109 protein-coding genes, 4 pseudogenes and 3 riboswitches (1 of these 116 only partly in view) are annotated in these 115,343 nt (G+C 36.3%); of the genes and pseudogenes, 70 read left to right on the top strand and 43 right to left on the bottom strand.

What is annotated here, in order from left to right; translation table 11 throughout:
* Nucleotides 1-870, top strand: the 3' portion of a protein-coding gene (locus AC625_RS19420) for a nickel pincer cofactor-dependent isomerase, group 22 (protein WP_049682789.1). 381 nt of this gene lie to the left of the window's left edge; only the last 870 of its 1,251 coding nucleotides appear in the window; its start codon lies beyond the left edge, outside the window; it ends in the stop codon at nt 868-870.
* Between the two features lie 432 nt (nt 871-1,302).
* Here the strand turns inward: AC625_RS19420 and AC625_RS19415 are convergent, their stop codons facing one another.
* Together AC625_RS19415 and AC625_RS19410 are read right to left on the bottom strand one after the other, a co-directional pair.
* Nucleotides 1,303-1,497, bottom strand: coding sequence for a hypothetical protein (locus AC625_RS19415; protein ID WP_049682788.1), 195 nt, complete (start codon nt 1,495-1,497; stop codon nt 1,303-1,305).
* 671 nt (nt 1,498-2,168) lie between these two features.
* Complete coding sequence (locus AC625_RS19410; protein WP_049682787.1) at nt 2,169-2,657, bottom strand: DUF5342 family protein; 489 nt, start codon at nt 2,655-2,657, stop codon at nt 2,169-2,171.
* 500 nt (nt 2,658-3,157) lie between these two features.
* Here AC625_RS19410 and AC625_RS19405 point away from each other — a divergent pair, with 500 nt between their 5' ends.
* Nucleotides 3,158-3,613, top strand: coding sequence for an SRPBCC family protein (locus AC625_RS19405; protein ID WP_049682786.1), 456 nt, complete (start codon nt 3,158-3,160; stop codon nt 3,611-3,613).
* A gap of 320 nt (nt 3,614-3,933) precedes the next feature.
* Here AC625_RS19405 and AC625_RS19400 read toward each other — a convergent pair whose 3' ends face one another.
* A complete protein-coding gene (locus AC625_RS19400; protein WP_049682785.1) occupies nt 3,934-4,650 on the bottom strand; it encodes a 3-ketoacyl-ACP reductase in 717 nt (238 codons plus the stop codon).
* 265 nt (nt 4,651-4,915) lie between these two features.
* Here AC625_RS19400 and AC625_RS19395 point away from each other — a divergent pair, with 265 nt between their 5' ends.
* The 3 genes from AC625_RS19395 (at nt 4,916) to AC625_RS19385 (ending at nt 7,155) form a co-directional block, all read left to right on the top strand.
* The gene (locus AC625_RS19395; protein WP_049682784.1) at nt 4,916-5,296 is read left to right on the top strand and encodes a winged helix-turn-helix transcriptional regulator; all 381 of its coding nucleotides are present in this window, start codon (nt 4,916-4,918) and stop codon (nt 5,294-5,296) included.
* Between the two features lie 480 nt (nt 5,297-5,776).
* Nucleotides 5,777-6,352 (top strand): LysE family translocator, encoded by a 576-nt coding sequence (locus AC625_RS19390; protein ID WP_049682783.1) that lies wholly within the window; start codon nt 5,777-5,779, stop codon nt 6,350-6,352.
* A 26-nt stretch (nt 6,353-6,378) separates the two neighbouring features.
* Nucleotides 6,379-7,155: an AraC family transcriptional regulator gene (locus AC625_RS19385; RefSeq protein WP_049682782.1), complete on the top strand. Its 777-nt coding sequence runs from the start codon at nt 6,379-6,381 to the stop codon at nt 7,153-7,155.
* Between the two features lie 396 nt (nt 7,156-7,551).
* Here AC625_RS19385 and AC625_RS19380 read toward each other — a convergent pair whose 3' ends face one another.
* A complete protein-coding gene (locus AC625_RS19380) occupies nt 7,552-8,184 on the bottom strand; it encodes a LysE family translocator (RefSeq protein WP_049683832.1) in 633 nt (210 codons plus the stop codon).
* Nucleotides 8,185-8,659: 475 nt separating this feature from the next.
* Here AC625_RS19380 and mprF point away from each other — a divergent pair, with 475 nt between their 5' ends.
* Nucleotides 8,660-11,203, top strand: a complete 2,544-nt coding sequence (gene mprF / locus AC625_RS19375) for a bifunctional lysylphosphatidylglycerol flippase/synthetase MprF (protein ID WP_049682781.1) — start codon at nt 8,660-8,662, stop codon at nt 11,201-11,203.
* A gap of 227 nt (nt 11,204-11,430) precedes the next feature.
* Here the strand turns inward: mprF and AC625_RS19370 are convergent, their stop codons facing one another.
* A complete protein-coding gene (locus AC625_RS19370) occupies nt 11,431-12,012 on the bottom strand; it encodes an undecaprenyl-diphosphatase (protein WP_049682780.1) in 582 nt (193 codons plus the stop codon).
* 249 nt (nt 12,013-12,261) lie between these two features.
* Nucleotides 12,262-13,002, bottom strand: a complete 741-nt coding sequence (gene tatC / locus AC625_RS19365; RefSeq protein ID WP_049682779.1) for a twin-arginine translocase subunit TatC — start codon at nt 13,000-13,002, stop codon at nt 12,262-12,264.
* A 497-nt stretch (nt 13,003-13,499) separates the two neighbouring features.
* Here tatC and AC625_RS19360 point away from each other — a divergent pair, with 497 nt between their 5' ends.
* Together AC625_RS19360 and rodA are read left to right on the top strand one after the other, a co-directional pair.
* Entirely contained in the window at nt 13,500-14,639 is a 1,140-nt protein-coding gene (locus tag AC625_RS19360) for a metallophosphoesterase (RefSeq protein WP_245645049.1), read from the top strand.
* A 259-nt stretch (nt 14,640-14,898) separates the two neighbouring features.
* A riboswitch (M-box (ykoK) riboswitch) is annotated at nt 14,899-15,062 on the top strand.
* A 167-nt stretch (nt 15,063-15,229) separates the two neighbouring features.
* Nucleotides 15,230-16,390, top strand: coding sequence for a rod shape-determining protein RodA (rodA, locus tag AC625_RS19355; RefSeq protein ID WP_049682778.1), 1,161 nt, complete (start codon nt 15,230-15,232; stop codon nt 16,388-16,390).
* Between the two features lie 384 nt (nt 16,391-16,774).
* On the opposite strand, the gene AC625_RS19350 is transcribed toward rodA, so the two are convergent.
* A complete protein-coding gene (locus AC625_RS19350; protein WP_049682777.1) occupies nt 16,775-17,437 on the bottom strand; it encodes a DUF1232 domain-containing protein in 663 nt (220 codons plus the stop codon).
* A gap of 240 nt (nt 17,438-17,677) precedes the next feature.
* Here AC625_RS19350 and ytaF point away from each other — a divergent pair, with 240 nt between their 5' ends.
* The 4 genes from ytaF to asnB all read left to right on the top strand — a co-directional run bounded on the left by ytaF (nt 17,678) and on the right by asnB (nt 23,320).
* Nucleotides 17,678-18,310: a sporulation membrane protein YtaF gene (gene ytaF, locus AC625_RS19345; RefSeq protein ID WP_049682776.1), complete on the top strand. Its 633-nt coding sequence runs from the start codon at nt 17,678-17,680 to the stop codon at nt 18,308-18,310.
* A 672-nt stretch (nt 18,311-18,982) separates the two neighbouring features.
* Nucleotides 18,983-19,636, top strand: a complete 654-nt coding sequence (locus AC625_RS19340) for a helix-turn-helix domain-containing protein (protein WP_049682775.1) — start codon at nt 18,983-18,985, stop codon at nt 19,634-19,636.
* 74 nt (nt 19,637-19,710) lie between these two features.
* Entirely contained in the window at nt 19,711-20,655 is a 945-nt protein-coding gene (locus AC625_RS19335) for an LCP family protein (RefSeq protein ID WP_049682774.1), read from the top strand.
* A gap of 769 nt (nt 20,656-21,424) precedes the next feature.
* Complete coding sequence (gene asnB / locus AC625_RS19330) at nt 21,425-23,320, top strand: asparagine synthase (glutamine-hydrolyzing) (RefSeq protein WP_049682773.1); 1,896 nt, start codon at nt 21,425-21,427, stop codon at nt 23,318-23,320.
* 283 nt (nt 23,321-23,603) lie between these two features.
* On the opposite strand, the gene AC625_RS19325 is transcribed toward asnB, so the two are convergent.
* From AC625_RS19325 to AC625_RS19310, 4 genes and pseudogenes are all read right to left on the bottom strand, one after another.
* Nucleotides 23,604-24,074 carry an MltG/YceG/YrrL family protein gene (locus tag AC625_RS19325; protein ID WP_049682772.1) on the bottom strand — a complete coding sequence of 157 codons (471 nt, stop codon included), beginning with the start codon at nt 24,072-24,074 and terminating at the stop codon, nt 23,604-23,606.
* Nucleotides 24,052-24,438 (bottom strand): hypothetical protein, encoded by a 387-nt coding sequence (locus tag AC625_RS19320; RefSeq protein WP_245645048.1) that lies wholly within the window; start codon nt 24,436-24,438, stop codon nt 24,052-24,054. Before AC625_RS19320 ends, AC625_RS19325 begins: the two co-directional genes overlap by 23 nt.
* A gap of 620 nt (nt 24,439-25,058) precedes the next feature.
* Nucleotides 25,059-25,449, bottom strand: a pseudogene (locus tag AC625_RS19315) (GNAT family N-acetyltransferase).
* 138 nt (nt 25,450-25,587) lie between these two features.
* Nucleotides 25,588-26,025 (bottom strand): GNAT family N-acetyltransferase, encoded by a 438-nt coding sequence (locus tag AC625_RS19310; protein WP_049682771.1) that lies wholly within the window; start codon nt 26,023-26,025, stop codon nt 25,588-25,590.
* Between the two features lie 865 nt (nt 26,026-26,890).
* On the opposite strand from AC625_RS19310, the gene AC625_RS27935 reads away from it, so the two are divergent.
* Complete coding sequence (locus tag AC625_RS27935) at nt 26,891-26,968, top strand: alcohol dehydrogenase catalytic domain-containing protein (RefSeq protein ID WP_082191288.1); 78 nt, start codon at nt 26,891-26,893, stop codon at nt 26,966-26,968.
* Nucleotides 26,969-27,338: 370 nt separating this feature from the next.
* Here AC625_RS27935 and AC625_RS19305 read toward each other — a convergent pair whose 3' ends face one another.
* Both AC625_RS19305 and AC625_RS19300 read right to left on the bottom strand, forming a co-directional pair.
* Nucleotides 27,339-28,007 carry a DUF5342 family protein gene (locus tag AC625_RS19305; RefSeq protein ID WP_049682770.1) on the bottom strand — a complete coding sequence of 223 codons (669 nt, stop codon included), beginning with the start codon at nt 28,005-28,007 and terminating at the stop codon, nt 27,339-27,341.
* A gap of 93 nt (nt 28,008-28,100) precedes the next feature.
* Nucleotides 28,101-28,427 carry a PepSY domain-containing protein gene (locus AC625_RS19300; RefSeq protein ID WP_049682769.1) on the bottom strand — a complete coding sequence of 109 codons (327 nt, stop codon included), beginning with the start codon at nt 28,425-28,427 and terminating at the stop codon, nt 28,101-28,103.
* A 763-nt stretch (nt 28,428-29,190) separates the two neighbouring features.
* Here AC625_RS19300 and AC625_RS19290 point away from each other — a divergent pair.
* Nucleotides 29,191-29,677, top strand: a pseudogene (locus tag AC625_RS19290) (N-acetyltransferase family protein).
* Between the two features lie 61 nt (nt 29,678-29,738).
* Here the strand turns inward: AC625_RS19290 and AC625_RS19285 are convergent.
* Nucleotides 29,739-30,293, bottom strand: coding sequence for a helix-turn-helix domain-containing protein (locus AC625_RS19285; RefSeq protein WP_049682767.1), 555 nt, complete (start codon nt 30,291-30,293; stop codon nt 29,739-29,741).
* Between the two features lie 112 nt (nt 30,294-30,405).
* Between AC625_RS19285 and AC625_RS19280 the strand changes: the two genes are divergently transcribed.
* Nucleotides 30,406-30,990: a LysE family transporter gene (locus AC625_RS19280; RefSeq protein WP_049682766.1), complete on the top strand. Its 585-nt coding sequence runs from the start codon at nt 30,406-30,408 to the stop codon at nt 30,988-30,990.
* A 324-nt stretch (nt 30,991-31,314) separates the two neighbouring features.
* Here AC625_RS19280 and AC625_RS19275 read toward each other — a convergent pair whose 3' ends face one another.
* On the bottom strand, nt 31,315-32,520 hold the full coding sequence (locus tag AC625_RS19275; protein WP_049682765.1) for an MFS transporter: 1,206 nt from the start codon (nt 32,518-32,520) through the stop codon (nt 31,315-31,317).
* A gap of 535 nt (nt 32,521-33,055) precedes the next feature.
* Nucleotides 33,056-34,882, bottom strand: a complete 1,827-nt coding sequence (locus tag AC625_RS19265) for an APC family permease (RefSeq protein ID WP_049682763.1) — start codon at nt 34,880-34,882, stop codon at nt 33,056-33,058.
* A gap of 150 nt (nt 34,883-35,032) precedes the next feature.
* Nucleotides 35,033-35,179, bottom strand: a riboswitch (cyclic di-AMP (ydaO/yuaA leader).
* 156 nt (nt 35,180-35,335) lie between these two features.
* On the opposite strand from AC625_RS19265, the gene AC625_RS26960 reads away from it, so the two are divergent.
* The 3 genes from AC625_RS26960 (at nt 35,336) to AC625_RS19255 (ending at nt 38,184) form a co-directional block, all read left to right on the top strand.
* Entirely contained in the window at nt 35,336-35,482 is a 147-nt protein-coding gene (locus AC625_RS26960) for a hypothetical protein (RefSeq protein ID WP_156187587.1), read from the top strand.
* A 442-nt stretch (nt 35,483-35,924) separates the two neighbouring features.
* Nucleotides 35,925-37,262: an amino acid permease gene (locus AC625_RS19260; protein WP_049683829.1), complete on the top strand. Its 1,338-nt coding sequence runs from the start codon at nt 35,925-35,927 to the stop codon at nt 37,260-37,262.
* 541 nt (nt 37,263-37,803) lie between these two features.
* Nucleotides 37,804-38,184 (top strand): VOC family protein, encoded by a 381-nt coding sequence (locus AC625_RS19255; protein WP_049682762.1) that lies wholly within the window; start codon nt 37,804-37,806, stop codon nt 38,182-38,184.
* A gap of 412 nt (nt 38,185-38,596) precedes the next feature.
* On the opposite strand, the gene AC625_RS19250 is transcribed toward AC625_RS19255, so the two are convergent.
* Complete coding sequence (locus tag AC625_RS19250; RefSeq protein ID WP_049683828.1) at nt 38,597-39,826, bottom strand: helix-turn-helix domain-containing protein; 1,230 nt, start codon at nt 39,824-39,826, stop codon at nt 38,597-38,599.
* Nucleotides 39,827-40,032: 206 nt separating this feature from the next.
* On the opposite strand from AC625_RS19250, the gene AC625_RS19245 reads away from it, so the two are divergent.
* Nucleotides 40,033-42,339, top strand: a complete 2,307-nt coding sequence (locus tag AC625_RS19245) for a glycoside hydrolase family 2 protein (RefSeq protein WP_049682761.1) — start codon at nt 40,033-40,035, stop codon at nt 42,337-42,339.
* 129 nt (nt 42,340-42,468) lie between these two features.
* Here the strand turns inward: AC625_RS19245 and AC625_RS19240 are convergent, their stop codons facing one another.
* Nucleotides 42,469-43,263, bottom strand: a complete 795-nt coding sequence (locus tag AC625_RS19240) for a histidinol-phosphatase HisJ family protein (protein WP_049682760.1) — start codon at nt 43,261-43,263, stop codon at nt 42,469-42,471.
* A gap of 797 nt (nt 43,264-44,060) precedes the next feature.
* Here AC625_RS19240 and AC625_RS27925 point away from each other — a divergent pair.
* The 6 genes from AC625_RS27925 to AC625_RS19225 all read left to right on the top strand — a co-directional run bounded on the left by AC625_RS27925 (nt 44,061) and on the right by AC625_RS19225 (nt 45,861).
* Nucleotides 44,061-44,246 carry an SRPBCC family protein gene (locus AC625_RS27925; protein ID WP_245645047.1) on the top strand — a complete coding sequence of 62 codons (186 nt, stop codon included), beginning with the start codon at nt 44,061-44,063 and terminating at the stop codon, nt 44,244-44,246.
* Between the two features lie 291 nt (nt 44,247-44,537).
* Nucleotides 44,538-44,729: a hypothetical protein gene (locus AC625_RS27920; RefSeq protein WP_245645046.1), complete on the top strand. Its 192-nt coding sequence runs from the start codon at nt 44,538-44,540 to the stop codon at nt 44,727-44,729.
* Between the two features lie 13 nt (nt 44,730-44,742).
* On the top strand, nt 44,743-44,847 hold the full coding sequence (locus tag AC625_RS27915; RefSeq protein ID WP_245645045.1) for a helix-turn-helix domain-containing protein: 105 nt from the start codon (nt 44,743-44,745) through the stop codon (nt 44,845-44,847).
* Nucleotides 44,844-45,188, top strand: a complete 345-nt coding sequence (locus AC625_RS27910) for a hypothetical protein (RefSeq protein WP_245645044.1) — start codon at nt 44,844-44,846, stop codon at nt 45,186-45,188. Before AC625_RS27915 ends, AC625_RS27910 begins: the two co-directional genes overlap by 4 nt.
* A gap of 68 nt (nt 45,189-45,256) precedes the next feature.
* On the top strand, nt 45,257-45,466 hold the full coding sequence (locus AC625_RS27905) for a hypothetical protein (RefSeq protein ID WP_245645043.1): 210 nt from the start codon (nt 45,257-45,259) through the stop codon (nt 45,464-45,466).
* Between the two features lie 14 nt (nt 45,467-45,480).
* The gene (locus AC625_RS19225; RefSeq protein ID WP_049682759.1) at nt 45,481-45,861 is read left to right on the top strand and encodes a DUF1761 domain-containing protein; all 381 of its coding nucleotides are present in this window, start codon (nt 45,481-45,483) and stop codon (nt 45,859-45,861) included.
* Between the two features lie 416 nt (nt 45,862-46,277).
* Here AC625_RS19225 and AC625_RS19220 read toward each other — a convergent pair whose 3' ends face one another.
* Complete coding sequence (locus AC625_RS19220; protein ID WP_049682758.1) at nt 46,278-47,111, bottom strand: TetR/AcrR family transcriptional regulator; 834 nt, start codon at nt 47,109-47,111, stop codon at nt 46,278-46,280.
* A gap of 98 nt (nt 47,112-47,209) precedes the next feature.
* Between AC625_RS19220 and AC625_RS19215 the strand changes: the two genes are divergently transcribed.
* The gene (locus AC625_RS19215) at nt 47,210-50,293 is read left to right on the top strand and encodes an efflux RND transporter permease subunit (RefSeq protein WP_049682757.1); all 3,084 of its coding nucleotides are present in this window, start codon (nt 47,210-47,212) and stop codon (nt 50,291-50,293) included.
* Nucleotides 50,294-50,595: 302 nt separating this feature from the next.
* Nucleotides 50,596-50,805: a hypothetical protein gene (locus tag AC625_RS19210; RefSeq protein ID WP_049682756.1), complete on the top strand. Its 210-nt coding sequence runs from the start codon at nt 50,596-50,598 to the stop codon at nt 50,803-50,805.
* Nucleotides 50,806-50,918: 113 nt separating this feature from the next.
* Here AC625_RS19210 and AC625_RS19205 read toward each other — a convergent pair whose 3' ends face one another.
* The 6 genes from AC625_RS19205 to AC625_RS19185 form a co-directional block, all read right to left on the bottom strand.
* Nucleotides 50,919-51,137 (bottom strand): DUF2922 domain-containing protein, encoded by a 219-nt coding sequence (locus AC625_RS19205; RefSeq protein WP_049682755.1) that lies wholly within the window; start codon nt 51,135-51,137, stop codon nt 50,919-50,921.
* Nucleotides 51,138-51,166: 29 nt separating this feature from the next.
* Nucleotides 51,167-51,385, bottom strand: coding sequence for a DUF1659 domain-containing protein (locus AC625_RS19200; protein WP_049682754.1), 219 nt, complete (start codon nt 51,383-51,385; stop codon nt 51,167-51,169).
* Between the two features lie 420 nt (nt 51,386-51,805).
* The gene (locus tag AC625_RS19195) at nt 51,806-52,201 is read right to left on the bottom strand and encodes a cupin domain-containing protein (protein WP_049682753.1); all 396 of its coding nucleotides are present in this window, start codon (nt 52,199-52,201) and stop codon (nt 51,806-51,808) included.
* Between the two features lie 92 nt (nt 52,202-52,293).
* Nucleotides 52,294-52,689, bottom strand: a complete 396-nt coding sequence (locus AC625_RS27455; RefSeq protein WP_218971226.1) for a dihydrofolate reductase family protein — start codon at nt 52,687-52,689, stop codon at nt 52,294-52,296.
* A 176-nt stretch (nt 52,690-52,865) separates the two neighbouring features.
* Nucleotides 52,866-53,033, bottom strand: a complete 168-nt coding sequence (locus AC625_RS27450) for a hypothetical protein (protein ID WP_218971225.1) — start codon at nt 53,031-53,033, stop codon at nt 52,866-52,868.
* 27 nt (nt 53,034-53,060) lie between these two features.
* On the bottom strand, nt 53,061-53,807 hold the full coding sequence (locus AC625_RS19185; protein ID WP_082191172.1) for an SDR family oxidoreductase: 747 nt from the start codon (nt 53,805-53,807) through the stop codon (nt 53,061-53,063).
* Between the two features lie 236 nt (nt 53,808-54,043).
* Between AC625_RS19185 and AC625_RS19180 the strand changes: the two genes are divergently transcribed.
* From AC625_RS19180 to AC625_RS19155, 6 genes are all read left to right on the top strand, one after another.
* The gene (locus tag AC625_RS19180; protein WP_049682751.1) at nt 54,044-54,583 is read left to right on the top strand and encodes a TetR/AcrR family transcriptional regulator; all 540 of its coding nucleotides are present in this window, start codon (nt 54,044-54,046) and stop codon (nt 54,581-54,583) included.
* 325 nt (nt 54,584-54,908) lie between these two features.
* A complete protein-coding gene (locus AC625_RS19175) occupies nt 54,909-55,790 on the top strand; it encodes a LysR family transcriptional regulator (protein WP_049682750.1) in 882 nt (293 codons plus the stop codon).
* A 438-nt stretch (nt 55,791-56,228) separates the two neighbouring features.
* Nucleotides 56,229-56,846: a PTS transporter subunit EIIB gene (locus AC625_RS27900; protein WP_049682749.1), complete on the top strand. Its 618-nt coding sequence runs from the start codon at nt 56,229-56,231 to the stop codon at nt 56,844-56,846.
* Nucleotides 56,822-58,093 carry a glucose PTS transporter subunit IIA gene (locus AC625_RS19165; protein ID WP_049682748.1) on the top strand — a complete coding sequence of 424 codons (1,272 nt, stop codon included), beginning with the start codon at nt 56,822-56,824 and terminating at the stop codon, nt 58,091-58,093. The genes AC625_RS27900 and AC625_RS19165 overlap by 25 nt, the downstream gene beginning before the upstream one ends.
* 28 nt (nt 58,094-58,121) lie before the next feature.
* Nucleotides 58,122-59,549, top strand: a complete 1,428-nt coding sequence (locus tag AC625_RS19160; protein WP_049682747.1) for a 6-phospho-beta-glucosidase — start codon at nt 58,122-58,124, stop codon at nt 59,547-59,549.
* Nucleotides 59,550-59,831: 282 nt separating this feature from the next.
* Nucleotides 59,832-61,013, top strand: coding sequence for an MFS transporter (locus AC625_RS19155; RefSeq protein ID WP_049682746.1), 1,182 nt, complete (start codon nt 59,832-59,834; stop codon nt 61,011-61,013).
* A gap of 177 nt (nt 61,014-61,190) precedes the next feature.
* Here AC625_RS19155 and AC625_RS19150 read toward each other — a convergent pair whose 3' ends face one another.
* From AC625_RS19150 to AC625_RS19140, 3 genes are all read right to left on the bottom strand, one after another.
* Nucleotides 61,191-61,466 (bottom strand): DUF2798 domain-containing protein, encoded by a 276-nt coding sequence (locus AC625_RS19150; protein WP_049682745.1) that lies wholly within the window; start codon nt 61,464-61,466, stop codon nt 61,191-61,193.
* A 69-nt stretch (nt 61,467-61,535) separates the two neighbouring features.
* Nucleotides 61,536-61,862 (bottom strand): antibiotic biosynthesis monooxygenase, encoded by a 327-nt coding sequence (locus AC625_RS19145; RefSeq protein ID WP_049682744.1) that lies wholly within the window; start codon nt 61,860-61,862, stop codon nt 61,536-61,538.
* Nucleotides 61,863-62,038: 176 nt separating this feature from the next.
* The gene (locus AC625_RS19140) at nt 62,039-62,479 is read right to left on the bottom strand and encodes a MarR family winged helix-turn-helix transcriptional regulator (RefSeq protein WP_049682743.1); all 441 of its coding nucleotides are present in this window, start codon (nt 62,477-62,479) and stop codon (nt 62,039-62,041) included.
* 724 nt (nt 62,480-63,203) lie between these two features.
* On the opposite strand from AC625_RS19140, the gene AC625_RS19135 reads away from it, so the two are divergent.
* On the top strand, nt 63,204-64,082 hold the full coding sequence (locus AC625_RS19135) for a radical SAM/SPASM domain-containing protein (RefSeq protein WP_049683827.1): 879 nt from the start codon (nt 63,204-63,206) through the stop codon (nt 64,080-64,082).
* Nucleotides 64,083-64,262: 180 nt separating this feature from the next.
* Here AC625_RS19135 and AC625_RS19130 read toward each other — a convergent pair whose 3' ends face one another.
* Together AC625_RS19130 and AC625_RS19125 are read right to left on the bottom strand one after the other, a co-directional pair.
* Complete coding sequence (locus AC625_RS19130) at nt 64,263-64,487, bottom strand: DUF2922 domain-containing protein (RefSeq protein WP_049682742.1); 225 nt, start codon at nt 64,485-64,487, stop codon at nt 64,263-64,265.
* Between the two features lie 29 nt (nt 64,488-64,516).
* On the bottom strand, nt 64,517-64,735 hold the full coding sequence (locus tag AC625_RS19125) for a DUF1659 domain-containing protein (protein WP_049682741.1): 219 nt from the start codon (nt 64,733-64,735) through the stop codon (nt 64,517-64,519).
* Nucleotides 64,736-65,064: 329 nt separating this feature from the next.
* Here AC625_RS19125 and AC625_RS19120 point away from each other — a divergent pair, with 329 nt between their 5' ends.
* The 4 genes and pseudogenes from AC625_RS19120 to AC625_RS28250 form a co-directional block, all read left to right on the top strand.
* Nucleotides 65,065-65,976, top strand: a complete 912-nt coding sequence (locus tag AC625_RS19120; protein ID WP_049682740.1) for an EamA family transporter — start codon at nt 65,065-65,067, stop codon at nt 65,974-65,976.
* 875 nt (nt 65,977-66,851) lie between these two features.
* Nucleotides 66,852-67,427 (top strand): competence protein ComK, encoded by a 576-nt coding sequence (locus AC625_RS19115; RefSeq protein WP_049682739.1) that lies wholly within the window; start codon nt 66,852-66,854, stop codon nt 67,425-67,427.
* 200 nt (nt 67,428-67,627) lie between these two features.
* Nucleotides 67,628-68,080, top strand: a complete 453-nt coding sequence (locus AC625_RS28255; RefSeq protein WP_281177259.1) for a DUF8090 domain-containing protein — start codon at nt 67,628-67,630, stop codon at nt 68,078-68,080.
* A gap of 52 nt (nt 68,081-68,132) precedes the next feature.
* Nucleotides 68,133-68,480: pseudogene (locus AC625_RS28250) on the top strand (DUF3427 domain-containing protein); the annotation flags it as partial.
* Nucleotides 68,481-68,485: 5 nt separating this feature from the next.
* Here the strand turns inward: AC625_RS28250 and AC625_RS19100 are convergent.
* Complete coding sequence (locus AC625_RS19100) at nt 68,486-68,896, bottom strand: (deoxy)nucleoside triphosphate pyrophosphohydrolase (RefSeq protein ID WP_049682736.1); 411 nt, start codon at nt 68,894-68,896, stop codon at nt 68,486-68,488.
* A gap of 457 nt (nt 68,897-69,353) precedes the next feature.
* Here AC625_RS19100 and AC625_RS19095 point away from each other — a divergent pair, with 457 nt between their 5' ends.
* The 8 genes from AC625_RS19095 to AC625_RS26950 all read left to right on the top strand — a co-directional run bounded on the left by AC625_RS19095 (nt 69,354) and on the right by AC625_RS26950 (nt 78,051).
* Nucleotides 69,354-70,361, top strand: coding sequence for a LacI family DNA-binding transcriptional regulator (locus AC625_RS19095; RefSeq protein WP_049682735.1), 1,008 nt, complete (start codon nt 69,354-69,356; stop codon nt 70,359-70,361).
* A 73-nt stretch (nt 70,362-70,434) separates the two neighbouring features.
* Nucleotides 70,435-71,664 carry an ABC transporter substrate-binding protein gene (locus tag AC625_RS19090; RefSeq protein WP_049682734.1) on the top strand — a complete coding sequence of 410 codons (1,230 nt, stop codon included), beginning with the start codon at nt 70,435-70,437 and terminating at the stop codon, nt 71,662-71,664.
* Between the two features lie 86 nt (nt 71,665-71,750).
* A complete protein-coding gene (locus AC625_RS19085) occupies nt 71,751-72,611 on the top strand; it encodes a carbohydrate ABC transporter permease (protein WP_049682733.1) in 861 nt (286 codons plus the stop codon).
* Nucleotides 72,611-73,432 (top strand): carbohydrate ABC transporter permease, encoded by an 822-nt coding sequence (locus AC625_RS19080; RefSeq protein ID WP_049682732.1) that lies wholly within the window; start codon nt 72,611-72,613, stop codon nt 73,430-73,432. Before AC625_RS19085 ends, AC625_RS19080 begins: the two co-directional genes overlap by 1 nt.
* Nucleotides 73,433-73,462: 30 nt before the next feature.
* Entirely contained in the window at nt 73,463-75,148 is a 1,686-nt protein-coding gene (locus AC625_RS19075; protein ID WP_049682731.1) for a glycoside hydrolase family 13 protein, read from the top strand.
* Nucleotides 75,149-75,158: 10 nt separating this feature from the next.
* On the top strand, nt 75,159-76,793 hold the full coding sequence (locus AC625_RS19070) for a glycoside hydrolase family 13 protein (RefSeq protein WP_049682730.1): 1,635 nt from the start codon (nt 75,159-75,161) through the stop codon (nt 76,791-76,793).
* A 483-nt stretch (nt 76,794-77,276) separates the two neighbouring features.
* Entirely contained in the window at nt 77,277-77,735 is a 459-nt protein-coding gene (locus AC625_RS19065) for a DinB family protein (protein ID WP_049682729.1), read from the top strand.
* 139 nt (nt 77,736-77,874) lie between these two features.
* The gene (locus AC625_RS26950) at nt 77,875-78,051 is read left to right on the top strand and encodes a hypothetical protein (protein ID WP_156187585.1); all 177 of its coding nucleotides are present in this window, start codon (nt 77,875-77,877) and stop codon (nt 78,049-78,051) included.
* Nucleotides 78,052-78,192: 141 nt separating this feature from the next.
* Here the strand turns inward: AC625_RS26950 and bioA are convergent, their stop codons facing one another.
* From bioA to AC625_RS19050, 3 genes are read right to left on the bottom strand one after another with little or no spacing between them, the layout of a single operon-like run.
* Nucleotides 78,193-79,554, bottom strand: a complete 1,362-nt coding sequence (gene bioA, locus AC625_RS19060) for an adenosylmethionine--8-amino-7-oxononanoate transaminase (protein ID WP_049682728.1) — start codon at nt 79,552-79,554, stop codon at nt 78,193-78,195.
* Entirely contained in the window at nt 79,541-80,254 is a 714-nt protein-coding gene (bioD, locus tag AC625_RS19055) for a dethiobiotin synthase (RefSeq protein WP_049682727.1), read from the bottom strand. The genes bioA and bioD overlap by 14 nt, the downstream gene beginning before the upstream one ends.
* A 3-nt stretch (nt 80,255-80,257) precedes the next feature.
* On the bottom strand, nt 80,258-80,818 hold the full coding sequence (locus AC625_RS19050; protein ID WP_049682726.1) for a biotin transporter BioY: 561 nt from the start codon (nt 80,816-80,818) through the stop codon (nt 80,258-80,260).
* Between the two features lie 125 nt (nt 80,819-80,943).
* Here AC625_RS19050 and bioB point away from each other — a divergent pair, with 125 nt between their 5' ends.
* The 4 genes and pseudogenes from bioB to AC625_RS26075 all read left to right on the top strand — a co-directional run.
* Nucleotides 80,944-81,933, top strand: coding sequence for a biotin synthase BioB (bioB, locus tag AC625_RS19045; RefSeq protein ID WP_425415459.1), 990 nt, complete (start codon nt 80,944-80,946; stop codon nt 81,931-81,933).
* A gap of 112 nt (nt 81,934-82,045) precedes the next feature.
* A riboswitch (purine riboswitch) is annotated at nt 82,046-82,147 on the top strand.
* Between the two features lie 276 nt (nt 82,148-82,423).
* Nucleotides 82,424-83,617, top strand: a complete 1,194-nt coding sequence (locus AC625_RS19040) for a nucleoside transporter C-terminal domain-containing protein (RefSeq protein WP_049682725.1) — start codon at nt 82,424-82,426, stop codon at nt 83,615-83,617.
* A gap of 592 nt (nt 83,618-84,209) precedes the next feature.
* Nucleotides 84,210-84,830, top strand: a complete 621-nt coding sequence (locus AC625_RS19035) for an acetate uptake transporter (protein WP_425415491.1) — start codon at nt 84,210-84,212, stop codon at nt 84,828-84,830.
* Between the two features lie 76 nt (nt 84,831-84,906).
* A pseudogene (locus AC625_RS26075) lies at nt 84,907-85,174 on the top strand (nucleoside transporter C-terminal domain-containing protein); the annotation flags it as partial.
* Between the two features lie 120 nt (nt 85,175-85,294).
* On the opposite strand, the gene AC625_RS19030 reads toward AC625_RS26075, so the two are convergent.
* The 4 genes from AC625_RS19030 to AC625_RS19015 all read right to left on the bottom strand — a co-directional run bounded on the left by AC625_RS19030 (nt 85,295) and on the right by AC625_RS19015 (nt 89,198).
* On the bottom strand, nt 85,295-85,969 hold the full coding sequence (locus AC625_RS19030) for an ABC transporter ATP-binding protein (RefSeq protein WP_082191171.1): 675 nt from the start codon (nt 85,967-85,969) through the stop codon (nt 85,295-85,297).
* Nucleotides 85,969-87,069: an ABC transporter permease gene (locus AC625_RS19025; RefSeq protein ID WP_049682722.1), complete on the bottom strand. Its 1,101-nt coding sequence runs from the start codon at nt 87,067-87,069 to the stop codon at nt 85,969-85,971. Before AC625_RS19025 ends, AC625_RS19030 begins: the two co-directional genes overlap by 1 nt.
* Nucleotides 87,070-87,141: 72 nt before the next feature.
* Complete coding sequence (locus AC625_RS19020; RefSeq protein ID WP_049682721.1) at nt 87,142-88,524, bottom strand: sensor histidine kinase; 1,383 nt, start codon at nt 88,522-88,524, stop codon at nt 87,142-87,144.
* Nucleotides 88,521-89,198, bottom strand: a complete 678-nt coding sequence (locus tag AC625_RS19015; RefSeq protein ID WP_049682720.1) for a response regulator transcription factor — start codon at nt 89,196-89,198, stop codon at nt 88,521-88,523. The genes AC625_RS19020 and AC625_RS19015 overlap by 4 nt, the downstream gene beginning before the upstream one ends.
* Nucleotides 89,199-89,803: 605 nt before the next feature.
* Between AC625_RS19015 and AC625_RS25180 the strand changes: the two genes are divergently transcribed.
* Nucleotides 89,804-91,258 (top strand): MBL fold metallo-hydrolase, encoded by a 1,455-nt coding sequence (locus AC625_RS25180; RefSeq protein WP_053178145.1) that lies wholly within the window; start codon nt 89,804-89,806, stop codon nt 91,256-91,258.
* 13 nt (nt 91,259-91,271) lie between these two features.
* Nucleotides 91,272-91,484: a DUF3006 domain-containing protein gene (locus AC625_RS19005; protein ID WP_049682719.1), complete on the top strand. Its 213-nt coding sequence runs from the start codon at nt 91,272-91,274 to the stop codon at nt 91,482-91,484.
* Between the two features lie 409 nt (nt 91,485-91,893).
* Here AC625_RS19005 and AC625_RS19000 read toward each other — a convergent pair whose 3' ends face one another.
* Nucleotides 91,894-92,586: an LrgB family protein gene (locus AC625_RS19000; RefSeq protein ID WP_049682718.1), complete on the bottom strand. Its 693-nt coding sequence runs from the start codon at nt 92,584-92,586 to the stop codon at nt 91,894-91,896.
* A complete protein-coding gene (locus tag AC625_RS18995; protein WP_049682717.1) occupies nt 92,556-92,960 on the bottom strand; it encodes a CidA/LrgA family protein in 405 nt (134 codons plus the stop codon). The genes AC625_RS19000 and AC625_RS18995 overlap by 31 nt, the downstream gene beginning before the upstream one ends.
* 358 nt (nt 92,961-93,318) lie before the next feature.
* On the opposite strand from AC625_RS18995, the gene AC625_RS25175 reads away from it, so the two are divergent.
* From AC625_RS25175 to AC625_RS18975, 4 genes are all read left to right on the top strand, one after another.
* Nucleotides 93,319-93,684 (top strand): PepSY domain-containing protein, encoded by a 366-nt coding sequence (locus AC625_RS25175; RefSeq protein ID WP_053178144.1) that lies wholly within the window; start codon nt 93,319-93,321, stop codon nt 93,682-93,684.
* 172 nt (nt 93,685-93,856) lie between these two features.
* Nucleotides 93,857-94,531: a response regulator transcription factor gene (locus AC625_RS18985; protein ID WP_049682716.1), complete on the top strand. Its 675-nt coding sequence runs from the start codon at nt 93,857-93,859 to the stop codon at nt 94,529-94,531.
* Nucleotides 94,532-94,544: 13 nt separating this feature from the next.
* On the top strand, nt 94,545-95,942 hold the full coding sequence (locus AC625_RS18980) for a HAMP domain-containing sensor histidine kinase (RefSeq protein WP_049682715.1): 1,398 nt from the start codon (nt 94,545-94,547) through the stop codon (nt 95,940-95,942).
* Between the two features lie 129 nt (nt 95,943-96,071).
* Nucleotides 96,072-96,734: a phosphatase PAP2 family protein gene (locus AC625_RS18975; protein ID WP_049682714.1), complete on the top strand. Its 663-nt coding sequence runs from the start codon at nt 96,072-96,074 to the stop codon at nt 96,732-96,734.
* A gap of 140 nt (nt 96,735-96,874) precedes the next feature.
* Here the strand turns inward: AC625_RS18975 and AC625_RS18970 are convergent, their stop codons facing one another.
* Nucleotides 96,875-97,537: a lysozyme family protein gene (locus tag AC625_RS18970; protein WP_245645042.1), complete on the bottom strand. Its 663-nt coding sequence runs from the start codon at nt 97,535-97,537 to the stop codon at nt 96,875-96,877.
* A gap of 333 nt (nt 97,538-97,870) precedes the next feature.
* On the opposite strand from AC625_RS18970, the gene AC625_RS18965 reads away from it, so the two are divergent.
* Genes AC625_RS18965 through AC625_RS18945 form a run of 5 tightly spaced genes read left to right on the top strand, consistent with a single transcriptional unit; the run spans nt 97,871 to nt 101,241 of the window.
* The gene (locus AC625_RS18965) at nt 97,871-98,527 is read left to right on the top strand and encodes a TetR/AcrR family transcriptional regulator (protein WP_245645041.1); all 657 of its coding nucleotides are present in this window, start codon (nt 97,871-97,873) and stop codon (nt 98,525-98,527) included.
* 22 nt (nt 98,528-98,549) lie between these two features.
* Nucleotides 98,550-99,365: a transporter substrate-binding domain-containing protein gene (locus tag AC625_RS18960; protein WP_049682712.1), complete on the top strand. Its 816-nt coding sequence runs from the start codon at nt 98,550-98,552 to the stop codon at nt 99,363-99,365.
* A 22-nt stretch (nt 99,366-99,387) separates the two neighbouring features.
* Nucleotides 99,388-100,032, top strand: a complete 645-nt coding sequence (locus AC625_RS18955; RefSeq protein ID WP_049682711.1) for an amino acid ABC transporter permease — start codon at nt 99,388-99,390, stop codon at nt 100,030-100,032.
* A gap of 14 nt (nt 100,033-100,046) precedes the next feature.
* On the top strand, nt 100,047-100,793 hold the full coding sequence (locus AC625_RS18950) for an amino acid ABC transporter ATP-binding protein (RefSeq protein WP_049682710.1): 747 nt from the start codon (nt 100,047-100,049) through the stop codon (nt 100,791-100,793).
* A 16-nt stretch (nt 100,794-100,809) separates the two neighbouring features.
* Complete coding sequence (locus AC625_RS18945; RefSeq protein WP_049682709.1) at nt 100,810-101,241, top strand: OsmC family protein; 432 nt, start codon at nt 100,810-100,812, stop codon at nt 101,239-101,241.
* 638 nt (nt 101,242-101,879) lie between these two features.
* On the opposite strand, the gene AC625_RS18940 is transcribed toward AC625_RS18945, so the two are convergent.
* Complete coding sequence (locus tag AC625_RS18940) at nt 101,880-103,259, bottom strand: catalase (RefSeq protein ID WP_049682708.1); 1,380 nt, start codon at nt 103,257-103,259, stop codon at nt 101,880-101,882.
* 615 nt (nt 103,260-103,874) lie between these two features.
* Between AC625_RS18940 and AC625_RS18935 the strand changes: the two genes are divergently transcribed.
* The 7 genes from AC625_RS18935 to AC625_RS18905 all read left to right on the top strand — a co-directional run bounded on the left by AC625_RS18935 (nt 103,875) and on the right by AC625_RS18905 (nt 111,195).
* Nucleotides 103,875-104,423: a TetR/AcrR family transcriptional regulator gene (locus AC625_RS18935; protein ID WP_082191169.1), complete on the top strand. Its 549-nt coding sequence runs from the start codon at nt 103,875-103,877 to the stop codon at nt 104,421-104,423.
* Nucleotides 104,420-105,667: a beta-ketoacyl-ACP synthase II gene (fabF, locus tag AC625_RS18930; RefSeq protein ID WP_049682707.1), complete on the top strand. Its 1,248-nt coding sequence runs from the start codon at nt 104,420-104,422 to the stop codon at nt 105,665-105,667. The genes AC625_RS18935 and fabF overlap by 4 nt, the downstream gene beginning before the upstream one ends.
* 355 nt (nt 105,668-106,022) lie before the next feature.
* The gene (locus tag AC625_RS18925) at nt 106,023-107,459 is read left to right on the top strand and encodes a stalk domain-containing protein (protein ID WP_049682706.1); all 1,437 of its coding nucleotides are present in this window, start codon (nt 106,023-106,025) and stop codon (nt 107,457-107,459) included.
* Between the two features lie 20 nt (nt 107,460-107,479).
* Complete coding sequence (locus AC625_RS18920; RefSeq protein ID WP_049683821.1) at nt 107,480-108,346, top strand: phosphate ABC transporter substrate-binding protein; 867 nt, start codon at nt 107,480-107,482, stop codon at nt 108,344-108,346.
* A gap of 206 nt (nt 108,347-108,552) precedes the next feature.
* The gene (gene pstC, locus AC625_RS18915) at nt 108,553-109,422 is read left to right on the top strand and encodes a phosphate ABC transporter permease subunit PstC (protein ID WP_049683820.1); all 870 of its coding nucleotides are present in this window, start codon (nt 108,553-108,555) and stop codon (nt 109,420-109,422) included.
* 4 nt (nt 109,423-109,426) lie between these two features.
* Entirely contained in the window at nt 109,427-110,320 is an 894-nt protein-coding gene (gene pstA / locus AC625_RS18910; protein ID WP_049682705.1) for a phosphate ABC transporter permease PstA, read from the top strand.
* A gap of 371 nt (nt 110,321-110,691) precedes the next feature.
* Nucleotides 110,692-111,195, top strand: a complete 504-nt coding sequence (locus AC625_RS18905; RefSeq protein ID WP_049682704.1) for a GNAT family N-acetyltransferase — start codon at nt 110,692-110,694, stop codon at nt 111,193-111,195.
* Nucleotides 111,196-111,386: 191 nt separating this feature from the next.
* Here AC625_RS18905 and AC625_RS18900 read toward each other — a convergent pair whose 3' ends face one another.
* Nucleotides 111,387-112,016: a nitroreductase family protein gene (locus tag AC625_RS18900; protein ID WP_049682703.1), complete on the bottom strand. Its 630-nt coding sequence runs from the start codon at nt 112,014-112,016 to the stop codon at nt 111,387-111,389.
* 137 nt (nt 112,017-112,153) lie between these two features.
* Here AC625_RS18900 and AC625_RS18895 point away from each other — a divergent pair, with 137 nt between their 5' ends.
* Both AC625_RS18895 and AC625_RS18890 read left to right on the top strand, forming a co-directional pair.
* Entirely contained in the window at nt 112,154-112,510 is a 357-nt protein-coding gene (locus AC625_RS18895; protein WP_245645039.1) for a winged helix-turn-helix transcriptional regulator, read from the top strand.
* A gap of 884 nt (nt 112,511-113,394) precedes the next feature.
* Nucleotides 113,395-114,798, top strand: coding sequence for an amino acid permease (locus AC625_RS18890; protein ID WP_049682702.1), 1,404 nt, complete (start codon nt 113,395-113,397; stop codon nt 114,796-114,798).
* The last annotated feature ends 545 nt before the right edge of the window (nt 114,799-115,343 follow it).

Below are 115,343 nucleotides of genomic sequence, written 5' to 3'. Positions count from 1 at the left end.
TATCTTGATAAACATGCTTATCATGCAGATGGAATTATCATCATGGGCCGTGTTAAGCCGCATACTGATTTTAAGAAGGAAATCGAAAGCGGTGTCTTGAAAATGGCATCCATTGGAATCGGGAAGCACAAACAAGCACTTGCATTACACACATACGGTATTGAAGGAATCCGTGATATGATGCCTGAAGTTGGAAAAGTAGTGTTTAAACAACCAAATACATTGTTTGGAGTAGCCATTGTTGAAAACGCACATGAGGAAACTGCAATCATTGAAGCTATCAAGCCAGATCGAGTTGAGGAACGTGAAAAGGAATTATTGGTGGAAGCCTTTAAATTAATGCCTAGCTTACCAGTAGATGAAATGGATATTTTAGTAGTGGATGAAATCGGGAAAAATTACAGTGGTACGGGTATGGATACGAATATTATTGGCCGTATTCGTGTATTAGGAGTAAAAGAGCCGGCAAAACCTAATATAAAATATGTTATCGCATCGAATTTAAGTGAAGCTTGCCATGGTAATGCGCTTGGGATTGGCTTATCTGATTTAACAACTAAGCGTCTCTTTGAAAAAATTGATTATAAAGCAATGAATGAAAATGTTGTCACAAGTACATTTTTAGATCGAGCTAAAATTCCGATTGTTCTTGATAATGACCAAGAAGCACTAAAAGCAGCTCTACGCGCTAACTGGGGTGTTGCGTCAGTTGAGGCAAGAATTGTAAGAATCCCAAATACGCTTCATATTGGAGAGTTATTTGTATCTGAAGTCATTTTTAATGAGTTGAAAGATAAAGAAAATATCGAAGTCTTAGAGGATCTGCATGAAATGAAATTTGATGATGACGGTTATTTCTTGCCGATGTAACAGGCATCTTTTGTGAGGATGTAGGCTTTAAGAGATAGCAAACATCAAAAAACGGCTTTCCAGTTGGAAGCCGTTTTTTGTGCGAAGGAAATGGGGACAGGGCTTCGCAACCATCTAATATAGCCAATCTACTTAGCGAGTATACTTATTTTGGTTCTATACTAAATGTTATGTAAGCTCTAAAACGTTTAGGATAATCTATTCGTTTTAGGGCTTTTTAATTATTGGCGGACAATATGCCTTCATTTAAATGGTTTACTTAATTTGTCTGTCCATATCTTGCGAAAGCTGCCACCTATTAACTATGTGTCTTGGGTGATAAGATATTTGAGGTGATAAGAGGAAAGGGAGAACAGAAATGCCGTAATCGGATAATACATGTTCCCAAAAAAGAACCTCACTAGTAAGTAAGGTCGAATGGTAAACAAGAGATTATAACAAGGTGGATAGAAGAGATACTTTTTTATATAACGTTAAAACCTCTTTATTGTACGGTTCCCCAGCCTCATTGATTTGCCCTTCCATATCGGTCAGTAAATCAGCTAATTTTAGTGCTTTTTGTCTGTCCGAAATATAACTGTTGCGAATAATCGATTCGTACTTTTCATTGTATTCAGCTAGTGTCATTTTATAAGTCCTCCTTAAAGTGCAAAGTGATTTAAGTCGTCTTTTATTTCTTCATCCGTTTCTCCGGTGTATGTTAACGTTACCTGTATAGCTAGGAATCAGACATTCAGTGCCCTCTAATGTCCTTATATAAGTGTTTCATTCATCATAGATAGTCGCTCATTGAATCTCATATTTCTTTTCTAATGCTCTTTAATATCGCTGATCTCTAACACAATCGCATAATCCGGAACATTTTAATCGTCAGTTCATATCCACGAATTTTTCTAATGAATGGATTGGCTACACGTCTATCATGGTTTCTTTTTTACTATGCTTACCTGTTATGATAGTACTTGTCTTCAGACTAGTGAAATCAACGGGTTGAACGAACCTTATTTAACCTAAGTATAGCATGATTCCTCAGTATGTTCAGTAATTAGGAAAAATGAATGGAATGATTTATACACATTCATATAATTGAAAAATCCCATTAGTTATTACATGAACGATGGATATAGAGTAACAGAAAAATATCTCTAGTATTTTGACAATAATAGGTCTCGGAAACAAATAAGAGGGGGGAAAAGCAAAGGGCCAGACCCCGCAACAACTAATACAGTATAAGATAAGTGTATGAAACACTACCTACTGATTTAGAGTGCGAGGTCAGACCCTTTTTACAAATTTTTTCAATATGTGATCTGCTGCTGACTTTCATGAAGCTGATCTTCAAAAAATGGTTTTACTTTAAAGTCTTGATAGATGTGGTTCTGCATCAATTTATACACTTTAGATTCCAAATCTTGAAGGTCTTCTTCTTCAAGATTATGTTTAGGTTGAGGATGAAACCACTGAATTTCTTCATCGTGGAAAATCCCATGATAATGTTCGCCTTCAAAGCTTAGTGTAAACTGCTGACGTTCATGAACTTGATCTTCAAACAACGGCTTTACTTTAAATTTTTGATGGATGTAGTTTTGCATCAATTCATACACTTTAGATTCCAAAGCTTTAATGTCTCTATCCTCAAACTTAGTATGAGGTTGAGGATAAAACCACTGAATGTCTTCATTGTGGAAAATTCCTTGGTAAGTAGCCCCTTCAAAGCTAAGTGTAAATTGCTGACGTTCATGAATTTGATCTTTAAACAATGTTTTCACTTTAAAATTTTGAATCATAATAAAACCTCCTAAAAAGTTTACTCCATGATGTTTCGTTAGCTTAATTGGAACCATTCATATTTCGTTTGACACGATACAATGTGGGTAGGAGAAAAAGGTAAGTTTTGTTACTAAACCGCCTTTTTTTGTGTTTAAGGCAATCGTCTTTGCTTTTGATTCATTAATGGTTTGTAATGGTTCATTTGTTTATTCAATTTCTGGTTGGTTATCAATCATTGAATGAGCTCCTAGAGCACCTGCGAGTACAGCGCTTGATAATAGAATTGTTATAATGTTCAAGCGTGATAACCTCCTCGTTTTGTCTATAGTTGAATCATACCGGCTTGAGCTTAAAGAAATAGAAGAGTTATCTTAAAGTTTCCTTAGAATCGTAGAAGAAAGTGAAACGTCCAATCATGTGATCTATCTCACATTAACGGTTAGTAAGACTCCCGTTGATAGAAGTTTCACTTTATAATAATGGTAGTGTTAGAGAATATGTAAAAGGAGAAGGAGATATGCCGGTTATTGGGTATCAACAATTGATTAAAGCACCAATCGAAGTATGTTTTGACTTAGCGAGGAACGTGGATATTCATACCGAAACAACATCGAAAACAAAGGAGAGAGCAGTTGGTGGTGTGACCGAAGGGTTATTAGAGGAGGGAGATATCGTTACTTGGGAAGCCATTCACCTTGGTATTAAACAAAGATTGACAGCGAAAGTGACAGTAATGGAAAAACCAAATAAGTTTGTAGATATTATGGTGAAGGGCGCTTTCCATTCCTTTGTTCACACCCATCAGTTCGTCGAAGAATCGGGTGGAACTTTAATGATCGATACATTTCAATATAAATCTCCATTCGGTCCAATGGGTGTACTAGCCGATACGTTGTTTTTGGAAAAGTATATGAGATCATTTATCATATCTCGTGCAAAGGCACTGAAAAAGATTGCCGAGAATATGACTTAACTAACTTTCACTAACAGTGAACTTTACTGTGGATTTAAAACAAAGCTTGACTGTTTGTAATCAAGTTTTCCGTTTTGAAAAATTTATATGTGGATGTTTGCTTATTAAGCAAACGGGCCATTTTATTGAGTAATAAGCTGCAAAACACCCACTTTTTTTATAATTTTCTTCTTACTACACAAATGTCATTAATACCAATGCTCCTCGTGATGCCGTTCATGTGATAAACGGGTTGGCAGTACCCCTATTAGAGCTTCTTATTCTAAAAAGACGCCATCCAAAATACATCGGATAGCGTCTTGATATTTCGAATAGCTCTATTAAGGATTCGTCGACCAAAGTCCAGCATGTTTTAATACAACACGCGGATGAAGTTTTAGCTGTGCAACCATTAAGTCTGCTAAATCTTCTGCTTGCATCACTTTTTCTGGATTGCCGTCTGTTAAGTTTAGCTCAACAGCCATATCTGTTGCAACCGTACTTGGCGTTAACGTTGTCACACGAATATTTTTCTTACGCACTTCAAGCATTAATGACTCACTTAGTCCGATCACTGCAGCTTTTGAAGCCGAGTATGCACTTGTAATTGGTGCACCTTTTTGACCAGCTGTTGATGAGATATTAATGATGTCGCCTGTGTTACGCTCGATCATTTCCGGTAATACCGCACGTGTTGTGTAGTACACACCTTTTACGTTGACATCGATAATATTTGTCCATTCTTCAGGTGTTAAGTCCATGAAGTTACCGAATTTTGAAATGCCGGCATTGTTTACTAAAATATCGATTGCACCCAGTTCGCCACGAATGGATTCAACTGCTGTGGTGATCGAGTCTAAATCCGCTACATTTGCGCAAGCGTATGCTACCTTTACATCATACTGTTTAAGTTCCTCTGCTACTTGTTGTAAATTTTCAAGTGTACGCCCAACTAGGCCTACATGTATTCCTTCTTTGGCAAAAGCTATCGCTGTTGCACGTCCAATTCCACGCCCTGCTCCTGTAATTAACGCCACTTTTCCTGCGATTGTTTGCATGTTTTTCGCTCCTTTAGATGAGATAGTTTTATTTTAGACGAAATAAAGTGTATTAAACTAAAACGTTTTAATAATTAAGTAAGGTGAGTTTGATAAAATTGTTTTGGTGATATAATTAATAACGCTGTTTTCCTCCTTAAATAGATAAAGATTTGTCTTTAAGACTAACTTCATTCTACTTCCGGTTTTCTACATTGTGAAGAATGCACTTTTTGGTGCGGAGGTTACCAAACGGTTACTATTATAAGAAAAGGAGTTAGCTCCCATGGCAGATACATTAAGAAAAGAGATTAAAGAGAGAATATTAATTCATGATTATCATTGTGAAAAAGAACTTACCTTATCGATTATTAGTGGAAAATGGAAAGTTGTTATTTTGTGGCATTTAGGTGTAGAAGGGCCACATCGCTTTAGCGAACTCCAAAGACTTTTCCCAAAAATATCCCATAAGATGTTAACAAACCAATTACGTGAACTGATAGAGGATGGAATTGTTCATAGAGAAGTGTTTCCAGAAATTCCTCCGAAAGTCGAATATTCAATGACTGAACTTGGGATGACGTTATTACCAATCGTTGAGATGATGTATGAATGGGGAAAAAAACGAATAGATCAAATTAAACAAGAAAACAATTATTTTGAATAAGAAAAAAACGAGATTATTTCCAGTTGTATGAATTTCTTTAAATGTTAGAAAGAGTAATATTGAATATAAAAAAAGATGTTTTGTTGTATAAAAAGTCTCGGACTTCTTCTTTACTTATGTTAAAAAGGCAGAAAGAGAAATAAGGTTTATCTTGTTCTATAATCGCGTGCGCTTCTTTAATAAGAAAAGCTTCCTTCTTTATGAATAGGGCCAGATGGTTGAAGATCGAAGTTAAAGGTGATAGTGAGATTTTTGTTTAAATGTGAAGCATTACACATAAACTAACGGTCATAGTATTACACAAAAACTAATAAAACCCTTCTTTTATTTTGTGTTACAGAATGAAATGTAACGTATCAGCACCCTAAATTTGTAGAGTTAACTTTCCAGAAGCTCTATATATTCCTGCAATAATATACTATAGCCATTTAATTATAAGATGTATATTTTGATGAGAATATCTTGAAAGGAGTTTTCATCATGAGTATTACATCTTTTTTAATATACTGTATTATTGCTACTTTTACACCGGGACCTACAAATATCGTCATATTATCTACAGTGCATAATTGGGGGACAAAAAAGGCCATGCAATATACATATGGAGCGTCTGTTGCCTTTGGTTTATTACTTGTTATTTTTGCTACGTTGAATACGATGTTTGTAACGATCATACCAAAAATTATAATCATTATGCAGATCATCGGAAGCTTGTATATGCTCTATCTCGCTTTTCAAATATTCAAAACAGATACATCAAAACCAACTGTAAACCAAACAGGTACCTTTATGTCAGGCTTCCTTATGCAGTTTTTAAATCCAAAAGTGGTCCTATTTACAATGACTGTCATTCCTAGCTTTATTATGCCCTATTATACTTCAATGCCTGCGGTGTTAATAAGTGTTGTAGTTATAACTCTTATTGGATTTTTAGCATTTATTACATGGGTCCTTTTCGGTACTATCTTCAAGGAGTTTTTACAGAAGCATAAAAGAATAGTTAATGTAGTAATGGCATTATTATTAGCTTATTCTGGAATAATGATATGGTTGTAGGGAAGCTAAATAAGAGGTGAATTTATATGGATAAATTTATCTATAAAAAATCGGCAGGTATTACTGCGTTGTCCGCAAGTATTACTGATTTCACATATAAAAATCATGCTCATAAGGAGTATGCAATAGGTGTAACATTGCGTGGTATTCAACATTATAACTTGGATGGCAATTTACAATTATCCTATCAAAATGGTGTTATGCATTTTAATCCAGAACAGGTACATGACGGAATGGCACATGATGAGGCAGGCCTTGATTATGTGATGCTATATATTGAGCCACAATTGCTTTTAGAGGCTACTCGGAAAAAGGATATCGTACGTTTTTCAACCCCTATTGTGTATGATTATAGACTTGAACAAAGAATATTAAGTCTTTCTAATGCCATATTAAGCGAAAAAGATGAGGCTTTGTGCAGTGAATTATTCTTATCCCTCACAGATAGCCTTATTCAAACGAATCTTTCTACAGACTATAAGAAAGATAACGCTCTAATTAGAAAAGCAAAGGATATGCTTCATGCCAACTTAGGAAATGTACTTAAGCTTGACGAGATATGTAAAGAGCTTGATTTATCAAAATTTCAGTTTATCAGATTGTACAAGGCTCATACTGGAATTACACCATACCAATATTTTCTTAACTGCAAGATAGAACGTGCAAAGCAGTTAATAGAAAAAAATGGAGATATTTATTCAGCAGTAGCTGAATGTGGTTTTGTTGATTTAACCCATTTAAATAAACACTTTAAAAGCGTATATGGAACAACAGCATTTGAATATATATCACATTTAAATTAAAGAATATAATCGATCTTCAGCAATTGGGCGCGTTTGTAGAGAAACACAGGTAGAAAATGCTCAAACTTTTTATAAAACCAAAACGTAAATCTGTTGGATAAGAATCCACTTTGATCAATCTTTTTTCAAAATGGATTCTTTTTATGTATCGTAAAATACTGGTTTGTAAGATATTTTTAATCAAACTTTATTTAAAGCTACCAGCTTCAAGTGTGGGTCAGTATTGTATAGAATAAGGAACTTTCATGAACTAATTCCAATTAAGATGTTTCATTCCAAAGAACGTAGAAAGAAATAGTATGATCAAATTATAAAAAATAAGAAGACCAGTGATATTATTTCATCAAAGATGAACCCTTTAATGGAATAACATCATTGGTCTTTTATCAACATGATTTATAGTACTCCTTTAATTGTGATAATAAATTCATATAAGAAGTACCCCGCAAAGCCTATTAAAATAAATCCAGCGATGATGGATACCCATTTTATCATTGTTTGATTCATCACTTTCCTTGTTATCGCAACAATCGAAAGTAGACCAACATCATGGACTAGGATACCAGTTAATATACCTGCTCCAACGATTAAAAATTTATTAGGGTGTGTCATATCATAGGAATCGGAAAGTACAGCTCCAAAAACGGAAATCCAAAACACGAGATTACCTGGTGAAATAGCTACGAGTAAACCATTACGATAGGAGTTCATAAAGGATTTGTTTGGCTTATCGCCAGCTAGTGTAATATCTTGATTCGAGTTTTTGATTGAATCATACCCTAAAAAGGCTAAGAAACAGGCACCAATAAGCCACATCGGTAATTGAATGTATGGGATTGAAAGGATAGAAGCCAATCCCATATATAAGGCAATAATTAATAAGAGATCGACTGTCATTCCACCTAAACCTACAGCCCATCCATGTAAAAAACCTTTTTTTAGACCTTGCTTCGTCATTTCAACAGTCATGGCTCCTACAGGCATGGCAATGGCAAGACCTGCTAGAAGATACGTAAAAAATAAACTCAAAAAAAACACATCTTTCAAATTTGATCCCTTCATACGTCCGTTTATATATGTATAGTAGCATAAAAATATAAATAATTATCCAGGAATAAGCAATTTTATTCAATCTAATGAACACATTATCTTGTTCCGTTAAGGGGCATTATGTGGAACAAGGCTTTTAAAGTAAAATGGATGACTCTGTCAATTAGTTTCTGGTATACTTCCTAACCTATTAGCTAATAACTTATAAATAGGCACTTTGTAACGGCTATTTATTAGACTAAATATTAGTTACATAACCGTCGTTCTTATATTGGGATTTTGGTCTCCGTAATAGAACAAGTCTATTCCTACACGAATATTTGTGCACGCATCGATACAAAGTGTAGCTTATATTACTATTTTTACATCTGAAAATAGTAGCATTTCTTTTACGTACATAAGATGCAGCTATCCATAGAAGGCAAGCAAGGAGAAATATATGAGGTGAATAAGTATGAAACGTTTTAATAAAGCAAAGATATTTAGGATTGTAAAAATTATTTTTCCATTGATTTTATTAGTCCTGGCCGTCTTTGAAATGAAAAAGTTCACAGGAAACGTAGACGTTCAATTACTTCGTCATGAAGTAAGTCAGTTGCATTTTGCTAAGACGCTCTTTGTTCTTTTACTTACCTTTTGCTCCATATTTCCTATGGTTTTTTATGATGTATTTTTAGTGAAAATATTAGGGATTAGAGTTTCTTTAAAAGAGTTGGTAAAAAAGTCTCTTGTTGCAAATACCTTTTCAAACTTAATTGGTTTTGGAGGTCTTGTTGGAGTTGCGTTGAGAACCTATTTCTATAATGAATATGAAGATGACAGGAAAAGACTGGTGAAGAAAATTGCTTTTGTTTCACTTTTTACACTTACAGGTATCTCTTTGCTTTCCTGGATTGTACTTGTCGCTTATAGGAATTCCCCTCTTATTCAAGATACAAGATGGCTTTTTTGGGCCGTTGTAGCCGTAGGTATGTATTGGCCGATTTTTATCATTGTTCATATTATCCAACGCAAAAAAGCAACTGGTTCAGTTATTGATTTAGGAATTGTGATAAAACTACTCATGGTTTCTTTGCTTGAATGGATAGGCGCATTCTTTGTTATTTGGTTATTAAGTTTTATGTTGAATCTCCCCATTTATTTTAACGATCTTGTCCCTATTTTTATCGTTGCTTCATGTGCTGGTATTATCAGTATGATTCCTGGGGGCTTTGGATCCTTTGACTTAGTCTTTATTTGGGGAACCCATGCATTGGGTGTTCCGGATGAGAAGGTGCTAGTCCTACTGCTATTTTATCGTATAGGCTATTTTATCCTGCCGTTTTTCGTAGGAGTTTTTCTCTTTATCAAAGATTTTTGGAACAAGTGGAATAAATCATGGAACAATGTTCCCAATGTGGTCATAGTGAGAATAAGCCATGTAATATTAACCTGTTTGGTCTTTTTTTCAGGCATTATTTTACTTCTTTCAGCAGCGGTACCGGGAATTATTGGAAGGTTACAAATTGCCCAGGAATTTTTATCCTTGCCGATCATGAATATATCGCATCAGCTCTCCGTTGCAACAGGTTTTATCCTGCTCGGTTTATCCCGAAGTATTCAGTACAAGGTGAAACGGTCGTATCCGCTAACTATGGGTGTATTATTTTTGGCTGCCTTATTTTCTTTCTTTAAAGGACTTGATTATGAAGAGGCATTGTATCTTCTGATTGTTATCGTACTCCTGAGAATGTCCAAAAAACGTTTTTACAGAGAAAATTTTATATTAAGCTGGGGCAAAACGATTTTCGATATAGCGGTGTTCGTCATGATTACCTTCATGTATGTTTTAATTGGATATCTAAATTTACCTTCCTCGAAATTGAAAGTGAACTCAAAATTATCGCCTTTTGTGATTCAAGATTATCATGATTTATTTAATAGCGCTTTAATTGGCTTGCTTATTGCTTTGTCTCTATTTATTGTGGGTTATTTGTTAAGTCGGGATAAAAAATGGAGTATGGAAGCATCCCTTGTTCAGGAAGGGAAAATTATGGAGCATTTAGATAAATTTAATGGAACGGTTCTAACGCATTTAATTTTTTTACATGATAAATATATTTATTGGAATAAAAAGAACAACGTCATGTTTTCTTATCAGATATATTCTGACAAGCTTGTGGTCCTTGGAGATCCTATTGGTGAACGTGATGAAATGCTTCTCGCAATAGAAGAATTCCGAGAGACGTCTGATCTTTATGGATTTACACCTGTTTTTTATGAGGTTAGCAACACGATGCTTCCTTATCTTCATGAAAACGGGTATGACTTTTTTAAGCTCGGCGAGGAAGCTTACGTTGATTTAGACAGTTTTTCATATAGTGGGAAAAAAATGAAAGGAGCCAGGGCAGTAAAAAACAAGTTTGAACGAGAGAATTATCATTTTGGGATTGTAGCTCCTCCTTTTGATGAAGATATAATGAAGGAACTTAGGGGAATATCCAATGAATGGCTTCAAGGAAGAACGGAAAAAGGTTTTTCCCTCGGTTTTTTTGATGAGGATTACCTTAATAAAGCTGAGATTGCTGTTGTTAAAGATGAAGGAAAGAGGATTCTTGGATTTGTAAACATTATGCCGGTTTATGATAAAAAACAAACAATCTCTTTGGACTTGATGCGATTTGGTAAGGATGCGCCATCTGGAACGATGGACTTTGTTTTTCTAACATTATTTGAATGGGCAAAAGAACAAGGATATAAATCCTTTAATATCGGGATGGCACCTTTATCGAATGTTGGGCTTTCAAAGTATTCATTTTTAAGTGAAAAAATAGCTTCCCAAATATTTATGCATGGGCAATTTCTCTATTCTTTTCACGGTTTAAGAAAATTTAAAGAAAAATATGCTGATACATGGCAACCTAAATATTTAGCGTACCGCAAAAAAACGTCATTGCCTTTTACTATGACACAAATCACCTTATTGATTGGAAAGAAAAGGAAAAAATTGAGACATTAGTCATGCTTCTTTAATTTCCGTGAAAGTGAGAAAATATCTAAAATCATACTATCAATTAACAAAAAACTTACTTGTTCCGCTCAATCGTAAAGTTAGCATTAATGAGTAAGTCTTTATTAAGGTGCTAGATATTCGAAAAAGGCTATCCGGTTTTAACTATCAATATTCCTTAAATTAAAAAAAGAAGGAAACGGCTTGTTACATCGTTTCCTTCTTTTTTTAAAGTTTTAAGTTCGAGAAGATTTATTAGATCTGTTTTTTTTGCCAAAAATCGAGTCATAGGTAGAAATAATCCAGTTGATAAGTGGATCGAATAATCTTGATAATTTTACAATCACATAAGATACGACAACTGCGACAATTAAACTGCCTACTACGTCAAACGGATAATGAAGTCCCGCCCAGATGCGAGAAAAACCTGTTAATAGGGCTAAAATAAACATTGGGATACCGATGTTTTTACAACGAAACCACATGGCGATTGCAATCGTAAAAGCGCCTGTCGAATGATCACTAGGAAATGAAGAATCCGCAACATGAGGAATCAAGGTTTGGACGTGATGGGTGACAAATGGACGTGGCTCATAGTAAATTTGAGCAATAAGAACATTTACGACTAACGCAATAAGTCCTGTTCCTCCGGCATATAATACAGCACGTTTTATGGTTTTACCACCAAATATCCAAAGAATTAAAAGTGCCAACGCAAACATGTAAATAGCATTATTCGTAATAAATACCATAAAGTTATCTAATACCTGACTATGGCCAGATAGATTATGGATGCTTTTAAATAATTCGTAATTCATACAATCATCCTTTGCTTCAATTTCCTTGAATAGATCTACACAATGATTAAATTATTATTACAGTTGTGAAAAACGGGAAATTTGTTATTCTGTGGTCATGGCATCAAAAACCACAAAATTGGAAAAAAATCCAGAAATTGTTCTGAATATAATAAAAAACCACCTAGTTGATGTTTTTTCAATATATCTAAAATCATATCTACAATCAACTCAATGTTTATTTTGTGGACTTATTATAAGCTTATATTATTAGTCAATGCTTTTGCATTTGTCAACTTTATACCTTTTTTGCTTTTGTTTATAAACGAACTTAGATAGGAAAACACTTATTTCATATATAAGAATTAATGGAACAGCTACTGAAATATGGGAAATAAATTCAGGTGGCGAGATCATAGAAGCAATAATCACCAAAATGAAATAGGCATATTTTCTTAACTTAGCTACTGTATAAGGATTTACAATTCCTAGTGTAGTTAAAAACATCATTACGAGAGGTAGTTCGAAAGCGATACCAAATGGCAAAGTAATATTTATTAAAAAGCTGAAGTATTTGTCAGCTGTGAAGGATGTTGTCATTAAGTCGCTTCCTAGATTGATAAGAAAACTTAGGATGTTTGGGAATATGAAGTAATAGCCAAATGCCAATCCGCAAATAAAAAGAATAAATACCCCCGGTATATAGGCTAAAACTGCTTTTCTTTCATGTGATTTTAAAGCAGGTCTTACAAACAACCAAACTTGCCAGGCTGTAACTGGTATCGTTCCTGCAATTGCTACTAAGGATGCGATGTGAAAATAGATCCACATAATATCACTAGGTCCTAGAATAAGCAATTTGTAATCAAGATTTCCCATTAAAAAGAGATAAATATTTTTTACATACATAAACCCTATAATTAGAAATACTAAGAAAGCTAAAGCAGAAATGATCAATCTTTTACGTAATTCATCTAGATGTTCTATTACATCAAATTTTTTTTCAACCAAAGTAATCCGCCACACCTTCCTATTAAAAGATAATTGTCTTTTCCTTATTGAATAATAGCCCACTAATTTCATTGCTTCAAATTTTATATTTGATTGCTATCTATTGCTCAAAATATTGTCTTTTAATGGTAAGTAATGGTTCTGACTTGTTTGAACGATATGTAAATATAAGAGTTCTTTTAAATGTACGAATATAACCAAAATCAGACGTTCATAATATAAAATCAAAGCAAGTTATTGACTATCTTTTTTCTTGGATTTTATATATTCTCTAGAAGATAAAATACTATTTTGGCTACGTTGAATACTTTTTTCACCCCAACCTCTCCCGGTTTTTTGATGATTTCGAATGCACATATATTAGCATTTGTGATAGAAAGAAGGGCAAAGAACAATTAAGATCGAAATGGTGGTTTTATTTTTGATAAATTTAGGGACAATAAGATAACTATTTCAAATTATTGTCTCGTATTTATCAAAAATGGGGTGCGGTACTGGTGAAGAGAAAGATAGTGATTTTGACAGTGTTCTTCTTATTACCTTTTTTATTACTTGCTGTATTGTATAGTACAAAGGTAAGAGAATCATCACAGGCAACCATCCAATTAAGGGTCATGGAAACGACTGATTTACACGCTAATATGTTAGATTATGACTATAAAAAGGGCAAGGGCACGGTGAAATTTGGTCTTGCAAGGGTTGCTTCTTTAATTAAGTTTTCAAGAATGGAAAGAGCAAATACGCTCTTGTTTGATATTGGTGATGCGCTCGAAGGAAACGCTCTTGGTGAATATGCCTTAAGAAGCTATAAGTCTGATCAAATGTATATTCATCCAGTTTATAAAGTGATGAATTTGTTACAGTACGATGTTGGTACACTAGGTAACCACGAGTTCAATTACGGTCTTGGATTTCTCAGGGAGAGTTTGAAAGGAGCAAATTTTCCGTATGTAAATGCAAATATCTATATAGATGATCATAATGACTGTGAGGATGATGATGTTAATTTTTTAATCCCTTATACAATTATCAATAAAGAGTTAATCGATACAAATGGAAAGAAACATCTGGTTAGAGTGGGTGTGATTGGTCTTTTAACTCCGATTGTTGCAGAATGGAATAAAGAATATTTCCATGGCGAATTGAAGGTCAAAAACATGCAGAAAACCGCAGAGCATTTTGTTCCGATTATGAAAGAGCAGGGAGCAGATATTATTATTACCCTTGCCCACGTAGCCCTAGAAGCGGATAAGGGACTAAGACAAAAAGCAGGGAACTCTGTTTATTCCTTAAGTACGGTGCCAGGAATCGATGCTATTCTTTATGGACATAGTCATTTACAATTTCCGGACAAAGACCTAAAATCAGTTAAAAAAGGTGTTGATCTAGATAAAGGAACAATCAATGGAACAGCTGGTGTTCAAGCAGGTTATTGGGGGAATCATCTTGGGATCATTGATTTATCATTGAAAAAAAAGAATGGTGTCTGGGTTGTTACAAACAAACAATCATCCTTGCAACCAATTTACAAAACGGTTAACGACAGATTGATACCACTAGTTCCAGTTGATGATACAATTGTAAATCTGATGGAAAAAGTGCATCTAGATACTTTAAAATATTTAAGAAATAAATAGTGGGTCAATACTATAGATGCAACAATTATTTGAAAACATACCTAATATGATACACGCATTTTACTTTCGGTATTTACTCATTAGAAATGAGTTTTGGTATTAATGTTTGGCATGACTTGAACGATGAGGTGTATGAATCGATTGTGCAATTGTCGGCCTCTTTTCAAATAGGATGTTTGCTTTGTAGTGAGTAACTTCCTGAAATAATGTTGACAACCTTAGATGTAACAATTAGGATGTAGTTGATAAGTGAATAGACGATTATTTTAGTTAGATGAGGCTCCTATGCTGGAGATATGCTGCTCCTAGAAACGTTCAAAGACGCCAATGGGTCAACAGGAACCATCGACATAAGGTGTTTTTTATGTAGCTGGAACATGCTAAACCGCATAGTGCAAAAGCTCAACGATTGCTGAATTGTATGGACGTTTATATACTCTAACTCTAGCATTGTGGATTGCTAGATCTAGTATTCGTGTACACATCTTTCATAAGATCGTGTTTTTTTTATGCCTCAATCTAGAGTCAATGCTCACTTTAACAAATTGTGAAGTGTCGATTTAAAATTTTGTAGGAGTGGTGAAAATTCATTGAACAAAAAGGAACAACAGTTCGATTCTATATTGTTATTTACTTTATTCTGTATATTTATTTACAGTTTACTAGCTGTTTACAGTGGATCAGGCCAATATGAAACACATGACCCTTTTTATTTTGTGAAAAGACAGGTGATTTGGTATTTCATCGGCGTTGTGGTAATGGTAGCGGTAGCGAAATTTGATTTTGAATTGCTAGAAAGATTGGCAGCCCCATTGTATTCTGTAGGGATCGGTCTATTAATTCTCGTTCATTTTTTCGGAACGTTTAAAAACGGGGCTACTAGATGGATTAGCTTTGGCTTTTTTGAGCTACAGCCATCAGAGTTTATGAAAGTGTTTTTACTTATCTATTTAGCAACTGTTTTACATCGGTTAGCAAAACGAGAGCTTTCCTTCAAAGAGAGTATTCTAACTACAATAAAAATTGTTGTGCTCACGATGATTCCGTTCTATTTAATATTGGTCCAGCCTGATCTAGGCTCAGCACTTGTCATTGCTGCCATCACATTCAGTTTAATTCTTACCTCAGGAATATCATTCAAAATGATTGCTCTCTTAGCTTCTTGTTTTACAGCTTTAATTGGATTTCTCGTCTATTTACACAACCATTTTTTTGAAATTTTTTCAAAAGTTATTAAGCCCCATCAATTGGAGAGAATTTATGGCTGGCTAAGTCCACAAGAGTATGCTTCAAGCTATGGCTATCAATTAAATCAAGCCATATTAGGAATTGGATCAGGACGTATGGGAGGAAGTGGATTTAATCAGGGAACACAAGTCCAGAGCGGAAGAATTCCCGAAGCACATACGGATTTTATCTTCTCCGTCGTTGGAGAGGAATTTGGTTTTATTGGCTCATCTATTTTAATAAGTTTGTATTTTATTCTCATTTACCGAATTACGGTTATTGCTTTTAATTCTAATAATATGTTTGGTACATATATTTGTGCGGGGGTTATTGGGTTAATCACCTTTCAAATCTTTCAAAACATTTCGATGACAATTGGCTTAATGCCGGTTACTGGAATCGCTCTGCCTTTTTTGAGTTATGGAGGAAGTGCGCTATTAACGAATATGATTGCGTTAGGATTAGTATTGAGTGTGAATATGCGATCAAAAAGATATATGTTCAGTAGGGATGAAAATATGTGAGTCAAGTAAAAAAATTTGCATTAGGTGTTGACAATTTGTCAAAGTTTTTATGTGGCGATTTGAGTTTACTTGTTCTTAGGGGGTCTGTTAGGTGAGGCTCCTGTATAGGGAAACGCTGCAGCTAAAAAAATGTTGAGGACGGCTGGAAATAGAAGCTTCTAAACCAGTATGAGAGTAGGTCGGCGACTTGCGGTTTGGGAAGTGCTATGTAATAAAAATTGCCTGATTCCCACTTTACTTGCAATAGGAATCAGGCAGTGCTAATTCTTTTTTGCGGAAAAGGGGCGGGACTTCTAAAAAGTCAGCTCCGCATCGCTACCTTCATAAGGTGATGCAATTTTTAGAACCTGAACCTTTTACATCGTTTTAGTTAGAATCAGATGCTCATGGATGTTTATTATCCAATTTCGAAAGTCGATCCAATCCGATTTGAACGGCTAAGCAATCGTCCAAATAACCAAATGGAAAAACGTAATCGGGGATAATATCGGTTGATAAAATAAAATATAACAGAACACTACCGAGGATTGTACGCTCTTTTGACGAAATGTTTTCTGCACAATACCTGGCGTACATATTATTTAATTCATTAATAAATGGTCCTGCCCCACTAACTTGATCGACCTTTCGTTCAAACTCCTCGATAATCTTATGCTCTCCTTCTTTTGTAAGAGCAAATTGTTCATACTTCGCTAATTCATGATGAATTTGATCTAGGTTAAATTGAGAATCTAAATGATTAGAAGAGACAAGAATTTCTTGGATTGTATCGATTGAAATAGACAAATCAGAAGGAGAGTTCTTTTCCTGTAGTTCAACATTGTATCCAGCCGCCTGTATTAATGTGACCAAAGGAATACCTAAATGATGTGCGAACAGTTGTAAATGAGATGGTTTTGCTTTTTGTTTATTATTGGCTATTCGGGATATTGTCGTGGTATCAATACTTGTTAGCATACTTAGCTTTCGCATGGAAAGGGAGCGCGTCCTTAACAATGTTTTGATCAAGGAACCAAGATTTTGCTCTTCGTCTTTCTTCATCGACATCACTTTTCACTCCTTCATGGGTTTTTATCCCGCATTAACGGGCAGTAAGAACCCAAAACCTCGAGGTTATTCGTCCAAACGAGAGAAACCCCTAGGTGGAGGATGAAGAAAACCCCCACTAAATTGAAGTTTCACTTTATGAAGTGTTGGTTGATTTTTTCTCAACAGTTTTGAGATGAACAAGCAATTTTTGTCAATTGGAACAATATAATGTAAAAAAGTATAAGGAGTGTTTTTACATTGTCTTGGCTAATCATTTTGGCTTTTGCCGTTTCATCAAGTATAGATAATTTAGGAGTAGGAATTTCTTATGGCATTCGCAAGATTCGTGTTGGGCTAGGTGCAAACCTATTAATAGCTGTGATTTGTTTTCTCATGAGTATAGTGGGAATTACATTTGGAATGTGGCTCTCCAAGATCCTTCCAGGTATGTTCCCTGTTATCATCGGAGCTCTTTTATTAGTCATTATTGGGATTCGAATCATTCTATTGGCGGCACCGCGTAATAAAGGTACATCAGCGGTAGTTACTGAGCCAAATATACAGTCCCAAAGTATTAAAGGGATTCTAAAAAAACCTGAAGTTGCCGATTGCGATCATTCTGGTGAAATTGGTTGGGGGGAAGCAGTGATTTTAGGTATTGCATTATCAGCCAATGCACTGACGAATGGATTAGGTGCTGGGTTACTTGGATTTTCACCACTTGCTATTTCCTTAACAGCTGCACTTGGGAGCTTCATAAGCGTTTGGATAGGTGTTAAGTTAGGGTACAAATTGGCAGATGTCCGAATTGGTTCATTTACATTAGGCCAATTTGGAACAATCTTGAGTGGAGTCATTATTTTAGTGCTTGCTTTTACAGCATTCTTTTAGAGTGGGCAGGTGTTCAACAGGAGCTGTGAAGTTTTAGAAAAATGTCTTAGTGAAAGAAAAGACAGAGTAATCAACAAACTTAGATGCTCCCCTGCACAAATGGATGTTTCTATATAGTACGATCAATAGATGCGTAGTATTCTAAGTGGAGATACAAAGCGGTTTTTTCTCGCAGCTGTCTTCTAAAATAAGTTGGGAAAATAGCGTAATGATTCAATAAACGGAACTGAATATGGCGATATTCTACAATATAATGACCCGCTGTTGACAAAAAAACAACACGCGTGTATATTTCCTAATAGCACTTACTTTTCTAACTAAATGGCTATGTTAAACAGAGTTCGATAACATAGGCAACGAAATAGAGAGGTTGTACATACTTCTCATACAATATCGTTATTCTACATATACGGACCCGCCCGCTATGGTTCATAAAAAACATCCATGAGCATCTGATCGCAATTAAAACGATGAAAAAGGTTCAGGTTCTAAAAATTACATCACCTTATGAAGGTGGCGGAGCTGAGCTGATTTTTTAGAAGCCTCGCACCTATTCCCTAGAAAAATATAAGTTCAAAAGCCCTATATATATTATGAATGGTACTAGGGAGTGTGTTCATTTCAACTATAGCAATTCTCGTTGATTAATAAATAATAGAAAGGAAGGTTAGTATGTCTGAAGAAATAAAAAAAAGTAATCTTGGTTCGGTGTTAAAAGAAATCTTGAAGGAACAATCATTATCAATGCGGAAGCTTAGTGAACTCACTGAAATCGATACAGCTACAATCTCGCGGATCATAAATGGGAAAAGAAAAGCAAATCCCGAGCACTTACAAAAATTTGCTAAAAGTCTTGGTGTACCTACCGCAGAGTTATTTGTAGCTGCTGGTTATGATATTGAACAGAAGCCGAAGCAGGAAAAGCTACATTCAGATATTCATATATCCGTTGACAGCATACAAAACTTTCTTGAGTCCTCGAATATAAATATTGAAAATTTTACGATAACAAGTGTGGAACAGAAATTAGCTAATTATGAACAATATGTACAAACAGAAGAAGGGAAGGAAACAATTCTTACTAGCTTTGGAGAGAAGCTTCAGAGAGTAGGAAGCATAGGTCCGTTTATTAATCATTTGAAGGATATGTTTGAGAAGTTTCGTCTGATGAAGGGGACTCCGGGTGAACTATTCTTAATTGGAAGTGCACTTCTATATTTCATTTTATCAGTAGATGTTATTCCAGATTACCTATTTCCGATTGGTTATTTAGATGACGCGATTGCTGTACAACTTGTAACACATGCACTATCAATAAAAGAATGAGTCTAAAACATCTCTAATTTTTTTAACAAGATGATTCGGTAAGATTTTAATTTAAGTGATAGGTGATGTTACATATGAAGAAAAGAACTAAACGTAAATGGAAAAGAAACCTTATTCTCTTGGTTACCCTATTATTAATTGTAATCCTTTATTGTGTATATCAGTATAATAAAGGATTATCTGAGGCGAGCGATGGGATGTATAAGGATGACGAAACAACGTTCGATCCGTTCCAAGGCGCGGAGCCTCAATTTGGAGAAATTAATATTCTGCTAATTGGAAGTGACTCTAGAGGTGAAGAACAAGCACGTTCTGATGCGCTAATGATTGCTCACTATAATCAAGAATCTCATAGAATGAAAATTGTTTCTATTATGAGAGACACGTATGTTGATATTCCGGATCACGGAAAGCAAAAAATAAATGCCGCTTTTGCTTATGGAGGGCCGGAACTTTTAAGAAAAACAATTAAACAAAATTTGGATGTTGATATTAATTATTATGCTGTTGTTGATTTTGACGGATTTTCGAAAATTGTAGATATTATAGCCCCTAATGGGATAGAGGTTGAGATTCCGTATGAAATGTCTTATGGAATTGATATGACGTTACATCCAGGTAAACAAATTTTGCAAGGGAAGCAATTGTTAGGTTATGTTCGTTTTCGCCAAGATCGCTTAAGTGATTTTGGACGTGTGGAACGGCAACAAGAAGTGATCTCTAAGGTTAAGGAAGAAGCTGCCTCCATACAAAGTATTGTTAACCTTCCAAAGTTACTTGGAGTTGCGGATCCATACATTGATACAAATGTAGATACAGGAACCATTCTTGCTATTGGAAAAGGTGTAATTTCTAGAAAATCTAAACAAGTGGAGAGTTTAAGAATACCTATTAAAGATTCTTATGTAAATGAACGTGTTGACGTTGGGTCAGTCTTGAGAATTGATTATGAGAAAAACAAGCAAGCTTTAAAAGAGTTTTTATCACAGGACAATGTAAGGAGTACTAGTCAAAATTGAACTACCCCCACTTAGCTAACGCTTGAAGTGGGGGTCTTCTCGCCTAAAATGATAAAGAAGAGAAAAAAATAGTAAGTTTGTCTAGTCTCATTGCGTTAGGTTGCTAAGGAATCGAGGAACAGACTTTTGTATATTAGGAATAATATGGGTTCCTGATTCAAATTTCTTCCGCCAAGGAAAACTTAAGATTATTAAACCCAACATATTCAATAAATGACAAGCCTGTGGTACAGTAAGTGCTGAACAAGTGCATTTCGTTTTGGCGAATTAAAGTTAACCTGAAGTGGAACTTTAAAAAAATGCACTTGAAAAGTACCTGGCACTGTTAAGGAAGTTGAATTAGAAGATGAAGATGGAACGGTTGTATACAGAGTAGAGGTGCAAGAACAAGCAAAAATCAAAGAATCATCCTCATACCTTAGGGGGAAGTTAATAGTAGTCTTTTTAACTCTTTGAGGTGAGAAAAGATGAAAACCTTAATAGCAACAAGGGGTGTTACTTTATGTTTAATCTTTTGAATAAGTAAACTTATATCAGCAACACCAGAACAAAATTTGGAGTACCCAAATAATCGGTGTCTCTGATGCATAGGCAGGAAAATTCCTAATATAGTGCATTCCTTTCGTCTCTTTGTGGAGTGTCTAACTATACATTTCGTAATTTCGGGAGATACATCTTTTTTTATGTCTTCCCAAATAGTCATATTGATCATTTAAAATGTTGAAGTTTACTCATATAAAGAAAAAATTACAACTGGTAGGTGGAATTCATGTGCGGTTTTGTCGGATGTATGCATAAGGCGCCAAAAGCCTTACATTCAGATATTAGAGAAAATATAATCAAAATGAATAAGATGATTACACATAGAGGCCCGGATGATGAAGGATATTTCTTCGATGAATTTGTCAATTTTGGGTTTAGGCGATTAAGCATTATCGATATAGATAATGGGAACCAGCCTCTCTCTTATGAAAATGAGAGATATTGGATTATTTTTAATGGTGAAATTTATAATTATCTTGAGCTAAAGAAAGAATTAATGGAGCAAGGGTATCCATTTAAAACAGACTCTGATACAGAAGTTATCATTGCTCTCTATAGTAAGATAAAAGAGCAAGCCGTTAGGAAGCTGAGAGGTATGTTTGCCTTTGTCATTTGGGATAAAGTGAAAAAACAACTTTTTGGCGCAAGAGATCATTTTGGGATTAAACCGTTTTTCTTTTGTGAACAAGATGAAATTACCTACTTTGCCTCTGAGAAAAAAAGCATTCTTACCGTAATTAATGAAGAGCTAGATGAACAATCTTTACAACATTACCTCAGCTTTCAATACGTTCCTGAGCCTGCAACTCTTACTAAATCGATTAAGAAGCTGTTACCTGGCCATTACTTCACTAAAAAATTAGGCGAAAAAATGAAAATAGAAAAGTATTGGAAACCTAATTTCCAGCCTTCAAATACAGAAGATTCTAAGTTAATCAAAGAAATTCAGGATACATTGATAGACTCAGTTAACGTACATATGAGGAGTGATGTTCCTGTTGGATCCTTTCTATCTGGAGGAATTGATTCTTCTTTTATCGTTTCAATTGCAAAACAGATTAATCCAAAGATTAAAACTTTTTCTGTAGGTTTTGAAAGACACGGGTATAGTGAAATCAACGTAGCTGAAGAAACAGCACATGCTTTGAATGTAGAAAATAGTAGCTATATTATAAGTCCTGAAGAGTTTCTTGCTGAGCTACCCAAAATCATTTGGCATATGGATGATCCTTTAGCAGACCCAGCAGCTATTCCTTTGTATTTTGTTGCAAGGGAAGCTAGGAAGCAAGTCAAAGTTGCTTTGTCCGGAGAAGGTGCAGACGAATTGTTCGGCGGTTATAACATATACAGAGAACCCCACTCGCTTAGTGTGTTTTCCTATATTCCGTCGCCATTAAAGCACGTTTTAAAAGCCTTCTCCTCTGCGCTCCCAGAAGGAGTAAAAGGAAAGAGCTTTATAGAGAGGGGGGTTACACCTTTACAAGAGCGGTATATCGGAAACGCAAACATATTTAATGAAAATGGGAAAAAACGTTTGCTGATGAATTATCTAGACCATTTAGAAAATGGAAAAGTAACAGATTCTATCTACTCCAATTCATTAGGGTATGATGCTATTACAAAAATGCAGAATGTCGATATACATACCTGGTTAAGAGGAGATATCTTATTAAAAGCCGATAAAATGTCGATGGCAAACTCTTTAGAAGTGAGAGTTCCTTTTCTGGACAAGCAGGTCTTTAATATCGCATCAAAAATAAGCGGTAACCAAAAGGTACGAAACGGAACGACTAAATATATACTCAGGAAAGCCGCAGAAGGTATAGTTCCAGAGCATGTATGGAGCAGAAAAAAACTTGGTTTCCCAGTCCCTATTCGCCATTGGTTGAAAGAAGAACTATACGAATGGGCCGTTGAACTGATTCATAATAGTCCCACTGACTATCTTTTTAACAAACAAGAAATCTTGAAATTACTGGATGGTCATGTGCAGGATGAGTCGGATAATAGTCGAAAAATATGGACTATATTAATTTTTATGATATGGCATCAAATCTATGTAGAAAAGGTATATGAATTTGGGTACACGCAACAAAGAGTAGAGAAAATTGGGATCAATTAAGCAACGGTAACTAATTGGCTTGAGTACCTTTTTGTTTTTTTCACCGGTTAGCTAACCGGTGGAAAGAACAAATTCTGACTTTATCTCTTTATTTCAAAGATGAGTAGGGATTTTCATGATGGGAAACACTTAATATTGTAAATCGCGATAAAGAAAAGCCCTGTAGTGAGATCAACAGAGCTTTCCAAAGGTCAAGACATATAAGTAAACTAGAACTCTCTACTTCTACAAATATTTACATCTAGTGGGGAGTGACAGTGGCATCCCTTATACGATCTAATGTTTATTTAAAGATGACAGCAATTATTTCTTCCATCGTCATTCCACTATCTATTTGATAAATACCTGGACGTAACTTGTTAGATAAGCCACGCTTTTCGACTTCTTTTGAGAAATGAACTGTAGGATCAATGCTTTTTGTTGACTTAAGGATCTTCTCAATATCAATGCTTGTCATACCTGAAGATACTGACAGGATCGTACGGTATACGACCTTTTCCTTTTGGGGAACGTCTTCAGACGTTTCTTTTTTTGTATTCTCTTTAGGTGCTGTATTGGCAGCAACAGCCTCATTCCACTCGTCTTCGGTATGTATGATATAGCCTTCAGAGGTTAATAAGTGAACCATCTCGTCTTCTGATGGTTTTACAGCGGTTTGCGTCGTTTTACTTGAACCAAGGAGGTAAACGGCACCACATATACTTGTTGCCAAAAGTAGTCCACCGGCAAAGCTACGCATTATTTGAGCTTTCATTGGTAACATCGCTCCTCTCAACCTTTGATTTTATGTAAGGAGCAAGTAGTCTTTTAATCTCATCCTCCGTCATTTGGCTTTTTGCGGTAATGCTTTCCAATGAGTATCCGCGCCTATGTAAATCGATCACCTCACGCAGCAAAAGTCGCTGTTTGGATAATCCTGTTTTTTGAGCTATTATTTCAGTATCTATCTCGACGTCTTGAATTTTCTGTTGCAGCTGATTCAATTCTTTCAAAAAAGAAATCGTAAATTGTTCCATTTGTTGTTCTTTCTCTTGTTTCACTTGCTTTGATTTAATAAACGACAATATAAGTAGAACAACTGCTGCTCCAAATAAAAGGGCTAACGTCCATTCCATCATTTTATAACACTCCTTAACGTGCATCTATTTTTTTGCATTGTCTTATTATACAACGCTATAAATAACAATTCGAATATATAGTAGAAAATAAAGCAATAGTCATGAAAAAGAGTGGTTAGTTGGTGTTCGTCAATTCTATAATACTCTAAAGTTGGTTGTTTAAGAGGTTGTTCAAAAAGTCCGATCCTCACGTATTATTGTATCTGCGCAGGTCTAAAGATGATCGCTTCACGAACTTCACGTCTCTTTTTATCCTCCTTTTTGAACACGCACTTTATATAGAAATAAGGGGGAGATCACAGAGAATAGTGGGAAGTCCTATAAATCCTTTGGTAATAACTCTATACGTTCTCTGTACAATCAGCTACGGCGCAAGTCTTCTAAGACGGAGCAAACAAAGATAAATTAGGGGGAAATCATGCTGTCTTTGTGGGATTTATGATTTTTCTTATTGTGGTAACGTGGAAGGATTATTGTAGTGGCCACCAAAACATGATTGTTCTTTATCAAGAGCAAAAGGCTAGTTCAAAATGTGAGTGACTCATAGGGTCTTAATGGGACAACTTCACATTGAGTTAGCCTTTTTCAAAATATAACTATGTTTAAGAAAACAGCCGAGATCAGAGCTTAAACAACGAGACCTTCTTTTCGTATTTGTTTAAGCATCACTTATACTTTGTAAAATCGTATCATGAATATAATCTTTTTCTGGATAAGCTTCTGTAAACCCATATATCTTGTAAAAAACGTCAAGTTCTGCAAATGGTATACAATAAATATGAGCTACGTTTGTTTTTTTTGCTTCTTGAACTAAAAACGACACTAACTCTCCAGCCAATTTTAGGCCTCTATACTTTGGAAGTACGTAAATACCGCCCATTTCTATGTTTTCCTCATCTATCTGAACTAAACGACCTATTCCCGCGTATTCTCCATTGAAATGATAATGGCGATTCTTTCATTTTTTAACTGACTTGGAACAAAACCAGCTACTTTATACGGGTTATTAATCTATGTTAAATCTTCCGATGATGTTCATTTAATAGTCATACCTTTGGCACAACCTTACATATTCCGCAATTGAATCAGCTTTATAAGTCAACAATAATGTCGTCTAAAATAAACCTATTCGAGTTTTATTCCCGGCTATTAAACTGAAAAATAATAAAAATAATTTGCTTCTCTTTTAAAACCGATTTTTTCGTACAGACTTTGTGCGGGAATATTCTCCACATTCGTTTCAAGTAAAACTCCTTTTGAACCTGTTTCCTCAGCAAAGTGAATGGCTTCTTTTAATAATTTCTCACCAACCCCTTTTTTACGCGCAATTTTTTTCACATATAGATCATTTAATACCCATGACTTCTGCATACTTAATGATGAAAATGATGGATATAGCTGAACAAAACCAATCGGATTATTCTCATCATAAGCTATAAAAACGACGGATTCTTCATTCATTAATCTTGCTTTTAAAAACTCCTTTGCCTCGAAAAGATTAGACTTTTGTTCATAGAACATTCTGTATAAATCAAAAAGTTCTGTAAGCGAATCAAGCTCATTTAATGTTGCTTTTTTAATGCACATGGATTGTACCCCCTAATATGGTTATTACAACAATCTTAATTTACAAATGATTCAAAAACAACGAAATAATAAGATAATTAGTAATGATGCACGCTATCATTCATGTTGTTTTCGTTTACATAGGCATTGTTTCCGTTTTCGACGATTTTGTCGAAAAGGCTTCCATACACGATAATACAATCATACCATATAAGAAAGGGGATCATTTAAATGAAGAAATATGTAAAATCAGTAAAAAATGCAATGAAGTTTTTCGGGGAAAAACATACTAAAGTTTGGAATTATGGAATAGAAATGGAAGAAGGGAAGAAAAAGAAGTAAAAACGTAATTAGAAATACTTCTTTAATAAAAAGTAAGGATGGATATAGTGAAATTATCTGGCCCAAATTATCAAACTACCTCATTTGATTAACAGATTCTCAATAATAAAATTGAGACTCTTTTTTTGTGCACAAAAACAATGACAAGAAGCAAAAGCTAAACAAGATGACGATGAGGGAATAATTACAATAAACCCTTTTTAAGGGATAACGTCTAGATATTATATGTACTGGGACCTACTACTCAAGGATTTGTCGCATTTCTATAACGACAAAACTTTGAGAACTAGAGAGTGTAAATGCTATTTTACAATGGTAGAGTAATGTTTGTAAGCGAGACCAATGCGAAGTTTTAGTTGTATTCAATGATAACTTAATCATTATTCAGTAAGATAAAAAAGGATTTACATACACAAAAAGACATTAGTCGTAAACTAATAAATTACTAAAGTTGGGGGAATACAGAATGAAGGCATTAGTGATCGAAAAGCCTTGTGAAGCAGTAATCAAAGAGGTTCCTTAGCCAAAACCAGGTCCGAATGATGTGATAATTAAGGTTGAGAATGTTGGGATTTGTGGAACAGATATTCATATTTTCAAAGAGGAGTTCATTTCTCCCTAGTCTATTTTAAATTTAGGAGCAGGTTTAAGTACATTTGTAGGACCAGCTATTGTAGGCTGATTTATTGGAAGCATTGGAGTGGGGGGAGTTATCTGGATTTTCGCTATTTTATACTTTGTTAGTGCGTTCTTAACTAATTTTCTTAAAGTTAGTAAACAAGAGAATGTCGAAAAGTGTAAAAAAGAACAGGTAGCAGGCTAATTCAGATCGAGATGATTCATGTTAGATTGTAGTTAAACCACATATTACAAAGAAAAGTAGTTGCAAAAAAATCCAAGGGATATTTTAAATCAACTATTAAAAAGGATGGATCGATTAGAAATCCATCCTTTGCTGATTTATTGCGTTTAAAATGTATTCAATATATAGATTACTGCTGATCTTCAAATAATGGTTTTACTTGAAAGTCTTGATTTATGTGGTTTGTCATCAAGTCATACACTTTAGATTCCAAATCTTGAAGGTCGTCTTCTTCAAGCTGATGTTTAGGTTGAGGATGTAACCAATGAATTTCTTCATTGTGGAAAATCCCTTGATAACTATCGCCTTCATGGTTTAGTTCAAACTGATGACGCTCATGAAATTGATCTTCAAATAAAGGTTTCACTTTAAAATCTTGATATACATGGTGTGTCATCAAGTCATGTACTTTGGATTCCAAATCAACGAGGTCCACTTTTTCAAGCTGATGTTTAGGTTGAGGATGTAACCATTGAATTTCTTCGTTATGGAAAATCCCTTGATAATTCGCTCCATCAAAATTTAGGGCAAACTGATGACGTTCAGGAACTTGATCTTCGAATAATGGTTTTACAGTAAAATCTTGATCGACGTGGTTTGTTAACAAGTCATACACTTTGGATTCCAAATCTTGAATGTCACCTTCCACTAACTTAGTATGAGGTTGAGGATGTAACCAATGAATGTCTTCATTATGGAAAATCCCTTGATAAGTATCCCCAGCAAAAGTTAGCGTAAACTGTTGACGTTCATGAAATTGATCTTCAAACAATGTTTTTACATTAAAATCTTGAATCATTATCAAAACCTCCTGAGATAGTTGCTTATACTATTTTTTCCTAATTGGTTTTAAATTAATCAATATTTTATTTTGTTACAATACCTAAGGTGATTAATTGTGGATATTACAAACTTTACTGCCTTGATCAAATTTTAAAATTTGACCGGTTGAAGCATCAATATCCACGTTATATTCTGTATCTTGGTGCGCAATAGAGATTTCGTATTTTTTATTTCCATGAACTTCAATGGTTTGAGTTTTTGTTACAAGACCCCCTTTTGACGTGTCTAAGGCAATCATTTTTGCTTCTAGCTCATTTATCGTTTGTGATGGTGCATGTGTTGGTTTTGTTGTGACTGGTTGGGTATCCATCATTGTATGAGCTCCTAGACCAACTGCGATCAAAGCACCTTTTATTAGTATTTTCAGTACGTTCATTCTTGATAGCCGCCTCGTAATTGTTTATGTTTGTATCATACCCAATTGAGTTTAAAGAAAAAGAAGAAGAACCTTAAAAATTTACTTAGAAAACATCCACCAGCGTCTGCTTAGGCTCTTAAATTGTATAACCTTATGAAGATGGCGGTACGGTGCTGATTTTGCGAACCTTTTCCACACAAAAGTAAAAGAATATCGAGTGTTCAGAATGGAATAATTTTAAGAAGTGCTATTTTGGTGGGAAGATATTCAAATATCAGGAAAGAAAAGATTGAATAAATATAAGGGGGATGACTTTGCATACAAACTTAAGAAATTTTTTAGTAGTTTGTTTTTTTAATTTTTTCAGGTATAGGGTTATCGTTTATAGATTTTTTGGAAGGTAATAAGATAACAACCTCACAATATGTAGATATGGGGCATTTTCTTGTAATCTTCGGCAGTTTTCTCACATTCCTTTTTATTACGTGTCCTTTTTCTTGTTAAGTGTGCTCGTGGAAAAATATTTAAAAAATAATTTTTACGTCAAATGGTTTGCAGTGGTAGGTGGTATTTGTGGATATTATTATTTCCAATACTGCGATGAACGATTCGTTAAGGGATTTGGACTTCATGTTGAGACTGCCATACTTACCATTCCTTTCATTGGAACGCTGTTAGGCTTATTTGATAAATATCTTCAAACCAAAAAATAAAGACCTCATCACCTGTAATTTAATTATAAGACTATTTACTGTAATTGGTTATAGAAAGGTTGATGTATATGGAATGTGCAATTCGTCCAATGCAAAAGGAAGATATAAAAGAGGTTCAACAAGTCGCAAAAATAAGTTGGCATACGACCTATGAAGGCATCATTCCACTTGAAATTCGGGAAAGTTTCTTAAACTCCGCTTATAATGATGAGATGATGCAAAGACGTTTAGAGCATACTATTATTTTTGTTTCAGAAGTTGAAGGAAAAATCGTAGGCTTTGCAAACTTCTCTCCGGTAAATGCGAGTGGAGAAGCGGGGCTTGAGGCGATTTTATTTATACCCCGAGTATCAAGGAGAAGGGATAGGCACTGCTTTATTAAGAGAGGGCATTAAAAACTTAGAAGGCGTCCAAGCCATTTTAATAAACGTTGAAAAAGAGAATAAAATTGGAGCAACCTTTTACAAGTCAAAAGGGTTTAAAATGGTCTCTGAATTTGATGATGACTTTGATGGACATATTTTAAAAACAGTTAGAATGGTCTTACACGTGTAAATCCTGGATAAAAAGCGTAGGCTGTCGAGAAAGGATCCATTCCTTTTGCGACAACCTATTTTTAAGCTGGATAATAGATGGTCATACTTAATCGAGTTAATACTTCCCCTGAATTGTGGTAGCTATGAGGTCTGTCAGCTTTGAATCGGATAGAGTCACCACTTTTTACTGTATATTCAATATTATTGACATTGACAGTTAATTCTCCATCAAAGACCGTTAAAAATTCCTCAGTTCCCTCTCCGTGCGAATCCGCACTTAGGAACCCACCTTTTTCGATCTCGACTGAATAAACTTCGAAGCGTCTATCTTCTTGAAATGGAAAATAGGAATAAATTCGATACTTCCCGTTATCTTCTGATAATGTTTGAACCTCACTTTTTAAAATAACTTTTGTTTCTGGCTGCGGATTATTGATTAAAGAAGTAAAAGAGATTTTTAAACCATTTGCAATTTTCCAGATCGTTGTTATCGTCGGACTTGACTCACCTCTCTCAATTTGACCAATCATTGTTTTACTTACTCCTGTTAACTCTGCGACTTTCTCAAGACTCAATTTTTTCCCTTCTCTTAAAGATTTTAAATTTTTTGCAACAATAAGATTTATTTCCTCCATGAAATACCCCTCTCTATATTTACAATATAACGACCGTGATGTACAATAAAAAGTAAATCTTTATAGTGTCTATTTCAGTCATTATAACATACGTTTTGGAGGGGACAAAATTATGCCGTTATTATCGTTTTTGCTTTATGTTTTTATTACAAGCTTTACTCCAGGTCCTAATAATATTATGGCCATGTTATTTGCTAATAAATCCGGGTTTAAAAAGACACTGAGGTTTTGTTTAGGAGTCGGTGCAGGCTTCTTTGTCATCATGATATTAAGTAGTTATTTTAATCTTTTGCTAAAAAATTTCATTCCGAAAATTGAATTTGCGATGACAATCCTAGCTGCAATTTATATGGTATATCTGGCTATAAAAATTGTCATGAGTAAAAATCAAGATAAGAACGATGAAGACGATAAGCATAACAGTTTTTTCTCAGGTATGGTTTTACAATTCGTCAACCCGAAAGGTATTTTATACGGTATAACGGCCATATCAACTTTTATCCTGCCTTATTACAGTTCAAATCTTAGTCTACTAGCTTTTTCAATATTTCTAGCTTTTGTTGGTTTTCTTAGTACGATGACTTGGAGTACGTTTGGTTCCCTCTTTCAAATATTCCTAACAAAGTATAGAACTCCGTTTAACCTAGTTATGGCTTTGTTATTAGTGTATAGCGCCATATCGATACTTGTAGAATAATATAGTATTCATTTTCAATAAAGTGATGCATGAAAGTTCAAGGGTTGCTGCGGCAGCTCTTTTTTCTGTTTGTGTAAATGGGGCAGAAGGTTATTCACTAAGATACGATAAAAAGCTCGGAATGATACTCTCAATTAAATAGATAGATGAGTTAGCAAAAAGGGAAGTCAATTGTAATTGGACTTCCCCCTTACTTGAATTAATTAGCATTTTGATAAACAGAATATTTGTTGTTCATTTACATAATGATTTAAATATTGATAGGCCAGAAAAATAAAAGGTCCAAATCGAAATGCGATTTGGACCTTTTATTTTTGGTGAACTTTAGCTTAACGGCTGTTTCGACAATGCTTTCGCGTGAAGAGACCGCTTTTGCCAAGCCATCGTAATGAATAATGTAATGACCAAGAGAACAAGCCCTAAAATGAACGGATACGTAATGCGCACATCATACATCAATCCGGCAAGAGTTGGTCCAAGCACATTCCCAATGCTCATATATGCGTTATTCATTCCCATCGCAAAGCCTTGTTCGTTCCCTGCCATCTTAGAAATCAGTGTGTTTAGGACTGGTCTGAGGATGGAGGTAGAAAGGAAGATGATGAGAGAAATTCCAAAGAAAAGCGCATAACTAGAAGCAAAGAGTGAAAGTAGAAATCCGATGGCTGCGATGCCGATAAAAATATTTAATACAGAAACTTCTCCAAAACGACGAACTACCCGATCCACGACAAAGAGCTGAACGATTACGCTAACGATCCCAGTAGCTGTAATCATCGTGGCAATTTCCTGAGGTGTCGCACTAAATTGATTGTCGAGATAAAGACCAATTATGGATTCATAGGCCATTAACCCAAAGCTCAGTACGAGGGTAATAATAAGCGGAATAAAATATGGCTTCTTAACAGACGTGGCAATTTGGCGAAGCATTGATTCTTCTTCTGCCATTTCCGTAGCTTGTGCTACTTCTTTCGTTTCACTTTCCTTTAAAACAAAAATTGAAAACACGACAGCAGCAAGTGACACAAGTGCAGAAATTAAAAACGGAACCTTTAAACCAAAGTCAGCTAAAAATCCACCAATCCCTGGTCCAACGACAATTCCAAGTGACATGGCCGCAGATACTAAACTATTGCCCTTTGCTCGCTGATCGAATGTCGTAATATCAGCTACATAAGCAAATATAGCTGGCACAAGTAATGCAGCACCAATTCCGCCGACAACACGAGAAGCATACAGCAGCCAAATGGAATTAACGGCATAGAAGATAAACATGGACAGCGTCAAGCCAACTAGTCCGTAAATAATCATCTTTCTACGGCCATATTGATCTGTCCATTTTCCTGCAATCGGGGAAAAGATAAGCTGTGCTCCCGCGAAAATGGCAATCATAAGTCCAGCCGCGGTTCCACCTTGATTAATGGATGCTAAGTATGCTGGTAAAATGGGAATAATAATTCCAAAACTTCCTATTGCGATAAACATATTGATCATAAGAACGATCATTTTTTTACGTTGTTCTGCTGACATATAAAGCCTCACTTTCTATAGTTACTCACACCAACCATTTAACCCCACATTAACGGGTAGTGAGCCCTCATTGATTGAAGTCCCACTTTATTGGCATGGTTCATTTTTAGGCACGCTCCCTATCTTATATTTTTTTGTGGATCGTTGTCAATTAGAAAGGATTGTCTAACATGGATGATTCAGGTGGATGATATAATGTACATATTGAGATGGAGGAGATTGAAAGCCTCTATAAGTATTAGTGGTGCTATAATGGATGAATATGATTTAAATACCGTACAATTTGAGATACAAAACTCCTACGGCGTTAAAATGTCACCATTTACTATGAAGGATCCATCCTGTAGCACGCTACACTCACCTAATTACAATGGTGGCGGTGCGAAGCCGGAATTTCGGATGCTTTCTCGATCATATAAGTATACCTGCTAAGTAGGGTGGCTATATGAGTAAGTCACGAAGCCCCGTCCCATGTCCTTCATACAAAAAAGGTGGCTTTTTCTATAAAGGGAAGCCACCTTGTATTTGGGCGTGTTTACTTTTTTAAATGATAAGGGACAGTCGTGATAACCACGTTTCTGCGATAAAGCAAAATTGTACGAATCAGTATACTTGATTGGTTATGAAGAATATTGTGCCAGCCTTTCTTAGGGATAAATTGTGGAATAATGACAGTAACCTGATAATTCGATTCACTCGCTTTATGTTCTACTATATCAATAAATTTGGTCAGTGGCTGAATGATACTTCTGTAATAAGAATGTAGTGTCACAAGTCTAATATCAGGTTGCCATTTTTTCCACTTTTCTTCAAATTTCTTCTCATCTTCTCTTTCAAAAGCAACATAAACGGCAATAATCTGTTCTGGCGAGAGAGATTTAGCGTAGTTTAATGAGTTCTCTACTACTTGAGTGATACCAGCAACAGGTACAATCATTACATTGCCTTCAATCGGTATCGAAAGCTCTGAAGTTGAAACCCTTAGTTGGTCACCTACTGCTTCATAATGCTTTTTAATTTGGTAAAAGACAAAAATGATAATAGGTAAAAAAATTAAGACTGGCCAAACCTGTGTGAATTTAGTTAAAAAGAACATAAGCATAACGATAAAGCTAATCAGGGCACCAATTGTATTAATCGTTAGCTTAGGGATCCATCCTTTAGGCTTTTCGCGTATCCATTTAATAATCATGCCTGTTTGGGACAAAGTAAATGGGATAAATACTCCGACAGCATAAAGTGGGATAAGATGTTCTGTTCGTCCTTTAAAAGCGATAATTAAGATGACAGAAGCAATTCCAAGTATCATAATTCCATTAGAGTATCCTAAACGGTCTCCTCGAATTGTAAACATTCTTGGGATAAATTTGTCTTTGGCAAGGTTAACCGCTAATAAAGGGAAAGCAGAATATCCCGTGTTAGCTGCAAGGATTAATATCAAAGCAGTTGTACCTTGAATAAAGTAATACATAAAATTTCGCCCAAATGTATCTTCAGCAATTTGAGACACAACAGTTACTTTCTCGCTAGGAGCAATTCCATAATAATAGGCTAAAAATATGATTCCACTAAATAAAACAGCAAGAAAGGCCCCCATCGCAATGAGTGTTTTCGCAGCATTATTAGGGGCTGGATTTTTAAAGTTTGGAATAGCGTTGGAAATAGCTTCAACCCCTGTTAAAGCAGAGCTACCTGATGCGAATGCTTTCAAGAGGATAAATAAACTGATTCCTGCTACTGGTGTACCAATTGGTGTGTGTAGTCCAGGAGAAACTTGCTCCGAAACAATGTGGTAAATCCCTACACCAATTAATATAAATAACGCTAAAACAAATAAATAGACTGGATAAGCTAAGATAGAAGCAGATTCGGTTACCCCTCTTAAGTTTAAAATGGTGATAAGTACCACAAATACAATAGCAATGACTACATTATAAGAATGTAACAAGGGAAAAGCAGATGTAAGAGCATCCGTACCAGCAGACACACTTACTGCCACAGTTAAAATGTAGTCCACTAACAATGAGCCGCCCGCTACTAACCCTGGAATTACACCAAGATTTTCCTTTGATACGACATAAGCTCCTCCACCGTGGGGATAAGAAAAGATGATTTGTCGATAAGACAAAATCAAAGCCGTTAATAGAATTAATACCCCTATGGCGATAGGGATCGAATACCAAAACGCTGCAGCACCGACTGTAATTAGGACAATCAATATCTGTTCTGGACCGTATGCAACCGATGATAATGCGTCGGAAGAAAGGATGGCTAATGCTTTCGTTTTGCTAAGTTTCTGTTCCCCTAATTCAGTTGATTTTAGCGGCCGTCCAATTAAAAACCTCTTTATAGAAGAAATCATTGATATTCACCACCAAATAGTTAATATATATTTCTCTGTAATTGAAATAATTATCTCGGCGAATGACAACGTTTACATAAATAGAAAATGTCTAAAAGTCACAGTTGAATAGATCTGTAGACATCAATTTATTTGTCTCACAAGCTTCACCTTCTTTTTCATATACACTTACTTAGGTTAGCTGTCGGATTCGGCCCTTTTTAATAGCCCTACCTTCTAAAGGATTCACCCCTTGGATTGTATATCAACCCACGAAAATGGTTCCCCCATACCATATGGTTTCAGCAATTTAGAAATATGAAACTGTTGATGATCATACTCCTGTGAAAAGCAAAAGTAAATAAAAAAATGTAAACAAAAAATGACAATTTAAGGATTGAGATGTGTTCATAATGAATGATTTTACTCCCTGTGTGAACAATACATATATCGAGATAGTGTAGGAGGAATTCCATGTTTAAAGAAAATAATCCCTTATTATCAGATGAGTTTTTAAAGGAAGTGGTGAGAGTGATTAACCGACAATTTGGAGGCCCCATACCGGAGCAAAATGAGGATTTGATAACGAACGATTTGAATAATAAGGTGGTGGAAGATTAGGAGGTGCCAAAAGCACCTGAATACCGCGGTACTTGATTGACAAATATACCCCGAAGCACGCATAAACAGCTACAATTTCCTTTGTGATCTCTTAGGTGTTTCATTCTTTAAAAAAGCGGCTTTACAAAGTTTATTTAAGTGTATCTAATTTGGATGTGCGTGACCATTTATCATTATTAATTCATCTTGGAATGGCAGGAAAGATATAATAGGATACTTTTTGATTAATAATTAAGGGAACCAAATCTTCTTTAATTCATATTTTCTTACACGACGGAAATTGACTTTTTACTACATTATGATATATTAATATAAAATTACTTTAACACATAAAAGCGTTAAAATAAAAGAAAGTGATCTGATTTTGATGTAATTGAATATGAAACAGATATTCAATTATATCAATGGGAAATATAACAAAAGAACGAAAGGTATGAACATCGTGGAAGAAAATCATCATGATTTAAGAAGAGGCTTATTGCCGAGACACGTCCAGTTTATTGCATTAGCAGGAATGATAGGTACTGGTATATTTAAGGGGAGTTCAGATACTTTAAATTTGGCAGGTCCAAGTGTAGTCATTGCTTATTTAATAGGTGGACTCTTATTATTTATCGTAATGGCAGCTTTAGGAGAGATGGCTACTGTTTATCCAAATTTAAATGTGCAACATCTTATAAATAAAGCATTTGGATTTCGAATATCCTTTATTGTAGGCTGGCTCTATTGGATTAACTGGGTAATTGTGACGGTTGTCGAATTGATAGCCTCTGGGAGCTTTTTGCAATATTGGTTTCCGAATATCCCATTATGGCTTTTAAGTTTAATTTGTACAATTCTAATAGTAGGAATAAACTTGTTTCAAGTAAAATACTACGGAGAGCTCGAGTTTTGGTTTGCAGGTGTTAAAATAATCGCTTTAATTGCTTTTATTATTTTAGGCTCTCTTATTCTATTAGGGGTTTTCCCCAGTACAAATCCAGGTTCATTTTCTAATTATACGGCACATGGCGGATTTTTCCCCCATGGAATGGGCGGAACTTTAAGCGCATTTTTAGTTGTCATGTTTTCATATGGAGGCGCTGAATTAATTGGTATAGCTGTCACAGAAACAAAAGATACGAAGAAGGTTTTGCCGAAAATAATTAAAGGAACCGTATGGCGAGTACTCCTTTTTTACATCTTACCTATTCTTATTATTTGTGGCATAATCCCTTGGAATAAAGTATCAACAGAAGAAAGTCCTTTCGTACAAGTCTTCAGCCTAACAGGACTTCCTGGAGCTGCTCATGTTATGAATTTTGTTCTTTTAACAGCTGTACTATCTGCTGCCAATTCAGGGATATATGCGACTTCTAGAACATTGTTTTCTATGTCTCAAACTGGGGAGGCCCCTAAGGCATTCGTAAAAACAACTAAAAATGGAGTTCCGCTTAATGGAATCATATTAACTACCTTATGCATATTAGTTGGTGTGTTTTTATCCTACATGACTCCTGATCAGGTAATAAGCTATCTAATGTCGATTCCTGGATTTACCGTTTTATTATTATGGGTGAGTATTTGTTGTGCACAATTGAAGCTTCGTACTCAATACGCTGACACGCCAGTTTTCCGTGTGAAATGGTACCCGTATACAACGATTTTTGCAATTTTGGCTTTAACTTTAATCTTTTTTGCCTTTATTTTTAATAAACAAAATATGATTGGTACGACCGTATGTCTTATAATTGTAGGATTACTTGCGATCCTTTCATTTATAAAGAAACTAAAAAAGTAAAGCAGTTCAGGGATTATAAATGAATCCCTTGACTGCTTTATTTTTATCATTTCCCGAAAGAAGACTCCTTCCTCAACGAATGTGAAGGGCATAGCCCAATGAGTAGGTGGGAGATGAATTTTGATAGACGTTAGCCTAAACTATTGAACGATACGAACATTTGTGCTATTGTATGTTTGTACAAATTGCTTTAATAAAATGCGAGTCCTTATTGTTACGCAACTAAAAAGCATGCATACAAACTTTCAGATGTTTTTGGCAATAGGATGATCCAAGCGTAATGTATTCTTCTGTTCATTTCCTTACCTTAAACTTTTTTGGATTTTCAGCTTACTCGACAATCCTTTGAAATGGTATGGTAGTCCTTTTACGGGAACCGTTTCATTGAGTAGGAACTGATTGCTATTAAAGTTTTTCTTGCTCTACATGTATCTGGCACAATCATTAAGTAGTTATATGATTTAAATGCCAAAGTATAGTGGAATGCTAAAAAAGAATAAAATATCAATATGGACTGAACTAGTCGAAATGGAGGAAGAAAATGATTAATAAACTCGGACAAATCATGCTGTATGTAAATAATCAAGATGAATCAGTGAAATTTTGGACAGAAAAAGTAGGATTTAGCGTTATTTCTGAAGAAGATAACGGGCAAGGGCTAAGATGGATTGAAATTGCTCCAACAAAAGAGGCTGAAACGAGTTTCGTTCTTCACAATAAGGAATTCATTGCTAAAATGCAACCTGAACTAAACCTTGGTACACCTTCGTTAATGTTTTACTCAGAAAATCTTGAACAATTATATAAAGACTTTTCGGATAAAAATATTACAGTTGGAGAAATTGTAAATATGCCTTCGGGTAGGGTATTCAACTTTGCTGATAATGAAAATAATTACTTTGCCATCATGGAAAAAAAGTGAATCATATAATGTAAGAAGAAACAAACATCCTAGTAGGAACCCTTATTGAAGTAACGGACGCATTGCGGAACAAGATCACAGAAAATCTGAATGGCGTTAAAATGCCACCAGTTATTATGAAGGATCTATCATTAAGCAAGCTACATTCGCCTAATCACAATGGTGGCGGTGCGGAGCTGGAATTTTGGATGCTTTCTAAGGTGAAAATAGTATACCTGCTAAGTAGCGGGCTTATGAGTAAGTCGCGAAGCCTAAGTCCCCATGTCCTTCATACAAATGATCCATTTGAATATTTTAAGAGCGTGTTTTGATCTCTATTCAAAACACGCTCTTTCTTTTTTGATTATCAAGGTTATAAGGATTCATTTGATCAATGCTTATTCTAAAGAAACGGTGGATTATTCATCATCTTTCACAGGAATTGTTTTGTATATTGCGATGGTGTGAGTGATGTCATCTTTTTGAAAACTCTACTAAAATAATTGAGATCATTGAATCCGACCATAAAAGCAATTTCTGTAATCGATACATTTCCTCTTTGCAGATGTAATTTTGCTTCTTCCACTCTTTTTTGATTGATATAATCGATGATACTCACCTTGGTCTCAGCCTTAAATTTGCGAGAAAGATGAGAAGGATTCACATAAAGAGTAGAAGCAATCTCATGAAGTGTTAGTGAGTTCTCTAAATGTAAATGAATATAATCAATAGCCTTTTTGACAATGGAACTATAATGACGTGTTGAGAATATTTGGACAAGATCACAATATTCATGGAACATCACGATACCCAATTTTTTTAAGTGAGGGAGATTTGGAGCTCTTTCAATCAAAATGGCAAACTTTTCTGAAATCGTGTGAATATAAATGGGATGAACACCCCCTCTTTCAGCAGCTGTTCGACACACTGTATTCATAACCAATGTGATATTTTTGGCAGATCGTATTGGACTTTCAGGGATTCGATCAGAAATATGCAAGAGACTATTACTTTCATTGGCAATGCGTATGATTTCCTCTTTATCTCCTTTGGCAATCGCAGCCACTAATTTTTTCTCAAATTGATATCTTGTTTCGATCATCGTTTTACTTTCAGCAATATTGGTTTTTAGGTGCTCCTTGTTTTGTGCTGGAGTGATGATATCAGAGGTTAGGAGTTGTGAGTCAATATGTGTATGGATACACATATTAACAAGTAAATCGCCGATACTATTAGAATCCATACTACTTATAACGGATAATGCTGGATAGAATTCGTCGAGCTGTTTTCGTTCACTAACTGGTAGCTTGTTTTTCGATAAGATATCACTGATAAACCCAATGTTAGGAATACTCGAAATAAAAGGACCTATTATAACGGAACCGTGAAATATGCGATTTCTCCAAATACCAGCTGCAATATACTCAAGACCAAAGGAATTTTCATAATAATAGTAGCTATTTGCTTCATTCTTTCTTAGTGTCTCATTAATTGAAAGATACTCATTGTCGAAGTTTTGTAAGACAGCGGGAATGTGGTGGTGAATGAGCTGAAATGTAGCTTTTCCATCCTGATTGATTAACCGAACATCCATTTTAGTTACCGCATTCAAAATCGTGCATTTTTTCTTGAAATCAGTCATATGGAGTGCTGATTCCTTCAACATCTAATCACCTTTTCGTATCATGATGTCTACTATTATACATCTAAACGCTAAAAATAAGATCATATATGTGCTAATTTAGTCAAAATAATACGATAACAAACAATCGCCTTATTTTATAATGAATGTATGTATTCGGAGTAAGTCGTTTTATTTTTAGTGGAACCGTTACCGAAATCGTGTAGTAAAAACGAGGAGGAAGAAAAATGAGAAATATCATGAATATAAATCAGGAATGGAAATTTATAAAGCAAGATGAAGGACAAGCAATGGACCGAGTTTATCAAGATGAGAACTGGGAAGTTGTTCATGTACCCCACACATGGAACGCCATTGACGGAGCAAATGGTTTTGATTTCTATAAAGGAGCTTGTTGGTATCGAAAAGAATTCGTAATGGATCCTTTGAATCAAGGAAACAAAGTATTTATTGAGTTTAACGGTTCTAACAGTGTTACGGATGTCTATGTGAATGGTCAACATATGGGACAACATAGAGGGGGCTATTCTACTTTTAGATTTGATATTAGTGATGTGATTGAATTTGGAGCTGCAAACACATTAGCTGTTAAAGTAGATAATACGGTTGTGGACGATGTCTATCCGCAAATGGCTGATTTTACTTTTTACGGTGGGATTTATCGTGATGTTAATCTTGTGATTGCTAATCCTGTTCACTTTGATTTGATGGACTATGGTTCACAAGGAATCTATGTCATTCAAGAGGAAGTAAGTGAAGAGAAAGCGTCCTTAACGATTAAATCTAAGGTGGTCAATGACCTTGATGAGGATACGAAAGTAAGACTTTGGGCAGATATTCTCGATGCAGAAGGTAGTCATGTAGCCTATGCAGCAAAAGAAATCGTACTAGCTGCAGGTGAAACAAAAGAAGTTGAAATGCCAGTTGTAATCGACCAGCCAACCTTATGGAATGGTAGAAAAAATGCCTATATGTATGAAGCGAACGTGTCTTTACAGAGCTTTAATGATACTGTAGATGAGCTATCGATTCCTTTCGGAGTAAGATACTTTGAAGTAGACGCTGAGAAAGGATTCTTCTTAAACGGTGAACATCTTGCTTTAAATGGCGTTTCCAGACATCAAGATCGCAAAGATATGGGTTGGGCTATTACGGAAAAAGAACATAAAGAAGATATGGAATTCATTAAAGAAGTGGGAGCTACTTCTATTAGATTGGCTCACTATCAACATGACCAATATTTCTATGATCTATGTAATCAAGAAGGAATGGTTATTTGGGCTGAAATTCCGTTTATTTCTGTGATGTCAAAAACAGAATTAGAAGGAATCAATGCTAAACAACAAATGATTGAATTAATCAGACAAAACTTTAACCATCCATCGATTATGTTCTGGGGGATTCAAAATGAAATCCAAATTAGTGGCGAAAGACCAGAACTCAGAAAATTGGTGAAAGAATTAAATGAGTTAACGAAAGAAGAAGATCCAACAAGATTAACGACAATGGCGAATGTGATGTTCGTGCCGGATAAAGATGAATATAACTATATGACAGATATCGTTGGCTATAATAAATATTATGGTTGGTATCAAGGGAAAGCAGAAGATTTTGCAGGCTGGCTTGATGGATTCCATAAGGCGAATCCTACTGTGAAATTAGGGATTTCAGAATATGGGGCAGAGGGTATTTTACAATATCATAGCCATGATCCAAAAGTAAAAGACTATACGGAAGAATACCATGCGCTCTATCATGAAAAAGTTTGGAAAATTTTCTCGGAACGCCCTTACCTCTGGTCAACATACGTATGGAATATGTTTGATTTCGGTGCCAATATAAGAGATGAAGGCGGAGTTAAAGGAAGAAATAACAAAGGTTTGATGACATACGATCGGAAGATTAAAAAAGACGCGTTTTATATGTATAAAGCATATTGGTCAGATGAAAAATTCGTACATATTACCAGCAAACGTTATATCGATCGTGCTGATCGCACAATTTCTGTTAAAGTATATTCGAATTGTGAAGAGCTAACGCTTTATGTAAATGGCAAAGAATTCGAAACGAAGTCAGGTCATAAAATCTTTATTTTTGAACAAATTGAATTACAAGATGGTATGAATGAGATTAAAGTGATTGCTAATCAAGATGGTGCTACATTACAAGATGTCGCTAAGTTTAATAAAGTGGCTGAACCTAACCCAAGTTATAACGCTCCTGAAGCGGAAACAGGTGGACTAGTAGCAAACTGGTTCCAAATGCCTGATCTAGGTGATGATGAAGGGGAAGTTGAAGAAATTCACATCACTGATGATGTTTATTCAACTGCTGACACATTTAAAGATCTTATGGAAAATGAAGAAGCGAAAGCTGTGCTTGAAAAATATTTAGGTAATTTCTCAGAACATCCAATGTTTGGTATGGCACAGGGAATGCAGTTGGATTTCATCGCGTCCATGGACGAAGACATGTTCAATGAAAAATTGATGTATCGACTTAATAAAGAACTAACACAAATTACAAAGTTATAATTGCAGCTTAATTACGCGAAACATCAACTGTAAGTGACAGTTCGCTCCTAGCAACTTGTCAGTCAGGCTTTTAGAAACCGAAAGTGAATAAGTGAAAAGGAGTTGCTCACATGGGCAACTCTTTTTCATTTATCCGAGATTTAGAGCGATCGGCTTTCGACGCTCAAAAGTAAATATCGATGTAAAACCACATTGTATCGCCATTTCAACAGCATCTTTGATATTCGAACCAACGGCGTCCGCGAAATGAGAATCAGAACCGATTGTTAGAATTTCGCCACCTAATTCTTTATACAGTTGTACGATTTCAATAGAAGGAAGGGCTTGCTGTAAGTTTCCTCTAAGTCCTGAGGTATTGATTTCGATGCCAATGTTTCGCTCGATTGCCTTCTTTAAAATCGCTTCTAATACCTCTTTGTGATTTTCAAAATGATACATTCCAATCGTTTTGACGGCGTAACGTTTGAGTAAGTCTAAATGTGCAATCACATCGATATCTGCTGAACAAACCATTTTGTACACTTCGTCAAAATAGCTTTGATATGCTGAGTAGGCATCCTTGTTCTCCAAGAATTTACGTAATTTAAGGTTGTTCACATTATGTACAGATCCTAAAATGAAATCTAAATTCAATGGTGACAGTGCCATTTCATATTCGTCTCTAAGCAGGTGTGGCTCACATAATTCAATTCCGGCTTTGATAACCAAGTGGTTGCCGTACATTTTTTGACATTCCTTGATCTCGTTAAAATAACGAGTGAAATTCATATGACCATAAGTGGGAGCGAGGAGATTAACAGAAAAATGCTCCGTAAAACAAATCTCTTTGATTCCTTTATCTATGGCGGTTTTACACACCTCTTTCATGGAAGCGGTAGAGTCAAACGAATGATTTGTATGGTGATGATAATCGATTAAATGCATTGTAGGTCATCCTCTCGGTTCATGATTTTACTAAAGGTATGAATGATACATGATTCTAGCAAAAGAAACAGTATGTGGCAATGAAGGATGTGACTTTATTTGGGGAGATTATGAATAATGAATCATTAGGAAATAAGTGCAAGGGGTAAAGGATGCGGGACACCTGTAATCTCCATTCAATCCTAATAAAAGTAATACCCTATATTTGTTCGTGACAAACACATTAGCTTTTAGTTCAACGAAATGAACAAGCGAGAGTTCTGATTAAAATAACGAGCGTGTTATAATATTGAAAAAAGTGAAGTGTGGATGCAGATGGTCTGATGAGTAAAAGATTCGTGATTGTACCTTATGAAGGAATAAATGGGAAAATATCGTTGTATACACTTGAAAGTTAAAGCATGGTGTTGAGTTAGTGTAAACATGAGAGCGAAATGGTTATGAAGTTATTAGTAGTCGAGGAACTACTGCTTACATGGCACAGTCGAATTCGTTCATATATAAGTCAAGTTAAAGCGGGATAAAAAGTTGTTCAAACAATAGCTGAACAATTCGAAGGTCATAAACAATGGTAGATGTTTGTACAGAAATAAAAATTCGATGTTCACTTGAAAAAGTTTCAGAGCATGCATCAAATCCCGACAACGTATCTAAATGGTATGTAAATATTCATTCAGTAGAATCGCAAACTCAAAAAACGTTGACAATAGGGCCTCGTATCGCATTTAAAATTCCTAGGACAACAACTTGCATATGTTTACGAAATTGTAGAATTTATAGCAGGTCAAAAACTTGTCATGCGAACTGCAGACGGACCATATACTTGGAATGCAATTGACGACAATATGACACGAATGACTTTACGAAATAAGGAGATCCCGACAGGGTTTTCAAAAGTATTTGCTCCGTTTATGTCTCAGATGATGAAAAGAGCAAACATGAAAGACTTGAAAAAAATTAAGGGAATCCTTGATAAAATATAAATTATTTCAAATCTAACGACATTTTTTAGCTGATACGTAGTGGATATAAACATCTGATAGAGAAACATTAGTTACCTCTACTGTATTAGTTCGTCAACAATAAGGCGCAAACCTATTATAGGAATTGTGTTTTTTATTGTAGAAGAATCGGACTAACCCATGAATTAGGGTAGATACTCTTTAAATCTCTTCTTAGATTTTTTTATCAAATTTGGAACGAAGGATTGTGCAACAAGATATGGTTTACAAACTGTACTAAGGTTCATATAGAAAATTAATGGGGGAACCACAATGAATTATGAAGAAGCACAGCGAAAGCAAATAAATAAAGAAGTGGAGTTTATTGAAAATCATATTCATGAAAATCTTTCACTAGAGCAGTTAGCTAAAGTATCTACGTATTCTCCCTTTCATTTTCAACGATTAATTAAAGGGAATCATTGGCGAAACACCAGCTGGCTATGTGAAACGTCTTCGCCTTGAGAACGTTGCACATATGTTGATATATGAACAGGAAATCCCCATTACTCAAATTGCATACATATGCGGTTTTTCATCTTTGGCATGCTTCACTTATCATTTAAAGCATATTTTAATATGAGTCCTAAAAAGTGGCGAGATGGTGCTTATTTGGAACGGTTTCCTCGAGAGTATGATAGCAAGAAATCTAAACTTTTAAGCACAAATACGAAAGTAGAAAATGATCAAAATCTTTATACTGAATTTAAATGGTTAGACTTATCAAAAGTGAAAATTGTACATTTTCCAGAGTGTACAACTGTTAACAGACATAATATCGGCTCTTACTTGAATGGAATACCAGATGCATGGGAAGATATTTATCGATGGTCAAATGTGAGAGGGTTAATCGACCAAAACACAATGTTCTTCGGCGTCCCAAGATTACACCGCCAGAAAAAAGTCGTTACGATTGTCGCGTAGCCATTCCTCTTGGTGAAGATTTAAGCCATGATGACGAAGAGGTATATCCATTTAGTGGTGGAAAATATGTGGTGTATGAGTTTGGCGAACCTGTAAGTTATCGTGAACGAAATAAACTGATCGAATGTTACTCAGAGTTATATAGCTTTGGGCTGTCGAAGAGTGGCTATAAGTATTTAAGTAATACGATAGAAATTGTTTTAATAGAAGAAGTAAGGGACAGATTAACTCTTACTTGCAAAATCAGTGCAATAGCTTTAGCCATTGAACCAAAATAGACCGGAGGAATTTTATGTTATTTAATTTGAGTGAACTTCATTATCTGGCAATTATCGCTGGTGGATTCTTGTACATGATATATGGAACTATCTATTATTCGATCTTACTAGGGAAGAAAAAAGAGGGGCAAAGTGAAGGTCCCTCGAAATATATTGTTTCAGTTATCGTTGCATTTGTTAGTTCGTTGTTTGTCGCCATACTAGTCCAAACCTCTGGCGCTGAAGGATTGCTAGAAGGTGCAGCTGTTGGAATGATAATAGGGATATTAATTACGATTGTTTATTTGAAAAATTCATTATTTGGTCTTGTAACGAAAAAAGCTTTTTATATTGTTATAGGCGATCACCTTACCATTTTTACATTGTTAGGAGCATTGCACGGTCTTCTATTATAAATATCAAAAACGAATTGATGTAGTTTTAAAGCCTAGTTAGCTAAAGCAGTGTAAGGATGGCTTTAAAATAAAATTTGATCACAATCCTGTAATGATAATGCAGGATTTTTTCTTATTCCGCAATCTGAGCCATATTGAAGAACAGCACCATTAACGAAAATTGGTGAAGTTTAGAAGCTATTGTAAATATCTATACGTAAACTACGTGGAAAGATTGTTCCAACAATGAAAATGTCTTTCAACGCAAATGTTTAACAAAAACATATTGGACTTTCAGAAGGACGAGGAGATCACCTATCAAAGGGTTGGAAATTCATCCTATATGGTGTAAAGCGCTGTCCAGTAACCTCCCTAATTAATAAGTTATAAGACAGGCAGAATGCTTACAAGTGAAAGCGTTCTGCCTGTCTTAGCTTTTAAAACTTATAATAACGACGAAGTAAATAAGAAATCCATTTACAATGAGGATGATTTCGAATATTTTCTAGTAAACCTTTTACAATAGCAGGAACAAATGTTGGTTCCGTTAGTTGTTGCTTTAGTAGGATTAACGATTCTTTTTCAATGGACTCTTCAATTCCTGCAATATTTTGTTCGATGATATCAAACATATGTTCCTTCGAGACTTCTTTATGAATGGGTTGCTTGATCATTTCAATAAGTTCTTGTGAAATAAATGGAACGGTAGCATGTCTTGCTAGTAAATTTGTTTTTTCCACAAGTGATTGAGACAGTAAGGTAAAATCTAACGGTACATTATAGAATAAGAATAGCTCTAAATACGTACTCATAAAACCTTTAATGCTATAAATTAAATCATATTTTGTAAGTTTGACCTCTTCACCATATAAACGTTCAATCATTGATAAGATAATCTCTTCGTTTAACCTGTTATAGTAATGCATTCTTACAAGGAGTTCTTTATTAAATGATTGTATTTGCTCTTTGATGAGAATTTTGGCGAAATCAGAATGCTTATAAAAAGAATGAAACATGGTGTAATAAAATTCGTATAGAAGTTTTTTATCATCATTTGTATGTTTGACCGTATAGTCAATATCGGAAATGATTTGCATCATGAAATGATCAATTAGTGCTAAGATTAATTCATCCTTTGATTTGAAAGATAAGTAAAAAGAACCTTTGGAAATACCGCAATGTTCTGTTATTTGTTGAATAGAAGTGGCTTCGAAACCTTGCTTCGCAAAAAGTTCTAACGCCTTTTCCATAATTAATTGCTTTTTAATCATTTTTTATTTCGCTCCTATAGCCCTTTGTTGACAAGTGACCCACTAGTCATTATTATATGTAAATGAGAATGATAAGTCAATTTAAGGTGGGTGTAATAGTGAAAGGTTTAGTCAACTTTGTCTTGAAGAATAAATTAGCAGTATGGCTGCTTACTATTATCATTACGGTATCTGGTATTTATTCAGGTACACGAATGAATATGGAGACGATTCCTAATATTTCGATTCCATACTTAATGGTCATGGACGTATACCCGGGAGCAACTCCTAAAAAAGTAATGGAAGATGTGTCCATACCGATTGAAAAAGCGGTAGAAGGATTGGAACACGTAAAATCCGTTTATTCCAATTCCTATTCTAACATGGCAAGTCTTCAGGTGGAATATGAATACGGTGTGGATATGGACGAGGCGAAACGTGCCTTGAAATCTGCACTAGAGGCAGTGAAATTACCAGAAGGAGCACAAGAGCCGACAACTACAGCGATTAGTATGAACATGATGCCAGTTGTTGCTCTAAGTGTAAGTAGTTCAAAAGAGGATATTGTTGGATTAACGTCAACAGTAGAGGAAAGCTTACTGCCAAAAATCGAGAAAATCGATGGTGTTGCATCTGCAACGATTACAGGTCAGCATATTGAAGAAGTAGACCTTACTTACAACAAAGCAAAAATGGCTGAATTCGGCTTAACAGAAGATCAAGTAAAGCAAATGATTCAAGCGAGTAACGTAGCTGTTTCATTAGGGCTTTACGAGTTTAAAGCAGGTGAACAAGCAGTAGCGATCGACGGTAAGTTTATGACAGCTGATGAATTAAAGAATATGCTTATTCCGGTCACACCATCTGCTGCACATCCGTCGCCATTTGTGAAACTTAAAGACATCGCTACAATTGACGTAGTTGGTAAAGTACAATCTGTTTCACGTACAAATGGTAAAGAGGCTATTGCGATTCAAATTGTCAAAGGGCAACAAGCTAACACGGTAGATGTAGTAAACAGTGTGAAGAAGTTAGTGAAAGAAGAAAAGGCAAAAATCGATGGTCTTACAATCGATGTCACCCTTGACCAAGGGAAGCCAATTGAACAATCCGTTGCAACGATGATTGAAAAAGCGTTATTTGGTGGTTTAATTGCGGTATTAATTATTCTTCTATTCCTACGTGATTTTAAATCAACGATTATTTCAATCGTATCGATCCCAGTTTCAATTTTCATGGCTTTACTGATCCTAAACTGGATGGATATTACGCTAAATATTATGACACTTGGTGCAATTACGGTTGCCATCGGTCGTGTCATTGATGACTCCATCGTAGTCGTTGAAAATATTTATCGTCGTTTACATTTAAAAGAAGAGAAATTAACAGGTCGCGCACTTGTGCGTGAGGCGACAATTGAAATGTTTAAACCAATCATGTCATCAACTTTAGTAACGGTTGCGGTATTCGCACCACTTATCTTCGTTGGTGGTATGGTCGGAGAGCTATTCATGCCGTTCGCATTAACAATGGCGTTTGCACTATTTGCTTCATTAATTGTTGCGATTACAATTGTTCCAGCCTTATCTCACTTCTTATTTAAGAAGAAGTTATATGGTGAAAAAACAGAAAGTAGCCATCAAGAGGCTGGTAAATTAGCGAAATGGTACAAAGGGGTCCTTAATCGGGCACTGAATCATAAAGTGATTACTTCTGTAATTGCGATTGTTTTATTAGCTGGTAGCTTGGCATTAACGCCACTTATCGGATTTAGCTTCATGGGTAGTGAAGAAGATAAAGTGATGTACTTAACGTACACACCAAAAGCGGGCGAGCTTAAGGGAGATACATTAGCAAATATTCAAGTAGTTGAAGAAAAGTTACTTAAGCGTGATGATATTGATATCGTTCAAGTATCTGTAACGGAGAATGGCGATCAGATGTCAGCGATGATGGGTGGCGGAGCAGGCGGCGGATTAATGTACCTAATCTTTGACCCAAAAATAGATAATTTCCCAGAAGTGCGCACGGAAATTGAAAAGTATGTGAAAAACATTGGTCAAACAGGTGAGTGGAAGAGCCAGAACTTCGCGGCTGCATCGGCATCTACCAATGAAGTGAGCTACTCATTCTACAGTGAAAATTTAGATAAACTAAATAAAACTGTAAAAATGGTAGAAGGCGTTATGAAGAAAGCTGACGGCTTAAAAGATATTTCTTCAAGTGCAGAAGATGCTTACGTTGAATATACTTTCAAAGTAGCGCAAGATGAATTGCTGAAATATGGTTTAACAACAGGGCAACTCGTCATGATGTTAAGCCCAGCAAAAACACAAGATGTATTAACAACGGTTGAAAAAAATGGTGACACATTAGATGTTATCGTTCAGCAAGAACAAGCTGCACAACCAAAATCAATCGATGATATTCTAGCAACACCAGTACCAACAGCACAAGGCAATACAATGCCACTTTCTGAGCTTGTAACAGTTAAAAAAGGAACGACTTTAAATACTCTTGCACGTAGTAAGGGGGAATACTACGCAACGGTTTCAGGAACGATCATTGGTGATGATATTTCCAAAGTAACCTCTAAAGTAGATAAAGAGATTGATCAATTAGATTTACCTAAAGGTGTTACAGTAGACGTTGCAGGTGTAACAGCAGACATGACTGAAACATTTACACAACTTGGTGTAGCCATGGCTGCAGCAATTGCGATTGTGTACTTCATCCTTGTTGTCACATTCCGTGAAGGTGTCGCGCCATTTGCGATTCTATTCTCGTTACCATTTGCGGTGATCGGTTCATTTGTTGGGTTATTAATCGGTCGTGAAACCATCTCTGTCTCTGTTATGATGGGTCTATTAATGTTAATCGGTATCGTAGTCACGAACGCCATCGTCCTTGTGGACCGGATCATTCATATGGAACGTGATGGTATGAATATGCGTGAAGCGATTCTTGAAGCTGGAGCAACGCGTCTACGTCCAATTCTCATGACAGCAATTGCAACGATCGGTGCATTAATCCCATTAGCAATTGGCTCAGGCGGCGGCGGATTAATCTCCAAAGGCCTTGGTATTACCGTAATCGGTGGTCTAACAAGTTCGACATTATTAACCTTAATTGTTGTACCAATCGTTTATGAAATCTTATCGAAGCTATTCAAGAAAAATCGTAAAGAAGTAGAAGAGAACTAATGGTTTTAGCCCTACAAGAACATGGTCTTGTAGGGCTTTTAAAAAAAAATAATTTATCTATGAAATACAAAGATAAATTGAGGGAGGTTACTAAAGCCTTGTATATTTTTAATACGAACAGGTAGATCAAACATGCTACGTCAGTTTGGAATGACCTAGTATGCGTTCAAAATAACGATCTGTTTAATTGTGTGTCAGCTCATGCTATAATGAGACACTTAGGATAATTACGACCTTTGCTCATAATTGAACGGATGCTAAGAAAATCCTCCGCTAAAGCGTAAATATGGAGGTGTAAGAGAATGAATAAACGATGGACGATCAGTAAGATTAAAGAATTTGTTGCGAACAATTCGGAAAGTAAGTTACTATCGACGGAATATCACGGTTTTTCGCAAAAGTTACTATTTAAATGTGCGTGTGGTAGCAATTTTGAAAAAACATTTACGAAGTTTAAAAATAATAACCAACGTAAATGTGAAGTGTGCCAACCGACAAAAGTGTCACGCTAAACGTATAGCGAATAAACGAAGTGCCGATTTCTATTAAATAGAAGTTGGCGCTATTTTTATTGAAAAGAGACCGAGGCTTATCCTAAATACAGGACAGCCTCGGTCTCATCTGATTAATTCACTTCATATTCACTCACATTGCGCTCGACAACTCTTGCTCCTTTTGCGCTAATGAATGATCCGGACGCTGTCGTGAACACATTGCTTGATATGACTGCATCCATAGCGGTTTTCACAATTTCTACGTCAACCGGTTCAATTGGATCGGCAACGGAAAGTGTTGCTGATTTACCGCCTTCGGTTAGAAACAATAATTCCAGTGTTTTTGCCATTTTCTTCACCCCTTTCATTTTTTTAAAAGTTAATTGGATAGAACAGTTGTCCCAATTTGAGAGACTTTTGAGAGAGGATGCAGTTGTAATCCTGCGATCGCTTCAGTTGCCGCTAAAATATCATCTGACGCAGCATCTGTTTTTACATTGGAAAATGATTTACGCTTCACAATCGGTATGCCTTTTTCGTTCATGCCTGTTTCAAACTCTAAGCGGATCGTTACAGCTTCAAGAATTTCAATTGCCACGTTGCTCACCTCCTTTCACTTTCTTTATAAGTGCTAAAACGAAAAAAGTAGCATGGGTAAAAAAAGTTTTTAAAAGGGATTCTAGATTGAAAGATTGGATTCCGCCTTTTTAAAATTAATATCTAAAAACCTTAACTTCAATCAGTAGCTACGGCTCAGGCTACGGCGAGTTAATTTCCAAAGGTCTTGGTATTACAGTAATCGGTGGTTTAACCAATTCGACGTTATTAACATTAATTGTTGTCCCAATCGTTTATGAAATAATATCTAAGCTACTCAAGAAAAACCGTAAAGAAGTAGAAGAGAACTAATGGTTTTAGCCCTACAAGAACATGATCTTGTAGGGCTTTTTTATTTAGATGAAAGTCATATCCGCTAAAAGGAATAACGAATCGAATCAAATAACTCGATGCGTTAATTTTATAATTTATTAAACCATCCATCATCAACAGGTTCTAACCAATCCGTTTCTCCTGGTGTCATTGCTAAGTGCACAAACCAACTGTCTTTTGTCGCACCATGCCAATGTTTTACATGTGGTGGAATATTCACCACACCCCCCATTTTGAGTAATTGAGCTGGTTTTCCTTCTTCTTGATACCAACCCTCACCACCTGTAACTAACAAAACTTGCCCAATTTTATGAGTGTGCCAGTTATTGCGAGCTCCTGGAGCAAAGGTTACATTCCCGATTGATGTATTGAGGGGCGTCGGATCGGTAAACACCATTTGTAAGTATGCATCACCGATAAAGTTTGCTTCCATCTTTTGTCCTAATGGGAAAATTGTGCTATTGCTTAATTGTTCGTTTGTCATTTTTAAATTCCTACTTTCTTTAACTTTTTCTAATAAAAAAATGATTATTCATACTTCATCCATAGCCTAGCTTCTTCAAAGCCATAACAAATCTACTTTTTCGCAGTATATCGAAGCCAGATACTATCACCACAAACAGGCTCGACACTTTTAAGCGAAAATGCTACAGGCGCTTTTGGTGGTAAATAGTCTGCCTTTTCAAAGAGTGTCACAGTACTCGTTTCGCCATCAGTCACTGGTGCCATCACGATGCTTAATTCATCTATTAATTCTTCCTGTAAAAATGACCAGTTGATAAAGCCACCGCCAGATAGCATGAGTACCTCAATCTCAAATAACGATTTTAGTTTTTCAACAGCTAACGTACAGTTTAAGCGATCGTCACCAGCAAAAATATAGGAGATTTCATACTTTCGTAAATACGCGATATAGGCATCAGACACCTTATTTGTCAGTACCTCAATAATGTGCGCTCTCGGTCTTTTCATGTAATCAACATAATTTTGTGTCCAACCTAGCTTGTCAGAAGGGTCAACAGAGACAATATACATTTCAGTATTTGGCTTTGCGACATAATCTGTCCGGGATAAACAGGAGCGTTTTCATCAAGCTCTGGTTGATGCCCCTTCGTGAAATTCTCCTCCATTGTGACACGTCCGCAAAGTCATGCATGTGGTTGATACGTAGCATTTGTACGTTCATATTCTTGATCTGCTAACCTTATTTCAGGTAATTTCATAAATGGACCTGTAATTTTACCGTTCAATGATGTCATCATATGACAAACGATGTAAGGACGATTAGCACTTTTTAAATCATATTGTGTGCCCATTTTAAAACCTCCATTATTAAAATTACATTAACCGACTTGTACTGTTGGACGAACAATTATTTCATTGATGCCTATCTCTGCTGGTTGCTCGATAGCAAATGCGATTGTATGGGCAATATTGTCAGCTTCAATCGCTACTTGGTAGAAATCATCTAAGCCTGCTCTCATTTCTGCCTCTGAAGTAGTGTCTAATAATTCACTGCTAATAGCCCCTGGCGAAATATTTGTTACACGGATATTTGTACCACTCATCGCTTCTTCTTGACGTAATCCTTCAGAAATGGCTCTTACCGCATGTTTCGTACCACAATATACTGTTCCACCTGGATAAATATTGTGTCCTGCTACTGAAGAAAGGTTGATAACATGACCTGATTTACGTTCTCTCATGGAAGGTAGCACTGCTGCAATTGTATAAAGAACCCCTTTAATGTTTACGTCAATCATCTGATCCCATTCCTCAATTTTTTTCTTGAATAGGAAAGCTTGTGGCATAATCCCCGCATTATTCACTAACACATCGATTTTTCCAAACTGTTCTAGCGCATATGCAGCTAGTTCTGCCAATTGTTCATGCGAAGTCACATCAGCCACTTTATAAATCGCTTGCCCACCATCGTTTTGAATCTCTTCTTGTAATTTTTTTAAACGGTCTTCACGACGAGCTGCTAGGACCAGCTTTGCACCTTGAGAGACAAGCTTTTTTGCAGTAGCTTCTCCAATCCCGCTAGATGCACCCGTAATAATGACAACTTTATCTTGAATATTAGACATACTATTTAACATCCTTTCTTAAATAAATGAGTTTTTAATTTTGCTCTTCTATTTTGCCGAAGGTAGTTAAGTTTGATTTTGGCGAAAATACATATTGATGCATTAATGCTCATCTGTGTATAATCTAAAATAAAAACAGGGTGTTTTCAATGACCAAATGACCACGATTCGTGCATTAGCGCACAAATCGATTCATATTGTGCAATTATTTTTAAGAAAGTTTGGTGACTCTCACAATGTCTAAAGTAGATAGAAGAATACTCAAATCTCAAGAAGCGATAAAAAGCGCTTTTGTTGAACTGATGTCTGAAAAAAATTTTGATGAAATTACGATGCAGGATATTGCCGACAGAGCAAATGTTGGCCGAAGAACCATCTATCTTCATTACACAGATAAATATGATCTGCTAGATAAGCTTACAGAAGAACATATTAACGAACTAAGTGAACTCTGCGAATTGGCAGCTGATATGAATTATATAGATGCCGAATTGTTATGGTTCAACTATTTTGAGCGCCATTATTTATTCTTCTCAACGATGTTAGCGAGCAAAGGGGCTCTTTATTTTCGTAGTCGGTTCCTTGAATTTGTCCTCGAAGAGTTAAAGAATGAAGTGAATATAAAAGAAGGAAAAAATCATGGCGAAGATGTTACTCTTCAATTTTTTGGAGCAGCGATCGTAGGTGTAGTGGAATGGTGGTTCAAGAATGGAAAGCCTTACTCACCTCAAGTTATGGCAGAACGAGTGGGGAGTTTGTTAGATAGGAATCTATAGTTATGCCATATAATAAACCTACGTTCGATTTAATGAGGAAGAGAGAGACTTAAGCTTACGGGCTCTAGTCCAAAGGATGAATAACCGTTTTTTGTTCATCATGAAACTTCCTCTCTTGGTTTATATTTCTTTTTTTTAAAACCTGTTTCTTACTGAGCATAAGGAAATCAGGGTTTCACATTCAGAAAACTATCTCGAACCACAATAAATTTAAATCAAGAACTGGTTGTAGTACATATGGCTCTTCCAGATACGCAATTTTTTCAAGTATTAACTTAAGGGAAAGAGTTAAAAATCATATCGAATATTAATCAGGAGGTAGAAAATGGAATTAAGAGTACTGCGGTATTTTCTGACAGTTGCACGAGTAGAAAGTATTACTCATGCAGCTGGAATTTTACATATAACACAGCCCACATTAAGCAGACAATTGGCGGATTTAGAAAAAGAGTTAGGAGCTCAACTACTTGTACGTGGAAAAAGAAAGGTATCATTAACCGATGCTGGTATGCTTTTATGTCAGAGAGCAGAAGAAATTCTTACGATTTCTGATAAGACAGAGAAAGAATTTAAAGATCAGAAAAATCTAGTTGGAGGAACAATATCTATAGGCAGTGTTGAATCACTGACATCGCAAGTTTTATCTAAATTGTTAAAAGCATTTTACAATGAATATCCACAGGTAAGTTATCATATTTTTAGCGGAACAGGGGATGATATAAAAGAAAAAATAGATAAAGGAGTACTCGAGGTCGGAATTTTATTAGAGCCTATCAATATTGAAAAATATGATTTTATCAGATTGCCACTAAAGGAACGATGGGGAATTCTTACAAAGACAACGTCTCCTCTTGCAGAGAAGGAATATGTGACTCCAAAGGATCTTATTGGAGTGCCTTTATTCATTTCTAGTCGAACTGTAGTACAAAATGAAATTGCTAGTTGGTTTTCCGATGAATATTCTCAATTACATTTTGTAGCTACCTATAACTTAATCTCAAATGTAGTTAATCTTGTGGAAAATGGTATGGGAACGGCAATCTGTATTGAGGGTGCTCTTATGATGAAGGATTCTGAACATCTTTGTTTTAGACCGTTTCATCCCGAACTCAAAGTAGGTTGTGTCATTGTTTGGAAAAAACACAAGATTTTTAGTCCAACTACTACTCGCTTTATTCAATTTATCAAACATGCCCTACAGGCATAATAAAGCATAGATTATAGGTATTGGATATAGTTATTTATGTGGTGCTAATATAAAGGTGTAAACGGATTCAGCCTTTTATTATTGCCGATAAATAACTTTTTTATTTTGTAAAAAAGTTATTGGACTAGTTATGTTATGGAGGTGAACAAGGTATAAGAAAGAAATTTTAAGCAGTGGTTATGACATAGAGGTTAAATCTTGTTTTAGAATTTATCTTTAAGCACAATGGAATAATTAATTTTACTCTTTTATTTTTACTTTTTGTATCAGCGCTTACTTAACATAACTAGCATTCAAGTTGGAATCATCTGAAGTACACAGAGGGAACATCCATAAATAAGTACCAAACATATCTATTCTTTTTGAATGCATACTCATTGTAATAGTTTACAGTTGATCAGTTATATTAGCAAAAATTTTAAAGAAAGAGGGCATTGTATGAGCAAAAAATATGAAAAATTAGCTCAGGGTATCGCAGACAAAATTGGTGGTAACGAAAATGTTTCGACACTAACCCATTGTATGACCAGACTTAGATTTGCACTAAACGATAATCAAAAAGCGGATCGAGAAGGTGTTAAAGCGTTAGAGGGTGTTATTAATGTCGTCGAAAGTGGAGGACAATTTCAGGTTGTCATTGGGATACATGTGGAAGAAGTCTACGAAGAAGTCATTAAGCATTTAAAACCCTTAGAAAATTCGGAGGGTAAATCGTCTAAAAAGAATAAAGTAGGTCTTTTAGACAAATTAATAGATTTTATTTCCGGAACGTTTAGTCCAATTGTTCCAGCTATTGCTGGCGCAGGGATGATAAAAGCGCTTTTAGCTTTACTCCTGTTGTTTCATTTAGTTTCAAGAGAATCCCAGACCTATTATGTAGTGAACTTCATAGCAGATGCCGCTTTTTATTTCTTACCGTTTTTGTTAGCTTATTCAGCTGCAAACAAATTAAAATGTAATCCTGTCCTGGCAATGGTGTTAGCGGGAGTATTACTACACCCTAATTTGGGGCAATTAAATACAGCTGGACAGTGGAGATTTTTGGAATTCCTTTAAGACTTGTTTCATATGGATCTTCCGTTATTCCAATTCTTTTAATTGTTTTAGCGCAGTCTTATATAGAACGATTTGTCAAAAAAATAATTCCAGATGCAATAAAAATTATCTTTGTACCGATGATTACCATTTTCGTAACTGCAATCTTAGCTTTAACAGTAATAGGGCCACTCGGTTCATTTGTCGGCGATTATATGGCGATGGGATTTGAGTTTTTAGGATCATATGGAGCTTGGTTGATTATTTTCTTGGTTGCTACCCTTTGGCCGATACTTGTTATGTTTGGTATTCACCATAGTATTGTACCTTTATCTTTAGCACAAATAACAACATTAGGATATGAAAATATTTTAGGTCCAGGAGCCATCATTTCAAATATTTCACAAGGTGTTGCTGCACTAGTAGTAGGTTGGAGAACGAAAGATACATCATTTAAACAAATCGCAAATACCGGTGGAATTACAGGTTTGATGGGAATTACCGAACCAGCACTTTACGGTGTTAACTTACCTAAAAAATATCCTCTTATCGCTGCTATGATTGGTAGTGCCTGTGGAGGGCTATATGCAGGATTAATGGGAGTTTCGCGTTATGCAACAGGTGCGTCAGGTATTCCAGCCATTCCACTTTACATCGGAGAAAACATTTGGAATTTATATAACATATTAATTGCAACAGTTATTACAGCTATTGTAACTGCAGTAGTTACCTATGTCTTAAGTCTTAAATATGAAAAAGATATACCTAAGCAGAAGGAAAATAGCAAAGATGATAAAACGCTTAAAATTAAAGATACAGTAATAACAAATCCAATTAAAGGTCAAATTGTTTCATTAAAGGATGTAAAAGATAATGCCTTTGCTTCAGAAGCGATGGGGAAGGGAATTGCGATTGAACCAAGTGAAGGAAAAGTGATAGCTCCTTTCAATGGGGAAATTGTTTCACTATTCCCTACGAAACATGCAATAGGCTTATTATCAGATGATGGAGTTGAAATACTCATTCATATTGGATTAAACACAGTCGAACTGAATGGAAAGTATTTTGAAGCTTACGTTGAACAGGGTCAAAGAGTCAGCCAAGGACAGACTTTATTGACGTTTGATTTGGAAAAAATTAAACAGGCAGGATATGTAACCCAAACCCCTATTATTGTTACCAATACTTACAATTATTCTGATGTGATAACAAATAACAGCAATCGAAATATTGATTTTAATAATGAATTGTTAATTTTAAAAGGATAACATTATTTAATTAAGGAGTGTATGTAAAATGACTTTAAGAGAAGATTTTCTGTGGGGAGGAGCAACTGCTGCGAACCAATGTGAAGGTGGATATTTAGAGGGGAATAAGGGATTATCTACGGTAGATGTTATTCCAGCAGGTAAGGACCGCGTTTCTGTAATGAAAGGTAAAATGAAAATGCTAGAATGCGATGACCAGCATGATTATCCAAGTCATGAAGCCATTGACTTTTATCATCATTATAAAGAAGACATAGCTTTATTAGCAGAAATGGGTTTCAAATGCTTCCGATTATCTATTGCGTGGACTCGAATCTTTCCTAATGGCGATGATGCAACACCAAATGAAGAAGGTTTGAAATTTTATGAAAATGTTTTTGATGAATGTTTGAAATATGGCATAGAACCTTTAGTTACAATCACTCATTTTGATGTACCTATACATTTAGTCAAAACGATCGGTTCTTGGAGAAGCCGTAAAATGGTGGATTATTATGAAAGATTATGTGAAATCATCTTCACTCGTTATAAAGATAAAGTAAAGTATTGGCTTACTTTTAATGAGATCAACATGTTATTACATCTACCTTTTGGGAGCTCGGGATTAGTGTTTGAAGAAGGAGAAAATGAAGAAGCTGTAAAATATCAGGCAGCCCATCACCAATTAGTGGCAAGTGCAAAAGCAACTGAAATTGCCCATAGAATAAATCCTCAATTTAAGATAGGTTGTATGTTAGCAGGTGCCAGCACGTATCCTTATACATGTGCTCCAGAAGATGTATGGAAAGCCATGACAAGAGATCGTGAACATTACTTCTTTGTTGATGTGCAATCCCGTGGGGAATATCCAAATTATGCAAAAAAGATGTTTGAAAGAATGAATATACACATAGAAATGCAAGAGGGTGATGTGGAACTTCTAAAGAAAAATACAGTTGACTTTGTTTCATTTAGTTATTATGGATCACGATTAACAAGTGCTGATCCAGAAGTAAATACACAAACCGCTGCTAATCTATTTCCAACATTACGAAACCCATATTTAAAAGCAAGTGAATGGGGATGGCAGATTGATCCACTTGGGCTTAGAATTACATTGAACGCATTATATGATCGCTATCAAAAACCATTGTTAATAGTGGAAAATGGATTGGGAGCCGTAGATACACCTGATGAAAATGGGGATATCGAAGATGAATATAGAATTGAGTATATTCGTGAACATATCAAAGCATTGAAAGAAGCGGTAGAAGAAGATGGCGTGGACTTGCTAGGCTACACTACTTGGGGATGCATTGACTTAGTAAGCTCTAGTTCAGGAGAGATGAACAAAAGGTACGGGTTCATCTATGTGGATAAAGATAATGATGGAAATGGAAGTATGAGACGAAGTAAAAAGAAGTCATTTCATTGGTACAAAAAAGTAATAGCTAGTAACGGTGAAGATTTAGAATAAAGACTTAAATAATGAATTTCAGGTATAAAGGGGCTTTTGCAAAAGACGGACTTTTACGGGCAGACCATATGTGTATAAAAAATCAGCCCTTTTAAATAAGTGGCACGGGATTGTTACTACAAGCAGGCAAAACTTAAATCGCAGAAATTAAGCACGCTTTGTGTCTTCAATTCTAGTGATTTAGGTTTTTCCTTTTTTGCTAAAATCAATTTAGCTTTAACGAAGTAACTTAAAATGATAGATGGAATAACATGAGATCTTTTACTCAAGGAGGAATGCAAATTGGAACGCCTATGGACGAAATCGTTTATTCTTATGACCGTAGGGATGTTTTTCCTATTCACAGCATTTTATATGCTGTATCCAACATTGCCACTGTTTATTAAAGAGATGGGTGGCAACGAATCACAGGTCGGTCTGGCAATGGGGGCTTTTATGCTGTCTTCTGTTATTTTTCGCCCGTTCGTCGGAGGGCTGTTGGACCGGTTCGGTAGGCGTCCGTTTATCGTCTGGGGACTGCTATTCTTCGCTATAGCAATGTACATGTACAATTGGATTGGCGGAATCGCTGTTTTAATGGTCCTCAGAATATTGCATGGGGTGACTTGGGCCGTTTCCACAACCGCGATTCTCACCGCGGTTACGGATTTGATTCCGTCCAAACGCCGTGGGGAAGGTCTAGGATGGTCTGGGATGGCGATGACTTTAGCTATGGCCATCGGCCCGATGTTCGGTCTATGGGTTGTACAGAACTTCTCGTATCATTCTCTATTTCTACTAGCAGTTGGAATCTCTGCCGCAGCTCTGTTCTTAACGTTTGGAGCCAAAACGTCTTTTAAGCCTCAAAAGAGGGCAAGGAAAATCGAACTTTTCGAAAAATCGGTTTTGCCCGTTATGGCATCAATTTTTTTGCTGTTTATCGCTTATGGCGGCATTACCACCTTTGTACCGTTGTTTGCCGACTCGATCAAGGTCAATTCCGGGACATTCTTTCTCGTTTATGCAGCCGCGCTTGTTCTAATCCGTCCCATTGCGGGGAAACTTTCAGACCGGTACAGTGAGACGTTTGTTATTATACCTGCACTAGTGATTACGGTTTTAGCTTTGATTGTCTTGAGTTTCTCGACCAATTTGTTCGGCGTGATCATTTCGGCGGTTATGTACGGGATTGGTTTCGGTTCCGCGCAACCTGCTCTTCAAGCGGCAACGATCCGTCTTGTCAGTCCAGAACGTACGGGGGTAGCCAATGCTTCATTTTCGACTGCTACTGACCTCGGAATCGGACTAGGTGCAATCATACTAGGTTGGGTTTCCCAGTACACGAGCTACCAAGTATTATTCACGGTCAGTGCCGTGTCAGTCGTGTTTTCCTTGTTGCTGTTCATTTTCTTTGTAAAGCTTTTGTTGAAAAGCAAAGAGCTTCGTGATCTAAACACCGGTTCACCTCTTTCCAAAAAAGGTTGATGTAACTTTACTATAAGGTTCGTTAATCGGAAAATCTGCAACATGCTTTTTGATACCATATATTAAAAGGATCTTCAATTGAAGACCCTTTTTTGCCGATAATGAATTTTATGAGATGGTGCCTCACGGCGTATTGTGTAGTTTGTTTAAGGTGCGAAGAGTTTATGCTTATTCTCTTTACAATTGTTTTTTTCTGACTTTATGTTTTTCTGTTAATAAAGGTGGTTCTATAAACTCAATTTTGCTCATTATTCTCTGTACTATTTTTGGAAGAAAGAAAGATCCAACAAAAGCACAAACGAAAGCTAGTGGCCAAATTTTTAACCATCTAGGCAAAAATTCACTATTATACCCATAGTTTATCGATACTATCATAAATGACATGAACAAAGACATACTAAAAGCCGATAAAAAGCGATAAGTAGTATTCCGATATTTAGAATTAATTTTCATTAATGACTTCCTTTTCAATTTATCAATTTAAATAAGGCTACTCTAAATTAAATTACTATGAATGGACTATTAGAGTGAAGAAAGGTCCACAAGCTCATATTGACGAAGAGTCTTGTTAATTTTGACCTCTTCTTGTGATCCTTGTTTTTTTTGTTTGTTCATTTCTTTATGCTCTTCCACATGTTCTTCTCTTGATACCCACTTTTTAAAGTGATCTTTACTCTTCCACTTTGCAACAAAGACATACTCAACTCGATCTTTGTTTTCTTTCAACCAGCAATCAGTTGATAGTAGTCCTTCGACATCGATCGTTTCCTTCATTGTTTTTTGAAGTTTTGTAATAATTTTATGCTCAATTATTTTATCGCCTTCAAAGCAAGCTTGACTGATAAACATAAGCAAATTCACTCCTATTGTTTAAATTAGAGAATAGAATAAGAATACCTTACTAAGTTAATATCTTACTAAATAAGATATTAACATAAATAAAAAACCTCGTCAATGAGAATCATTTTCACTGATGAGGTTTTTTGTTTATAAAAGTTCCTAGATCGTTCGTTCTCTAAACAAAACTAGGCTAGTGTATCATCTAATTTAGAGAATATACTAATAATCTTTTCAATGTCATCCTCTTCAATATCATCAAAGAGCTGAGTAAACATTTTGGCTTTCTGTTTAATAATTTGTTCAACTATGCTTTCTCCTTCTTTTGTGAGTGATAATTGTACCACTCTTCTATCAGCTTCTGATCTTGTTCGAGTAATTAAATTATGTTTTAAAAGGGTGTCAGTAAGAACTGTTCCGCCTCCCGAAGTAATACCTAGATAAGAAGTGATATCAGAAACAGTGCACATTTTTTTCTTAGAAAGATACACAAGAATCAATATATGACTGTCAGCAAGCTTATATTTTGTCTTAGGAAAGAATTCATTTTGTCGCTTTAATTTACGAAAAACTGTTTCAAATATTTCTTGAAACTCTTCTAGTTTCTTTTTTCTGTCTTTAGAATTCATTTTTATGCTCCTTACTGTTAAAAAGCTATATAAATACTATGCCACTTTTTATAAGGATTGAATAGATTATGTTTTCTTGGTTCCTGATATTATGCTTAAAAAGAAAACCAAAAGCAGGCTTTTGCTTCTTTATAGTGCAAGGGAAAGGACACCTGAATTAAAAGATGGATGAAGGAATTGTTAAGTGACAATGAATACTCCCGCCACCTCATTTTCTAACAAAAATTTGAAGTGGGGGTTTCTAACGTATCGAACATTTCTGAACGCTTAACGTTAGTGGAGTTGACACAGTGGTGTGCTATAAACATCCAACCCCTCTATCCCATTGGTCTTGCCGTTGGGACTTCTTTTTTCAGCTTATTGGGTTCACACAGTTGTGTGCCTCGGCTGTTAGTTTTAGCTTGAACATTTTACGGTACGAAGCCTTTCTCGTACTAACCTCATATGTTCAGGAATATTGCACCATAAGAACACATGTTTCGCTACGCAAAAAGGCCATTCACCCCTCCCTACTCATTGGGCTACGCCCTTCGCATTCCTTCAGGAAGAGTTACTCTTGCCTGAAGTTGATAGATGAAATACAAGTGCATTTTTGTTAAACAGAAAAATGGTAACGGTCGTTTCCTTGAATAAGCATGTTTCTATTTGGGAACAAGTATGCTGTAATAGTGATAGAACAATCGTTCATCCTGTTCTAAGTAGTCAAAGAAGTGAGGAATTGATCGTGAAAAAATTTAAGAAGTTTTACTTAGAGATTACAAGTGTATGTAATCTTGCTTGCAGCTTTTGTCCGCCAACAGAACGGCAGAAGCAATTCATTTCTGTGGAGGATTTTTCTAAGAGATTAGACCAAATTAAACCGCACACAGACTACATTTATTTACATGTAAAAGGTGAGCCATTGCTCCATCCTAAAATAGGCCAATTGTTAGACGTAAGTCATGAAAAAGGGTTTAAAGTTAATATTACAACCAATGGAACATTAATTAATAAAAAGAGGGAAAAATTATTAAATAAGCCTGCGCTAAGACAAATGAATTTCTCACTCCATAGCTTTGATGGCCATATTGGTTCTAAAGATAAGGAAGGGTATGTGAAAAGTATCCTTTCTTTTATTAAAGAAGCAACGAGCCAATCAGAAATGATTGTTTCCCTGAGATTATGGAACCTTACACAAGACAATACGACGAATATTGAAAGAAAACGAAACAGAGAATTACTAGAAATGATTGAGAAAGAATTTGATTTAGACTACAAAATTGAAGAGAAGGTTGTACCAGGAAGCGGCGTGAAAATTGCGGACCGCATCTTCATCAATCAAGATTACGAGTTTCAGTGGCCTGCGTTACATGAAGAAGAAGATGATGGGAAGGGCTTCTGCTATGGCATGCGAAATCAAGCAGGTATTTTAGCAAACGGAACTGTTATTCCTTGTTGTCTAGATGGTGAGGGAGTTATCAACCTTGGAAATATTAATGATCATTCATTTTCTGATATTATCGAGATGGATCGAGCAAAAGACCTGGTAGATGGTTTTTCACGAAGAGTGGCAGTGGAGGAACTATGTAGAAAATGCGGATATCGTAAAAGGTTTGGAAAATAGATAGGCAAATCGCTAGGATTTAGTAAGTTAGATGAAGTCATTCCAACTCATTATCTCATTTAGATATAACGCGAAATGCTTGGAAAATAAAACGAATCATTAGAAAATGATTATGTTAGATCGTATTAAGAGGCCGAGGCTGTCCTAATTACAGGACAGCCTCGGCCTCTTTTAATTAATTCACTTCATATTCACTTCATATTCACTCACATTGCGCTCGACAACTCTTACCCCTTTCGCACTCATGAATGATCCGGACGCTGTTGTGAACACATTGCTCGCTATGACTGCATCCATAGCCGTTTTCACTTTTTCTACGTCAACCGGTTCAATTGGATCGGCAACGGAAAGTGTTGCTGATTTACCGCCTTCGGTTAGAAACAATAATTCCAGTGTTTTTGCCATTTTCTTCACCCCTTTCTTTCCTTAGAAAATTAATTAGATAGAACAGTTGTCCCGATTTGAGCGACTTTTGCGAGAGGATGCATTTGTAACCCTGCGATCGCTTCAGCTGCCGCTAAAATATCATCTGAAGCAGCATCTGTTTTTACATTGGAAAATGATTTACGCTTCACAATCGGTATGCCTTTTTCATTCATGCCTGTTTCAAACTCTAAGCGGATCGTTACAGCTTCAAGAATTTCAATTGCCACGTTGCTCACCTCCTTTCACTTTCTTTATAAGCGTTAAAACGAAAAAAGTAGCATGGGTAAAAAAGTTTTTAAAAGGGATTCTAGATTGAAAGATTGAATTTCAATTTTTTAGAGAGTTAAAGGAATCCGCTTCAATGGTCGCTTAGAGCCTGAGTTTTGCGGTCTTATTTATTTAAATTGACAGAATAATTCAGTTCCCTTATGGTTGAATGGAAATAGATGGGGGAATGGCTGGCGGTAATGTGGAAAGTAAATAACCGCTATTATTTCGCTAACACAAAGGGGAAAGGGAGTAGCATGTTTAGAGAGAATAGGGAGGAGAACAGGACATGTGGTTTTTTTTCGCAGGAGCTGCGGCTATTTGCTTCGGGATTAGGGGAATTCTTTATCAATGGACGTCACAAAGACCGATTGATCGTAATCTATTACTTTTAGGTGTCTACATATCTGGTACGTTGATTGCTTTGATTAGTAATGTGATCGCCAAACAACCTTGGTCAAACGGTGCATGGTATGGAGTTTTAATGGGGTTGTTTTCCTATATAGCCAATGCTTCTATGTATAGAGGGTATGCGGTGGGGAAGGCCTCGATTATTGCTTTATTTTCAGGACTGCCGCCGCTAGTTGTCGTAATTGTTGCCTATATACTATGGGGAGAGGTTCTATCAACCTGGCAATTAACCGCGTTTTTTATTGTCTTACTAGGCCTCATCCTTATTAAATATTCACAGGATTTAAAGCTCAATCAGTTAAAAGGGATTCAATGGGGAATTCTAACGATGCTTATCTTCGGCTTTTCAGATGTGTCCATCAAACAATCAACCATTGCTGGCGCAGCTACATTACCTGCATTAATCATCATGTATGTAACCGGAACAGTATTGTTTGGTATTACCTGGGCCATTTCCTATGCAAAGAGTAAATCTACTGTTCAGGAAAAAGATCAGTATGAGGAAGCGCCAAACAAGACTACACAACAAAATAACATTCCACACTGGACTTTGAAAAGAACGTTAGGCTGGGGAATGTTTGTAGGGATTACGAATATAGCGGGCATGATGTTTCTCTTTCCCGCATTCCGCGAAGGGATCACCGGAATTGTTTCGGCCATTAGTGCAATGAGCGTTGCACTCGTCATTTTATATGCTCATTTTTATTTGAAAGAAAACATGAGTAAACGTGAAATTACGGGACTTATCGTAACTGTTGTGGGAATTCTTGTCTTACGTTTAACTTCTTAGGGAACTAGACTGACTCAAATGACGTCAGCTAAAATACTTATGTGAAAATAAAAAAGCTTGCAGAGTGGTCAGACTTCGACATTCTCTGCAAGCTTTTTTTGTTGGATTAGTAAAAAAGAAGTTTTCGTGAAAAAGAATAACTTTACAAAATATTAACAATATTGTAATTAAAAGTAAGATATCGTAGGGAATTAGTTGAAAAAAACGATAAACTCCATTAAAAATTCAAGAAACGAATACAGAAATTTAATAATTTAAATTAAAATTGGAAAACTGTCAAGAGTTAGAGAACAAAAAAATGAAATAATTAATAATCAAATTAAAATATAGTTGTTTATAACTTGAGATAATTTTACAAAAAATGAAATTAATATAATAATAGGTAAGGATGCCTAATTAGGGGGAGGTCGAGATATAATTTAGGAGAAAAGTCTTAATCTTTAAATCTTTTCCTTTACAGAAAATATTTATTTAACCAGTGATTGTGAACTTGGAAGAAGAAATATCAGATTTTTTTCTGGTTGATGAATAATGCAATATGAAAAAACTACGAAACTGTCACTATGCTTAAGGGAGGTGAGGGTCATGTGAAAATAGAAAAACACCATGAACAAGGATCCTGGAAGATATTGTCCATGGGTGTTTCGAGCAGAAATAAATTCTGTCTTATCGTTTAGTATACTCTTTTTATTTCATTAGTAAAGAAGAGGTCGTTAAAAAAGTGAACAGACCAAGTTGAGAAGGTGCATGGAAAGAGGCTATTTATTGTTAAGAAAATAGGAATGAGATTTATTGTTAGTGAATGAATATAAACGGTAAACAAACCGGCACAAGAACGTACGAATCATCAATCACCTAAATAAGGAGTGTTAGTGATGTTATTGAAAAGATTCTATATTATAAACAAAGAGACAGTATGCTTGTTATCAGAGTATGACGAAAGAGGGTATGAATGTACAAGAGTAATTGAAGGAGAAAGAGTCTTCCTTGTAAAAAAGTCAGTTCAAGATGTACTCGAAGAATCGTTTCATTATTATGCACGTAATTTAGCTGGTGCTATAGTAGGGGCACGTTCGATTCTTGGCGATAAACATTTTCTCCCAGTTGAACTTAATGTCCACCAAGGGATTATTCTAGCCCCTTTTCACATATCAAAAAGTAAAAAGAAAATTTGGGTTGTTACCTCAAAAATTATAGATGTACAAGAAGTTTCTGAAAAACTAACGGTTTTACATTTAATGTATGGTCACAACCTCAATATTTTATTACCGAATAAACAAGTTGACAGTCGGCGCAGCAAGGCTGATAAGCTTCAGATTGTTTTACAAGTACGTTACTATACTAGTGAGAAAATCAGGACATTATTATATGAACCGGGTAGTGGCTTTACCGTAGTAGAGGAAAAGGGAGAATATAATTTTCAAGTGAAGAACAAGAAGAAGGAAGAATAAGATAAAGGAGCAGCTAACTTTTGGAGTTGGCTGTTTTTTTGTAGGGGAAATTAAGTATAGTTTACTATTGTTCCACTTTTTAGTATAAAATCTTACATATAAAGAATACTTAGGAGCTACCATGACTACTGAGAAAAAACTAATCGTTAATTCTGCAAAGGGGAATTTATTGACAGAATTAATCAAATCAATCAATGAGTGTGAAAAACTTATTATTAGATCCTGCATTTGAAGGTGCGTTGAATGAGTTGTCAAGTAAGCTACCTTTAAAAAGGATTTATGAATTTGTTATTGCACAATATTTACTTGAACACCAAGAAATCTCTCTCGAAACTGCAAATCAGGAAATGTTAAAGTTTGTGAAATATGTGAATGAAGATAGTGTGAAGCATGCATTCGAATGTCTGAATCAAGATTACTATGATACTGTTCAGTTAAAAATAAAATTATTTACCTATCAAGATGAAAAGTTGTCTAAAACCCCAATTTTTCAAGAAGTGCTTTACAATGAAACGTTTAAAGGATATGTAAAAGATATCATTCATTATGGGCTTTTTCGGTATGAGAAAGTGTTTAAAGAGCAAGATTATGGCGTTCCCCATTTTAAATTATATGAACAATATCAAATGATTGACGCTGCTTTAACTATCTAATTATCGAAAAGTTCATAGTTCGTTTAGAGGCTCTGGTCTACTTACGAATGGGAATGGCTACTTTTTGTATATTGATTTACATAAAGTAGCCAATATAAAGGAAAGTCTTAATTACCATGACGAGTTTATCAACGAACGATACTTTCAATGGCAAACCCCAAATTCTACTTCGCAAAATACAGAGCGAGGGAAAGGGATTACTTTTAATGAGGCAAAGGGAGTAAAGCTACATTTATTTGTAAGAAAGTATCGAGAAATTGATGGGAAAACAAAGCCCTATATCTATATAGGTAATGGGAATACGGTGGAATATAAGGGTGAGAAACCGATTACAGTGAAAATTAAATTAGAGCATGAAATCCCTACAAACTTGTATAAGGAATTCACGATAAAAATATAGTCTTCTCAGTTGAGAAGACTAATTTTTTCAGTAAGTAATTGTTCAACGGCAGGTATGTCTGCGGGTGCCCATTTTAACGAAGCTAAATTTTCTCTTTTTAGCCAGATGAATGTAGAGTGTTCTGTTGGTATTGGAGTTCCTTCCTTAATTTTGCATTTGATGGATAATAGGTTGATAATGAAGGTTTCATATTCATGAGTATGATCATTGAAAAGGTCGATTGTTTCAATTTTACAAGAAAGCTCTTCGTCAATTTCTCGTATTAAGGCTTCATAAATATCCTCATCCTTTTCTACTTTTCCACCTGGAAACTCCCACATATTCGGAATGGACATTTCGGGAGATCTTAAGGCACAAAGAATTTCATTTTGATCGTTTTCGATGATTGCTGCAACTACCTTGACTACTTTTTTCATAGAAACCTCCGCTAAGTTTTATTTTGTTATCATATCATGTTTAATCGGATGATCCCAACTAGTTTGGATACTAGTTGTATACTATAGAAGTAACAATGAATTTACTCTTCTTTCTTTGATTGTGGTAGAAAAGAGAATAATGTTATAGAATTTTTTTGTTAAACTACTTGTTCGGTGATGCGTCCTAGAAGTGATAGAAAGAATGAGGTAGAAGAGCATTCAATGAAGAAAATACATTGAGAAACGCGAGAGGAAATCCTTTGAGAAGTTGTTAGAGTACATGAAGGATGATCAAATTTGAAATATTTTAATAGCCACCTTGTAATGATAAACTTGCAATCGGGTTATGATAAATAATATATTTTTATGAATATATTGAAAAGGTTTTCAAAGGGTGATATTATAATTACGTAAACGTTTTCGTTACTTGATTTTATTTTACAAAGTAGGTGGGAGTATGGCGTATACCATCAAAGATGTAGCAAAAAAAGCAGGTGTTTCTATCGCAACTGTTTCTAGAGTTCTTAATAACCAACCTGGTTTTTCGGAAAAAACGAAACAGAAGGTTCAACAAGTTATTGAAGAACTGGGGTATGAACCAAATGCTGTAGCAAGAGGTTTAATCAATAATAAGACACATACAATTGGAGTACTATTCCCTGAATTATCAAGTATGTTAGTAACAGATTTCTTAAATGGTATTGAAACGATGGCCCATGAACTTGGCTCAAGTGTAATTGTTTGTCATACAGAGGCTGATGGTGAGAAAACGATGAAGTACCTTCAGTTATTAAATGAAAAAAGAATTGATGGCATAATTTTTGTAAGCGCCATCTTGAAAGAAGAGTATTACAATTATATAAGAAAAATGGGCATTCCCATGGTTCTCTTATCTACAGAATCTTATGCTTACCCAGTACCTTATGTAAAAGTGAATGATCAGCATGCTGCTTATTCAGCAACCAAATACCTACTTAATAAAGGGCATAAAAAGATAGGGATGATTAGCGGTAACAAAGATGACCTGATTGCTGGTAAGCCACGAATTATGGGATTTAAAATGGCTCTTAAAGATTCAGGTATCGCTTTTACAGATAATATTATCTATAGTAAGGGATTCAGCTTTCAAGATGGATTAGATGGCATGGAAAAGCTTATGAAGCAATCATCTGAAATATCCGCTATCTTTGCGGCTAGTGATGAAATAGCCTTTGGAGCATTGTCTTTTGCATATCAACATGGAATAAAGATTCCTGACGATGTATCGATAATTGGGTATGATAATTTAAGTATTGCAGAAATGGCTATTCCACCGCTAACCACTGTTGGACAACCATTGATAAAAATGGGGAAGACAGCAGCAAGTATGCTTTTTGAAATGCTTGAATCAGGAAATGTTTTTGTTGAGAATCGGATTTTACCACATGAAATTTTGGAAAGGGAGACGGTAAGAGAAAAGCGTTAAACTTTTTTTACTCTTTTACGTAAACGTTTACGTTGGATGAAAATTATCAATCTCACAAATTGGAGGGAATATTATGTTTAAGAAAATAACTACAGGTTTCGCAACAATGGCTTTAGGAACTTTCATTCTAACTGGCTGTTCATCTTCAGATTCAAGTGATGGTGTAAAGCTAGAGCTTTTTTCGAATAAATCAGAGAGTATTGATACGTATAAAGAACTTATTAAAGAATTCGAGGCAGAAAATCCTGATATTAAAATAGAATTTAATTCACCGCCAGAAGCTGAAACGGTATTAAAAACACGTCTAACTAAAAATGATTTACCAGATTTGATGTCTATTGCTGGTAATGCCACATATGGTGAGTTGGCGCGTGCTGAAGTTTTAAATGATTTCACTGACTCAGAGCTAGTTAAAACTGTACAACCTTCTTATATTGATATGATACACCGTTTGGTTGGTTCAGAAGTAGAAGGAATATATGGTCTTCCGTATGCAACGAATGCAAATTCTGTTATTTATAATAAACAAAAATTTGCTGAACTTGGGCTTGAAGTTCCAACTACTTGGGATGAATTTATTGCATTACTTGAAAAGGTAAAAGCAACCGGAGAGACACCTATTTATTTCACATTAAAAGATGCCTGGACTGGAATGATTAGTTGGAACTCACTAGGTGCTAACATTGCGGGTGAAGACTTTGCTGAAAAGAAAAATGCCGGTGAAACTTCATTTGTCAAAAGCTATGATGAAGTTGCTGATAAAATGTTGAAGCTTATCTCATACGGTCATAAAGATAATATGGGTGTTGCTTACGGCGACGGAAACAATGCGTTTGCAAAAGGGGAGGCAGTCTTGTATATCCAGGGTAACTGGGCGATCCCTGAAATCTTAAAAGCGAATCCGGATATCGAACTTGGCGTTTTCCCAATGCCTGTCAATAATGATCCAGATCAAAATAAATTGGTTTCTGGTGTTGATGTCTTACTGACGATGAATAAGGAAACGAAACATAAGGATGAAGCAATGAAATTTATTGAATTCATGATGAAAGAAGAAATCTCTCAAAAGTACATTAACGAGCAGAAGGCTTTCTCAGCTATTGCGAACATTTACCAAGAAGATCCTGTTTTTGAAGGGATAAAAGGAAACTTTGAATCAGGTACAATTACGAGTTTCCCTGATCATTACTATCCAGCGGGAATGGGTGCGGAAAACCTCGTTCAGGAATTTTTAATTAAACAAGATAAAGCTGTCTTCCTGAAAAAAATGGATAAAGAGTGGGAAAAAGTGGAGAATCGTTGATTTCTAGATTATGAGGATGGCCCATAAAAAAAGGAGCAAACCCTTTTTGAGTCATTCTCATCTTCTAAAAAAGGAGATGTCATCATATGAAGAAAAACCATGTATTCATGGCTATTGCATTGCCTGCTCTTGCTCTTTTCTTTATTTTCCATACGTATCCTGCTTTGCAAGGGATTTTTTATAGCTTTACAGATTGGAAAGGCTATGGAAGTTGGAATTTTGTTGGGGTAAAGAACTACCTGAATGTCTTTAAGGATAACCGTGCAGGAGCAGCCTATATTTTTACCTTTCAATTTGCCATTGTTACTACGATTGTTGTAAATATTATTAGTTTACTCATTGCTATTGGCCTTAATTCTAAGATTAAATTTCGAAAGACGCTCAGGGCCATCTATTTCTTACCCTATATCTTAAGTATTCTGATCATTGGTTTCATTTTCAACTTCATTTTTGCTCATTTCCTACCACAAATCGGAACAGTACTGGGTTCAGAATTACTCTCTAAAAATATTCTTGGTAATCCGGATTTAGCCTGGATTGGTATCGTCATTGTTGCCGTTTGGCAGGGTGTGGCCTTTAATACCCTTCTTTATTTAGCTGGGCTGGTTACGATTTCAGAAGACTTATATGAAGCAGCGAGTATTGATGGAGCAGGTATCTGGACGAAGTTTTGGAAGATTACATTTCCAATGATTGCTCCTTTCTTTACGATCAATATGGTGTTATCGATGAAAAACTATTTAATGGTATTTGACCAGATTGTCGCTATGACAGGAGGAGGACCTGGCAAATCAACAGAATCGATATCTTTGCTCATTTACCGTGGAGGATTTGAAGGTGGCCAATTCGCCTATCAATCTGCCAATGCTGTTGTGTACTTTGTCGTCATTGTCATCATTTCTATTATTCAACTCAAAATTTTAAATAGAAGAGAGGCGGCCAACTAATGACTCGCAAGAAAACAAACTGGATAATTACCGTTCTCTTAATTTTAGGTTCACTTTTTATTCTTTTCCCAATATATTTAGCGATTACGATTGCTTTTAAAACACCTCCAGAAATGGCAGGGAATTTACTTGTACTACCGAAGTCTTGGTCATTTGATAACTTTAAACAAGCCATTGAAATGACGAATTTTTTCAATGCCTTTAAGAATAGTTTTTTTATTACATTCTTTGTGGTAATTTTTACGGTTCTAACCAATTCCTTAGTTGCTTACGCCATTGCAAGAAATTTGCATAAGAAGTTTTATAAAACATTGTACTTTTATTTTCTTAGTGCCATGTTCATCCCGTTTCCCATTATTATGCTCCCGTTAGTTAAACAAACAAGTGCCTGGGGAATGGATAATTTAGTTGGTTTAATTGTTTTATATGTTGTATTTAATTTATCATTCAATGTATTTATTTATATCGGGTATATAAGGTCCATACCGGTTGAATTGGAAGAAGCAGCGATTATGGATGGCGCAAGTACATGGGGTGTATTCTGGAAGGTCATCTTCCCGTTATTGGCTCCGATGAATGCAACAGTAGCTATTATTACTTGCCTTGGTGCGTGGAATGACTTTATGCTCCCGCTCGTGCTTTTAAGTGACCAAAGCATGGCAACATTGCCACTTGTACAGTACATTTTTCAATCGCAATTTAGTACGGATTATAATTTAGCATTCGCATCCTATTTAATGGCTCTTGCTCCGATGATTTTAGTGTATGTCTTTGCTCAAAAATGGATTATTAGTGGAGTTATGAGAGGCTCAATTAAATAAAGTGTATTCTAGCATATTGGAGTGAAAAACTTGGAAAAGTCATGGTGGAAAGAAAGTGTTATTTATCAAATCTATCCCCGAAGTTTTAAGGATAGTAATGGAGATGGAATCGGCGATATTAAAGGAATAATTGAAAAGCTCGATTATTTAAAAAAACTAGGGGTGGATGTGATTTGGTTATCACCGGTGTATAAATCACCCAATGATGACAATGGATACGATATTAGTAATTATCAAGATGTTATGGATGAATTTGGAAATTTAGAAGACTGGGATCAATTATTACATGAAATTCATTCACGGAGCATGAAGTTGATTATGGACTTAGTGGTGAACCACTCTTCAGATGAACATGCTTGGTTTGAAGAATCTAGAAAATCAAAAGATAACCCATATCGTGACTATTATATTTGGCGTCCTGGTAAAGATGGTAAAGAGCCGAACAACTGGGAATCTGCATTTAGTGGTTCGGCATGGCAATATGATGAAAATACCGATGAGTATTATTTACACTTATTTAGTAAGAAACAGCCTGATTTAAATTGGGAAAATCCTACTCTTCGGAATGAAGTATACAAAATGATGGCTTGGTGGTTAGATAAAGGAATCGACGGATTCCGCATGGATGTGATTAACTTTATTTCTAAAGTGCCTGGCCTTCCCGATGCGGCGAATCCAGAGGAAAAAGCCTATGTGGGTGGCGGTCAGTATTATATGAATGGTCCTCGTATTCATGAGTTTTTACAAGAAATGAATAAGGAAGTGCTATCTAAATATGACATTATGACGGTCGGTGAAATGCCAGGTGTTGATGCTGAAGAGGCAAAGCTTTATACAGAACAAAACCGTGGGGAATTGAACATGGTGTTCACGTTTGAGCATATGGATCTTGATTCAGGCCCCAATGGAAAATGGGATCTAAAGCCGTTCAATCTTCTTGATTTAAAAGAAAACATCACGAAATGGCAAACTGGTCTTCAAGGTGTCGGATGGAATAGCTTATATTTAAACAATCATGATCAGCCCCGGATGGTTTCTCGATTCGGAAATGACCAGGAATACAGGATTGAATCAGCTAAAATGCTGGCAACCTTCCTTCATATGCTTCAAGGAACTCCTTATATTTATCAAGGGGAAGAGATCGGCATGACGAATGTTTGTTTTGACACAATAGATGAGTACAGGGATATTGAAATCTTGAATATGTACAAAGAAAAAGTGATAGATGGCAATATGGATCAAAACAAGGTATTGGAATCGATTTACGTAAAAGGAAGGGATAATGCAAGAACCCCTATCCAGTGGGATGATACAGATCATGGAGGATTCACTAGCGGTCAGCCATGGATCAAAGCAAATCCGAACTATAAGCAAATTAATGCCAAGCAGGCTATACAGGATCCCAATTCTATTTACCACTATTATCGTAAGCTAATTAGGTTGCGCAAAGAAAATGAAATCATTGTGTATGGAGAATATGAGCTAATCTTGGCTGAACATGAACAGATCTTTGCTTACACGAGATCATATCACGATGAGAAGCTTCTTATTGTGACGAACTTCAGTGAAGAGCAAGTGGAATTTGTTATGCCAAAGGATTATACATTTACACCGAATGAGCTGCTCATTAGCAATTATGTTTTAGAAGAAACAGAAGCGAAACGAACATCGTTTACATTAAGACCATATGAAACAAGAGTGTACAAAGGATATTAGGAGTAAAATTATGAATAAAACTTGGTGGAAAGAAGCGGTCGTTTATCAAATTTATTGGCGTAGCTTTTTTGACTCTAACGGTGATGGTTATGGTGATCTACAAGGTGTTTTAAGTAAATTAGATTATATAAAGAGTCTGGGAATTGATGTAATTTGGCTTAATCCGTTTTACAAGTCACCTGATCGGGATAATGGATATGATATTTCAGATTATTATGGAATTATGGAAAAAGCAGGTGATATGGAGACCTTCGAACGATTAGTTGAAGCGATCCATGAGCGTAAGATGAAAGTGATTATGGATTTAGTGGTCAACCATACGTCTGATCAGCATCCATGGTTCGTTGAATCACGATCGTCGCATGATCATCCAAAACGAGACTGGTTTATTTGGAAAGATCCTAAGTTGGGAGCAGAACCTAATAATTGGCGATCCTATTTTGCCCCTTCTTCGTGGGAATTCGATGAAGGAACGAATCAATACTATTTTCACTCATTTGCAGTGGAACAGCCGGATTTAAATTGGAAAAATCCTGAGCTACGTCAGGAAATATATAAAATGATGCGTTTTTGGCTGAATAAGGGGATCGACGGATTCCGCATGGACGTCATTAATCTGCTTGCAAAAATAGATGATTTTCCAGATGCAGAAAACCCATATGACATTAGCTATTTAGCCAATAATCCTGGGATTCATAAATACCTTCAAGAAATGAATGAAGAAGTGCTTCAGCATTATGATGTAATGACGGTCGGAGAAATCCCTTTTGTTTCTCCTGAAGAGGGTTTGCTTTATGTTGACGAAACTAGAGGGGAACTAAATACTTTGTTTCACTTCCAGGTGGCAGATGAGATGCTAGAATGGGATATGAAACGGTTTAAAAGTATTCAAACAAGCTGGTATCAAGGGCTTAAACAAAAGGGATGGAATTCGCAGTTTCTAAATAATCATGACCATACAAGGCAGGTTACTCGGTATGGAAATGATGGGGAGTATCGAGAGGAATCGGCAAAATTACTTGCGACCATGATTCATACGTTACCAGGGACTCCTTATATTTTTCAAGGAGAAGAAATTGGAATGACAGGGGTCCGCTTCGCATCAATAGATGATTATAATGACATTGCAATGAGAAATAAATATCATGAAGAGGTTAACAAAGGGCGAGACCCTAAGGAAGTATTTGAAGGTCTGCTTCTTTTAAGCCGAGATAATTCAAGAACGCCTATGCAATGGAATGGAAACAAAGAGGCCGGATTTACTACGGATAAACCCTGGATTAAAGTGAACCCTAATTATCAGGAAATCAATGTTGAAAAAGCATTAGATGACCTAGATTCAGTTTTTTATTATTATAAAAAACTAATTTCCTTGAGGAAAGATAATGAGGTTATGGTGTATGGAGATTATCAAGATCTTTCGTTAAACGAGGAGAACTTGTATGTATATACCCGTACATTCAAAGAGGTAACTTGGCTTATTGTACTGAATCATTCAGATGAGAAACAAATGTTTATCTTCCCTGAAGAATATAGGAATAAGAGTAAAAGGAAAATCATCTCAAATTATAAAAGCGAAAATGAACTAGAAGATGAATGCTTAATGTTACTTCCGCATGAAGCTCTTATATTTGAATATAAGTAAATCTATTAAAATAAAAGGGTCAGACCTCACACTCTACACACCGTTTATCGTGTCATATACACGTCATATAAACGATATCGATAGTAGAATATGAAGTCTGACCCTTTTGTTACAAAGAATTTCATTTTGTGTGTTCTCGATGCTTGCTGCAACTACCTTGACTGCTTTTTTCATAAGAACCTCCGACGCGTTTTATTCTTTATAACAATGGTGTAAGCCTATATGTCACAAACTTTAAGATATGATTTTGAATAGTCTGTGTGGGCATTATTCATTATATAAAAGGGGGGACATAAGTATTGAACAAAGACTCTATCAGGCAAAGACTCAATTAATTGAAAAGAGATATATTTTCGTTGAATGGGCTGATATAAATTTTGTAGTTACACGTGAACTTTCATGCTTGTTCTCAAAACACAATATTTGTCTTGGGAAATCGTAGTCGGTATACTTCTACATATATAATATAAAAGGAGAGATCCCATGAACAGCTTAATCAAGAAGCAATTTGAACTGACAAGAGGATTTTTCATTAAAAATGCGGAGTCCTTATCTGATCAGGTAATGGACGTGCAACCAGAAGGCTTTAATAATACGATTCATTGGCAGATTGGCCATGTTCTGGTTTCTGCAGAGTCGCTTTTATTAGGCTTCCCGCAAAACGGAAGTCTACCAGCTAATTATGGGGAGTTGTTTGGAACCCGTACTAAGCCAAGTGATTGGCAAGGTGAGGTCCCGACTGTTGAGACGTTAATTGAACAGTTGAAAGAACAACTTACTCGTCTTACGGCGATCCCGGATGCTCGTTTTGAAGAAATGCTGCCAGAACCATTTTTGGGAATGTCTTCCGTTGGTGAAATAGCCAATTTTGTAGCGTTTCATGAATCGCTTCACTTAGGACAAGTTCAAACAATGAAGCGTGTCGTAGAAGCTTCACTATAAAGATTAAACCGGTTAAGAATAAATTCTTAGCCGGTTTTTTGATGAAGGCAGACTCGTTTTTTTAGAGAACTGAATTTTTTTAAGCGAACTAGATGCGTATAAAAAATAACATGTAACTAATACTCTATGGAGGATCTTTATGGGGAAATATATCTCGATTTCTTTAATAATAATGATGGGTTGCATGATCTTGTTAGGGGCGTTACTTATTGTCTTTGAAGATGTAATGATCTCTTTCTCATTTGTTTTTCTTTTGTTATTAGCTATAATTATTTCATTATTAATTAGAATTGTTGAATCGCTCAAGAAAAAATAAGATTTTCAAAGGGGGACACTCTATAATTATTAGAGCGTACCCTTTTGTGTCTTAATCTTAGAGTGACAACATAAGTTGAACTCAGGGAAATTGTTTCTTATCGGTAGCTTTTAGACTCTGATTTTTCTATTAAACGGCAAGTTACATATTTTTTAAAATAGATTGATAGATTATTCTAATAGCTTCTTCTAGCTCATTTTGACTCATTGCTAAAACAGGCATAAATGTTAATACTTGATCTAATTGGCGGATGATCAGTCCTTTTTGACGTGCAGCTAAGACAATGTTATCAAGTTTATTTTCTTGAATTGGGAAAGTGGTTTTCGTTTCTCTGTCTTGTACAATCTCTATCCCAACCATTAATCCTCGTTGCCGAATGTCTCCAACAATGTCTAGCATATATAGATTTTGTAATTGTTCATTTACGAATGCAGCATTTACTTGGACTTTTTCGATTAATGCTGTTTCTTCCATTAATTGAATATTTTTTAGTGCAACGGAACAGCTTAGTTGGTTGCCAGTGTATGTATGACCATGGTAAAACGTTTTATGCTCCTCTTTTTCTCCTAAAAAAGCATCAAATATTTTTTGACTTGTAATAGTTGCTGCGAGAGGCATGTAGCCACCAGTTATTCCTTTTCCTACACATAATATGTCGGGTACAACCTCTTCTTGTTCACAGGCAAACATTGTTCCGGAGCGCCCAAAGCCAACAGCCACTTCATCACAAATAAGGAGAACATTATATTTTCTACAAAGGTTTTCTACACCTTTTAAGAAGCCAGATGGATGAGTAATTATTCCAGCTGCTCCTTGTACTAAAGGCTCAATGATTATACCAGCTATTTCATCAGCTTTTTCTTGAAGTAAGCTTTCTAACCGCTGTAAGCAGAAATTCTTAACATCTTCGGCATGATCAAATTCTGTCATTCGATACGTGTGAGGGGTTGGTAATGAGACACGTTTGAAAAGCAATGGCTCAAAGATACGATGATATAAGTCCATGCCACCTACGCTGACGGAACCGATCGTATCACCATGATACGCTTCGTCTAAGGAGATAAATGTATGTTTATTTTTATATTTTTCAAGATTGGTATTTTGCCAATATTGATAAGCGATTTTTAAGGCGATTTCAACGGAAGCAGAACCTGTATCAGAATAGAAAACTTTACGTAAGTTGCCTGGCGTGATTTCTGCTAATTTCTTTGCTAGTAGTATTGAAGGCACATTGGCAGAACCTAATAAAGTAGAATGAGCGATTTGATGTACTTGATCGATCAGTGCTTCGTTTAACGCAGGAACATTATGGCCATGGACATTTACCCATAGAGAAGCATAGCCATCTAAATATTTCTTGCCTTCAATATCATACAAATAGCTACCTTGTCCTCTTTCAATAATCAGCGGTTTATTTTGTTGATACATTTTCATTTGGGTAAATGGATGCCAGACATATTCTTTATCCCAGTTTTCTAAATTTTGCACTTCATCGTGTTTCATAACGGAAAACCTCCTGGATTTGCTTCTTGAATGCTTCGGATTGTATACAACTTTCACAATAGCTCTCTAATTCATTTTTGACATCTTCAAAAAAAGGAATAGCTAAAGCAGGCAACTGAACGATTCGCTTTAAGGTCTCGACATTGTCTAGATGAATGATGTTCGTTTCTTCAAATCTATTGAAAAATAATAATTGAATAGGAATTTCATGATGGTTAGCATATTGGTTAGTTGTTAATACATCATGAATCGAACCAAGACCGCTTGCACTAACAAGAATAGTAGGCATATTCGCGTCTTTAATAAAATCTTTTGTCATGTAAAAGTCATCTTCTCGTTCAATTAAAGGAACGGCTAACCCTCCAGCTCCTTCGACTAAGACAATATCATTCGCTTGTTCTAATTCTTTCAGTCTTTGTAAAACAGCTTCGATGTTCACTTTGGCACCTTGTAGCTTAATCGCTAGATGGGGTGAAGTTTCAGGTTCCAGGGCATAGCATCCTGCATTGCCAACGCCGAGGATTGACTGGAACCAATCTAAATCAGGATAAGTTTGTGTTTCTTCAATTAGCCCTGTTTGGAACGGTTTAAATACGGTTGTTTTCAACCCCAGCCTGTTTAATGAGTAAAATAAGAAACCAGTAGTGATCGTTTTGCCAATATCAGTGCCTGTTCCTGTAATAAAGAATGATCGACCCATATTTCATGCAGCTCCTTGCTTAATAATTGTATTTTTTAATCTTGGACGCATCTTAGCTATGATGGCAGCGCTCATCGCAGCTAGTAGTAGATCACCAGGAGCAGGTAAGTAGAAACCGAATAACAATGTTTCATGAAGAGAAAGAGGTTTTTCAATCACCCATTTCATTGACCCATAAAGCCAAAGGCATCCAAAGAAGTACACAATGAGGAGGGTACTTACGTTGGCGAAGAAAATAGAATAGATTCTTTTTAAGTTAAACCTTTGAATAAACCAGCCATTTGCATAGGCCCCCAATACATACCCAATTAAATAGCCAAATGTCGGTTTGAGAAGATAGCTGGGCCCGCCTCCTTCGGCAAAGATTGGTAACCCTACTAATCCGATTAACATATAGCAAAGTTGACTTAAACTGCCAAGCTTCGGTCCTAATAGGGCTCCAGCAAGATAGACAGATAGAATTTGTAGTGTAAAAGGAATATAGGGAATAGGTATTTTAATAAATGCCCCTACTGCGGTTAGGGCAGCGAATAATGCTGCGAACGCTATGGTAGTATTTTTCATTATTTCACCTCGTTTGTTTAAAATATCTTGAATATTATTCTGCATGATTTATAATTCAATTGTCAACCTATTTTATTTTATGGTTAACAATATAAAGATTTCACAGAAAAAGAGGAGAAATGTAGATGATTAAAGAAATGGAGCTACAACAATTAGCGGAGCGAGTCATAAGTGGGGAAGCATTGAGTAAAGAAGAAGCACTGTCTCTTTTGCAAATAGAAGATACCAAGATTTTAGAATTAATGAATGCTGCTTATAAGATTCGTCATCATTTCTATGGAAATAAAGTTAAATTGAATATGATTATTAATGCAAAGTCAGGTCTCTGTCCCGAAAACTGTGGATATTGTTCACAGTCAATCGTTGCAGAAACACCGATTGACAAATATGCCTGGTTAACGAAAGAGAAAATTATTCAAGGTGCAAAAGAGGCTATTTATCGTAAAGCGGGTACATATTGTATTGTTGCTTCTGGAAGACGTCCTACTGATAAAGAAATTTCCCATGTTGTGGACGCTGTAAAAGAGATTCGAGAAACGACAAATTTAAAGATTTGTTGCTGCTTAGGATTCCTGAATCCAGATCATGCTCAAGCTTTAGCAGATGCGGGGGTCCATCGTTACAATCACAATATCAATACACATCGTGATCAGTATGAGGAGATTTGTACAACACATACGTATGACCAAAGAATAGATACTGTCCAGCAAGCGAAAGAAGCGGGAATATCCCCTTGTTCTGGTGCTATATTTGGAATGGGGGAGAATGATGAGCAGCGAGTAGATATCGCCTTTGAATTGCGCGATTTAGATGCTGATTCGATACCTTGTAATTTTCTCGTGGCAATTGCAGGAACACCATTAAGCGATAAGAAAGAGTTAACACCGATAAACTGTTTAAAGATCATTGCGATGATGCGATTTGTAAATCCAACGAAAGAAATTCGAATTTCTGGTGGACGGGAAGTGAATCTTGGTTTTCTTCAGCCGCTAGGCTTGTTTGCAGCTAATTCCATTTTCGTTGGGGATTACTTAACGACTGAAGGTCAACAACCATTAGATGATTGGAGAATGATTGCGGAATTAGGTTTTGAAATCGAAGAATGCGCTTTGTAATAGACTCTATTAAAATGATTATGAATTTTCCTACGAATTTTGCTATTCCGAATAACGATCAAAGTATTGATTATTCATAAGTGAACGCGTACTATTTGTTCATAACAATTGAAAAAACGTTACAAATACTTCTTGTATATTTTCAGTAATATGGTCTGAACGTCTCTACCTAGTAGCCGTAAAATACTAGACTACAAGAAAGTTTGAATTAATGTAGATTGGAAGAAATATGTAGTAGTCTATGACATCGTTCTCTTCCTTTAATGCTCTTATTTTTCATTCTTTCTGTTGATCAGAATGTATGAAAAGTAAGAGCTTTTTTGTTGTTTGGCGTATAAAGGGGTTTTTAGTTGTGGATAATTATAGTAGCGTTTCCACATCTAAATCCAGCACCCTAGCTTTTAACGAATTGCATAGTAAAAGATATAGTTGCGATCTCAGGCGAATACGCTGTTACTCTTGTTAAAATCCACATCTAGGAGCTGCTTTCATGTACTTTTTGTTAAATCTTTTAGGCGTTTTTGTTGTGCTAGGCGTCGTGTTTTTATGTTCTCCGAATAAGAAAGAAGTAAAATGGAGACCGATTGTTTCTCTCATCGTTGTCGAATTGCTTATTACTTGGTTTATGTTAGGAACAACAATAGGTAGCTGGGTCATTAATAAAATTGCCTCATTCTTTACGTGGTTAATTGCATGTGCAAGTGAAGGAATAGCCTTTGTCTTTCCATCGGTTATGGCAAATGAAACAGTAGACTTTTTCTTTAGTGCATTGTTGCCCATTATTTTTGTCGTTACTTTCTTTGACATTTTATCTTATTTTGGCATTTTAACGTGGATTATAGATAAAGTGGGTTGGGTTATTTCTAAAGTGTCGCGCTTGCCCAAACTAGAAAGCTTTTTCTCGATTCAAATGATGTTCCTAGGAAATACGGAAGCGTTAGCTGTCATTCGTGATCAGCTATCTGTTTTAAAGGATAATCGTTTGCTTACCTTTGGAATTATGAGTATGAGTAGTATTAGTGGGTCGATTATTGGTGCCTATTTATCAATGGTCCCGGCAGAATATGTATTTTCTGCGATACCTATAAACTGTTTAAATGCGCTCATTTTAGTTAGTATTTTAAATCCAATCCATGTGCCAAAAGAAGAAGACATTATTTATGTACCGCCCAAATCGGAGAAAAAGGATTTCTTCTCAACGATTTCTAACAGTATGTTAGTCGGTATGAATATGGTTATCGTTATTTTAGCCATGGTTATTGGCTATGTCGCTCTTACAGCTGGTCTTAATGGGATTTTGGGTGTCATTGTAGATGGTCTGACGATTCAAAAAATCTTTTCAGTCATGTTTAGTCCATTTGCCTTTTTACTTGGTTTGACAGGGCATGATGCCATGTATGTCGCGCAGTTAATGGGAATTAAATTAGCCACGAATGAATTTGTTGCCATGATGGATCTAAAGAACAACTTAGATACACTGCCACCACATACGATTGCGGTTGCAACGACGTTCTTAACGTCATTTGCGAATTTTAGTACAGTTGGTATGATTTATGGAACGTATAATTCAGTATTATCAGAAGGAAAATCAGCGATTATTGGAAAAAATGTCTGGAAGCTTCTCGTAAGCGGTGTTGCGGTTTCCTTATTAAGTGCGATGATTGTTGGCTTATTTGTTTGGTAATAAACATTTAGAGAGAGCCTGAACCTTTACTCTTAAAACAACCCTTTAGTACATATACTAAAGGGTTGTTTTTTTCTGCTCGATTTGTTGATTGGATGAATTAGCGCACTGCAAATTTTAGTCCGCCACTCCCCAGACAAAGATATTTAGCGTCTGCAATGAGAGAAAAAGTGAATTGAACAGATATGATATTCACAACGAGATTCTAAGTGAATCAATTTTCGTATTGATTCAGGACTAAAGTATATTGGAACAAAATTAGGTCGTACTTATATAAACCCCATGTAATTTGGGATCAATGATGCTTAGAATCGTCTGAAAGATTTTCAATTAATGATTGGATTTGAAGAAAAAGAAAAGCATGGTTGCTCAAGTCTTTGGGGGAACAGGTTTTAAATTGGGCGTCTGGATTAAAAATTCATTATTAAAGGAAATATTTATCGAAGGAATAATTTGTCGAACTTTGTTGTTAAGTAGGATTGAAATTTAAATTTATGTACATAATACATTTTGTGTAAATGAACTGAGGGAGACATTTGTAAGGTGGTATTATTTGCGATCTTTTTTACTTATGTAATACATTGAGGAGGAAATCATGGATACTCAAACTTATAAACAGATTAAAGTAACATCAGCAGATCCATCTGCATTAGGATTGTTCGGACTTGCGATAATCGCTCTTGTAGAGTCAACAGAAGAATTAGGCTTGACACATGGGTTCGCTTTTATGGTTCCTTGGGTATTTTTTCTAGGCGGTCTAGCGCAGTTATTTGCTGCGTACCTAGATGCAAAGAATGACAGTATATTTGGAACAACTGTATGGGGGGCATATGGACTTTTTTGGATTAGTCTTGGTGTAACATGGTTAATTCAGTTAGGTGTTTTTGGTCCAAATTTTGATGCGGATGAAGATATCAAACAAGTGGGAGTTGCATTTATTGGGTATTTAATTTTCAGCATTTTTGTGACAATTGCGGCTATGGAAACAAATAAAGTTTTGTTTTTTGTTTTGCTTTTACTTGATATCGAATTTCTTGGATTATCTTTAAGTTCCTTTAATATTTTATATGATGCAACTTATGAGATGGCTGCAGTTTCAGAATTGTTCTGCGCTTTTCTATCTTTCTATGGTTCAGGGGCAATTCTGATCAACACATGCTTTGGAAAAACGGTGCTACCTCTAGGAAAACCGTTTGGTATTTTTGTTAAATAATATAAAATGGTAGCGATTATAAAAATCTGTCATTCAATAAAAAAGTAAGTGCTATTTATTAGTGACTCACTTTTTTAAATTGGCTACGAATGAATTTGTTGCCATGATGGACTTAAAGAATCATTTAGATACATTACCACCGCATACGATTGCAGTAGCAACGACATTCTTAAACGTCATTTGTGAACTTTAGTATAGTTGGTATGATCTATGGAACGTATAATTCTGTATTATTAGAAGATAAATTAACGATTATTGGTAAAAACGTCTGGAAGCTTCTTGTAAGCGGCGTTGCGGTTTCTTTATTAAGTGCGATGATTGTCGGTCTATTTGTTTGGGAATAAACGATAAAGAGAAAAACCTGAACCTAATAAAGGGTTCAGGTTTTTTTATGAAGAGGGTCCTAAAAAGGATGGTGGGTCATGATTTTTTAAGTAACAATTTTTAGTGTTCTATTTTGGGGATTACTCCGAAAGTCTTCCATCCTCGATATACACGACACGATCACATAAATCAAGCATCCGCTTGTCATGAGTGACCATGATGGCGGCTTTTCTGTGCAGTTTTACTTCATCTGCAAGCATTTGAACAACAGCTCGTCCTCGTTCGGAATCAAGGCTTGCGGTTGGTTCATCTGCTAGAATAATATCAGGGTTGTTCATCCAGGCACGCGCGATGGCGACACGCTGACGCTCACCACCGGATAAGCTTTCCGGGTAATGGCTCTTTCTATGAGATAAGCCAAGACGGTCAAGCAGGTTATCGACTCTATTTTTAGCCTTCTTATTTTGCATGCCGCTTAATTCAGAGATTAGCAGCAATTGGTCTTGAACGGTTAAATAAGGAATTAAATTAGCCGATTGAAAGACAAAGCCGATTTTTTCTAATCGAAGCTGATTCATTTGTTTCGGAGAAAGTTTGTTGATCTCCTTGTCACCAATGATAATACGCCCGCTTGTTGGTGATAATAATGCACCTGTAATAGAAAGGAATGTACTTTTTCCAGATCCGGATGGGCCGACAACGGCGACGAATTCACCCGCTTTTACTTGTAATGATACATCATCAAGCACTTTCACGGACGTATCACCATCACCATAAACCTTGCTGATATTTTCGAGTAGTAGTTGGTTTTCCATTATGCAGCCCTCCCGATTGCTTCAATGGCATCAATTTTTGATACACGGTATAGAGATAGTAAAGCGCCAATCATGGACACCACTAAGAAAAGAATTGAGCAGCCTGCTATTAATTGAACACTAAGGTCAAACGGCATACTATCAGGTAAAATGAACGATACGCCAAGGGTTAGTGAAATACTGATTAGTAGACTTACAATCGTAATGAATATCACTTGGAAAATAATCGTCCGTGCGAGATAGGTTGATTTTGCACCAATTGCCTTTAAGACACCAAATTGATTCATTTTTTGGATCGTCATGACGTAGAAGAATACGGCTAATACAAATGCAGCAATCACGAATAAAAACGCAATCATCATCATCAGTGAGCCTTGTTCTTCTTTATAGCCTGGAATGCCTTGCAGGGCTTGATCTTTACTAATCACTTCAACGTTTGAAACATTTTTTTCGATTTGTTTAACTTTGTTTTCTGATATGTTTAAAGCAATCGTATTAAAAACTTCTTGATTCGGAGTCTGGTTATGAGAAATGGTAGACCATCCGTTGAAATTCATATAGACAACTGGCGTATGACTGAAAGAGTGACCTTCTGTGAAACCGACTATTTTGAAAGTTTCTCCTGATGCTTGGTCTGTTATTTCATCACCGAGTTTTAATCCTTCTTGCTTTAAAGTACGATCGGCCACTACTTCATTTGCTGTTGTGTGATGGATCATTTTACCTTCGATGATCGTAGGAGTCAGCATATTATCCACATCGATTGCGAAAAACGTGACATCCATTTTTTTTGAAGCATTGTTTTTCGTAATAGTTGTCATTTGTACGCCAAGTGGTGTAGATTCATCCACCTCAGCATATTTGCGTACATCCCGCAGATTTTCCTCAGATAAGGTTGAACGGGTTAGGCGATGATCTGATTCCTGTTGAAGGATTAAATAATCCGCGTTCATGTTTTGAATCGACGATGCGTTATCTGAAGACAGCCCTTTAGCTAATCCGGAAACAAATAGGACCAACCAGATGAGTAATACCATGATGAATCCAATTAATACATAACGTAATTTAGCGTGCTTCATTTCCCTTAAAGCAAGAAACATGATTTGTTCATCTCCATTCATTAACTTAGATGTAGTATAAAGCGGCAATATGAATGGAGTATGAACAGCTCTTTACATTCTTGGAAGCTGGATACGGAAAGTCGTTCCTTTCCCCATTTGGCTTGCAACGGAGATTTTTCCCTCATGAAGCTCGACAATTTTCTTCGTAATCGCAAGACCTAGCCCGCTGCTACCGGCTTCACTGCGAATTCTGGCCTTATCTGCTTTATAAAAACGGTTGAATATATTTGCTAGATCATTTTGTGCAATACCAATGCCTGTGTCTTTTACTTCTACGATACAATCATTTTCTATTTCAGTGAGCCGAATCGATATCGTTCCGCCGATGCTGGTGAACTTAATGCTGTTCGTTAAAAGATTCGTCCATACTTGATGAAGCAGATGCTGATCGGCATAGATGAAGGTGGTGGGTAAACTTAGGTCAATCGCTAACTCTTTTTCCTGCCAGCTCCACTCAGACATAAATATAACCTGTTTAATTTGCTCGGCAACATCGAAGGTGCTCTTTTTTATAAGATGTTCTTCTTTATCTAATGAAGCAAGCGTCAATAATTGTTTACTTAATTGAGACATTCGTTTCGTTTCCGCTTCAATAATGGCTAAATAATGCTTCCGCTGTTCTTCAGGTAATGTATCGGATTGTAAAGTTTGTGAAAATCCTTGTATGGACGTGAGTGGAGCCTGAATTTCATGTGAAACGTTCGAAACGAATTCTTGACGCATACTCTCAAGCTGCTCTAAATTCTTTGCCATCTCCCTAAAATGATCGGCTAATTTGCCAATTTCGTCTCGGCGCTTCATATCGAGCTGAATATCATATTTTCCGGTTGATATCCTTTTCGTTGCATCGGTTAGTTTAATGATTGGTTTGACAATATACCGCGTACTGACAATCACGAAGAGGATGCTTAAAAGAAGAGAAAGAATGAGAAGAACCGAAAAGAAAATCCGCATTTCGCCAAACTGCATATCGAGATTTGGTCGGACGAATAGAGCATAGTCTTTGTCGTCTACAGTCATTCGCATCCCAATTGTATTAGTTAGTACATTATCGAAAAAACCTGTAATAAAGGCACTTGAGGGGAAATCCAAGATGCCGTGATACAGATGCCCATTGAGCACATTCTGAATGATTTCTGAATCCAACTCTTTTTTTCTAAATTCTCCACCATAAAAAGAACCATTTCCATCCTGATCCACTACATACAATTGATAGCCGAGGTTGCTGGCATTTTCTAAATAATCGTTAAGCGAAATTTCCTGATTTTGTTCATAAAAGGTAACAATGTCTTTCGCAAGGTGGGTCACTTTGCTGTCGTTATATGGCTTAAGCTTACTTTGGTAATAAAAATTGGCAAGGATAAAGGCGAGTATTCCACTTAAAATCATCACAAAAATGGTGGTAAAGACGATACGTAAATAGAGAGTTTTCACTTTTTGGCAACCTCCAATTTATAACCAACCCCTCGTACCGTTTTAATGACGAAATCCCCGCTCTGGTTTGAGAAGCGCTCTCGCAGCCGTTTAATATGCACATCCACCGTGCGATCATCCCCAGTGAAATCGATCCCCCAAATAAGCTGAATTAATTCGTCTCTCGTGAAAATTCGATCAGGGAAGCTTGCGAGCTGAGCTAAAAGTTCAAACTCTTTCATAGGCAGCATCAGAAGCTTTCCATTAGCGTGCACTTCATAACTTTTACGGTCAATTACGGTTTGATTGAGCACGATTTTCTCTGCATTGACCATCTGAAAACGACGAAGAAGGGCTTTAATACGGAACAATAATTCTTTCGGCTCAAATGGTTTTGTTACATAATCATCGGTTCCAACAGCAAAGCCTTTTTCTTTATCGATCAGCTGATCTTTCGCTGTTAATAAAATAATCGGGAAATCATAATCGTTTCTTATTTCCTCACACAGCTGATATCCGTCCTTATTCGGCATCATTACGTCTACAATGGCTAAATGAATTTGTTGTTCCATTAGGATTGCTGAAGCTTCTACGCCATCAGCTGCACCGTAAACGGAAAACCCTTCTTTTTGGAGGAAATGGTTTAATAATTCACGAATGTGAAGATCATCATCAACAATTAAAATATGGATCATAGGTATGTACATCTCCTAGAATAGAATGAAAGAGTGAGTTTACGTTTAATATACAGTATTTAGTCAAGAAGCTGAAATGTCTGTTTGCTCATTTGGAATTTGAAGACGTGACAATTCCTATTCCTAATCGTCAAATGTTTATTCTGACGCACAACAAGGACGGGGCTTTCACCTATATTTGCTTTCACCGCATCTTTTAGCTACGGGGTTTTTATAAAAGTTGTCATTAAGGGGGCGGATGATTTTGCCAAGCGGGTTCATGAATTTGAGCGTATTTGCTCATCTGGCTGGTGCAGTTTTTTCCTTCTCGGATCACTAAATTGGACTCTGGCTCGTAAATCCCAATTCTCGCGCGAAACGGGCAGGTTCCGGCGCGAAAATCATAAATTCGGTGCGCAAAATATGAATCCAGTACGAAATGAGTAGATTGGCATGGAAATTAACCATTTGGCTTTCTAATTTGTTGCCATGATCATAGGTAGTCGTTTTAAAACTTTCCAAAGGAGGCGTATCACGAGAAGGTAGGAAGAACTTGGTTTGTTTACCAAAGGGTACATTTGTTTGCTACAATAAGTATGCTAGAAAACGTGGACAGGGGAGAGTATATGGAAACTTTGGCAACAAATTTAATAATAATTGCTTTTTTTAGCTTTGTTATAGGACTTCTTGGTGTGATTAAAGGAAGTGTGAGATTCATAAGATTACGCTCTAGGAAGACAAGCTCATTATTAGTTGTGGCTTCATTCGTGGTGTTTATGATCGGGGGAGCTATGTTACCGACGGCTCCAGATATGAATGGCCCTACAGAAGATCAGCAAGTATCTTCAAAGGAACAAAAAGAAACGAAAAGAGAAGAAGCCAAGAAAGTGAAAGATATAGCTAATTCCAAGCTGTTAACAGGAGAATTGGAAGTACATTTTGTCGATGTTGGCCAAGGGGCAGCACAAGTGATTATTGCCCCAAATAAAAACGTAATGGTCATTGATGCCGGGAATAACGATGATGAAGCCACAATGGTCGCTTACTTAAAAAAATTAGCCATCACTAAGGTTGATGTGTTAATTGGAACCCATCCAGACGCAGATCACATTGGCGGGATGGATGCTGTGATTGACTCTTTTGATATCGGAAAAATATATATGCCGAAAGTACAAAGAGATACTCTAACATTTGAATCTGTTTTACAATCTATTCAAAACAAAGGATTAAAAGTGACCACTGCAAAAGCGGGAATAAAACTTGATTTAGACCCTACGGTACAAGTAAAAATGATTGCTCCACTGGATGATACAGCAAGTGATGCGAATGAAATGAGTGCTGTGGTTCGGCTTCAATATGGTGATCAATCCTTCCTTTTGACAGGGGATGCTGGGATACCAACGGAGGAAAAATGGCTTCAATCGGGTGAAAGAATAAAATCTACGGTCCTTTTAACCGGACACCATGGTAGCAATCACTCTACAAGTGAAGCCTTCTTAAAAGTGGTTCAACCGAAATACGCTGTTATTCAAGTCGGAAAAAATAGCTATGGTCATCCGACTAGCGAAGTATTAGAGCGACTTCACAGTGAGAAAGTACAAATATATCGTAATGATACAGATGGAACGATTGTGTTTAAAACGGATGGAAAAGAAATTCATATCAACAAAGATGCGTGGGTGTATACACCTGCTGCTAAATCATCGGCGCAGGCACAAGCGAATAACCAACCAACAATCAAACCAGTTGTACCTCCACAGGCAAATGTACCCGATGCGACAAGGAGCTTACAGGCTTCTGCAATGATTAATAAAGCGAATCCAAATCAAAACGAAGAAGTTACAGTGACTGTTAAGGTAAAAGATCAAAACAATCAGCCGATAAATGGGGCGAATGTTCATTTGAACCTTCACTTTAAGTCGAAAGATACGATATATGAAGGTGTCACAGATGTAAATGGAGTCGCCGTTCTTACCTTTCGAGTCGGTCGAGCGGCTTCTGGATTCACAGTAAATGGAGATATTACAATTTCAGCGAATGGAATTACTACAACCACGAAAACGGCCTTTACGCCAAAATAAAGGAAGTGTAAGCATGAAAGGAATCATTGATCGATTTGAAGGAGATTTAGTAGTTATTGAAGTGGATGGAAAAACACAAAATGTTCCGAATGAATTGGTGGATTCTAAGGTGAAAGTCAGTGATGTCGTGGAATTCGTAAATGAAAAGTGGATCGTTAATGAAGAAGAAACAGAAAAGCGTAGGAAAAAGATAAAGTCGCTCATGGAGAGTGTTTGGGAAGATTAAAAGGGGAGCCACGTCTGAATTTGGAAAGTGGATTAATGAGTTATAGTGTAAATTTAGCTCCGGCTCGCAAATTGCAAATCTCGCTCGAAAAGTGCAGCTTCCGGCGCGCAAACTTTCCAAGCTGGCGCGCAAAGATGCGAATCCCGCGCGCAAAATTAAATTCCGGCTTGAAAAGTTTGGGAAGGAAGGTCTATACATGCAAAATACGTTCAGAGTTCCCCTATATAATTGCCTGTACGCCTTATGAAAGCTTCGGAGGGGTAATCAAAAAAATGGAAATAAAGGGTTTTTCTCGTCTAAATCTGGTCTAAAAGGGGCGATTTCGGCTGAAAACTTTTTATACTACTCTGAACCTTCTCTTTTTTTAGAAAGTATAAGTTTTTGGACAAGAGTTATTGTCCTTTCCTGTTTAAATTGTAAACATCCAAGCTACGATTGGACCGATAATCGATCCTAGTATGGCACTCAATGTCATGGAAACGGAACTCATGGACAAAGTAAATTCACCGTATTCAGCGGATTTTGCTGTGCCTAAAGCATGGGAGGCACTGCCAAAGGCAATTCCTTTTCCTAATGAACTGTTAATTCGCAGTCGTTTCATGAAGGCTGGACCCAAAATGGCGCCAGTGAATCCGGCGATCATGACGAAGACAGTAGTCATTGGGGGAATACCGCCAAGTACTTCTGACACTTGGAGAGCGACTGGGGTTGTAAGAGATTTAGGTAACATGGATAGGATAAGTGTTTGGTCTATTCCTAAAACACGTGCGAATAGGAGAACACTAGTCATACCGGTAATTAATCCAACGAAAACACCACTAATTATGGGAAACCAATAACTCACGACGATATGACGCTGTTTATATAATGGATAGGCAAGTGCTACCACAGCGGGACCTAAAAGGGAATGAATCCACTGTCCACCAATCATATAACTTGAATAGGAAATATGAAAGATGGAAAGTAGTACGATTAGGATGATTGTTGTCGTTAAAACAGGCAAGAGAAGCGGAAAAGAAAACCGTACATATAACCGAGTCATGAGAATATATGCGGTAATCGTTAATAAGATTACAATGATTGCGAATAGTGTTTGCTGCATTTGTCTTTCTCCTTTCTTTTTTGTATCCGCTTCTCAAGAAATTGACTCATCATTCCGGAGGCACCCATCGTTATCATCGTACTTATGATAGTGATCACAATTAACATCGCACCTTTAATCGAAATTAAAGCAGGATAGTTCATGATACCGATCATGGCTGGAATAAATAATAAAGATAAAATTTTCAACAAATATCCAGCTCCCGCTTCAATGAATCGTAGCGGGATAATTTTCAAGGATAAACCTCCCAATAACAAGAGCATGCCAATGATACTTCCTGGAATTGGAAGATTGAATACATCATGTAAAACTTCACCAACAAAGGAAAAGGCATACAGAATTGCAATTTGGAAGATGATATTTATAATTTTCATGTATCTAGCTGCATTCTTAAACAGCTTTCCACCTCTCTTTGAATTAAAACTTATAAACTTACCATACTATGATACAACTATAATTTTATGTGTCAATGTATAGAGCGCCAAGTCAACATTAAAGAAAGGATTATATAAGATGAATCAAAATAGCTTATTTGCTATTAAGCGTTTGCTTTTAAAAACTAGTTCACAGACTAGCATTCAACATAAAAGAAATGCATGTTAGAAAAATATTGAATGATTAAAAAAATCTAATGTTTTTCCAATTCCTTTTTTACGAGTCTTTCATCCCGTTTTTATTTCAATTGGGTAAGATTCTAAATGCAAGTAAATATTAATTAGGAGGACCAAAATCATGAACAAAAAGTTTAAGAAATTTGTCATTCCTGCGTTAGCTGCAACAATCCTTACTAGTGGAAGCTATAATTATGTTGCCCATGCTCAATCAAAAGACAAGCCTGTTATGGAAGCAGAAGTAAACGATGCACAAGAACAAGCAACGATTACCGAGGAAGCAGCTAGTAAAACAGCGCTTGAAAAAGCACCAGGTACTATTCAAAAGGTTGAATTAGAGGATGAAGATGGTACAGTTGTATACGGCATTGAAGTGAAAGCGAAAGATGGTAGCGAGCAAGATGTAAAAGTAGATGCAAAAACAGGAAAGATTGTAAAAGTGGAAAATGATGACGAAAACGGAAAAGAAGAGAATGACAAAGAGTAATCCTAAAAGGTATCCGAAATTGGTATAATTATTTCGCGACACCTTTTTATAATAGGCTATGTTATATGACGATGATAATTTTGGCTCATTATGAAACCAAGACTTCATAAGAATGGCCAAAACCATTTTATTGAATAATAGCCTTAACGTTAAAAATGAACAGGGGATGGCTATGAAAAAAGTCTTGATTATTGAAGATGAAGTAAACCTATCTAATTTTATCCGCTTAGAGCTAGAATATGAAAAGCATGAGGTTCTTGTTGCTTTTGATGGGCGAGATGGCTTGGCGAAAGCATTGAATGAAAAGATTGACCTTATTTTATTAGATTTAATGCTACCCGGTTTAAACGGCATTGAAGTATGTCGAAGAATTCGTGCTACGAAAAATACCCCGATTATTATGATCACTGCAAGAGACAGTGTATTAGATCGTATTTCAGGGTTAGATAGTGGCGCGGATGATTATATTTCAAAGCCTTTTCAAATTGAGGAGCTTTTGGCTAGAATGCGAGCGATTTTTAGAAGAATGGAAAGTGGAAGTCAAAGTAACCACAAATTAACCTATAAAGACCTTGAGATGGATTTAGAAGCTAGAATTGTGAAGCGAGAAAATGAAATCATTGAGTTAACGAAAAAAGAATTCGATTTGCTTTTACTCTTAATGAAAAACGTAAATCGAGTACTGACGAGGGAAGTTCTTTTAGAAGAGGTATGGGGCTATGATGCTTTGATCGAGACTAATATAGTCGATGTTTATATAAGCTATCTGAGGGCTAAAGTGGATCGACCGGATCAAGACTCGTATATCCAAACCGTGAGAGGATCTGGGTATGTATTAAGAAAATAAAAGGTGGACATAGATGATAGTGAATAAATTATCAATTAAATGGAAAATGACGATTTTATCAGCTATTTTAATTTTTTTAATTTTTATGATTTGTAATGTCATTCAACTGATTCTCATCCAAACTTTAACCGCAAAACAAGAAGAAGAGGCGCTATTGAAACGTTCAGAAGAGATTCGGGCTTTTTTAACGGAACAAGCTAAACTTGTGGACGGCAAAGGCCATGAACTTGTTATTTCTGAAGAATTTTTGAATAACATTGTAGAAAAAAATGAAATGATTCGAATTCTTGATAATCAAGGCCGGGAGCTATATAACATTTCTGATGATTTCCCAGATATACGAAACGAAGGTCCTCTTGATCAAGGATTTTTCCATATCGAGGCACATAGAGAAGATCTGCTTGTTTATAAGGAGCCATTAAACATTGGATCCTTTATAGGAATAATTGAAATAGGAAGAAATGTGGAGAGTTTTGAAACTTTTTTGGAAAAGGTCATTTGGACTTTAATGTTAGGAACATTACTCTCATTAGCATTAAGTCTTGTAAGTGGCCGCATACTCGCCGGGAAGTTATTATCCCCACTTCGGGTACTTACGGACACGATGAGAAAAATTGAAGATCGTCAATTTGAAGAACGTGTGCCTGTGATGGAAACAAAGGATGAGTTTGCTCAGCTCAGTATCATTTTTAATAGCATGATGGATAAGGTTGAGGCTTCGATCTTGCAACAAAAAAAGTTTGTTGAAGATGCATCCCATGAGCTTCGCACCCCTTTAGCAATTATCCATGGCCATCTTTCTTTATTAAAACGATGGGGGAAAGATGATAGAAAAGTACTAGAGAGTTCACTGAACACAAGTATAAATGAAACGAATCGGATGATTGGATTGACTAACGAACTTTTACGGCTTTCGCAAATCGAAAATCGAAGAGAAAAGCGGGATATTCTAAGGCCATACAACGTTTCAGAGACGATATATGAAATAATTAGCAATTACCAACTGATTCATTCAGACTTAAAAATAAGACATGAGAATCATGCACAAACGGATACTCAACTAGCGATTCCAGAAGAACATTTAAAACAACTTCTCATTGTTATCATCGATAATGCCATTAAGTATAGTGGAGATTATAAAGAAATTACGATAATCACCAGCGATGGAACGGATGCATTTAAAATTGATATCCAAGACAATGGATATGGGATTAGCCGTGAAGATTTGCCCTATATCTTTGACCGATTTTATCGAGTTGACAAGGCTAGAAGTCGGGATCAAGGGGGAAGTGGGTTAGGCCTTTCCATTGCCAAAGAAATGATTGAAGAATATAAGGGAAGTATTAAGGCAGAAAGTACCCTTGGGGAAGGGACGGTCATTCGTCTTACCTTGCCATACTATCCGACTTAATAGTGAGGGATGTGAAATGACGTTTTTCACACGAATGATTCAAAATCATTTTATCGACAATATTTTAAAACATAGCACAAGATAAAAGCGTATGTTCAGGGACAATGGTAAATTTGGAGTGTTTTAAATATGAAATTAAAAGGGCATCTTTTGAGTGCGTTTCTAGTAAGCTTGATTTCGCTTATCGGCTTTAGTTTCATGGCCGTTCTGATTAGCGGGCAACACATCGTTCAATTTGATCAATCAGTTATATCCTTTATTCAAGGCTTTGAGTCATCTGCATTAACCTCGATTATGAAACTTTTCACGTTCATTGGGTCGTTTACGGTCATGTTGATCATTTTTCTCATGTCCTTACTAGTTCTTTATAAAGTATTTAAGTATCGAACCGAGCTTATTCTGTTTGTAGTAGTGATCATTGGCACATCTGTTCTGAATCAAGTTTTGAAAGCCATTTTCCACCGGGCCCGTCCAGATTTCCATCGATTGATTGAAGTGAGCGGGTATAGTTTTCCAAGTGGTCATGCGATGAATGCCTTTGCGGTTTATGGTATTCTGACGTTTCTGTTATGGCGTCATCTCCCTACCCGTTTGGGACGTACCGTTTTGATGATCATTAGCAGTCTGTTTATTATCATGATTGGCACGAGTCGAATTTATTTGGGGGTACACTATCCGAGCGATATTATTGGTGGCTATTTCGCGAGCGGATTTTGGTTGGCCATTGTCATTTGGTTTTTCCAGAGATATAAAGAAAAACAATCTAAGAGAAAACATCTTTCAGAAAAATAACGCTGATAAAATTAGTCGTATATTTGAAAATCACTTTTGATGTATATATTCAGCTGCGATAATAATTAAAAAAGCAGTCCAATAATCAAAATGATTGGACTGCTTTTTAGCGGGTTGTACGAAAAGATAATGGTTTATATTTAAAAAATATCTGGTTGTTTTTCGCTCACAAGTTCAGGTAGACTATCTGCTAACGCTTCAATATTTTTTGTTACTTTCGCGCTATAGGAGAAATCGCCGTAGCAATATGGGTAGCGGAAATTATCTGTATTCCCGCCGCAATTATAGAGCTCAGGATTTTTTTCTACTTGAATCATCGAGAATTTCTTCGCAAGATCCTCACTATGCTTTCCACCATATTCCGCGATGTAATTGATATAGCCTATTCCCATATTGTAGGATTGGATGATGGTGGGAAAATCAACATTCTTTTCTTTTCCATAGGCAACAACACGTTGAAAATGTTTAACGCCATATTTAATGCTCTCCATTGGGTCCGTAATGGTGTTAGGAGCAAGTCCAGCAGATTCCGAAGCTTGCATCGGATCTCCACCCTTACCGCGGCTTTCTTGTTGCATGACCGCAATAAGAACGACTGTATATTCTTGCAAGTTATATTGGGTCAGTTCATCGTGAAGGACTGTACTGTACTTCTTTACAGAGGCAAAGGGGTCCGGTTGAATCATGGATGTCGCTACCTTTTCTGTATACGGAATCTGGATGACCTGCTTTAAAAATACGATCGCAAAAAGCAGTGCAAACATGACGAAAAGGGCTTTAGATATTTTCCGTTTTCGTTTCATTTCTTCTCCTCGATATTTCATCTGTGTACTTTTAGTTTAACAAATAAATGAAAGGGTGACTATCTGAAAATGGTAGTATTCGATTCTATTAATTAAACTGAATTGTATTATTCTCCTATTTTAGTATATAAGCTGATATACCATTTATCAATTTTATATACAGGTAGCAGTCTGAAACTTTTGCTGAAATAATTGGATTATTCAATTGCTCGATTTATCCTAGCAAAATGACAGGAAATACTTTAGCAAAAAACGTTCAGGATTGTTAAAAGATTAATTCCAACCAAACAGATCTAATTAATTGACGAATTATGAGAGATTTTATACGATAAGGTGTATCGACTGACTGATCAATCGAGAGGAGGAAATGGGATTACGGAAAATGAGAAGTCTATTGACCGAAGGGAGCAAATAATTGGGGTAGCCATCCAGCTGTTTGCTACGAATGGTTATCATAAAACAAAGATATCAGACATAGTGCGTGAAGCGGGAATGGCTCAAGGGACTTTTTATTGGTATTTCAAAAGCAAGGAAAGTATAGCGCTTGAGATTATACAAAGCGGACAAGCACAGATTCTTGAAGTGGTTTCCCAGGGGTATCGAATATCTTCAGCTACCGTAGCCGATGCAGTGGCTTCTTCTGAAAAATTATTTGAAGATTTATTCTCTTTTTCTAAGGATAATCGGTATTTGATGGAATTAATGATTAAAGGAATCGATAGTGAAGAGTCCATTAAGCATTTAATTTTTGAAACCCGTATAAAAATAGAAGAAGCATTCAAGAATAACGTAAAGCGGGCAATGGATCTTGGGATTTTGCCAGAAAGAGATCCGTCGATTCAAGCTGCTTTATTAATGAGCTTAATGGAAGGCATGCTTGCGAGATGGCTATTTGGCCCTGTTACATACGAATCAGCAGTAAAGGAACAATCAGTAAATGACCTTGCAAAGGAACTAGTAAAGTTTGAGTTCTTTGGCTTGTTAGGATAATAAATGAAGGAGTGAATTGAAAATGAAAAAGCGCCCCAGGTTGCTACTGACTTTCCTAGTAGCTATAGTGATGATATTAAGTGCATGTGGTACAAAAAATAACGCCAATAATGCGAACAAAGATTTACTCAAAGAGGTTAAGGATCGAGGTACATTACGGGTCGGAGTCATGGGAACGTATCAGCCCTATAATTTCTTAAATGAAAAGAAAGAAATGGATGGTTTCGACGTAGACATTGCCAAGGAAGTTGCGAAACGTTTAGGGGTAGAGGTTGAGTTTGTCGCTCAAGAATTCTCAGGGATGATTGCCGGACTGCAAACGAATAAGTTTGATGTTGTAATCAGCCAAATGACGATTACGGATGAGCGGAAGAAGCAGATGGATTTTACAAAGCCATATATTACAAATCATGTAAAGGTTATCGTTCAAGAAGATAACAACATCATTAAGTCTGTAGAAGATTTTAAAGGGAAAAATATTGGCGTCGGGTTAGGAACAAATGACGAAACCTATCTTCGTACAGAGTTAATGCCAAAAGTGGGCGATTTTACAATCAAAACGTATGATGATGTCATTACATCGCTGAAAGATTTGGATACAGGTAGAATTGATGCAACGATTAATAATATGTATGCCATCAAACCGATTGTTGAAAAGAATGGCTTTAAAATTAAAGCAGTTGGCGAACCGGTGAAGTCTGATCAAGCGGGTATCGCTGTTCGTAAAGGAAATGAACCGTTTCTAAAAGAGTTGGATCGTATTTTAGCAGAAATGAAAGCAGACGGAACGTATAAAAATATTTATATGAAGTGGTTTAATGAAGAACCAGCTGAATAAAGAGAAAGGGCTGGATAAGTAAATGAATATCATTTGGTCTAATTTGCCATTTTTATTACAAGGAGCCTATTATACGCTCCTTATCACCATTGTATCGATGTTTTTCGGCTCGATTCTTGCGGTTATTGTTGCGATTGCGAGACTTAAAGGAAACCGGCCAATTAGATGGTTGGCGCGTGCTTATGTATCGATTATTCGGGGAACACCGACACTTGTGCAGATTATCATTATTTATTATGGATTAGCGGATTATGGCTTAAACCTTAAACCGTTGACTGCAGCATATATCGCGTTAAGTATTAGCATAGGTGCTTATTTATCGGAAACATTGCGTGGTGCGATACAAGCTATTCCAAAGGGACAATATGAGGCGGCATATGCATCGGGAATGACACCGATCCAAACCATGAGGAGAATCATTCTGCCGCAAGCGATTCGAATTGCGATACCGCCAGCGGGAAATACCTTCATCGGAATGCTGAAGGAAACATCGCTCGTATCTGTTATTACGGTTACCGAATTGCTTCGATCGGCGCAGCTTTTAATTGCGCAGTATTATGTATACATGCCTTTTTATTTGGCTATTGCGGTGATGTATTGGATCCTAAGCACAGGATTTTCATTCATTTTAGAGCGAATCGAGAAACGGCTATCAATTTATGAATAAGTATGGTGATCCTTATGATAAAAACAAACGACCTATCAAAGAGTTTTTCAGGGCTTGAAGTATTAAAAAAAATCAATTTGTCTGTAGCGACCGGTGAAGTAGTCGCTATTCTCGGTCCAAGTGGTTCAGGAAAAAGTACTTTGTTACGCTGTTTTAATGGGTTAGAGGAATTGTCAGGCGGCAGAATTCAAGTAGGCGAAATTGAAGTGGATGCGAACCAATCGCCAAGAGAACGAAACAAACAAATTCGTAAAATTCGACTTAATACAGGAATGGTCTTTCAGCAATTTAATTTATACCCACATAAAACCGTGCTGCAAAACGTCGTGGAAGCATTGCTTATTGTCAAAAAGAGCCCGAAAGAAAAAGCCATAACTATAGGGGAGAACCTCTTGAGTCGAGTCGGATTAATTGAAAAGAAAGATCAATATCCGCAAAGACTCTCTGGTGGACAACAGCAAAGAGTAGCTATTGCAAGAGCGTTAGCAATGGAACCAGATCTTATGCTTTTTGATGAGCCAACTTCCGCTCTTGACCCGGAATTAGTGGATGAGGTTCTCGCTGTCATTAAAGAGCTTGCTCATACAGGTATGACAATGGTCATTGTGACGCACGAAATGGAGTTTGCGCGTGAAGTCGCTGACCGGATTGTATTCATGGCCGATGGCGTAGTTGTGGAAGAAGGAACAGCAGAAGAATTCTTTAGTCATCCAAAAACAGAACGAGCAAGAAGGTTTTTAAAAATAGAAGAAGTCATTTAATGAAAGAGGGATAAATATGAAAGTACTAACGAAATGGACAGGACAACGCGCCTTCACAGCAGTCGGCGATTCAGGATACGAAGTGAAAATGGATGCAACAGAAAAATACTTCGGGGAAGGAAAGGGAGTTACACCAACCGAAATGCTACTCGCGTCTCTCGCAGGTTGCATCGGGATTGATGTTACGATGATTCTAAGACCGTACTTATCTGAAGTAGATACATTGGAAATCGAAACAGATGGTACGAGAGAAGAAGAAATGCCTAAAGCATTTACAACGATTAATGTCACGTTTACCATCAATGGAAGCGTCGACAGCAAACGAGTGTGGCGAGCGATCGACCTTGGCAAAGAGAAATACTGTTCGGTATCGAATTCATTGAAAGCAGATATCATCTTCCATCTTGTCTTAAATGGCGAAAAGCGGGAACGCCCTGTAAAAGAATAACTCCTGTTTATGAAAAATCGCAAATAGATATTCATTTAAACTTTGATAAACACGGAAAGAGGTTGTCTAAAAAGGGTCTAACCTCACATTCTATACACCGTTTATTGTGTCATGTACACGTATATAAACGATATATAGTAGATGTGGGGATTGTCCTTTTCGTTGGGCAGCCTCTTTTCGCATCTTCCTAATAAGTCAACGGACCAGAAATTCACTTCGAAATCTTATATATGAAAGTGATCCGCACTCTTACATTTGTAGCTTTGAAATAAAGTCGTACTGTTTATAAAAAAGATGTACAGTTTTAAAGAAAGTTATACCGTTTACAAAAAAGGTGCACGGTTTTATTCCTTTTCGATTAAAGAATTCTAAGTGAGTTTTAATCAAACTTTTTTATAAAACGGAATGTTCATTCAAGAAAAACAGAAGCCATTTTGATTATTCTTTTTTCAAAATGGCTTCTGTTTATTTATCGTAAAATATGAGTTTACGTGATACTTTTAATCAAATTTTATTTCAATGCAACAATTGTAGTATTTGCGAAAGTATACGGTTATTAAGAACATGGTGGAAATTAATAAATTTTATACAAAAAAACGTCATTTTAATCGTAATAATGACGTCTTTTAATCTTCTTATCACTTTTTCATTTCAATCTCAATTCTCTTTGCTAAGTTAGATGATACTTTATTGAAATATTCCATGACTTTCTTTCTAATATCATCAGATATGACTTTCAAATCATTAGCTAAATTTTCGACAAGATGTTCTTTTTCTATTTGAGTTAATCTCGTATAGAATTCACCAGCCTGCCCAAAATCGTCTTGCTTTGTTATAGAAGTTCTTTCTAGTTTGCCTTCAACATATCTTCCATCACCACTTGTAACTTGATTAGCTGGTGTCCAATTTTGTTGTTGGTTAACCGGTAATTTACGAAATTCAGCTCCAATTCTTCTTCTTTGAGAGTCACTATAAATATTGGCACGGCCCTGCAGTATTTTATCATCAGATAATTCTGCGCCGTCTAGTAAATTAGAAGGGGAGAAGGCGACTTTTTCTACTTGTTCTATATAATTATCAGGATTTTTATTTAATACCATTTTTCCTACTGGTATTAGGGGATACTCTTTTTCATCCCATACTTTTGTATCGTCTAAAGGATCATAAGAAAGATTTGCTTCATTCTTTGGGTCCATGAGCTGGACATATAAGCCATATTCCACCAGTGTACCACCCGCAATCGCATCGTATAAATCTTTACCAGCGTAATCAGGATTTTCAGCGGCTAGTCTATTTGCTTCTTCGCGACCAATGTATTGTACACCTTCAAATGGGTACCAATGATATTTAACGTACTTTCTAATACCTTGAGCATTTCTCCAGACATATGTATTTACACTATGTCCTGGAATGTGGCGAAGACTTTTTATCGTACCAGCATCAGAGTAGAAACGTACAACAAAATGAATCGATTCAGGCGCTTTTGCTACAAAGCTCCAAAACCTATCAGGATCAATTAAATTATTTTTTGGTGAAGGTAAGAGTGCTTTAATAAATTCCGGAAATCGTATCGCATCACGAATGGGAAAAACAGGAATGTGATTACATAAAAGGTCAAAAACGCCTTCTTCTGTATAAAATTTTGTAGCAAAACCACGTACATTTCTAGATGTATCAGGTATTCCTTTCGTACTAACAGCTAACGAAAAGCGAACCATAACAGGAACTTTCTGATTAGAATTTTGTAAAAAGCTCAGTTTTGTATGCTCGGACATCGAATATATCGTTTGAAAATAACCAAACGCACCAAATCCTTTTACATGAACAGGTCTTTCTAAAATCTTTTCATGAATAAAATCTTGTAAGGTTTCGTGTAGTGCACTATCTTGCTCCAGTACAGGTCCCCCAGAGCCGATCGTCTGGGAATGAAGTTTAACTGGCTCATTGGAGAGGTCCCGATTCTCATAATGGCCTTCCTCTAATAAAGTTTGCCTCTGTTTATGATGTTTTTCATTCATAATTATAGCCTCCAAAATTTAATTTCCATCAACCGTTACTAAATATGATTTTTAAAGCTCGAATATGTATTTTCTTCTTTTATTTTCAACATTCATTAGAAATATAGTTTCTTAAAGTTAGTAGCATTTTTCAGGGAATTGCAATATAAAGTGAATTTGAACCGATGTGTGAACAGACCGCTAGTTAAAGAAAATTCCTATGCAGTGGACCTTTTTGGACAGGTAGAATTATGAAAAGATGAATATGAAGAAGGAAAAGCTTCTTTAAATAGAAGCTGATTTTTGTGTGATAAAAGGAATAGAACTTTTTTAAGCCATTCAAATAAACGTAAGAGGTTAAGTTACACTTTGGATTTATTTTCAGAACTTAGATTGCCAGACAATATAGGTTTTGCACTTAACTTTGTTAAGATGATAAAAGAGTATCAAAAGGCTAATAAAAAGTATTTATTAAGAAATGATCAAACTTTTTTATAAATAATACATCTAGATATGGTATAGAAGAATCCATTTTGATTAATCTTTTTTCATATGAGGTATTGAATTGTACCGTGTACAATCCTAAGTATGAAATAGTCGGAGAACATTGACACTTACTTAGTAGTAGGTTAGTGTATGGATATGGAAAATAGAAAAGAACAAATTATTGAAAGGGCGCTTGTGCACATAAAAAAAAGAGGCTATCTATCTTTCAGCTATGATCATCTATCGAAAGAGCTCGGTTTGACGAAAGCAAGTATTCACTATCACTTTGAAAAAAAAGAGAGCTTAGGTCTTGCTATTTGTGACAGAATTGAAATTGGGCTGGATCAAATGATATTGGCAATTAATAGTATGCATATTGATCCGAGAGAAAAAACGATGGAGTTTTTTAGGATGAGGATTTCTCATATTAATTCAGATGAGATTTGTCCGATTTCAGCATTTCAAGCGGATTTTCCGTATTTGCCTGAAATTCTTAAGCAATCTGTTCAATATGTAACGAAAAAAGAAATAGGCTGCGTAGCCGAATTACTTCAAGACGTACATAAAAACAAAAATAAAAATGAAGCCAAGGCGATCCTACTATTATCTGCTATGAAAGGAGCGTTGCAGTATAGGCGAGCAGTTGGTGGGGAAATAATGGAGACAATAAGTAAACAATTGGAGGAGATAGTACAATGAGCCGAAGAGTCGTTGTAACAGGGTATGGGGTCGTATCCCCTTTAGGAAATGATGTAGATACTTTTTGGAATCATATTAAAGAAGGAAAATCAGGTATAAAGAAAATTACATCAGACGAATTTGATGGGATTAACACACAAATTGGCGGATATATTGAAGATTTTAAGCCAGAGACGTACTTAGATAATAAAGAAATTGGCAGATATGATAGATTTATTCAATATGGATATGCCGCAGCAAAGCAAGCGCTTGATCAGTCAGGGTTGATTATGGAGACGGAGACAAATGACCGGTACGGTGTATACGTCGGTTCAGGCATTGGCGGCATTGATACGACGCTTGAGAATCATAGAGCGTTGCTAGAAAAAGGGCCGAGACGAGTGTCGCCATTTATGGTACCAATGATGATCAGTAATATGGCATCGGGAATCATTGCTATTAAAACTGGATTTGCCGGTCCGAGCTTTTCCCCAGTGTCTGCTTGTGCGACAGGTAATCAGGCGATTGGCGAGGCCTTTTTGAACATCCATCATGGCTATTCAGATGCAATTCTTGCTGGTGGTGCTGAAGCGACGATTAACCCACTTTCATTTGCAGGGTTTTCGCGCATGCGTGCGATGTCCACACGAAACGAAGAGCCCCAAAAAGCAAGTAGACCGTTTGATAAAGGACGCGACGGTTTTGTTATGTCTGAAGGCGCAGGCGTGTTAATGCTTGAAGAATACGAACATGCCAAAAAGAGAGGCGCTGTGATTTTAGGAGAAATTGTCGGATACGGGTCCTCGACAGATGCGCATCATATTACCTCTCCTGATTATTTAGGTGCTGCTAAAGCAATGGAAAAAGCAATACAGATGGCACAAATCGATCCGGAGCAAATTGATTATATCAACGCACACGGAACGAGCACACCAGAAGGGGACAAGTCTGAAACGAATGCGATTAAGCATGTATTTGGTGAGCATGCCTACAAGTTAAAAGTCAGCTCTACTAAATCTATGACGGGTCATCTGTTCGGTGCTGCTGGCGGTGTAGAAGGTGTCATCACAGTAAAAAGTATCCAGGAAGGAATTTTACCTCCAACGATCAACTATGAAGAGCCAGATGAAGAATGTGATCTTCATTACATCCCAAATCAGTCAATAAATGAATCAGTCACATATGCTTTATCTAACGGCTTTGGCTTTGGCGGACATAATGCTGTGTTATTGTTTAAGAAATTTACAGAAAATGAAGGGGAATAAACGAGAGGCGTAAAAAGATAGGCCCATTTGTTAATACCCAAAAATTTTATAATGAATAAAGGTAGGCACATATTAGGTATGTTTAATATGTTGCCTACCTTTTTTGTGATTAAATCCACAAATTACATAAAATAGGATAATTTATTGCGTTCTATCGATTGAGAAAATAGAAGATCACAGAAAATTTACTATTTTTTAACAAAAAACGACAGTAAACTTTGTGGATCAGATAATTCTTAATAATCAGTTAACAATCGCTGATTATAATTACTAATGTACTAGATTAACTAATTCTTAAGAGAGGGATTTGTTAAGTGTGGATCAATAGTCCTAGAACAAAGGTGGAGGAAAAGGAATGAAAAAACAATTATCAACGCTTATTATTGCAACATCTGTGTTAACTGGAAGTGTAGTCACGCCACTTTTGCCACATGAGGTGAGTGCAGCAGCGGTTCAACAAAAAGGGGAATTTAGTAAAGAAAAAGTAGTAGTTAATGGACAATTGAAAGATATTCAATACACTGTATCCAATAAGCAAAAACTCTATTCTGCTAGAGATCTAGCTAAATTAATGTCTGCAACAGTCAGTTATGATAATAAATCAAAAGCATACACTTTTTCCAAAAAAATTGGTACTCAAAAGGTAAGCATCATGGTAGTACCTAGCAAAGGGTCTACAAAAATTAATGGAAAAGTAGTAAAACTTAATATTGCACCGAAACTTGTAAGTAATTCATTGTTCGTTGATGCGAAATCTTTCATTCAGGCATTAGGAGGGGACTTGGTAGCTACTCAAAATGGTTCGTTCATTTCAGTAGCAGGATTAATTAGCGGTGATACTTTCAATCCACAGTGGGTTAACGATTCAACGGTCCTGGTTAGTAATGAAACGGCATCAGGTGCGAAGAGTTATTTAATTAATGTTGATAATAAAAAGTCATCACTTGAAATCAGTGGCACAGAAGTTTCAGTTTCACCAAGCGGGAAAAGTGCCATTTATACGGACGAAAAGGGCATCATCTACTTAACTAATTTGGCCACGAATAAAACGGTCATTTTGAATGATAAAGACGACAATGAAAAATTCGAATTTGTCTGGTCTAAAAATGAAGATAAAGTGTATTTCTTTAATGGAAAAGATACGGATAAAATCTATAACGTAAATGTGAAAGACGGTGCATTAACAACAGTTTACGCGGATGCTTTCAAATATAAATCCGACCTGCACCTTTCCAATGACGGGCAAAAGCTGCTTTATTCTGTGTCAAATGAAGCTAAAACCAATTATACAGACTCGGATAATACGGACGTATCGGATATCGATTTAACGGATACGGAACCACAGTTGTTTTCACTGGACTTAAATGCGGCTGAACTTAAGCCTTTACAATTAACAGTTACAAAAGACAATAAAGTTTTTATTAATTTACTGAATAATAGGAATGTTGTGTATACGGGTTATTCGACTGATAGTGATGCAATGCCCATTTTATACATGATTGATCAAAGTAACAAAGTTATACCGTTAGTCACGAATAAGGACATCATCTCAACCGTTGTGACAGCACAGGGTAAGCTATTGATTTTAGTAAGTGAGAAAAATGGCGATCAAGTCATTTATGAAGTGAATTCATCCACGAAAGCATTAACAAAAGTTGTACAAACAAAATTAGAGCTTACTTCCTTTTCTGTTTCAATAGATGGAAAAAGAATAGCTGTTACATCACCAGGGGCAAATGGCGATGTGTTAATGGTTGTAAAAAACGGATTCTTTGAAGCGGTAACTAAATAATAAAGGAGCGAAATAAAATGATGAAAAATGTAAAAAGCTTTATAGTAGCAATTATGGCAATCATTATGTTTATTGGTTTTTCATTTGGAGGGTTTATAGCAAAGGCAAGTGCAGCATCTACAGTATCAGGGAAAATCACAATTGCAGGTTCGACTGCTTTACTACCACTGACTCAACAAGCTGCAAAGGAATTTAAAAAAGAAAATCCGAAAGTAACGGTTTCAGTTTCAGGTTCTTCTTCAATTGCTGGACCACAGTCTGTTGTAAAAGGTGCTGCGACAATTGGAGCATGTGATTGGGATGCGACTAAACCTGTACAAGGATTTTCAGCATTTAGTGGACTAGTTGCTCATAAAATTGCAGTTATTCCATTTGCAACAATCGTTCACAAATCTAATCCTGTACAAAACTTAACAACAAAGCAATTACAAGACATTTATGCTGGGACAATTACGAACTGGAAACAAGTAGGCGGTAAAGATGCGCAGATTGTTGTTGTAAACAGAAAGCACGGTTCAGGAACTCGCGTAAATTTCCAAGCGAAAGCTTTGAAAAATGCTAACTTTATGTCAAAAGGCGATAACTATAAAGAAGTTGGAAAAAGTGGTGAAATGTTAGCAGCAGTAGAATCTAACCCAAATGCAATTGGCTATACAGATTTAGCTTATGTTAAAGGAAATGTTAAAGCTGTAAGTTATAACGGTGTGGCTGCTACTACTCAAAATGTTGTGAATGGTAAATATCCTGTATGGTCTTACGGTTACTTATTAACTAAAGGACAACCAAAAGGTGCAGACGCAGAATTCATTAAATTCATTCAATCTAGTAAATTTCAAAACGGTTCTTTGAAAAATTTGAAATTTGTTCCAGTCAGCCAAATGAAATAATCGTTACATTGATAAAAAATAGATTAGTGAAGGATGACCTAGTATGGGGTCAGACCCCTCATCTGAAGATGTTCATTTTAATCATCTTCAGATGAGGGAATCACCCCCTTTTAAGTCATCCTTTTTACTTTATTTCAGGGGGATTTAAGGTGAAACTAGAAGGCAATATCAAATCATCATCCTACTTACCTGCTCATGGATTCAAAATAAAAGCACGAACAAAAAATGTGAGAAATTATTTGTTTTTTTTATTTTGCTTACTTAGTGCTTTAATGCTAGGAGTCGTTCTCTTCTGTATCGTTCTATTTATTGGGAAGACAGGTTTGCTTGTATTTAAGGATGTATCCGTGATGGAATTCTTTTTTTCAACAAAGTGGGAACCGTATGATGGAAAATATGGAGCAGCGATTTTTATCTTAGGAACATTGTCATTAACGGCCTTAACGATGTGCTTTGCTGTTCCGCTTTCTTTAGCTTTAGCGGTCTTTATCGTTGAGGTAGCTCCAAATTGGGTAAAGAAGATCCTTCGGCCAATGCTAGATTTATTAGTTGGAATTCCTTCCATTATTTACGGTTATTTGGGACTAACATTGCTCATTCCACTTTTACGAAATATAACGGGTTCCATTATGGGGGACGGTCTGCTTGCAGCATCACTCGTCCTGACAGTTATGGTGTTGCCGACGATCACAAGAATTAGTGATGATGCAATCACAGCTGTGCCTAAAGATTTGTGTGAAGCTGCTTATGCATTAGGGAGCACGCGCTTTCAGGCTGTTTTCCGAGTTATTCTACCAGCTGCGAGACCAGGAATCTTAACAGCAACAGTACTTGGGATGGCTAGGGCGATTGGTGAGACAATGGCTGTTGTTATGGTAATCGGAAATACAGCGCAAATTCCTGGCGATTTATTAACGCCTACAGCAGTCTTAACAAGTAATATCGTCATGCAAATTATCGATGTACAATTTGATTCAACTTGGAATTACGCCTTATACATGATGGCTTTTTTATTGTTAATCATTTCTACCCTCATGATCCTTATAATAAGAAGAATTAGGGGAAAAGGAGAGTAACCTCATGAATGAACAGATTTTTAGAAAATATGTGATAAGGCGAAAAAGTTCCTTTGCCATGGATAAAATTTTTACATACAGCCTTTGGTTAGTAGCGAGTATGATTCTATTATTAGTTACTTTTCTTTTGATCCGGATATTATGGAATGGTCTTCCAGGAATAACGTTACATTTCCTCACTGGAATACCTGATGAAATCGAGGCTGGAGGTGGAGTAGGTCCGTTTCTATTCAACTCCATTTATATTCTTCTAATCTCAATGGCCCTGTCTCTTCCAATTGGGATTGGCTCTGGCATCTACTTAGCCGAATATGCACCTAATAACCGCTTAACAGGATTTATCCGAACTAGTGTAGAAGGCCTTGCCTCTGTCCCTTCCATTATATTTGGTTTATTTGGCTATGTACTGTTTGTTGACGTTTTTCAAATGGGCTTAACGATCTTAGGAGCCGGAATTGCCCTATCGTTACTGAATCTACCAGTGATTACCCGCGTTACAGAGGAAGCGATTCAAGCCATTCCAATCGATTTAAGGGAGGCTTCTTATGCGTTAGGAGCCACAAAGTCGCAAACCATTTGGAAAGTGATTATTCCAGCAGCATTATCAGGTATTATAACGGGAAGCGCTCTTGCTGCTTGTAGAGCCTTTGGTGAATCTGCGGTCATTCTGTTAGCAGGTGGAACAGGTACCTCAGGCATTATGTGGGATTTCAATCCAATGTCTCAAGGAGGTACATTGCCCATTCATTTGTGGTATGCCCAATCAGAAGCCCTCGTTGAAGATGCCAAACAAATTGCCGACCGCTCTGCAGCCGTCATGGTCCTATGCATACTGCTTATTAATATGCTCATAAGACTGCCAATCTTAATACGTGATTTTAGAATGTGGAAACATTAAGAGTAGAATAATGATGTATGACCAAGTCAGCTATTCAAGAACTCTTGAGGAACTGACTTTTATCATTTTCCGAAAGAAGACTCTCTCTTCAATCGTATGAATAATGAACGCCATCGATTTCCGCTAAATAGTTTATTAAATGATTAGATTCGGGGGTTAATTGCATCTATTATCATTCTTAATATAAGAGTTTGGTATAACTATACAATAAAACGAATTAATAATTCTATTCTGTTTTCGTATTAGCTTAATGTATGATGGGATTAATTGAATGGATGTATTCATAGCCAATTAGCATACGGACTTTTAGGTCAAGTAACTTTCAATCTATAAGTGTGTTGTAAGTTATTATTAATGAGGAGGGTGAACAGTTGGAAATACGTAAATTGTATGCAGCAGATGCAGAAAAATATTGGACGTTACGTTTAGAGGCATTTCAGACATTTCCTGAAGCATTTGCTACAAGTTATGAGGAGGCAATAGCAAGAGAAAATCCGATTCAGCAGGCTGCAGATGGACTTGAAGCAGTAGGCAGCTGTACGTTTGGCGCTTTTGTTGATGGTGAGCTAATCGGTATTGTGACACTTGTTCAAGAAATGCGAGAAAAGCAGCGGCACCGGGCAGACATTTTTGGCATGTTCGTTAAGGCGAGTCATCAAGGTTCTGGGGGCGGAAAAGCTTTAATGAGTGAGGCTATAAACTATGCGAGAAACCTTAAGGGAATTGAAAAAGTGAACTTATCGGTCGTTGCAAACAATGAAGGAGCTAAAAAGCTATATAGCAATCTTGGTTTCAAGGTGTTTGGATACGAGGAAAAAGCACTGAAAGTAGGCGATGTATACTTAGATGAGGAGCATATGGTTTTATTTATATAAGAAGGTGTAGTGACTAAAGATAATCATTGGATTCGACAGCTTCTAATTTAAAAAGAGGGTGTCCATAAGGGCCTGACCTCGCACTCTAAATCAGTATGAAGTGTTTCATACACTTATCTTATACTATATTTAGGTTGCGAGGTCTGGCCCTTTGCTTTTGGGACACCCCAGTTAGATTTGCGAGGTAAGGATTAAATAAAGCGTGCAACTTCTTCCAACGGTAGGCGGGAAGATCCGTGCGCTGGTGTAGCCGCTTTACCTAAAGCGATTAGAACAATTGGGAAGATGTGTTCTGGAAGCTCGAAACGTTCGGCGAATTTCGCTTTATCGAAGCCGCCCATTGGTACCGTATCATACCCTTTATCCTTAGCAATTAGCATCAATTGCATGGAAACAAGTCCAGCATCGAAAGTTGCGATATTCATTCTTGTTTCTTTCGGAGCGTTTGGATAAAGGGCATTTGTATTAGCAATCATTGTTTCTTTAACTGATTCATCCATATGGCCTTCTGCTACATTTTGTGTATAGACTTGTTCTACGTTTTTATACATCTCGCTGTTACCCAAAACGGCAATAATTGCAGAAGAAGTTTCGACTTGTGCTTGGTTAAATGCAATTGCTCTTAGTTCTTTTTTTACGTCTTGATCTTGAATGACAAGAAAGTTCCAAGGTTGCAGGTTACTTGATGATGGAGCAGTTGTTGCTTGCTTCAACATGTCTTCAATTTCTGCTCTCGTTATCTGGAAACTAGGATCGTATACTCTCACAGATTTCCTTTCATTCATTACAGTATATAAATTTGAGTTGGTTGATGTAGTCATAGTTGATGCCTCCTAGGTTTATAAACTTACTAATAATAAGTTGTTGAATATAACTTATCATTAGTAAGTTTATTGTGTCAAGCGTAAAATTTCGTGCTATGATTGAAGATAGAATAGACGAATGGAGGCTTATTTTATTGAATCAGCCATGCAAATGCAAAAACACATCACATATCTGTAATAATTTTCACAATACGATTGAATTTATTGGTAGAAGATGGATGGGTGTGATCCTTTATACATTGATGCCTGGACCGAAGCGCTATCACGAAATTGTCGCTAGTATTCCTGGCATTTCTGATAGACTCCTAACAGAACGACTGAATGAATTGGTAAAAGAAGGACTCGTTACGAAAAGTTTTCTAGAATCGTCCACAAAAAAGGTGGAATATGAATTAACCCCGAGCGGTCTAGCTCTAAAGGAAGTTATGCTTGCGGTAAGGAACTGGATTGAATTGCGCGAAGTACTACAAAATAAGATTGAAAGTGATTAAGCAGGGTTCTCTGTGAGGGAATTCTGTTTTTTGATGTGTTTTGGAATCACATCACCTTAAGTTAAAAGTGTTCCCTGTTCCAATGTAGATAACTCATTCTTAAGCGACTTTTTGTATGAAGGACATGGGGACGGGTCTTCGCAGTTTATTCATATAGCCAATCTACTTAGAGAGTATACTTATTTTATCGGGAAAGCATCCGGAATTCCGGCTCCGCACCGCCACCATTGTGATGAGGTGAGTGTAGCGTGATATATGATTGTACCCTCATGATAAATGGTGGTGTTTTAACGCCATATTTGTTTTGTATGAAGGACATGGGGACGGGTCTTCGCAGTTTATTCATATAGCCAATCTACTTAGAGAATATACTTATTTTATCGGGAAAGCATCCGAAATTACGGTTCCGTACAGCCACCATTGTGATGAGGTGAGTGTAGCGTGATATATGATTGGACCTTCATGATAAATGGTGGTGTTTTGACGCCATATTTGTTTTGTAAATAAACAATATTTAACTCATTTTTCACCCAATTCTGAAGGTCGGTTATTCCATTGACTTTTGTTGCGGATGCTTTTATATTAATACAAGTTATTGAATAAATCTCTCATCTGTTCAAGACGATTGGATCTTTAAGACATGGGAGCGGGTCTTCGTGACTTACTTATAAGCCATCTATTTAACAGTCCTACGTATTTTATTATAGAAAGTACCCTAACCCTGGCTTCGCATCGCCGCCATTGGGATTAGGCGAGTGCAGTGTGCTACATGATTTACCCTGATGGTAAATGGTGGTGTTTAACGCCATATTCGTTTTGCATATAATTGAAAAGAAACCGTCTCCTTACAATGCAATCAAACAACTTAGAAAAGGGGATTTTAAATGAGCACGAAAAAACTTGGATTTTGGATATTAACGGCACTTGTCGTTGGAAATATGGTTGGTACGGGGATCTTTATGTTGCCTGGATCCTTACGTTCAGTGGCGAGTCCCCTCGGAGTCATATCGGCATGGCTTGTAACAGGATTTGGTGTACTGACCCTTGCTTTAGTATTTGGAAATCTTTCGCTTAGAAAGCCGCATTTAACAGGCGGCCCGCAGCTTTATGCGAAGGAATTATTTAAGTCCGGTAGTAAGATGGCAACTTTATCAGGATTTATGTCAACTTGGGGATATTGGATTGGGAGCTTAATCGGAAATATTGCGGTCATTACATCGTTTGCCGGCTATTTGTCTACGTTCTTCCCTATATTATTAAGCCAGGCAGAATTATTCACAATGGGCGAGTTTACGTTAAAGGTAGGGAATGCACTAACTTTTATCGTTTGTACGGTTCTTTTATGGGGTGTTCATTTCATCGTATTACAGGGAGCTAACGGTGCTGGTAAAATAAACTTTATCGCAACTGCAGCTAAAGTAATCAGTTTCTTCTTATTTATTGTGATTGGTTTATTTGCCTTTGAAAAAGCTAATATTATGCCGTTTGTCGCTCCAACAGTTAATGAGATTGGACAGTCAGTTGGCTTACTTGGACAAGTGAACAGTGCAGCTGTGATTACTCTTTGGGCGTTTATCGGTGTTGAATCAGCGGTTGTTTTCGGATCACGTGCGAAACGACAAGTTGATGTGAAGCGTGCTACTGTATTGGGATTATTCATTGCGCTTGCCATTTATATCGGCATCAGTACGCTTGTTATGGGGTTATTACCGCATGATCAGTTAGTCACATCCGAAAAGCCATTGATTGATGCTTTCTCAACTGTAACGGGACCGGTTGGCGGACAAATTCTCGCTGCTATCGGGTTGGTCAGCTTTTTCGGTTCGACGATTGGCTGGATTATGCTAAGTGCAGAAGTACCTTATCAAGCTGCAAAGCAAGGAATGTTTATGCCTCAGTTTTTGAAAACGAATAAAAATGGAATGCCTGTTTTCTCGATGATTGTCACGAATGCAGTTGGTCAACTGTTCATCTTCTCGACCATATCGAGTTCGATTTCAGCTGCCTTTCAATTTATGATCGTTGTTGCGACCCTTTCTTATTTAGTCCCTTATCTGATCTCATCGCTTTTTCAGTTGAAATTGGTAATAACAGGTGACACATATGCAGATGGGAAAGGAAGAATCGCAGATGGTATCATTGCTGCTTTTGCATTACTTTACTCTATCTGGGTGATCTACGCAGGAACAGCTGACCTGAAAACCTTCTCGATGGGAGTTATCTTGCTCTTGAGCAGTCTTCTCTTCTATAAATGGGTTCAGCCTGTTGCTTCAGTAAACGAAAACTAAGTGTATAGTAATAAATTTAAAGCGGAGAGATTTTGGTTGAGAAATCTCTCTGCTTTTTTGTATGAGGGCATGGGGACGGGGCTTCGCGACTTACTAATAAGACAATCTACTTAATAGGTATTACTGATTTTATCGAAAAAGCATCCAAAATTCCGGTTCCGCACCGCTACCATTGTGATGAGGTGAGTGTGGTGTCTAATGATATATCCTTCATAGTAACTGGTGGTGCTTGTGCGGCCGAGCCTAGGTCGTATCATATAGCGGGTGGGATTCCCGTCGAGAAAGAACTAGCCATTCACTCGTAGCGAGTCTTGGAGGGCTAATGGTAACATTAGCCTTTAAGCGTAGACAGAGTTAGGTGGCGGGCCGAAAGCCAAATGGTTGAAGGGATTGAGCTCCATAATGTTAGTAAATCGAGAGGGCTGATGCCTTAAGCACAGCAGAAAGCTACATTTTATCCATCGTTAAAGGCAAGAAGGATAGAACCTCTCTGGAGTCAGAGACCTTGGCACGTCACACATTGATATGATACGGCAACTCGGGAG

The sequence above is a fragment of the Peribacillus loiseleuriae genome (genome assembly GCF_001183985.1).
In the GTDB taxonomy this organism is placed as follows: Bacteria; Bacillota; Bacilli; order Bacillales; family DSM-1321; genus Peribacillus; species Peribacillus loiseleuriae.
Note: the sequence above shows the minus strand (reverse complement) of the source record. Positions and strands in the feature narration are given on the sequence as shown.

Excerpts from the sequence above, each read along its gene's own strand:
- AC625_RS19390 (WP_049682783.1), top strand. The coding sequence starts at position 5,777 with ATGAGTATTACATCTTTTTTAATATACTGTATTATTGCTACTTTTACA.
- AC625_RS19195 (WP_049682753.1), bottom strand. The coding sequence starts at position 52,201 with ATGACAAACGAACAATTAAGCAATAGCACAATTTTCCCATTAGGACAA.
- AC625_RS26950 (WP_156187585.1), top strand. The coding sequence starts at position 77,875 with ATGGGGAAATATATCTCGATTTCTTTAATAATAATGATGGGTTGCATG.
- AC625_RS19065 (WP_049682729.1), top strand. The coding sequence starts at position 77,277 with ATGAACAGCTTAATCAAGAAGCAATTTGAACTGACAAGAGGATTTTTC.
- AC625_RS19285 (WP_049682767.1), bottom strand. The coding sequence starts at position 30,293 with ATGGAGGAAATAAATCTTATTGTTGCAAAAAATTTAAAATCTTTAAGA.
- AC625_RS19120 (WP_049682740.1), top strand. The coding sequence starts at position 65,065 with ATGTGGTTTTTTTTCGCAGGAGCTGCGGCTATTTGCTTCGGGATTAGG.
- AC625_RS19325 (WP_049682772.1), bottom strand. The coding sequence starts at position 24,074 with ATGAAAGCTCAAATAATGCGTAGCTTTGCCGGTGGACTACTTTTGGCA.
- AC625_RS19350 (WP_049682777.1), bottom strand. The coding sequence starts at position 17,437 with ATGTCGATGAAGAAAGACGAAGAGCAAAATCTTGGTTCCTTGATCAAA.
- AC625_RS19370 (WP_049682780.1), bottom strand. The coding sequence starts at position 12,012 with ATGAATTACGAATTATTTAAAAGCATCCATAATCTATCTGGCCATAGT.
- pstA (WP_049682705.1), top strand. The coding sequence starts at position 109,427 with ATGAATGAACAGATTTTTAGAAAATATGTGATAAGGCGAAAAAGTTCC.
- AC625_RS19115 (WP_049682739.1), top strand. The coding sequence starts at position 66,852 with ATGTTATTGAAAAGATTCTATATTATAAACAAAGAGACAGTATGCTTG.
- AC625_RS19205 (WP_049682755.1), bottom strand. The coding sequence starts at position 51,137 with ATGGCAAAAACACTGGAATTATTGTTTCTAACCGAAGGCGGTAAATCA.
- AC625_RS18940 (WP_049682708.1), bottom strand. The coding sequence starts at position 103,259 with ATGAATGAAAAACATCATAAACAGAGGCAAACTTTATTAGAGGAAGGC.
- AC625_RS19005 (WP_049682719.1), top strand. The coding sequence starts at position 91,272 with ATGAAAGGAATCATTGATCGATTTGAAGGAGATTTAGTAGTTATTGAA.
- AC625_RS19310 (WP_049682771.1), bottom strand. The coding sequence starts at position 26,025 with ATGTGCATTAAAAAAGCAACATTAAATGAGCTTGATTCGCTTACAGAA.
- AC625_RS19080 (WP_049682732.1), top strand. The coding sequence starts at position 72,611 with ATGACTCGCAAGAAAACAAACTGGATAATTACCGTTCTCTTAATTTTA.
- bioA (WP_049682728.1), bottom strand. The coding sequence starts at position 79,554 with ATGAAACACGATGAAGTGCAAAATTTAGAAAACTGGGATAAAGAATAT.
- AC625_RS25175 (WP_053178144.1), top strand. The coding sequence starts at position 93,319 with ATGAACAAAAAGTTTAAGAAATTTGTCATTCCTGCGTTAGCTGCAACA.
- AC625_RS19100 (WP_049682736.1), bottom strand. The coding sequence starts at position 68,896 with ATGAAAAAAGTAGTCAAGGTAGTTGCAGCAATCATCGAAAACGATCAA.
- AC625_RS18890 (WP_049682702.1), top strand. The coding sequence starts at position 113,395 with ATGAGCACGAAAAAACTTGGATTTTGGATATTAACGGCACTTGTCGTT.
- AC625_RS27920 (WP_245645046.1), top strand. The coding sequence starts at position 44,538 with ATGAATTATGAAGAAGCACAGCGAAAGCAAATAAATAAAGAAGTGGAG.
- AC625_RS27925 (WP_245645047.1), top strand. The coding sequence starts at position 44,061 with ATGCGAACTGCAGACGGACCATATACTTGGAATGCAATTGACGACAAT.
- AC625_RS19410 (WP_049682787.1), bottom strand. The coding sequence starts at position 2,657 with ATGATTCAAAATTTTAAAGTGAAAACATTGTTTAAAGATCAAATTCAT.
- AC625_RS27450 (WP_218971225.1), bottom strand. The coding sequence starts at position 53,033 with ATGGGCACACAATATGATTTAAAAAGTGCTAATCGTCCTTACATCGTT.
- AC625_RS18945 (WP_049682709.1), top strand. The coding sequence starts at position 100,810 with ATGAAAGTACTAACGAAATGGACAGGACAACGCGCCTTCACAGCAGTC.
- AC625_RS19305 (WP_049682770.1), bottom strand. The coding sequence starts at position 28,007 with ATGATTCAAGATTTTAATGTAAAAACATTGTTTGAAGATCAATTTCAT.
- AC625_RS19405 (WP_049682786.1), top strand. The coding sequence starts at position 3,158 with ATGCCGGTTATTGGGTATCAACAATTGATTAAAGCACCAATCGAAGTA.
- AC625_RS19385 (WP_049682782.1), top strand. The coding sequence starts at position 6,379 with ATGGATAAATTTATCTATAAAAAATCGGCAGGTATTACTGCGTTGTCC.
- AC625_RS19340 (WP_049682775.1), top strand. The coding sequence starts at position 18,983 with ATGTCTGAAGAAATAAAAAAAAGTAATCTTGGTTCGGTGTTAAAAGAA.
- AC625_RS27915 (WP_245645045.1), top strand. The coding sequence starts at position 44,743 with ATGTTGATATATGAACAGGAAATCCCCATTACTCAAATTGCATACATA.
- AC625_RS19145 (WP_049682744.1), bottom strand. The coding sequence starts at position 61,862 with ATGTTTATCAGTCAAGCTTGCTTTGAAGGCGATAAAATAATTGAGCAT.
- asnB (WP_049682773.1), top strand. The coding sequence starts at position 21,425 with ATGTGCGGTTTTGTCGGATGTATGCATAAGGCGCCAAAAGCCTTACAT.
- AC625_RS19070 (WP_049682730.1), top strand. The coding sequence starts at position 75,159 with ATGAATAAAACTTGGTGGAAAGAAGCGGTCGTTTATCAAATTTATTGG.
- AC625_RS18985 (WP_049682716.1), top strand. The coding sequence starts at position 93,857 with ATGAAAAAAGTCTTGATTATTGAAGATGAAGTAAACCTATCTAATTTT.
- AC625_RS19130 (WP_049682742.1), bottom strand. The coding sequence starts at position 64,487 with ATGGCAAAAACACTGGAATTATTGTTTCTAACCGAAGGCGGTAAATCA.
- AC625_RS19175 (WP_049682750.1), top strand. The coding sequence starts at position 54,909 with ATGGAATTAAGAGTACTGCGGTATTTTCTGACAGTTGCACGAGTAGAA.
- AC625_RS19220 (WP_049682758.1), bottom strand. The coding sequence starts at position 47,111 with ATGATTAAAAAGCAATTAATTATGGAAAAGGCGTTAGAACTTTTTGCG.
- AC625_RS27900 (WP_049682749.1), top strand. The coding sequence starts at position 56,229 with ATGAGCAAAAAATATGAAAAATTAGCTCAGGGTATCGCAGACAAAATT.
- AC625_RS19015 (WP_049682720.1), bottom strand. The coding sequence starts at position 89,198 with ATGATCCATATTTTAATTGTTGATGATGATCTTCACATTCGTGAATTA.
- AC625_RS27910 (WP_245645044.1), top strand. The coding sequence starts at position 44,844 with ATGAGTCCTAAAAAGTGGCGAGATGGTGCTTATTTGGAACGGTTTCCT.
- AC625_RS19280 (WP_049682766.1), top strand. The coding sequence starts at position 30,406 with ATGCCGTTATTATCGTTTTTGCTTTATGTTTTTATTACAAGCTTTACT.
- AC625_RS19025 (WP_049682722.1), bottom strand. The coding sequence starts at position 87,069 with ATGTTTCTTGCTTTAAGGGAAATGAAGCACGCTAAATTACGTTATGTA.
- bioD (WP_049682727.1), bottom strand. The coding sequence starts at position 80,254 with ATGGGTCGATCATTCTTTATTACAGGAACAGGCACTGATATTGGCAAA.
- AC625_RS19000 (WP_049682718.1), bottom strand. The coding sequence starts at position 92,586 with ATGCAGCAAACACTATTCGCAATCATTGTAATCTTATTAACGATTACC.
- AC625_RS18950 (WP_049682710.1), top strand. The coding sequence starts at position 100,047 with ATGATAAAAACAAACGACCTATCAAAGAGTTTTTCAGGGCTTGAAGTA.
- AC625_RS18995 (WP_049682717.1), bottom strand. The coding sequence starts at position 92,960 with ATGAAAATTATAAATATCATCTTCCAAATTGCAATTCTGTATGCCTTT.
- AC625_RS19275 (WP_049682765.1), bottom strand. The coding sequence starts at position 32,520 with ATGTCAGCAGAACAACGTAAAAAAATGATCGTTCTTATGATCAATATG.
- AC625_RS19040 (WP_049682725.1), top strand. The coding sequence starts at position 82,424 with ATGTACTTTTTGTTAAATCTTTTAGGCGTTTTTGTTGTGCTAGGCGTC.
- bioB (WP_425415459.1), top strand. The coding sequence starts at position 80,944 with ATGATTAAAGAAATGGAGCTACAACAATTAGCGGAGCGAGTCATAAGT.
- AC625_RS25180 (WP_053178145.1), top strand. The coding sequence starts at position 89,804 with ATGGAAACTTTGGCAACAAATTTAATAATAATTGCTTTTTTTAGCTTT.
- AC625_RS18920 (WP_049683821.1), top strand. The coding sequence starts at position 107,480 with ATGAAAAATGTAAAAAGCTTTATAGTAGCAATTATGGCAATCATTATG.
- AC625_RS19140 (WP_049682743.1), bottom strand. The coding sequence starts at position 62,479 with ATGAATTCTAAAGACAGAAAAAAGAAACTAGAAGAGTTTCAAGAAATA.
- AC625_RS19050 (WP_049682726.1), bottom strand. The coding sequence starts at position 80,818 with ATGAAAAATACTACCATAGCGTTCGCAGCATTATTCGCTGCCCTAACC.
- AC625_RS18980 (WP_049682715.1), top strand. The coding sequence starts at position 94,545 with ATGATAGTGAATAAATTATCAATTAAATGGAAAATGACGATTTTATCA.
- AC625_RS19160 (WP_049682747.1), top strand. The coding sequence starts at position 58,122 with ATGACTTTAAGAGAAGATTTTCTGTGGGGAGGAGCAACTGCTGCGAAC.
- AC625_RS27455 (WP_218971226.1), bottom strand. The coding sequence starts at position 52,689 with ATGAAAAGACCGAGAGCGCACATTATTGAGGTACTGACAAATAAGGTG.
- AC625_RS19240 (WP_049682760.1), bottom strand. The coding sequence starts at position 43,263 with ATGCATTTAATCGATTATCATCACCATACAAATCATTCGTTTGACTCT.
- AC625_RS18970 (WP_245645042.1), bottom strand. The coding sequence starts at position 97,537 with ATGAAACGAAAACGGAAAATATCTAAAGCCCTTTTCGTCATGTTTGCA.
- AC625_RS18925 (WP_049682706.1), top strand. The coding sequence starts at position 106,023 with ATGAAAAAACAATTATCAACGCTTATTATTGCAACATCTGTGTTAACT.
- AC625_RS18975 (WP_049682714.1), top strand. The coding sequence starts at position 96,072 with ATGAAATTAAAAGGGCATCTTTTGAGTGCGTTTCTAGTAAGCTTGATT.
- AC625_RS19255 (WP_049682762.1), top strand. The coding sequence starts at position 37,804 with ATGATTAATAAACTCGGACAAATCATGCTGTATGTAAATAATCAAGAT.
- AC625_RS19180 (WP_049682751.1), top strand. The coding sequence starts at position 54,044 with ATGTCTAAAGTAGATAGAAGAATACTCAAATCTCAAGAAGCGATAAAA.
- AC625_RS19210 (WP_049682756.1), top strand. The coding sequence starts at position 50,596 with ATGAATAAACGATGGACGATCAGTAAGATTAAAGAATTTGTTGCGAAC.
- AC625_RS19185 (WP_082191172.1), bottom strand. The coding sequence starts at position 53,807 with ATGTCTAATATTCAAGATAAAGTTGTCATTATTACGGGTGCATCTAGC.
- AC625_RS19030 (WP_082191171.1), bottom strand. The coding sequence starts at position 85,969 with ATGGAAAACCAACTACTACTCGAAAATATCAGCAAGGTTTATGGTGAT.
- AC625_RS19150 (WP_049682745.1), bottom strand. The coding sequence starts at position 61,466 with ATGAAAATTAATTCTAAATATCGGAATACTACTTATCGCTTTTTATCG.
- AC625_RS19225 (WP_049682759.1), top strand. The coding sequence starts at position 45,481 with ATGTTATTTAATTTGAGTGAACTTCATTATCTGGCAATTATCGCTGGT.
- AC625_RS19320 (WP_245645048.1), bottom strand. The coding sequence starts at position 24,438 with ATGATGGAATGGACGTTAGCCCTTTTATTTGGAGCAGCAGTTGTTCTA.
- AC625_RS26960 (WP_156187587.1), top strand. The coding sequence starts at position 35,336 with ATGTTTAAAGAAAATAATCCCTTATTATCAGATGAGTTTTTAAAGGAA.
- AC625_RS18960 (WP_049682712.1), top strand. The coding sequence starts at position 98,550 with ATGAAAAAGCGCCCCAGGTTGCTACTGACTTTCCTAGTAGCTATAGTG.
- mprF (WP_049682781.1), top strand. The coding sequence starts at position 8,660 with ATGAAACGTTTTAATAAAGCAAAGATATTTAGGATTGTAAAAATTATT.
- AC625_RS19300 (WP_049682769.1), bottom strand. The coding sequence starts at position 28,427 with ATGAACGTACTGAAAATACTAATAAAAGGTGCTTTGATCGCAGTTGGT.
- AC625_RS19090 (WP_049682734.1), top strand. The coding sequence starts at position 70,435 with ATGTTTAAGAAAATAACTACAGGTTTCGCAACAATGGCTTTAGGAACT.
- AC625_RS19245 (WP_049682761.1), top strand. The coding sequence starts at position 40,033 with ATGAGAAATATCATGAATATAAATCAGGAATGGAAATTTATAAAGCAA.
- AC625_RS18900 (WP_049682703.1), bottom strand. The coding sequence starts at position 112,016 with ATGACTACATCAACCAACTCAAATTTATATACTGTAATGAATGAAAGG.
- AC625_RS19335 (WP_049682774.1), top strand. The coding sequence starts at position 19,711 with ATGAAGAAAAGAACTAAACGTAAATGGAAAAGAAACCTTATTCTCTTG.
- AC625_RS18955 (WP_049682711.1), top strand. The coding sequence starts at position 99,388 with ATGAATATCATTTGGTCTAATTTGCCATTTTTATTACAAGGAGCCTAT.
- AC625_RS19265 (WP_049682763.1), bottom strand. The coding sequence starts at position 34,882 with ATGATTTCTTCTATAAAGAGGTTTTTAATTGGACGGCCGCTAAAATCA.
- AC625_RS19415 (WP_049682788.1), bottom strand. The coding sequence starts at position 1,497 with ATGACACTAGCTGAATACAATGAAAAGTACGAATCGATTATTCGCAAC.
- AC625_RS19095 (WP_049682735.1), top strand. The coding sequence starts at position 69,354 with ATGGCGTATACCATCAAAGATGTAGCAAAAAAAGCAGGTGTTTCTATC.
- AC625_RS19400 (WP_049682785.1), bottom strand. The coding sequence starts at position 4,650 with ATGCAAACAATCGCAGGAAAAGTGGCGTTAATTACAGGAGCAGGGCGT.
- AC625_RS19085 (WP_049682733.1), top strand. The coding sequence starts at position 71,751 with ATGAAGAAAAACCATGTATTCATGGCTATTGCATTGCCTGCTCTTGCT.
- AC625_RS18935 (WP_082191169.1), top strand. The coding sequence starts at position 103,875 with ATGGATATGGAAAATAGAAAAGAACAAATTATTGAAAGGGCGCTTGTG.
- fabF (WP_049682707.1), top strand. The coding sequence starts at position 104,420 with ATGAGCCGAAGAGTCGTTGTAACAGGGTATGGGGTCGTATCCCCTTTA.
- AC625_RS19395 (WP_049682784.1), top strand. The coding sequence starts at position 4,916 with ATGGCAGATACATTAAGAAAAGAGATTAAAGAGAGAATATTAATTCAT.